98 protein-coding genes, 3 tRNA genes, 2 pseudogenes and 1 other annotated feature are annotated in these 112,525 nt (G+C 43.6%); of the genes and pseudogenes, 53 read left to right on the forward strand and 50 right to left on the reverse strand.

The annotated features are described in order from the left end of the window. Nucleotides 1-100: 100 nt before the first annotated feature. The 3 genes from BJP37_RS14360 to BJP37_RS14370 form a co-directional block, all read right to left on the reverse strand. On the reverse strand, nt 101-1,585 hold the full coding sequence (locus tag BJP37_RS14360; RefSeq protein ID WP_075899715.1) for a sodium/pantothenate symporter: 1,485 nt from the start codon (nt 1,583-1,585) through the stop codon (nt 101-103). A gap of 282 nt (nt 1,586-1,867) precedes the next feature. Beyond that, complete coding sequence (locus BJP37_RS14365; RefSeq protein ID WP_075899717.1) at nt 1,868-2,074, reverse strand: hypothetical protein; 207 nt, start codon at nt 2,072-2,074, stop codon at nt 1,868-1,870. Between the two features lie 459 nt (nt 2,075-2,533). After that, nucleotides 2,534-3,661 carry an ATP-binding protein gene (locus tag BJP37_RS14370; RefSeq protein WP_075899719.1) on the reverse strand — a complete coding sequence of 376 codons (1,128 nt, stop codon included), beginning with the start codon at nt 3,659-3,661 and terminating at the stop codon, nt 2,534-2,536. 377 nt (nt 3,662-4,038) lie between these two features. Here BJP37_RS14370 and BJP37_RS14375 point away from each other — a divergent pair, with 377 nt between their 5' ends. Further along, nucleotides 4,039-5,565, forward strand: a complete 1,527-nt coding sequence (locus BJP37_RS14375; RefSeq protein ID WP_075899721.1) for a sensor histidine kinase — start codon at nt 4,039-4,041, stop codon at nt 5,563-5,565. 198 nt (nt 5,566-5,763) lie between these two features. Beyond that, nucleotides 5,764-6,327, forward strand: a complete 564-nt coding sequence (locus BJP37_RS14380; RefSeq protein ID WP_075899723.1) for a Uma2 family endonuclease — start codon at nt 5,764-5,766, stop codon at nt 6,325-6,327. 219 nt (nt 6,328-6,546) lie between these two features. Here BJP37_RS14380 and rbsK read toward each other — a convergent pair whose 3' ends face one another. The 5 genes from rbsK to BJP37_RS14400 all read right to left on the reverse strand — a co-directional run bounded on the left by rbsK (nt 6,547) and on the right by BJP37_RS14400 (nt 10,028). Beyond that, complete coding sequence (gene rbsK, locus BJP37_RS14385) at nt 6,547-7,476, reverse strand: ribokinase (protein WP_075899725.1); 930 nt, start codon at nt 7,474-7,476, stop codon at nt 6,547-6,549. 43 nt (nt 7,477-7,519) lie between these two features. Continuing rightward, on the reverse strand, nt 7,520-7,648 hold the full coding sequence (locus tag BJP37_RS43565) for a hypothetical protein (RefSeq protein ID WP_269087004.1): 129 nt from the start codon (nt 7,646-7,648) through the stop codon (nt 7,520-7,522). Between the two features lie 242 nt (nt 7,649-7,890). Beyond that, nucleotides 7,891-8,973 (reverse strand): phosphotransacetylase family protein, encoded by a 1,083-nt coding sequence (locus BJP37_RS14390; RefSeq protein WP_075899727.1) that lies wholly within the window; start codon nt 8,971-8,973, stop codon nt 7,891-7,893. Between the two features lie 37 nt (nt 8,974-9,010). Continuing rightward, nucleotides 9,011-9,385, reverse strand: coding sequence for a type IV pilus biogenesis protein EbsA (gene ebsA / locus BJP37_RS14395; RefSeq protein WP_075899729.1), 375 nt, complete (start codon nt 9,383-9,385; stop codon nt 9,011-9,013). A gap of 235 nt (nt 9,386-9,620) precedes the next feature. Beyond that, nucleotides 9,621-10,028: a thiol-disulfide oxidoreductase DCC family protein gene (locus BJP37_RS14400; RefSeq protein ID WP_075899731.1), complete on the reverse strand. Its 408-nt coding sequence runs from the start codon at nt 10,026-10,028 to the stop codon at nt 9,621-9,623. A gap of 1,068 nt (nt 10,029-11,096) precedes the next feature. Here BJP37_RS14400 and BJP37_RS14410 point away from each other — a divergent pair. Next, nucleotides 11,097-12,785: a potassium channel family protein gene (locus BJP37_RS14410; protein WP_075899735.1), complete on the forward strand. Its 1,689-nt coding sequence runs from the start codon at nt 11,097-11,099 to the stop codon at nt 12,783-12,785. A gap of 144 nt (nt 12,786-12,929) precedes the next feature. Here BJP37_RS14410 and BJP37_RS44580 read toward each other — a convergent pair whose 3' ends face one another. Further along, the gene (locus tag BJP37_RS44580) at nt 12,930-13,322 is read right to left on the reverse strand and encodes a hypothetical protein (RefSeq protein WP_366510739.1); all 393 of its coding nucleotides are present in this window, start codon (nt 13,320-13,322) and stop codon (nt 12,930-12,932) included. A 466-nt stretch (nt 13,323-13,788) separates the two neighbouring features. On the opposite strand from BJP37_RS44580, the gene BJP37_RS14420 reads away from it, so the two are divergent. Next, nucleotides 13,789-14,199 carry a DUF2780 domain-containing protein gene (locus BJP37_RS14420; protein WP_269087122.1) on the forward strand — a complete coding sequence of 137 codons (411 nt, stop codon included), beginning with the start codon at nt 13,789-13,791 and terminating at the stop codon, nt 14,197-14,199. Between the two features lie 136 nt (nt 14,200-14,335). Here the strand turns inward: BJP37_RS14420 and BJP37_RS14425 are convergent, their stop codons facing one another. Beyond that, nucleotides 14,336-15,211 carry an MBL fold metallo-hydrolase gene (locus BJP37_RS14425; protein ID WP_075899741.1) on the reverse strand — a complete coding sequence of 292 codons (876 nt, stop codon included), beginning with the start codon at nt 15,209-15,211 and terminating at the stop codon, nt 14,336-14,338. Between the two features lie 158 nt (nt 15,212-15,369). On the opposite strand from BJP37_RS14425, the gene BJP37_RS14430 reads away from it, so the two are divergent. Both BJP37_RS14430 and ruvA read left to right on the forward strand, forming a co-directional pair. Further along, complete coding sequence (locus tag BJP37_RS14430; protein WP_075899743.1) at nt 15,370-16,122, forward strand: sucrose-phosphate phosphatase; 753 nt, start codon at nt 15,370-15,372, stop codon at nt 16,120-16,122. Between the two features lie 355 nt (nt 16,123-16,477). Then, entirely contained in the window at nt 16,478-17,113 is a 636-nt protein-coding gene (ruvA, locus tag BJP37_RS14435; protein ID WP_075899745.1) for a Holliday junction branch migration protein RuvA, read from the forward strand. Between the two features lie 15 nt (nt 17,114-17,128). On the opposite strand, the gene BJP37_RS14440 is transcribed toward ruvA, so the two are convergent. Then, a complete protein-coding gene (locus BJP37_RS14440) occupies nt 17,129-20,026 on the reverse strand; it encodes a hybrid sensor histidine kinase/response regulator (protein WP_075899747.1) in 2,898 nt (965 codons plus the stop codon). Between the two features lie 1,211 nt (nt 20,027-21,237). Between BJP37_RS14440 and BJP37_RS14445 the strand changes: the two genes are divergently transcribed. After that, complete coding sequence (locus tag BJP37_RS14445) at nt 21,238-21,969, forward strand: response regulator transcription factor (RefSeq protein ID WP_075899749.1); 732 nt, start codon at nt 21,238-21,240, stop codon at nt 21,967-21,969. Nucleotides 21,970-22,523: 554 nt separating this feature from the next. Here BJP37_RS14445 and BJP37_RS14450 read toward each other — a convergent pair. Continuing rightward, nucleotides 22,524-24,449 (reverse strand): caspase family protein, encoded by a 1,926-nt coding sequence (locus BJP37_RS14450; protein WP_075899751.1) that lies wholly within the window; start codon nt 24,447-24,449, stop codon nt 22,524-22,526. Nucleotides 24,450-24,738: 289 nt separating this feature from the next. Between BJP37_RS14450 and BJP37_RS14455 the strand changes: the two genes are divergently transcribed. The 3 genes from BJP37_RS14455 (at nt 24,739) to BJP37_RS14465 (ending at nt 26,954) form a co-directional block, all read left to right on the forward strand. After that, a complete protein-coding gene (locus BJP37_RS14455) occupies nt 24,739-25,281 on the forward strand; it encodes a hypothetical protein (protein WP_075899753.1) in 543 nt (180 codons plus the stop codon). Between the two features lie 44 nt (nt 25,282-25,325). Further along, nucleotides 25,326-25,496, forward strand: coding sequence for a 50S ribosomal protein L32 (gene rpmF, locus BJP37_RS14460; RefSeq protein ID WP_075899755.1), 171 nt, complete (start codon nt 25,326-25,328; stop codon nt 25,494-25,496). Between the two features lie 615 nt (nt 25,497-26,111). Beyond that, nucleotides 26,112-26,954, forward strand: a complete 843-nt coding sequence (locus tag BJP37_RS14465) for a universal stress protein (protein WP_075899757.1) — start codon at nt 26,112-26,114, stop codon at nt 26,952-26,954. Between the two features lie 744 nt (nt 26,955-27,698). Here BJP37_RS14465 and psbM read toward each other — a convergent pair. Next, nucleotides 27,699-27,812: a photosystem II reaction center protein PsbM gene (psbM, locus tag BJP37_RS14470; RefSeq protein ID WP_044495836.1), complete on the reverse strand. Its 114-nt coding sequence runs from the start codon at nt 27,810-27,812 to the stop codon at nt 27,699-27,701. A 135-nt stretch (nt 27,813-27,947) separates the two neighbouring features. Between psbM and BJP37_RS39220 the strand changes: the two genes are divergently transcribed. After that, nucleotides 27,948-28,088: a hypothetical protein gene (locus tag BJP37_RS39220; protein WP_158069586.1), complete on the forward strand. Its 141-nt coding sequence runs from the start codon at nt 27,948-27,950 to the stop codon at nt 28,086-28,088. Between the two features lie 106 nt (nt 28,089-28,194). Here the strand turns inward: BJP37_RS39220 and BJP37_RS14475 are convergent, their stop codons facing one another. Both BJP37_RS14475 and BJP37_RS14480 read right to left on the reverse strand, forming a co-directional pair. Next, a complete protein-coding gene (locus BJP37_RS14475; RefSeq protein ID WP_008191595.1) occupies nt 28,195-28,524 on the reverse strand; it encodes a 2Fe-2S iron-sulfur cluster-binding protein in 330 nt (109 codons plus the stop codon). 395 nt (nt 28,525-28,919) lie between these two features. After that, a complete protein-coding gene (locus BJP37_RS14480) occupies nt 28,920-30,791 on the reverse strand; it encodes a TolC family protein (protein ID WP_075899759.1) in 1,872 nt (623 codons plus the stop codon). 362 nt (nt 30,792-31,153) lie between these two features. Between BJP37_RS14480 and BJP37_RS39225 the strand changes: the two genes are divergently transcribed. Further along, nucleotides 31,154-31,303, forward strand: coding sequence for a hypothetical protein (locus BJP37_RS39225; RefSeq protein ID WP_158069587.1), 150 nt, complete (start codon nt 31,154-31,156; stop codon nt 31,301-31,303). Nucleotides 31,304-32,224: 921 nt separating this feature from the next. Here BJP37_RS39225 and BJP37_RS14485 read toward each other — a convergent pair. Next, on the reverse strand, nt 32,225-33,286 hold the full coding sequence (locus BJP37_RS14485; protein ID WP_198954048.1) for a mannose-1-phosphate guanylyltransferase: 1,062 nt from the start codon (nt 33,284-33,286) through the stop codon (nt 32,225-32,227). A gap of 668 nt (nt 33,287-33,954) precedes the next feature. Between BJP37_RS14485 and BJP37_RS14490 the strand changes: the two genes are divergently transcribed. Beyond that, nucleotides 33,955-35,394, forward strand: coding sequence for an LCP family protein (locus tag BJP37_RS14490; RefSeq protein ID WP_075899763.1), 1,440 nt, complete (start codon nt 33,955-33,957; stop codon nt 35,392-35,394). A 33-nt stretch (nt 35,395-35,427) separates the two neighbouring features. Beyond that, nucleotides 35,428-35,934 carry a pentapeptide repeat-containing protein gene (locus tag BJP37_RS14495; RefSeq protein ID WP_075906093.1) on the forward strand — a complete coding sequence of 169 codons (507 nt, stop codon included), beginning with the start codon at nt 35,428-35,430 and terminating at the stop codon, nt 35,932-35,934. Here the strand turns inward: BJP37_RS14495 and BJP37_RS14500 are convergent. Further along, a complete protein-coding gene (locus BJP37_RS14500) occupies nt 35,920-36,630 on the reverse strand; it encodes a GDSL-type esterase/lipase family protein (protein ID WP_075899765.1) in 711 nt (236 codons plus the stop codon). The two genes, BJP37_RS14495 and BJP37_RS14500, sit on opposite strands and share 15 nt — an antisense overlap. A 677-nt stretch (nt 36,631-37,307) precedes the next feature. Between BJP37_RS14500 and BJP37_RS14510 the strand changes: the two genes are divergently transcribed. From BJP37_RS14510 to BJP37_RS14530, 5 genes are all read left to right on the forward strand, one after another. Further along, nucleotides 37,308-37,538, forward strand: coding sequence for a DNA-directed RNA polymerase subunit omega (locus BJP37_RS14510; protein ID WP_070393102.1), 231 nt, complete (start codon nt 37,308-37,310; stop codon nt 37,536-37,538). Nucleotides 37,539-37,612: 74 nt separating this feature from the next. After that, nucleotides 37,613-38,281: a hypothetical protein gene (locus BJP37_RS14515; protein ID WP_229415315.1), complete on the forward strand. Its 669-nt coding sequence runs from the start codon at nt 37,613-37,615 to the stop codon at nt 38,279-38,281. A gap of 29 nt (nt 38,282-38,310) precedes the next feature. After that, nucleotides 38,311-38,676, forward strand: coding sequence for a DUF1818 family protein (locus BJP37_RS14520; RefSeq protein WP_075899769.1), 366 nt, complete (start codon nt 38,311-38,313; stop codon nt 38,674-38,676). 48 nt (nt 38,677-38,724) lie between these two features. Continuing rightward, nucleotides 38,725-38,798, forward strand: a tRNA-Pro gene (locus tag BJP37_RS14525). A gap of 271 nt (nt 38,799-39,069) precedes the next feature. Then, nucleotides 39,070-40,173, forward strand: a complete 1,104-nt coding sequence (locus tag BJP37_RS14530) for a PIN domain-containing protein (RefSeq protein WP_143727616.1) — start codon at nt 39,070-39,072, stop codon at nt 40,171-40,173. Nucleotides 40,174-40,313: 140 nt separating this feature from the next. On the opposite strand, the gene BJP37_RS14535 is transcribed toward BJP37_RS14530, so the two are convergent. The 5 genes from BJP37_RS14535 to ltrA form a co-directional block, all read right to left on the reverse strand. Beyond that, nucleotides 40,314-40,769, reverse strand: coding sequence for a DUF29 domain-containing protein (locus tag BJP37_RS14535; protein ID WP_075899773.1), 456 nt, complete (start codon nt 40,767-40,769; stop codon nt 40,314-40,316). A 301-nt stretch (nt 40,770-41,070) separates the two neighbouring features. Next, nucleotides 41,071-42,498: an ion transporter gene (locus tag BJP37_RS14540; protein ID WP_075899775.1), complete on the reverse strand. Its 1,428-nt coding sequence runs from the start codon at nt 42,496-42,498 to the stop codon at nt 41,071-41,073. Nucleotides 42,499-43,041: 543 nt separating this feature from the next. Beyond that, on the reverse strand, nt 43,042-45,327 hold the full coding sequence (locus BJP37_RS14545; RefSeq protein WP_075899777.1) for a chromosome segregation ATPase: 2,286 nt from the start codon (nt 45,325-45,327) through the stop codon (nt 43,042-43,044). Nucleotides 45,328-45,551: 224 nt separating this feature from the next. Then, on the reverse strand, nt 45,552-46,436 hold the full coding sequence (gene hslO / locus BJP37_RS14550; protein ID WP_070393109.1) for an Hsp33 family molecular chaperone HslO: 885 nt from the start codon (nt 46,434-46,436) through the stop codon (nt 45,552-45,554). Nucleotides 46,437-46,760: 324 nt separating this feature from the next. Beyond that, nucleotides 46,761-48,485, reverse strand: a complete 1,725-nt coding sequence (gene ltrA, locus BJP37_RS14555) for a group II intron reverse transcriptase/maturase (protein ID WP_075899779.1) — start codon at nt 48,483-48,485, stop codon at nt 46,761-46,763. Between the two features lie 1,202 nt (nt 48,486-49,687). Between ltrA and BJP37_RS14560 the strand changes: the two genes are divergently transcribed. Continuing rightward, entirely contained in the window at nt 49,688-50,083 is a 396-nt protein-coding gene (locus BJP37_RS14560) for a hypothetical protein (RefSeq protein WP_075899781.1), read from the forward strand. Here BJP37_RS14560 and BJP37_RS14565 read toward each other — a convergent pair. After that, nucleotides 50,080-50,424, reverse strand: coding sequence for a metal-sensing transcriptional repressor (locus tag BJP37_RS14565; protein WP_008177474.1), 345 nt, complete (start codon nt 50,422-50,424; stop codon nt 50,080-50,082). The two genes, BJP37_RS14560 and BJP37_RS14565, sit on opposite strands and share 4 nt — an antisense overlap. A gap of 465 nt (nt 50,425-50,889) precedes the next feature. Between BJP37_RS14565 and BJP37_RS14570 the strand changes: the two genes are divergently transcribed. Next, nucleotides 50,890-52,098: an HhoA/HhoB/HtrA family serine endopeptidase gene (locus BJP37_RS14570; RefSeq protein WP_075899783.1), complete on the forward strand. Its 1,209-nt coding sequence runs from the start codon at nt 50,890-50,892 to the stop codon at nt 52,096-52,098. Nucleotides 52,099-52,293: 195 nt separating this feature from the next. On the opposite strand, the gene BJP37_RS14575 is transcribed toward BJP37_RS14570, so the two are convergent. Together BJP37_RS14575 and BJP37_RS14580 are read right to left on the reverse strand one after the other, a co-directional pair. Then, complete coding sequence (locus BJP37_RS14575) at nt 52,294-52,812, reverse strand: DUF8051 family protein (protein ID WP_075899785.1); 519 nt, start codon at nt 52,810-52,812, stop codon at nt 52,294-52,296. 61 nt (nt 52,813-52,873) lie between these two features. Next, nucleotides 52,874-53,470, reverse strand: a complete 597-nt coding sequence (locus BJP37_RS14580) for a hypothetical protein (protein WP_075899787.1) — start codon at nt 53,468-53,470, stop codon at nt 52,874-52,876. Nucleotides 53,471-53,708: 238 nt separating this feature from the next. Between BJP37_RS14580 and BJP37_RS14585 the strand changes: the two genes are divergently transcribed. Continuing rightward, on the forward strand, nt 53,709-54,317 hold the full coding sequence (locus tag BJP37_RS14585; RefSeq protein WP_075899789.1) for a TetR/AcrR family transcriptional regulator: 609 nt from the start codon (nt 53,709-53,711) through the stop codon (nt 54,315-54,317). A gap of 69 nt (nt 54,318-54,386) precedes the next feature. Here BJP37_RS14585 and BJP37_RS14590 read toward each other — a convergent pair whose 3' ends face one another. Next, nucleotides 54,387-55,235: a right-handed parallel beta-helix repeat-containing protein gene (locus BJP37_RS14590; protein WP_081431191.1), complete on the reverse strand. Its 849-nt coding sequence runs from the start codon at nt 55,233-55,235 to the stop codon at nt 54,387-54,389. A gap of 50 nt (nt 55,236-55,285) precedes the next feature. Here BJP37_RS14590 and BJP37_RS14595 point away from each other — a divergent pair, with 50 nt between their 5' ends. After that, nucleotides 55,286-56,428: an IS4 family transposase gene (locus BJP37_RS14595; protein ID WP_075899793.1), complete on the forward strand. Its 1,143-nt coding sequence runs from the start codon at nt 55,286-55,288 to the stop codon at nt 56,426-56,428. A 1-nt stretch (nt 56,429) separates the two neighbouring features. Here the strand turns inward: BJP37_RS14595 and BJP37_RS14600 are convergent, their stop codons facing one another. Both BJP37_RS14600 and BJP37_RS41085 read right to left on the reverse strand, forming a co-directional pair. Next, nucleotides 56,430-56,900: a hypothetical protein gene (locus tag BJP37_RS14600; protein WP_075899795.1), complete on the reverse strand. Its 471-nt coding sequence runs from the start codon at nt 56,898-56,900 to the stop codon at nt 56,430-56,432. Between the two features lie 1,094 nt (nt 56,901-57,994). Further along, nucleotides 57,995-59,341 carry a right-handed parallel beta-helix repeat-containing protein gene (locus BJP37_RS41085; RefSeq protein ID WP_075899797.1) on the reverse strand — a complete coding sequence of 449 codons (1,347 nt, stop codon included), beginning with the start codon at nt 59,339-59,341 and terminating at the stop codon, nt 57,995-57,997. 576 nt (nt 59,342-59,917) lie between these two features. On the opposite strand from BJP37_RS41085, the gene BJP37_RS14610 reads away from it, so the two are divergent. Beyond that, complete coding sequence (locus BJP37_RS14610; protein ID WP_075899799.1) at nt 59,918-60,937, forward strand: ABC transporter ATP-binding protein; 1,020 nt, start codon at nt 59,918-59,920, stop codon at nt 60,935-60,937. Between the two features lie 49 nt (nt 60,938-60,986). On the opposite strand, the gene BJP37_RS14615 is transcribed toward BJP37_RS14610, so the two are convergent. The 5 genes from BJP37_RS14615 to bioB form a co-directional block, all read right to left on the reverse strand. Then, on the reverse strand, nt 60,987-61,493 hold the full coding sequence (locus tag BJP37_RS14615; protein WP_070393137.1) for a ferric uptake regulation protein: 507 nt from the start codon (nt 61,491-61,493) through the stop codon (nt 60,987-60,989). Between the two features lie 318 nt (nt 61,494-61,811). Beyond that, nucleotides 61,812-62,318 (reverse strand): signal peptidase II, encoded by a 507-nt coding sequence (gene lspA / locus BJP37_RS14620; RefSeq protein WP_075899801.1) that lies wholly within the window; start codon nt 62,316-62,318, stop codon nt 61,812-61,814. Next, complete coding sequence (locus BJP37_RS14625; protein ID WP_075899803.1) at nt 62,318-62,575, reverse strand: hypothetical protein; 258 nt, start codon at nt 62,573-62,575, stop codon at nt 62,318-62,320. Before BJP37_RS14625 ends, lspA begins: the two co-directional genes overlap by 1 nt. A gap of 155 nt (nt 62,576-62,730) precedes the next feature. Next, entirely contained in the window at nt 62,731-63,315 is a 585-nt protein-coding gene (locus BJP37_RS14630) for a biotin transporter BioY (RefSeq protein ID WP_071104454.1), read from the reverse strand. Between the two features lie 15 nt (nt 63,316-63,330). After that, nucleotides 63,331-64,413, reverse strand: coding sequence for a biotin synthase BioB (bioB, locus tag BJP37_RS14635; RefSeq protein WP_229415575.1), 1,083 nt, complete (start codon nt 64,411-64,413; stop codon nt 63,331-63,333). Between the two features lie 245 nt (nt 64,414-64,658). Here bioB and BJP37_RS14640 point away from each other — a divergent pair, with 245 nt between their 5' ends. From BJP37_RS14640 to BJP37_RS14665, 6 genes are all read left to right on the forward strand, one after another. Continuing rightward, nucleotides 64,659-65,651 carry a PstS family phosphate ABC transporter substrate-binding protein gene (locus BJP37_RS14640; protein ID WP_075899805.1) on the forward strand — a complete coding sequence of 331 codons (993 nt, stop codon included), beginning with the start codon at nt 64,659-64,661 and terminating at the stop codon, nt 65,649-65,651. Nucleotides 65,652-65,967: 316 nt separating this feature from the next. Then, a complete protein-coding gene (gene pstC / locus BJP37_RS14645) occupies nt 65,968-66,867 on the forward strand; it encodes a phosphate ABC transporter permease subunit PstC (RefSeq protein ID WP_198954294.1) in 900 nt (299 codons plus the stop codon). Then, complete coding sequence (gene pstA / locus BJP37_RS14650) at nt 66,867-67,775, forward strand: phosphate ABC transporter permease PstA (protein ID WP_075899809.1); 909 nt, start codon at nt 66,867-66,869, stop codon at nt 67,773-67,775. Before pstC ends, pstA begins: the two co-directional genes overlap by 1 nt. 97 nt (nt 67,776-67,872) lie before the next feature. Next, on the forward strand, nt 67,873-68,703 hold the full coding sequence (gene pstB / locus BJP37_RS14655; protein WP_293021863.1) for a phosphate ABC transporter ATP-binding protein PstB: 831 nt from the start codon (nt 67,873-67,875) through the stop codon (nt 68,701-68,703). Nucleotides 68,704-68,896: 193 nt separating this feature from the next. Then, nucleotides 68,897-69,301, forward strand: a complete 405-nt coding sequence (psb27, locus tag BJP37_RS14660) for a photosystem II protein Psb27 (RefSeq protein ID WP_214607761.1) — start codon at nt 68,897-68,899, stop codon at nt 69,299-69,301. 749 nt (nt 69,302-70,050) lie between these two features. After that, a complete protein-coding gene (locus tag BJP37_RS14665) occupies nt 70,051-71,532 on the forward strand; it encodes a family 10 glycosylhydrolase (RefSeq protein ID WP_075899811.1) in 1,482 nt (493 codons plus the stop codon). A 237-nt stretch (nt 71,533-71,769) separates the two neighbouring features. Here BJP37_RS14665 and rpe read toward each other — a convergent pair whose 3' ends face one another. Continuing rightward, a complete protein-coding gene (rpe, locus tag BJP37_RS14670) occupies nt 71,770-72,477 on the reverse strand; it encodes a ribulose-phosphate 3-epimerase (protein ID WP_075899813.1) in 708 nt (235 codons plus the stop codon). A gap of 273 nt (nt 72,478-72,750) precedes the next feature. Here rpe and BJP37_RS14675 point away from each other — a divergent pair, with 273 nt between their 5' ends. After that, complete coding sequence (locus BJP37_RS14675; protein WP_075899815.1) at nt 72,751-73,215, forward strand: CAAD domain-containing protein; 465 nt, start codon at nt 72,751-72,753, stop codon at nt 73,213-73,215. A gap of 107 nt (nt 73,216-73,322) precedes the next feature. Here BJP37_RS14675 and BJP37_RS36565 read toward each other — a convergent pair whose 3' ends face one another. After that, complete coding sequence (locus tag BJP37_RS36565; RefSeq protein ID WP_143727617.1) at nt 73,323-73,694, reverse strand: hypothetical protein; 372 nt, start codon at nt 73,692-73,694, stop codon at nt 73,323-73,325. A gap of 120 nt (nt 73,695-73,814) precedes the next feature. Further along, the gene (locus BJP37_RS14680; RefSeq protein WP_075899817.1) at nt 73,815-75,005 is read right to left on the reverse strand and encodes a HetZ-related protein 2; all 1,191 of its coding nucleotides are present in this window, start codon (nt 75,003-75,005) and stop codon (nt 73,815-73,817) included. An 834-nt stretch (nt 75,006-75,839) separates the two neighbouring features. Between BJP37_RS14680 and BJP37_RS14685 the strand changes: the two genes are divergently transcribed. Beyond that, nucleotides 75,840-76,136 (forward strand): DUF2470 domain-containing protein, encoded by a 297-nt coding sequence (locus tag BJP37_RS14685; protein WP_070393148.1) that lies wholly within the window; start codon nt 75,840-75,842, stop codon nt 76,134-76,136. 79 nt (nt 76,137-76,215) lie between these two features. Here BJP37_RS14685 and BJP37_RS14690 read toward each other — a convergent pair whose 3' ends face one another. Next, entirely contained in the window at nt 76,216-76,617 is a 402-nt protein-coding gene (locus tag BJP37_RS14690) for an Hsp20/alpha crystallin family protein (RefSeq protein WP_070393149.1), read from the reverse strand. A 1,364-nt stretch (nt 76,618-77,981) separates the two neighbouring features. On the opposite strand from BJP37_RS14690, the gene folE reads away from it, so the two are divergent. The 4 genes from folE (at nt 77,982) to BJP37_RS14715 (ending at nt 81,048) form a co-directional block, all read left to right on the forward strand. After that, the gene (folE, locus tag BJP37_RS14700) at nt 77,982-78,638 is read left to right on the forward strand and encodes a GTP cyclohydrolase I FolE (protein ID WP_075899821.1); all 657 of its coding nucleotides are present in this window, start codon (nt 77,982-77,984) and stop codon (nt 78,636-78,638) included. Nucleotides 78,639-78,727: 89 nt separating this feature from the next. Then, nucleotides 78,728-79,480: a GTPase, G3E family protein gene (locus BJP37_RS14705; protein WP_075899823.1), complete on the forward strand. Its 753-nt coding sequence runs from the start codon at nt 78,728-78,730 to the stop codon at nt 79,478-79,480. Then, nucleotides 79,477-80,292, forward strand: a complete 816-nt coding sequence (locus BJP37_RS14710) for a metallophosphoesterase family protein (protein ID WP_075899825.1) — start codon at nt 79,477-79,479, stop codon at nt 80,290-80,292. Before BJP37_RS14705 ends, BJP37_RS14710 begins: the two co-directional genes overlap by 4 nt. A 33-nt stretch (nt 80,293-80,325) precedes the next feature. Then, nucleotides 80,326-81,048 (forward strand): metallophosphoesterase family protein, encoded by a 723-nt coding sequence (locus tag BJP37_RS14715; RefSeq protein ID WP_075899827.1) that lies wholly within the window; start codon nt 80,326-80,328, stop codon nt 81,046-81,048. Nucleotides 81,049-81,350: 302 nt separating this feature from the next. On the opposite strand, the gene BJP37_RS41090 is transcribed toward BJP37_RS14715, so the two are convergent. Next, nucleotides 81,351-81,521 (reverse strand): plasmid mobilization protein, encoded by a 171-nt coding sequence (locus tag BJP37_RS41090; protein ID WP_198954050.1) that lies wholly within the window; start codon nt 81,519-81,521, stop codon nt 81,351-81,353. Between the two features lie 67 nt (nt 81,522-81,588). Here BJP37_RS41090 and BJP37_RS14720 point away from each other — a divergent pair. After that, nucleotides 81,589-82,849: pseudogene (locus BJP37_RS14720) on the forward strand (RNA-guided endonuclease InsQ/TnpB family protein). A gap of 52 nt (nt 82,850-82,901) precedes the next feature. Here the strand turns inward: BJP37_RS14720 and BJP37_RS14725 are convergent. Next, nucleotides 82,902-83,726: an SDR family oxidoreductase gene (locus tag BJP37_RS14725; protein WP_075899829.1), complete on the reverse strand. Its 825-nt coding sequence runs from the start codon at nt 83,724-83,726 to the stop codon at nt 82,902-82,904. A 331-nt stretch (nt 83,727-84,057) separates the two neighbouring features. Between BJP37_RS14725 and BJP37_RS14730 the strand changes: the two genes are divergently transcribed. The 5 genes from BJP37_RS14730 to BJP37_RS14745 all read left to right on the forward strand — a co-directional run bounded on the left by BJP37_RS14730 (nt 84,058) and on the right by BJP37_RS14745 (nt 88,439). Beyond that, nucleotides 84,058-84,258 (forward strand): hypothetical protein, encoded by a 201-nt coding sequence (locus tag BJP37_RS14730; protein WP_075899831.1) that lies wholly within the window; start codon nt 84,058-84,060, stop codon nt 84,256-84,258. A gap of 446 nt (nt 84,259-84,704) precedes the next feature. Beyond that, a tRNA-Met gene (locus BJP37_RS39235) sits at nt 84,705-84,776 on the forward strand. Nucleotides 84,777-85,133: 357 nt separating this feature from the next. After that, nucleotides 85,134-86,567, forward strand: a complete 1,434-nt coding sequence (locus BJP37_RS14735; protein ID WP_075899833.1) for a vWA domain-containing protein — start codon at nt 85,134-85,136, stop codon at nt 86,565-86,567. 111 nt (nt 86,568-86,678) lie between these two features. Next, nucleotides 86,679-86,763 (forward strand) — a sequence feature (23S ribosomal RNA rRNA prediction is too short). Nucleotides 86,764-86,950: 187 nt separating this feature from the next. Then, complete coding sequence (locus BJP37_RS14740) at nt 86,951-87,799, forward strand: hypothetical protein (protein ID WP_075899835.1); 849 nt, start codon at nt 86,951-86,953, stop codon at nt 87,797-87,799. Nucleotides 87,800-87,803: 4 nt separating this feature from the next. Further along, nucleotides 87,804-88,439 carry a ThiF family adenylyltransferase gene (locus BJP37_RS14745; RefSeq protein ID WP_075906101.1) on the forward strand — a complete coding sequence of 212 codons (636 nt, stop codon included), beginning with the start codon at nt 87,804-87,806 and terminating at the stop codon, nt 88,437-88,439. Between the two features lie 5 nt (nt 88,440-88,444). Here the strand turns inward: BJP37_RS14745 and BJP37_RS39240 are convergent, their stop codons facing one another. The 4 genes from BJP37_RS39240 to BJP37_RS14765 all read right to left on the reverse strand — a co-directional run bounded on the left by BJP37_RS39240 (nt 88,445) and on the right by BJP37_RS14765 (nt 92,516). After that, entirely contained in the window at nt 88,445-88,591 is a 147-nt protein-coding gene (locus BJP37_RS39240) for a hypothetical protein (protein ID WP_158069588.1), read from the reverse strand. A 132-nt stretch (nt 88,592-88,723) separates the two neighbouring features. After that, a complete protein-coding gene (locus BJP37_RS14750; RefSeq protein ID WP_075899837.1) occupies nt 88,724-90,283 on the reverse strand; it encodes a B12-binding domain-containing radical SAM protein in 1,560 nt (519 codons plus the stop codon). 391 nt (nt 90,284-90,674) lie between these two features. Continuing rightward, complete coding sequence (locus tag BJP37_RS14760) at nt 90,675-91,376, reverse strand: hypothetical protein (RefSeq protein WP_075899839.1); 702 nt, start codon at nt 91,374-91,376, stop codon at nt 90,675-90,677. A gap of 321 nt (nt 91,377-91,697) precedes the next feature. Then, complete coding sequence (locus BJP37_RS14765) at nt 91,698-92,516, reverse strand: hypothetical protein (protein ID WP_143727618.1); 819 nt, start codon at nt 92,514-92,516, stop codon at nt 91,698-91,700. Between the two features lie 690 nt (nt 92,517-93,206). On the opposite strand from BJP37_RS14765, the gene BJP37_RS14770 reads away from it, so the two are divergent. Further along, nucleotides 93,207-94,703, forward strand: coding sequence for an FHA domain-containing protein (locus tag BJP37_RS14770; RefSeq protein WP_075899843.1), 1,497 nt, complete (start codon nt 93,207-93,209; stop codon nt 94,701-94,703). A gap of 44 nt (nt 94,704-94,747) precedes the next feature. Here the strand turns inward: BJP37_RS14770 and BJP37_RS43570 are convergent, their stop codons facing one another. After that, nucleotides 94,748-94,870, reverse strand: coding sequence for a hypothetical protein (locus BJP37_RS43570; RefSeq protein WP_269087005.1), 123 nt, complete (start codon nt 94,868-94,870; stop codon nt 94,748-94,750). Between the two features lie 117 nt (nt 94,871-94,987). Here BJP37_RS43570 and BJP37_RS14775 point away from each other — a divergent pair, with 117 nt between their 5' ends. The 5 genes and pseudogenes from BJP37_RS14775 to BJP37_RS14795 all read left to right on the forward strand — a co-directional run bounded on the left by BJP37_RS14775 (nt 94,988) and on the right by BJP37_RS14795 (nt 98,346). Then, on the forward strand, nt 94,988-95,803 hold the full coding sequence (locus BJP37_RS14775; RefSeq protein ID WP_075899845.1) for an SDR family oxidoreductase: 816 nt from the start codon (nt 94,988-94,990) through the stop codon (nt 95,801-95,803). Nucleotides 95,804-96,277: 474 nt separating this feature from the next. Beyond that, the gene (locus BJP37_RS14780) at nt 96,278-96,607 is read left to right on the forward strand and encodes a DUF6932 family protein (RefSeq protein WP_075899847.1); all 330 of its coding nucleotides are present in this window, start codon (nt 96,278-96,280) and stop codon (nt 96,605-96,607) included. 53 nt (nt 96,608-96,660) lie between these two features. Next, nucleotides 96,661-97,722: pseudogene (locus tag BJP37_RS34455) on the forward strand (ISKra4 family transposase). A 16-nt stretch (nt 97,723-97,738) separates the two neighbouring features. Next, nucleotides 97,739-97,891: a hypothetical protein gene (locus BJP37_RS41095; RefSeq protein WP_198954051.1), complete on the forward strand. Its 153-nt coding sequence runs from the start codon at nt 97,739-97,741 to the stop codon at nt 97,889-97,891. Next, nucleotides 97,888-98,346 (forward strand): helix-turn-helix domain-containing protein, encoded by a 459-nt coding sequence (locus tag BJP37_RS14795; protein ID WP_075899853.1) that lies wholly within the window; start codon nt 97,888-97,890, stop codon nt 98,344-98,346. Before BJP37_RS41095 ends, BJP37_RS14795 begins: the two co-directional genes overlap by 4 nt. 166 nt (nt 98,347-98,512) lie before the next feature. On the opposite strand, the gene gltX is transcribed toward BJP37_RS14795, so the two are convergent. Together gltX and BJP37_RS14805 are read right to left on the reverse strand one after the other, a co-directional pair. Beyond that, nucleotides 98,513-99,961, reverse strand: coding sequence for a glutamate--tRNA ligase (gene gltX, locus BJP37_RS14800; protein ID WP_075899855.1), 1,449 nt, complete (start codon nt 99,959-99,961; stop codon nt 98,513-98,515). A gap of 224 nt (nt 99,962-100,185) precedes the next feature. Then, nucleotides 100,186-100,259 (reverse strand) — tRNA-Asp (locus BJP37_RS14805). 352 nt (nt 100,260-100,611) lie between these two features. Between BJP37_RS14805 and BJP37_RS14810 the strand changes: the two genes are divergently transcribed. Continuing rightward, nucleotides 100,612-101,904 carry an RNA-guided endonuclease InsQ/TnpB family protein gene (locus BJP37_RS14810; RefSeq protein WP_075899857.1) on the forward strand — a complete coding sequence of 431 codons (1,293 nt, stop codon included), beginning with the start codon at nt 100,612-100,614 and terminating at the stop codon, nt 101,902-101,904. A gap of 46 nt (nt 101,905-101,950) precedes the next feature. Here the strand turns inward: BJP37_RS14810 and BJP37_RS14815 are convergent, their stop codons facing one another. Both BJP37_RS14815 and BJP37_RS14820 read right to left on the reverse strand, forming a co-directional pair. Beyond that, nucleotides 101,951-102,214 (reverse strand): hypothetical protein, encoded by a 264-nt coding sequence (locus BJP37_RS14815; protein ID WP_075899859.1) that lies wholly within the window; start codon nt 102,212-102,214, stop codon nt 101,951-101,953. 203 nt (nt 102,215-102,417) lie between these two features. Continuing rightward, nucleotides 102,418-103,974: a TM0106 family RecB-like putative nuclease gene (locus tag BJP37_RS14820; RefSeq protein ID WP_075899861.1), complete on the reverse strand. Its 1,557-nt coding sequence runs from the start codon at nt 103,972-103,974 to the stop codon at nt 102,418-102,420. Nucleotides 103,975-104,385: 411 nt separating this feature from the next. Here BJP37_RS14820 and psaK point away from each other — a divergent pair, with 411 nt between their 5' ends. Further along, complete coding sequence (gene psaK / locus BJP37_RS14825; RefSeq protein ID WP_075899863.1) at nt 104,386-104,655, forward strand: photosystem I reaction center subunit PsaK; 270 nt, start codon at nt 104,386-104,388, stop codon at nt 104,653-104,655. Nucleotides 104,656-104,783: 128 nt separating this feature from the next. On the opposite strand, the gene BJP37_RS14830 is transcribed toward psaK, so the two are convergent. Both BJP37_RS14830 and uvrA read right to left on the reverse strand, forming a co-directional pair. Continuing rightward, nucleotides 104,784-106,076 (reverse strand): FGGY-family carbohydrate kinase, encoded by a 1,293-nt coding sequence (locus BJP37_RS14830; protein ID WP_075899865.1) that lies wholly within the window; start codon nt 106,074-106,076, stop codon nt 104,784-104,786. A 285-nt stretch (nt 106,077-106,361) separates the two neighbouring features. Further along, nucleotides 106,362-109,346 (reverse strand): excinuclease ABC subunit UvrA, encoded by a 2,985-nt coding sequence (gene uvrA, locus BJP37_RS14835; protein WP_075899867.1) that lies wholly within the window; start codon nt 109,344-109,346, stop codon nt 106,362-106,364. Nucleotides 109,347-109,835: 489 nt separating this feature from the next. On the opposite strand from uvrA, the gene BJP37_RS14840 reads away from it, so the two are divergent. The 3 genes from BJP37_RS14840 (at nt 109,836) to BJP37_RS36575 (ending at nt 112,383) form a co-directional block, all read left to right on the forward strand. Beyond that, nucleotides 109,836-110,804 carry a potassium channel family protein gene (locus BJP37_RS14840; protein WP_229415318.1) on the forward strand — a complete coding sequence of 323 codons (969 nt, stop codon included), beginning with the start codon at nt 109,836-109,838 and terminating at the stop codon, nt 110,802-110,804. 438 nt (nt 110,805-111,242) lie between these two features. After that, nucleotides 111,243-112,055, forward strand: coding sequence for a spondin domain-containing protein (locus tag BJP37_RS14845; RefSeq protein WP_075899871.1), 813 nt, complete (start codon nt 111,243-111,245; stop codon nt 112,053-112,055). Between the two features lie 13 nt (nt 112,056-112,068). Then, the gene (locus BJP37_RS36575; RefSeq protein WP_143727620.1) at nt 112,069-112,383 is read left to right on the forward strand and encodes a hypothetical protein; all 315 of its coding nucleotides are present in this window, start codon (nt 112,069-112,071) and stop codon (nt 112,381-112,383) included. Nucleotides 112,384-112,525 lie beyond the last annotated feature (142 nt).

Below are 112,525 nucleotides of genomic sequence, written 5' to 3' on the forward strand. Positions count from 1 at the left end.
CTGATAGCTGATAGCTGATAGCTGAGAGCTGATAGCTGATAGCTGATAGCTGATAGCTGATAGCTGATAGCTGACCACTGACCACTGACCACTGACGCACTCAAGACTCACTACTATTAACCAGTCTCTGGATCGGCTTGATTGATCCGACAATAATAATTAATGCGGAAAGGGCAACAATAGGCACAACTGGCAGAAAACCGAAGGTAAGACTTTTGGGAATAATCCCTAACTGAAAGCCAATCACTGCGGCTTCACCCACAAGAATCGATACAATACAGGTTAGAGGATGAATAGTTTTGCTATACAATACTGCAATTACCGTGGGAAACAGTACTGCTAATCCGGTAAAGGCTTGGGTTGCGATCGCAGTAATGGTATCTGGGGGATTTTTGGCGATAATTAAACCAATAATTGCCAATAAAACAATCAGTAGTCTACCAACAAAGGTTTGTTCTTTTAGGGAAGCGGTTTTACGGAAATAAGCAAAATAAATATCTCTGGTTAGCATGGAACTGAGAGCCAAAAGCTGGGAGTCTAAGGTTGACATCAAAGCAGCTAATGCTCCGACCATCACTAAAGAGGCTAGCCAGATTGGTGTATGTTCTGCTAGCATCATCGGAAACACTTGATCAGATGCTTTTGCTGTCAGGTCAGAAAAGGAAATATGTCCCCACATTCCGATTAGTACCGGACAAATAAACATGATAGCGCTTACTAGGGGATAAATCACTACCGAAACTTTTAGGGAATTGCTATTTTTTGAGGTATAAAATCTCATGAACATCTGGGGAAACATAGGAACACTAAGCATCCAGAGAATCATGAAGCTAAACCACTTACGATAGGTAAAAAAATTATCTATACCCTGTCGAGAAAACAATTCCGGTTTAAGGGTGTAGACAGTACGGTTAGCTTCAGCAATCCCTCCCAGACTAGAAGCAATTGCTGCCACTGCCGCTAACATTAAGGTAAACATTAAAACCCCTTGGATAACATCGGTTAGGGCAACGCTTCTCATCCCCCCCATGAACACATACAGCACGATCACAATTGTTAAAAAGGTAGCCCCTGTAAAATAAGGAATTTGTCCATTGGTTAAGGTTTCAATAATATAGCCAGCTCCAATCGGTTGTAGGGTTAAGTAGGGAATGGTGAAAATTACCATAACCCCCAGAAAAATTAATTTGAGGGTATTGCTAATCCCAGGGGATACACCTGTGCTACGGAAACGAGCTTCCATCAATTCAGAAGGGGTAATTAAGCCGTGTTCTTTACCTACAAGCCAGACTCGATAACCGATAAAATAAAAGGTTAGTGCGATTAAGCCAGTTCCAAACCCCATCATTCCGTAATAACTCAGACCAATGCGATACCCTGAGCCTGAAAATCCCAGAAAAGCAAAGGCGCTGAAATTAGTAGCAATTAGGGTAAAAAATAGGAGAATTGCTCCCATGTTACGGTCAGCTAAAAAATAATCATCAGGGGTGTTTTGTTGTTGGCGATAACCAACTAGTCCTACCACCAGGGTTACTAATAAATACCCAGCGATCACAACATAGGGAATAATCGAGTCTAGTGCCATAGTTTTAACGGTCTTCCTTAGACGAAGTGTAAGCTATCAGCTATCAGCTATCAGCTATCAGCTATCACACCAATTAAAGTAGGGTGGGCAAAGTAATATAATCTAGAATACTCACGCATAAGCAAACTGTTTTTGCCCACCCTACAAGCTGCTATCAGCTATCAGCTTATGGGTTAAGTCACAGGCTAGAAGCCTGTTCCAGACTACTTGAGGTGCCATTGCCCAAAGGCTGACGGCTGACAGCTGACGGCACCTCAAGTAGCGTGCGCGTAGCGCATATGCTTACGACGAAGTTTCCCAGAAATTTAGCACAAATAGTAACAATGCGATCGCAAGGATAATTTGTAAGGCAATAAAATAGAATACCCAGGGGGGAAGATGAAGGAAGGAGAAGGAAATATCTTGCTGCCAAGACCAGAAATCTTGGGATAGCAGGAAAATTACCGTAAAGCAGAAAAACCAGAAAAATGAGGATTTTAAAATTGGCATCAGCACTTTAGGAAAGGGAACGTAAGCTATCAGCTGTCAGCTATCAGCTATCAGCAGGTGCGACCCGTGGCGAATTTAATAATTAGATGCGGAAAGCGCACCTAATATGCTTAGATGGGCTTTTCCCCAAACTTTCAATTCGATAAAATCTCGAACTATTAAATTCTACCTTTTGAGGTTTATGTTAAGCTGACGGCTGACAGCTGACGGCTGACAGCTGACGAGAGCACTAACTAAGGTATGGTAGAAAATAGTGTTTTCTTACTGATAAACCATTATAGGTAAGCTAGCGATGCAGCGCGGTCTTGGGAAGGCAGCGCGGTCTTGGGGGTCCCCCCCATGAGCGACTGCCGTGGTTTCCCCCATGAGCGACTGCATCAAGACATTGGGTTAGTTGAACTTGGCTATCATATCATTTATTATTGATTTTTTATCCACAAACCCATCAGCCATCTTTGGCTACCAACTCTGATGAATTGGCAAGGTGAAATAGAATCTTGAGCCAACACCAGACTCGGATTCGACCCAAATATTTCCACCGTGACACTGGACGATTTTCTGACAAATGGCTAAACCAATCCCGGTACCGGGATACTTGCTCCTACCATGTAGTCGTTGGAATATGGAAAAAATTCGTTCAGCATACTTGGTTGGAATACCAATACCATTATCTCGAACCCCTATTAACCATTTGGATTCCTGCAACTGAGCTTCAATGTGAATCTCAGGAGTTGCCTCGGAACGGAATTTGATGCCATTACTGATTAGATTCTGGAACAATTCCACCATGTGTTGGGGATTAGCTGAGATAGTTGGCAGTGGATCATGGGTGATGACAGCATGATTTTCTTTAATGGTAACACTCAAGTTTTCAAGAACCTGTTCAAGCACTTCAGCGATATCTGTGGGTTCAAAGGTCAGTTCAGACCGACCCAAACGGGAGTAGGCGAGCAGATCTTTAATCAGACTCTGCATGCGGAAAACACCATCAACAATGTAAGCCATGTATTTGTCTGCTTCGCGATCCAATTTCCCCTGGTACTCTTCCACCAGCAATTCTGTGAAACTCTTGACCTTCCGCAGGGGTTCTTGTAAATCGTGGGAAGCCACATAAGCAAACTGTTCCAGTTCTCGGTTAGAGTTCTGTAACTGCTCAATCCACCTTGAAAATTCTGTATTGGTTATGCGATCGCTAATCCCGCAGCTAAACCCCAAGACAAATTCCACTGAACCATCACTGGCCAACTCTGGTACCAGACAGGATTGATAAAACTGTCGCCCATTCTCTGTGTTCCACTGGAATTCAATGCTCTTTTCTTGACCTGTAGCAAACACCTTTTCCATGGCTCTATCCCATAAATGGATAAAGTCTTCTGGCATCTGCAGGTCACGATGGGTTTTGCCGATCAATTCTGACTGGGCGATCCCAATGGCCTTGGACAGGGACGGATTAGCATAGACATAACGAAATTCCCGGTCAAATACCCCTATACACTCGGGAGAATTGTCCACTAGGGACTGAAACAGGTATTCCCGAGAGCTTAGAGATGGTTTTGCTGGTATGCGATCGCTTTTTTGAAGGGTCATTCTTTTGGCAGACAAGTCGGACAAGGAACAATCAATCAAACCTTCCTTGTAGAGACGTTGCAGACAACATCCCTACAAACCAGAACGATTTAACCGGACACGATATCAATTTTAGCTTTGTCCTCTACACTGGCAGCAACTGGTTCGGGTGCTCAATTGTGATCAATCCGATCCTACCGGAATTGATATTACCCATTACCCATTATCGGATCCTGGATATCATGATTATTCAACCAGATTTGATCAGGACTTAGGCACCAAGACCCTTAAAACCCGGTTTCTGGCTATAAATCAAAGGCTCAAATTGCTGTAATTTTTTTTAAGAAACCGGGTTGGCGGCGTAAGTCCTGTTGATCTTAGATGTCTGTTAAATAAGCATGTTTCAAACTACTCGCCGACGCCTTGCTCTGTGGTACACTACCGTCACAGCAGTCTTACTGTTACTATTTGCAACTGGTGTCTATCTTTATGTCCGCCACACCCTGATTGAACGGGTTGATGACACCCTCAAACATGTCGTAGAAGTGGTAGAGCGATCACTGGTGATTCAACCTGTGGATCATGGCGAGATGCCCTATCAATTCAACATTGAAGCCAGTTTTCGAGACAATAGTGATCGGGTAGAAGATGACCACATTGACCTGGAGTGGTTTAGTCCGAAGGGGGATTTGCTTTGGTCAACCTTCTCAGAACCCTTAACTATTCCCTTAAAGACCAACACCACTAGGGCAACAGTTCATTTATCAGCAGAGCATCTCCTGCGACAGTTAACCCAACCGGTGCAAATCGAGGATTATATCTTGGGTTATTTACGGGTGAGCCACCCATGGTTTGAAGTCACCAAACCCAGCCACCAACTGATATTTGATCTGACTCTAGGTACAGTGGTGATGATTATCTCTACTGGTGCTATTGGTTGGTTACTATCTGGTATGGCTATGAAGCCAGTAAGAGAGTCCTACCAACGGCTTAAACAATTCACTGCTGATGCTTCCCACGAACTGAGAAACCCAATTGCTACGATTCAGACTAACGTGCAAGTTGCTCTGGGGGATCCCGATTTGGCATCTGAGTTGCAACGGCACCAACTCGAAGTGATAGAGCGATTAACCCAGCGCTTAGGAAAACTGGTCAATGACCTGCTGTTTTTGGCTCGTGCTGATAGCGGTATGGTAAAACCCCAGTGGCAATTAGTCCACCTAGATGCTTTGCTAATGGAAGTGATCGAGGAGCAACAACTGATTGCTACAGACAAAGGTATTTCCCTGTACTTGATTGAAATCCCCAATCCCGATCATGGACAGAGCACACAGCAGACAGAGCAGACAGAGGAAGAGATGGGGGCTGGTGAGGTATTTCTGCCACCCTGCCCTAGTAAGGAATTCCAAAATCCAACATTCGACGAAGATGCCTTTACCTTTGAGGGGGATTGGAATCAATTGGTACGTTTATTTACCAATCTAGTGAATAATGCTGTGCAATACACACCCGCCTCTACCAAAACTCCAGGGGAAGCATTTATTCAAGTGGAATTACAACAGTTAGAACCTCCCAGCAAACGTAGGCCAACCAACCTACAATTCCTCACTGGTAGTCCCTCATGGGGGGGACCGCCAAGACCGCGCTACCTCCTTCAAGTTAAGGTAACTGATTCCGGTCAAGGCATCTGTGCATCAGCATTACCTCACATTTTTGATCGCTTTTATCGAGCTGATCCAGCTAGACCTTATGATACAGCAAAAGGAGCTGGGCTAGGTTTAGCGATCGCTAAAACAATAGTTGAAAATCACCACGGTCAAATCGAAGTTGAAAGCACTCTCAACCAAGGGACAACGTTTACAGTTACAATACCCGTTTTTATAAAAAGCAAGGCTGAAAGCCCTGTCGAAAGCGAGCAGGTATGAAAGCAAAAATATTTTGTATAATCATGTGTCTGCCAAAATTGACAATGCGTTCGCGTAGCCTGGCCTACGGGCAATCGCAAAGCGCTTCCAAAGCAACATCCCTCTCTAGTCAGGGGTAGTTTCACGCTATAGTTGAAAATAAGCTCAACTAGCTCCAAAACAGGACATAAAAGACATCACTTAATAGGTGAGGTGGTTATGGTTGCTTCTTATCAGGGAGACTACATTACTCCCGAAGCTTATCTAGACTGGGAGGAAAAGCAAGAACTCAACTATGAATATATCGACGGCGAAGTCTATGCTATGAGTGGGGGAACTATTCCCCACGGAACCATTGCGCTGAATCTTGCCACTGCCTTAAAAAGCCATTTGGGGGGAGGTTCGTGTCGTCCTTTTATCTTTAGTGTCAAAGTGGGTGTATCGGAAAAAGGCCCCTTTCACTACCCCGATGTCATGGTAACCTGCGACCAACGAGACAGCAATGCCCTCAAAGTCATTTATCATCCCTGTCTGATTGCAGAAGTCCTCTCTCCCTCCACTGAAGCCTTTGATCGAGGTCGCAAATTTGCTAACTATCGCCGTATCAAAACCTTACAAGAATACCTTTTGATTGATACTCAACAGATCACTATCGAGTGCTTCCGGCGCAATCCACAAGGCAAATGGGAACTCAATCCCTACACAGAAGGAGAAGAAATTCACTTGACCAGCATTGATTTTAGTTGTCCCATCTCCTTAATTTATGAGAATGTTACAGTCTAGTTACTGTATAGTAGTGAGTGCTTAAGGGCTGAGTTTTTATATAAACGTACTACCAAAATTCAATAATTTGCTCCAATTGGATTAATTAGTACTAATTAGTACGTCCACCATCAGGATTTCCAGTAGTAGCAAATTCCGGGTAAATGATCTATTAGCAATCACTAATATCTAAGAATTAATATCTAATATCTAATATCTAAGACTATCATGCTATCATAGCTAATAGCTAATACCTAATTCTGTGAGAAAGGCATTGAATGTCTCTTGATCAGGCAAAGAAGGCTGAGCCCCAGCCTTAGTCACAGCAAGCGCCCCAGCTGCAGCTCCCCATACTACCGCTTGCCGCAACGGTAACCCTTTGGCTATTGCCACAGCCATTGCACCATTAAACGCATCTCCAGCCGCCACGGTATCCACAGCCTCAACAGAAAAAGCGGGGACGAAGAACGATTCAGAACCAGTGGCACAGAAAACCCCCTGCTCCCCTAAGGTCACAATCACCGTATCCACACCTCGTTGCAACAGTACTTCCGATGCGTTCTTGGCTGACTCTATGGTATCGACAGGAAAATCCACTAGTACAGAGGCTTCCAACTGATTCGGTGTCATAATATCCACCATGCCATACAGTTCCTCTGGCAACTCCTGAGCTGGTGCTGGGTCAAGAATCACTGGACAACCCACTTTCTGAGCTGCCGCTGCTGCTAAGAGCACCACGGACATGGGAATCTCCAACTGTATCAATAAAACAGCGGCTCCTGGCAACAAACTACTGAGGCGTTCCAGATCAGTTTCATTAACATGCCCATTAGCACCAGCCACGAAAATAATGGTATTCTCCCCAGCCTCATCCACCGAAATCACTGCAATCCCAGAACTCACCCCCTCCTCAACCAAAACACTATCAGTGTCAACACCGGTTACGCCTAGACTGTGGCCTAGCTGAGTTCCAAAATCATCACTACCAACGCGCCCCACCATTTTAGTGGGGATACCCAACCGTGCCACCGCCACAGCTTGATTTGCCCCTTTCCCACCAGGGGCAGTAAAAAATTCATGGCCTTGTAGTGTTTCACCTGGAACTGGTAACCGGGGAGTTTTGGCTACCAAATCCATATTGATACTGCCGAAAACAATAACTGGTTTCATGGTTAACAGAATTAAAAGTTAGCAAGTTTAAAGTTTAAAAGAGTTACAAGGCAAGGAAGCTCAAGTTGTTCGCGTAGCGTGGCCATAGGCCAAGGTTGAACCTTTTAACCTTAAACATTATAACCTGACAACCTTCAAAATTAATGGTGACAAAAACCAGAATTGGTTTCATATTTAGTTGAATAGAGTTACCTTTAACAGAGTTAGAATTTATTTAGTAAGTTTAAAGTTGAAGGTTCAAACGTTGGCCAATAGGCCACGCTACCCGAACAAGCTGCCAATCTGCCAACCTGCCAACCTGCCAACCTGCCAACCTGCCAACCTGCCAACCTGCCAACCTACCAACCTACCCTACACCGAATACGGGGCGAAGAACCTTCTAACCTTTGAACCTTCAACTAATGCATCTTGCATCTATAAAGCTGGGTTCAAACCAAGTAGCTTGAGCAACCGCTCAATGTCGAAATATTCATTCATCATCTGTTGCATACACTCCACCTTAATTGCTTCATGGAGATGTACTTGACCAAAAGACTTGTCAATAATCTCAACAGTAGTTAGGGTGTCTAAATCAACGGAAAGTACTGGAATTTCAAACTCTTCAGCACGTCTGAGAATAACCGATTGAGGCTGAACTTGACCGGTGAGGATTAAACAGTGGGTTGAGGTTTCTAGAGCAGCCATCTGAAGGTCTGGGCGATCCCCTCCCGTCACCACCGCCATATTAACGCCCTTGCGTAGATACTTCAGAGCAGCATTGACATTCATCGCCCCAATGGTCAAGGTTTCCACCATCAAATCCAAACGGTCAGGGCAGCATAGCACTTTAGCTTGCAACTGATCTACTAGTTCCCGAACACTAACACTGCGCAACAGATTATTTCTAGGCAGCATTCCCAATACTGGGATTTCTTGCCGTTCCAGAAACGGTTTCAATGTTGTTTTTACCCTTGATAGCTTGTCTTGGGGAATATCATTAATTAAAACTCCCAGTAAGCTTTCTCCCAGACGTTGCTTAGCAAATAACAACGCATCTGCTAGTAAAACTGAGTGAAAACGAGCCACCAATAAGACAGCAGCATCAATTGTCTGAGCAACTTTTGGTAATGATAAGTTAAACAGAGTTCCTGCACTCAAGGTTGCTGCTCCTTCCACCAAAACTACATCACTATTTAGTGGTTGGAGATAGTCTTGAAGAGACTGACGGTAATCGGTTGAGTCTTGTCCTCCCAAACGTTTTTCAATGGTTTCAGCATCCATAAACAGCAAAGGCGATCCCACCATGTTCTCTGGCAACTTAAGTATGTCAGTGATAAACTGGACATCTTCCTCTATGGTTGACCCTTGATTGCTACTCAAAAAGTTACCCAGTGGTTTACAGTAGGCAATCGTTATCCCTTTTGCTTGCAGTTGATCGGCAATTCCCAGGATCGTTGCTGACTTACCGCTGTAAGCTTCTGTTGACCCAATTAGTAAATACTTAGCGGATTTTGCCACCCCTTATTTACACTCCTATAACTAGAGAACTGGTTGTTTATTCATCAATGCGTAGCAGTTTGCGGTAGAATGCCTTGGAAAAATCCGTTATGCGCGATCGCTTAAAGTTCATAATCACTTCGATTAAGTAATTCACAAACTCAGAATTTTGCATAGTCAGTTCGTAACTGAGATCCGCGTTACCATCAAATTGTAATCGGCAACGAGTTAGTTCAGAAGGAAGATTAGATACAAACCAACTAGCAACGAAGGGAATACTATCACCGCCTTCTATCTGGCGACGACCTTCTAAAGACCCTTGTTGGTAGAGGCTAATTGCTATAGGTAAAAGATTGCGTTTATTACCCTGGTAGTAGGGAACATAAATCCCGACAGCTCCTTTGTCGGCAGGCTTAAGTTTTTCGATCGACATGGCTGAATATCACTCAATTGCCGTTTATGGTATTGATATAACTATTCCTATGGAACAATATCCGTGATGGAAAACCCATCACGATCAGATGATCAGTCCAGGAAAATAAGTATTCTAATACATTACATTGAACTTTCCTATAGGTTAAGCTTATCCCCACAGTTTATAATAGGGGATGATGTGTTTATTCCTACAAGAAGTGTGGATAAAGGTTTATTGAGTCTCTAGTCTAGCCTCAACTGGGATTAGCCTTGCAACCTACTGGGTAAACCGATTTATACGTAGTAGAACGCTTACCAAACCAAGTGTAACGATTATCCCGAATCTGCTCGTAAACCTGATCGCCTAACGACTTCACCCCAGGCATTGCCCGATAAGCCGATACAAAGATATTCCCCAATGGCAATAGACGCCCAATCTCTTCAGCGGCATCACTTCCTTGCCATCGGCAATCATCAGAAGAAGCATCGATCAAAATCATACCCATCTCACACTCAAGAGGTGTTACCCGTAATTTGCCGCAAGCTTCTTTATCCTGCATGGGTATGTAATTAAATAGCTTGCCCTGATCCAAATTTTCTAGTAGCTGTACCAAAGTCACACAAAGATTACAGTCGCCATCGTAAATAACGTGATATCCCATTGCTGCCTCTTTCCTAAATCCTAGTTTATCTGCCCCAAAATAGCTTATAACGCTATGTTTGACTACTACTGTAGTCCTAAAATTGCCGAAGCGTGCCCTATCAAGTTTCAATTGAATCGAACACCCACGCGGACCGGACCCGTGGCGAATTTAATTCGACGACTGTAAGCACACCGGGACGGAATTGCTCCATACCGCGCGCATAAAAGACAAAATTGAGGCTGATAACTTAATTGAACAGATGATCACAACTATAAACCTAACCTCCCTCACCTATACTCAGGAGGTCTGATGCAATGATAATACGATGGCGGCAATTATTGGTTAGAATAACAATTTGGCTAGCAGCTGAGATCATCCTCAACTTTCTGGGGCTGGACAATCTAGCTGACTACAGCGAGTTCATATACGAGCAGGAGGTTGCCCTATTAAGTCAATACAGGGTTCCAGCCATTGAGAGGCTGCCCCATTCCTAGTACACCTTGGTAGATATTTGTAACCAGTTGCTTTGAAGATGAAGGGGTGACGGGTCGAGGGAGTGATCAGCTGTGAGGCATCTACATCTAATTTATATATCTAATTTATTGATTTTATTTTAATATATTGAATCGGCAAGGGAGCAGGGACCGATGAGGATCAGGGCATAGGGTTAATGAGTTTTTCGAGCTTAATCAAAGCTATACAATTTAAATCCGCGACCCCTTAGACATATATTGATTTTGTGGTTGGTTCACTAATATATCATAATGTCCACGTCCTATTCAACTAATCCGCATTTAAATTGCAGGCTTTCCGGCACCCCCATGCCCTTATCCCCCCATCCGTTACATCTATTAACCCATCCGTTGCTCCATCTCCTGATCACCCTGAAACCTGATCACCCTGAAATAGGCAAATTAGATGGTCAGCAGCTTACCTGAATGGCAAAAGCTGTGAGATTTTACCCTTTCTTTCCCAGCAGCAGTGTCTTCGGCTACAGTTCTTTGAGCTATCTTGGATAAGAATTGTAAAAGAACACTTAGCTAGATGCAAAACGACAACAATTATTTCGGTCAACAAGGTTGACACATGAAACCCCGCATCATTATCTGTGGCTTGGGTCGCACTGGATACAAAATATTCCGCTTACTGAAGCAGCAGGGAGTAGCTGTTGTTGGCATCAGCAACAGAGTAATGCCTGGTGACGAAAACAATATTATTATTGGAGACTTGCGGGCTGTTTCTACCCTACTTGCCGCTGGACTCGAACATTCCCAAACCCTAGTTCTCGCCTGTAATGACGATGCTCTCAATCTGGCAATCCTGACTCAGGCACGAGTGATTAATCCCCGGATTCGGATCGTTAACCGATTGTTTAATAGCAGCTTGGGTACTCGTTTAGATCAGACCCTACCGGATCATGTCAGCATGAGTGTTTCTTCTCTAGCAGCACCGGTATTTGCCTTCGCAGCAATGGGGAATCGAGCCATTGGGCAACTCAAGCTACACAATCAAACCTGGCCGATACAAGAAGAAATTATCACCGAAAGCCACCCTTGGATGGGAACACAGTTGAGTGACCTGTGGGATGAGCGTAGGCGAATGTTGATCTACTACTTACCGATGGACTCGAACTTAGATCTAGTTTCCGCAGTAGCTCAGGGCAAACAGTTACAACCTGGCGATCGCTTAATTATTGGTACTCAGCCTCGGTTTCGTCCTAAACGCCAATCCTGGCTACAGAAACTGCTGAAAGTTTTCACAAACTTACAACAGTTTCAGCATCATGCTCAACCAATGTTAGTAGTGACCCTTTTCCTACTCCTGATAATTTTTACAGCCACATTGACTTATGTGTGTGTCAACTTAGAAACCTCTATTGTTGATGCTCTATATTTTTCTGTGGGTATGATTACGGGTGCTGGTGGTCAAGAAGAAGTAGCAGAAAAGTCCCCGGACACTATTAAGGTATTTACTGCTGTGATGATGTTAGTAGGGGCTGGTGTGATTGGGATTTGCTATGCTCTACTAAACGATTTTGTCTTAGGTACCCGACTCAAACAGTTTTGGGATGCTGCGAGAGTTCCCTACAAAAATCACTATGTTGTATGTGGACTGGGAAATGTAGGAGTCCAAATCCTCTACCAACTTCATGCCCAAGGCCATGAATTGGTGGTGATTGAAAGTAACCCCAACAATCGTTTCCTGAACATTGTTCGTTCTCTTGGTATTGCAGTCATTCACGGAGATGCCAGTTTACCTGCTACACTCACCGCAGCACACATCCAACGAGCAGAAGCCCTTTTAGCAGTTACTAGTGATGATACAGCCAATTTAGAAATTGCTCTAAGTGCCAAAAGTCTAGCTTCAAAATTGTCAGTGGTTGTCCGCAATCAAGACCCGCACTTTTCCCACATGGTACAGCAAGTGTTTGAATTTGAAGCAGTATTGTCTCCCACAGAATTAGCCACCCCTTCCTTTGCAGCTGCCGCATTAGGTGGACAAGTGTTAGGCAATGGTATGATTGGTGATACGCTTTGGGTTGCCTTAGCCACTAAAATTACCATCGAACATCCGTTCTGTGGACGCCGTGTTAAAGATGCTGCCAGGTCCGCTGACTTTGTACCACTGTATCTAGAAACTAAGTATCAAACGATTCATGGCTGGGATTTATTGGAAATTAACCTAGCCGCTGGTGATCTTTTGTATCTAACTATGCCAGCAGTTGGTTTAGAGCAATTGTGGCGCACAACACCGCCTCAAATGATGGTTAGGTAAGTTAAAAATGGAACCCATGGCATCTAATCGAATCTAATCTGCAAATCATGAACCATGAAGGATGAATGATACAACCCTAGCTATTCTCTAAGGTTCATCATTCATCACTCATTATCCATCATTACTCGTGCAGGATTAGTGCAGTTAGAAAATACCGACTAGAACAATGGAAGTCATTAAGAAACCAGCCAATATCAGAACCATACCAGGTAGGTTCAACCAATGTTTAACTTCCTGTGATCCTTGAGACCATTCTTCTTGCTGCAGTTGCATCTGCCGAATCACATCGGAAATTGCTTCAGCATCCTTGACATGGTGTAGTGCCTTGGTGTCACCATCAGGGTATTTCACTACGAAGTAAGTGGGAACTTTGATGTGATCCCCTGTAATATCAATCGTATCGACAGCAACCTGCTTCGCTTTTTCCTCAATAGTTTGGGGTTCAGTGGCAATTCTATCCCCTGGGTTAGCTGTTAACTTAACTCCCATTCCCATTGGTGATGCGTAGCTGACCATAGAAACCTCCAGATAGGTCAAAGTCTTTTATCTGGATTTTATTTTACGTAACTTGGAAAACAATTATTCAGCTTAAGGGCGATATTTTATTTATATTATCAATACTTTATATTTTTTAGTAATTTAGCTAAGATTCGAGCGGTTTCCTGTAATCAAATGTAATCTAGTAAATGTAATTTAGCAATTTTTTCTTGAAAATCGCCCTGACTCCGATAGCTCCAGCAATCCTGATTAAAAGCTGTTACTGTTTACGAATCGAATCGGATTGTTATAGATTAATGATTAATTTTTTGTTAATTTCCTTAACCCTTAAATTCACCTAGCTTATAGCCCAAAAAGGAACTTACTGCTCTAAGTCACTAGTTGTGTATAAATTTTATGGGTTGTGTTAAAAACTATAAACTATAAATAGTAATAGATAACTATGTTAAAAAAATGTAAATAAATGATTATTTTTGCTATCGGATGTTAAATTAAGGCGGCAACGATATCGCAATCCAATAAGAGAGCATCTATGGAACTTATTCAACTGTTAACTGAAAACCTGGGAGTGCAAGAAAATCAAGCCCAAGGCGGAGCTGGACTTATTTTCCAACTGGCAAAGGACAAGCTGGGAGATGATAGTTTTGCCGAAGTAGCGCAATATATTCCAGGGATAAATGATTTGCTCCAAGCAGCACCAAAAAGTGGTGGCATGATGGGAGCCTTGGGAGGATTAGCAGCATCAATGGGTGGTGAGGTTGGACAATTAGGCACTCTAGCTAGCCTCGTAGGAGGTTTTTCTCAACTAAAAATGGATAGTGGTATGATTTCCAAATTTCTACCGATTGTCCTGTCTTTCGTTCAAAACCAAGGTGGGGACGAGATCAAAAACCTTTTGGCAAAAGTGTTGAGCTAGAGTGATTGATTGGATGGCTGAAATGTGATGGTAATCAGGGATCAACCCAAGACTTGGGTATGTTTTCCCAAAGTAGGGGCATCAAGGAGATCAGGGGGAAGATTTTAGGTGGTGACTTAATTTCATTCTTGATGCTTCATCCTTGATGCTTCATCCAGACAAGACACTGGTTCAGCTGATCTTGCATAGTCTGAAGATCAGTATGATACCGGCGTCCATGTCCTGGTAATACCCACTCGAAGGAGTAGTTGGTTAACGTCTCCATTGACTTGATTAATTCCTCCCAGGAGTACCAGCAGTGGCGACGAAAGGCAATCAGTTGCTGAAGTTGATCAGACCAAGCAAGATGGTCACCGGTGAAGAGAAATTTGTTGTTGTACAGTAGAACAGTGTGACCTTTGGTGTGACCAGGAACTGGGATAATCAACAGGTCTTTGTCTAAGGGATAAGGCTCAGAACCAGTGAGCTGAATTTCCACATCACGGGTATCAGTGGTAATGTCATCTCTATGCAAAATGCGTTCGCACTGGAAATGCTGTCTGTATTTGTGATGATCTGCCACATCATCGCGATGGGTCAGGTAAATGTAACGAATCCCACCCATTGCCTCTAGACGTTTGACCAGTGGTGGTGTAAAGCGGGGAGAATCGATTAAAATATTGCCTTGGGGGCGTTTGATCAGGTAGCTAGCCGCACCGCAGGAGTTTTCTGAATGGTAGCCGCAATGGTAGACTTTGTCTGCCACTGGTATCGGGAAACTCTGCTGAGCGTCTTTAATCTCTATAGGTTTCTCAACAGTACCAATAGAAGAGGTAGGACAAGATAATAGGGCTTGAAGAGCTCTCAATCGTTCTGTCTGATTAGCAGGTTGATGATAAACCGCAGACTGCTGATCAGCACGATGAAACACTTCCGCAGTCATCCAACGGCAGGCATCACAATCAATACAGCTGCTATCCACGTAAAAGTCACCAGTGATATTTTGAGCGCGGCGTTGGTTGAGATTAGCCATAACTGTCTAGGTCATAGGGATTGCGCTTAGTACCAGGGGATATAGCTATTTCAATTGTAGCCAAAACGCGATTAACCAAAGCGCATTTTTAACCCAACTATGATTTTTAACCCAACTATGTAGGACAATAAGGCAATACCCGCACCTCTTAGCATCTCGTGACTAAATTTCTGTTTGTAACTGACCTTGACAATACTTTAGTAGGGGATGATCAGGCTCTGCTTAAACTGAACCCTCTACTAAGTCAGCATCGCCAAGAACATGGTACAAGAATCGTTTATGCTACAGGGCGATCCCATAGTTCCTACCACGAGCTGAAAGCCGAGAAGCCACTTCTTGATCCAGATGCTCTGATCACCTCTGTGGGTACAGAAATTTATGATAATGATGGCCAAGATACGCCCAATCCAGACTGGTCGTCCAAGTTATCTGAAGGCTGGGATCGGGACATGATTGTGGAAACCGCTGCCCAGTATCCTGACTTAATTCCCCAAGTAGAATCAGAACAACGCCCCTTTAAAGTCAGCTATCACCTGACGGAAGAAGCAGCTTTGAAGGTGCTACCTCAACTGGAATCTCAGCTTCAAGGAAGGGGTGTTAATTTCAAGTTGATCTATAGTGGTGGGAAAGACTTAGACATTCTACCCAGCAATAGTGATAAAGGTCTAGCAGTAGAGTTTTTACGGCAACAGTGGGGAATTGATTCGGAACGGACAGTGGTTTGTGGCGATTCAGGAAATGACATTGCCTTATTTAGCGTTGGCTTTTCCCGAGGAATTATAGTGGGTAACGCCCGACCAGAACTTCGCCAGTGGTACGAAAACAACTCAGCAGATTACCATTACCTGGCTAAAGCTAACTGTGCAGGTGGTATAATCGAAGGTTTGAATTATTTTAGCTTTTTGAGTTAGCTTTTTGAGTTATTAGTAATGATCGCCAATAAATAAGAAATAGTTAATAGTTACAAGTTGCAGGTTAATCGAGTTACAAGTTGCAGGTTAATCGAGTTACAAGTTGCAGGTTGGTAGGTTGCAGGTTATGCTCTCAACTATCCTTCAGTATTTTCGTGGTGGAGTACAACCTTAAACCAAGCGTGGCCTTTTGGCTACGCGTGCGCGTTCAACCAACAAACCTTGGCCTTTTGGCCACGGGTGCGCGTTCAACCTATCCTACACCGAACACCAAAGGCGAACAACCTTAAACCAAGGTTAAACTAACATTCAACCTTAAACATTCAACCTTAAACGAACCTTAAACCTTCAACTAATGATCAGCTATCTCAAGGGGACAGTAGCTAGCATTCAAAAAAGCACTGGTAATCGCGTCACTCTGATTCTAGATGTCAACTACATTGGGTATGAAATACAAATCACTCGCCGTTTGTCCCAGGAGTTGCCCGTAGCTTTATCGGAAAAAACCGTGCAAATCTTCACCCATTTGCAAATCCGGGAGGAGCAACAGGTGCTATACGGTTTTGCTTCAGCCGCTGAGCGGGATTTGTTTCGTCAGTTAGTTAGTGTCAACGGTATTGGTGCTCAATTAGCGATCGCACTACTAGACACCTTGGGATTGCCTAATTTAGTCCAAGCGATTGTCACAGGTAATATTCGTGCCTTATCTAAAACCCCTGGTGTGGGTAGCAAAACCGCTGAACGCATTGCTCTAGAACTGAAAACGAAGTTGGCTCAATGGCATAAGGTATCGGAGGTAGAGTCCCCACTATCTGCTAATGGACTCTCACCAGGGATTCAGGAAGATGTGGAGATGACCCTGTTAGCTTTGGGATATGAAAATGATGAAATCGCTCAAGCACTCCATGCTATTAGTGAGGATGCTCAGGTAGCTAAAAGTAAGAATGCGGAAGATTGGATTCGAGAAGCGATCGCTTGGTTGAGTCGCTGATGATTTTCCTGAAAGCTAATAAATTACCCTTCCAGCACGAAATCCTTTAAGAGTCTGGGGCAAAAACGAACAAGCTAGGGTTTTAGATTTTGGTAGATCGCAATCAAGACAATCGGGAGTAGAAGCTTTTACTCGTCGAGGAAACTTGACATGGAAGGTAGACCCCTTACCCACCTTACTCTCTACCGTAATCGTTCCTTGCATCAACTTGACTAAAGATTCTGTAATTGCCAGTCCTAAGCCGGTACCCGAGTATTTGCGAGTTGTGGTTTGATCAATTTGTTGGAACTCCTCAAAAATATGCTCTAAGTTATCCTGGGCAATTCCAATTCCTGTATCCCTAACAGTGAGAATCAGCCAGTCGGTGGAAATTTCCTTGACTACCACCTCTATCCTGCCAATTTCGGTAAACTTAATGGCATTGGAAACCAGATTGGCCAAAATCTGCCGCAGGCGGAGGCTATCATTGATTACCATGGGATTTTGTAAATTGGTTTGGATATATAACCCTAAATCCTTCTGATCGGCTAGGCAACGGAATTCATTGATGGTTTCTTTGATCAACCTGTCCAAATGCAAACTTTCCAAGGTTAACTCCAGACAAACTGCCTCAATTTTGGACAGGTCAATCATATCCTTGATTAGAGTCAGTAGATGTTGAGCATTATTCACAATGCGCTCGATTATATCTGCTTGTTGGTGGGTCAAGGATCCCTGACGCTGACGCAATAGCAGCTGAGAAAAGCCAATAATGGCATTCATGGGAGTCCGTAACTCATGGGATATCGTAGAAACAAACTGGGATTTCAATCGTGCTGCTTCCAACAATTGCAGGTTCTGTAGCTTGAGGGATGCATCTCTCCTTTCGAGTTCCCGATTCTGGCGAGCCAGCATAGTGTTCTGAAACTCTAAACGTGCTTCTTGCTCCTCTAAGGCTTCAATCATACGAGCATTATCAATGGCGATCGCGGCTTGTTCATTAATCATGCGAGCATTATCAATTGCGATCGCAGCTTGTTCACCCACTGCTCCTAGCAGATTCCGACCTGATTGGTCTAATGCCTCTGGGTCTTCCCAATTGCCAATAGCTAGTACTCCCAAGCGTCCTGCTTGCACAGACTCAATCGCCACAGCGTAAATAGCTGTAGGTACTTCCTCTTCTGGATGCCGCGAATCCCAACCCTTGCGATGAATTAACTGAGATTTGCCAGTTAAAAAGACTTGAGATAGTAACCCTTGCTCAAGGGGCAAGATGTCTTCCCAGTGGAACTTTTGTGTATGAATTCCCTCGGTAACCCTTAAGACTTCAGGGTTACCGAGAGAATTATTGAGAATGATGAAACAAAATTCAACCCCAGCAATCGCTTTAACTACCTCCGATACGATCTCTTGCAACAGATTTGGAAGGTTAGTCAGCCGTTGATTGAGGAGATTAGTCAACTGGTGTAGGGTTCTCAATTGCTGTTGCTGTTCATTGAGAATCGTAATTACCTGCCTGAGATCATCACTCGCCTGGTTTGCCTCTCGGTATAACCGCGAATTTTCAGTGGCTAGGGCAGCGCGACTAGCTAAATCCTCAGCCAACTTGACATCGAGCTCATTGTAGCGGCGACCTGAGTCACTCCTGACAAACCAAATTGAGCCCAAGATTTGTGAACCCATTCGTAAAGGTACACAAATGTAAGACTTAATTTTCAATGCCTGTAACATCCTGAGATGGTCAGGATCCTCAGCAGCAGCACTTAGGAATTGATCAGAAACCTCAAAATAGGCATCCGTACAACCTGTACGTAAAACCTTGCCATTGCCATACTCTTCATCCCCCTGGGGAGGGTAGCAACGGTGCAGTTTCCAAATCAACTCCTCTTGCTCTGGGTTAACATGGGCAACCGCAAGACGCTGGTAAGACTCGGGAGTATCATAGCTATCAATTGGCGATACTACATCAATGGCACACCAATCAGCAAAGCGAGGGATTACCAGCTGCACTAGATTGTCCAATGTAGTCTGGTAATCGAGGGAAGCTGAAAGTACAGCAGAAGCCTCCGCCAGAAATCGCTGGGATTGTTCTGCTCGCTTCTGCTGAGTAATATCAGTAATTACACCAGACATCCGGAATGGTACTCCTTGATCATTCAACTGGGCTTTGCCACGAGCAGTACAGTAGCGATCTTCTCCAAAAGCAAAGGGTAGGTGAAATTCTACATCCAGTTCAAGATAATCTTGTTGGTAACTAGCTACCGCCTTAGTAACTTTGAGTAGATCTGAGGAATTTAGTAACTTAAATAACAGATCAGGAGAAAAGTTATGGTGGTACTTCCCTATCTGTTCAGCCGACAAGCCAGTAATTTCATAGAAGCGGTCATTACAATACAGTTGTTTAGTGATCAGGTTCCAGTCCCAGATCCCGTCATTGGAACCTTCTAGCACCAAGCGGTAGCGTTCTTCGCTTTCTTTGAGCCGCTGATGAGCTATGAGCGCTTCCCGTTCTGCGCGGTAGAGGCGAACCGCATTAGAGATACTACGTAAAAGCTTTTCGGGTGAGATTTGGCTTTTGGTCAGATAGTCCGATGCTCCAGATTTGATCAGCTCAACCGCAATTTGCTCGTTAATTTGCTCGTTCCCCTGGTTACTCAAAACAATCACAGGCACTTCAATGCCAGCATCACGGATTTGTTGAACCAGAGTCAATCCGTCGCCATCCGGTAAGTTATAGTCCAATAGAATGCAGTCCAAACTCGGTTGGGTAAGGGTAGAGTTGGCGCAGCGTGATGCGATGATCGACAAGGCGCTTTTGCTGTCAACTGCAACAGCTATTTTTACGGGTATACCCCCTCTGTTAAGAGCTTTAATGATGGCTTTGCAGTTAACTTGATCATCCTCTACGATAAGTAGTCTGATAATCTCGTCCATGATTTAGCGGTTGAGCTGTTGTGATTGATTATTGGCTAATGATTAGTGGATAGTTGGTAGTAACAGTTCTTGACTGACAACCGACACCTGAAGATGCTAATTAATTATATTTAGCCGACTATATTGATTCAGTTTAGGTATTCCCCAAATTTAGTCAACCATTAGGACTTGACAATGTCTCCACGTCGCTTTAAATTGTAGGCTTCTACCTTACCTCCGTACTAGTCAGAGGGCTTCAGTAAAAATACTGATCTGACTAGGTAGAGGAAATCCCAAGGTTGTTTAGTATCACCAGAACATCTGACTAGTCGATGATAATCGACTACCCATGAGTATACTTGTCTAAAAACTGCCTTGATTAGTAATTTCACTGACCTAGGGGATGAAGCAATCCGATTGCAATGAATCAATGCTAATTTTCCAATGGTATTTCCTGAGAAACAAACTCCCTGAGATAGATTTTTTATGGGGTTTTACCGCCTATTCTATCCTGCTGTTGGATCACGGTTCGTAGGATGCTCTGCAGATGACCATAAAGAGTAGGATTTATGGGAATTAGTCATTTTCTGCTGGTGAGGCTACCGCGCGTTACTTAATAAGCGCATTTGATCCGCCTGTGGGCCATGCTAAGCAAATGGCTACGCTACGTGATAGGTGCGCTTTCAGCTGTTTGTGCGCTTCTCTTGGTGCGCGTTCCCTTGGCGAGGAAACCTCGCGCCTTGTCGCACCGCTTCTGCATTAAGAATCAAATTCCCGGGTCGGTGCGCCTTTCGGCAAAGCCGACCCGGGGCGCGAACGGGCGCGCACCTGTTGAGAATTTCCTCTAACCGTTGGAATGGGAAATCGTGCCAACCCCTATGACAAGTGGTTTTGGCACCACTAACCCCTTATACTCATAAAGTGTAAAGATTATAATAAGTAACTACCCATAGGTGCGCTCTTACTTGGCGAATTAAATTCGCCACGGGTCGCACCTCCTGTAACTTCTCAAGAACTTTATATCTGATACCGTAATAGTTTTTGACAAATGCTTTCATTCCAGCTAACTTTAAGTGATCGTTGCCAAGAGATGCTCTTTTGGAAACTCTATCCCAAACTCATAAATATCTACAACTACCAATAGGTGGAGATAATGAGGATTTTTACCAAAACTTTACAAAGTTACTCTAAAAATCAATAAACTATAAATCTCACCCCCCTAGACGTTAATGATGGGTAAAATTCGTGTGGCTCTCATTGAAGACCATGATCTGACTCGGATGGGTCTGCGAACAGCCCTCCAACAAAACGGTGAAATTGAATTGGTGGGCGAAGCAGCCAATGCTACTGAAGGACTAAAGTTACTCGCGGAATCTAGACCAGATATCGGAATTGTCGATATTGGTCTTCCTGACATGGATGGAACTGAATTAACTAGACAATTCAAAGAGTTTCAAGCTAAACAGGATGATTCTAAACAGGATGATTTCCCCACCAAGATTATGGTACTGACCTTGCAGGATGATCAAGAAGCTGTACTAGCAGCTTTCGCTGCTGGAGCTGACTCTTACTGCATGAAAAATATAACTTTTGATCAATTGGTAGAAGCTCTGAAAGTGACCTATGAAGGTAATGCTTGGATTGATCCAGCCATTGCCAGGATTGTACTTGAGCAGATCAAACCAAGTAAACATACTCAGCCTGCTGACGCTAGTGAAACGATCGCTATCCATGCTGCTCCCAATGAATACAATCAAATGATTGAAGCTTATCCTTTAACGGAAAGGGAATTAGAGGTTTTGCAGTTGATTGTAGAAGGTTGCAGCAATGCTGTGATTGCAGAAAGGTTATATATCACTGTGGGAACTGTCAAAACTCATGTCCGAAATATCTTGAATAAACTCTGTGCGGATGACCGTACCCAAGCAGCTGTCCGTGCCCTCCGCTCTGGCTTAGTTATTTGAGATTATACCATAGAGTAACCTTTGACAGTTATAAGGTTAGTTGGTTGAAGGTTGTTCGCGTAGCGTGGCCAATAGGCCAAGGTTGAAGGTTGAAGGTTGAAGGTTGTTCGCGTAGCGTGGCCAATAGGCCAAGGTTGAAGGTTAGTTGGTTGAAGGTTAGTTGGTTGAAGGTTATTAGGTTGAAGGTTAGTTGGTTGAAGGTTATTAGGTTGTTCGCCCTAGGGGTCCGGTGTAGGGTAGGTTGAACATTAGAGCCTTAACAACTCAAAGCCGGATGTATAATTTGCAACCTATAACTGGCAAGCTGTAACCTTCAACCTACCCTACGGGAACGCCAAAGGCGAACAACCTTGGCCTTTCGGCCACCCGTGCGCGTTCAACCTGTAACCTTCAACCTGTAACCTTCAACCTGTAACCTTCAACCTGTAACCTTCAACCTGTAACCTTCAACCTGTAACCTTCAACCTGTAACCTTCAACCTGTAACCTTCAACCTGTAACCTTCAACCAACCTTAAACCTTCAACCAACCTTAAACCTTCAACCCAAATGACTATCAAGGTCTACCTTGCTGCCATCTAGCGATCGCTTCTTGGGCAGCCCCATAGTAAGGGGTATCTTTTGGGACTAATTTTGCTGTGTTAATTGCGGAGAGAAACTTGCCTCGCGAGGCACGGGACTTAGCAATACCATAAATCTTATCGCTAGCTTGAGCAATTAACGCTTGTGCTGTGGCATACTTCGGTTGACCCGGTGGAATCTTACGCAGGGTTGCGATCGCACGATTATAACTAGACGCTTGATTACGTTGGACTTGTTTGATGGCTGTTTGGATAGTCTGTTGATTCTGAGACTTCTGTTGGGCGAGAATCTGCCACTGTTTAATGGCATCGTTAGCCAAAGCATAAACAGAAGGGTTATCTTCAGGAACTAGCTGGGCAGCTGCGATCGCTCCTTCAAAATCACTTTTTTTTGCCCGTTTCGTGGCTAGAGCCAAAATTGACTGACTCCAACGAGTGATATATTTTTGTGTCTGCTCATAAAGAGGATCCCCAGGTTTTACCTGACGGGCAATTGCGATCGCATCGCTATACACAGATGCCTGTTTCGGTTCAACTAATTGTCTTGCCTGGTCCAAAGCTGCTTGATTCGCCTTGATCAGACTCGGTTCCAGGGATTTCTGTGGTTTAGTTTCCAGGGGTTTACTCTTAGAATTTGGCAAGGGAGCTGGAGTTGCCTGGGATTTTGACGCTGTAGGCAATGTTACTGGGGAATTCCTGACCTGATTAGTCTCTGGTACTGTGGTAGTTAATCTGGTAGTCTCTGTGTTTTTGATAACCTGCTGAGTAATCAAGCCTTCCTGGTTACGGACAACAGTTAAGCTCACTAGTCCTAACAACAAAGCTATACCACTACCCCAAAACAACCATTCTCGCCATGAGGATAACTCTTCTGTATCAGTTTGAGGCTGACTGTCTGAATAAGAAACTAAAGCTACTGAGTCAGATAAGGTTTGGTTTGAGCTGTCAGTGTTAGTGGGTGAATAACTATTCGGGTTTTGCGTTACCACCGATAAAGGTTTTTTTGTAAATTCACTCTCAAGGTGCGCGCCTCCAAGGCCGGGGAACCCCGCCTTGGGTGGCACCTCAAGATTATTGCCATCTTCCGAAAAAACGACCTTAGTAGCTTTTGAGTCAGTGATCGGGTCAGCCCATTGATTTTCTGGTGGTGAGCTTGCCCCTTCAGGCCAAATGTGTTGTTGTCGATACTCCTGTAAAGGAATCACCGTAAGAGGAATCTGAACTGGTCGCCAATGGTGTTGGCTCAACTCCGGTAAGCGCTCCCTGAGATACTCTTCAAGATTCTCAAGGGTAATGTCAGTATGATAGTAACGCAGTGCTTCTAGAAGTGCTGAGGTGAATAAGCCATTCCCTAGAGCCGAAGCTTCGTGAGAAAACTGGTTGAGTTGACTAGAAAGTATCAGGGAAATACCCATTTGGTAGGCTAATTCCACTGTTTCAGCACCAACCGGTTCACCAGATGGCATTCCCGGTGATCGGTTTATGTCTAACAATACCAGGATTTTATTGCTCCCCATAGTCTTGAGAGAGGAAAACAGGCATTCTATTGGTATACCTGTTCCTGGAATGTCATCTGGGTTGCCATCAATCGGCATGAGGTAGTCAACGTTATCCCAACTGACCCCGCAGCCACTGAACAAGAACCAACGCCAACTTTCTCGGGAAGCTGGACTCTGGCGAATCCTGTCGAGACATCTTAAAATATTTTCTCGGTTGGGGTAGGTTAAAACATCATCAATCGGTGGTGAAGTATCAGTTAATAAAAGAAACTCACTGGGTTGCAGATGAGCTTGCTCTACAAAAAAACCTTGTAGTCTTTGAGCATCTGCTTGACCATAGTTTAGAGGTTGTAAGAACTGATAGTGGTTGATGCCAATTGCTATACCAGCGTAATTTGCCATTTACCCCATACCCTAGCGGCTGAAACTCGTAAATTTTATACCTAATTTTAGGTATGCCTAAATTTCTTACTATTGCTGTAGTTTCCCCTTACAGGCAAATTCTAATTTAACCCTGTTTAGCTTAACCTAACGGCTTAGCTTTATTTATTAATTAATTAATTATAACACTATCGAACCTAGTCCACCTTTCAAGGCTCTCGAAGTACTTTCTGTCAATCTAGTGGATGTAAAGATTTTCCTTCATGATAAGAATTGACCTTTTTTCAGCCTAATCAGAGGATACAAGACTATGTTATCCAAAGTAATCCGGCTATTGGTGTTACCCGGCTTAGTAGGGGTTAGTTGGTTGACGACAGTTGCCATTGTTCCCCAAAGCGCCGAAGCCAAGACAGCCCGTATTAATGTTACCCTGAATCGTGAGCCTGATGAAACTTACCAAGGCTTTATGCGCCGTGCTGAAGTAGTTGCTAGAGCAGCAGCTCAACGCAGCTTCGATAGTGATATTTTGACTACAAAGGTAGCGATTACTATTCTAGGGCAAAATCAAGGAGAAATTGCCCCAGTCTTGTTGTTAGAAGTCAGCCGTCCATCCTGGCAAAGACGACCGGATGCCAAGTATTGGGCAACTTATTTTCCCAATACCCAGTTCCTACTGCGAGTTGAGGAACCTGATTTTTCCCCTCAAAGTCAACCACAGTCACTGGAACCAGCTTCCCCAAGTCCTCAGGAACCACCAGCCAACAACCAGGCTCCTGAGCCGCCAGCCAACAACCAGGCTCCTGAGTCATCATCACCTGACAACGAGATAGAAGACCGAGATACAAGACAATAAAATAAGATAGAAAAGCTGTCTAACAAATTAAATAATTTATACTTATGGCTGTTCCTAAGAAGAAAACCTCAAAATCCAAACGGGATAAACGTAAAGCTAACTGGAAGCGCAAAGCGCATCTGGAAGCACAAAAAGCCCTCTCTCTCGGTAAAGCAGTCCTGAGTGGGCGTTCTAGCTTTGTTTATCCAACACAGGAAGAAGAAGACGAAGAGTAGGTTTACTACTCCCCACCGGGCTTCGGACGGCGTATCGCTTTTTCCCCATGGTTCCGGTGGGTTAGGTATCACGAAGACAAAGCGCTATACACCCTGTTGCCCTAACACCTCTGAGACTTTCGAGTCTCCAAGCTACTTACCTAGCTTAATAGATCTGAAGCTAATACTGAAGCTAGGCGTGATAGTCCTCACTTATCAAGGAGTGCTGTCTTCTGAGCGCCGTTAATAAATTTTCAAAATTTTCTAGCCTCATTATCAGTATCCTGGTCAGTATATACCAGGTAAAGTCAAACCCCCAACCCCTACCGGACAACTATCTGATGTCACGGGTTGCTGGGGATTGAACTGGCATATCTAAACTTGATTTCTGTTCGTTAACTTTTGGTGGTTAACAATTAACAGAAAATCATGATTCGGGCTGTGGCAATTAGATGTACCACAGCTTAATACCATTGAGTTGAGTTTTAAGTAAGTGCCAGACAATTTACCCAAAATTTTTAAGGGTTAATTGTTAGATTTTGCAAGTCAATTTTGCAAGTCAATTTTGCAACTCAATTTTTCATCTCAATGGTCAGTAACCAATCATAATTTAGTAACTCCAGCAAGAATTGCCCAATGATAAGAAAAATTTTAATATCTGTAGCTGGTCGGGGACTGTGTGAAGAAATGTTCAACATGTTGGCCGAAATTCCTGCCATACAACAGGCATCGGTCACAGTCCTACATGTAGTGCCTCCTCAAGTCACAGCAGAAGCCATGTCAGCTAAGTTAGAAGAGGGGGGTAAAATTTTAGCAGATGCGGTCAAGTCGTTAAAGGTTGACCCCAGCAAAATCACTCCCAGACTGAAACAAGGAGACCCTAAAAATATCGTTACCCAAGTGGCAGACGAAGAAGAAACCGACCTGATTATTATGGGTTCGAGAGGACTAACTCGCCTAGAAGCGATTTTAGAAAACTCCGTTAGCCAATATGTCTTCCAATTGTCCTCCCGCCCAATGTTGTTGGTCAAAGACGATGTCTACGTCAAACAAATCAGACGGGTTATGGTCGCAATGGATAAATCTGATGCTGCTCAAAATTCCTTCGAGTTGGCTCTATCCCTAGTGCGAGATATGAAGAATGCTCAACTATATCTAGCTCGTGTCATCCCCGAAGCCAAACCTGACCAACTGATGAGCAATGCAGAAGCAGACCCAGTTCTGGCAGACGCAGCAGCAAAAGCCAAAAGGCTAGGTGTTTCTTACCGTTGTGTTCTAAGTGGCGGTAAGGCCGGACCAGGAATCTGCGAGTTAGCAGAGGACAAGAACATCGACTTGCTGATTCTCGGTTCTCCTGACCGTCGCCCTTCTATCGCCAAGAGTTTAGTAGATTTAGATCGATTACTGGGGAATTCTTTATCAGACTACGTCAGAGTCAAAGCCAATTGCCCAGTGTTGTTATCACGCACAACTACTTGAAGCAGTAAGAAGCAGTCAGTTATTAGCCATTAGCCATTAGCCATTAGTCATTAGTCATTAGTCATTAGTATTGCTAGTAAACCTCTTTTTGGTTACAACTTGCTTAAAAAGGGTTCATGATCAAGGCTTAATGACAAAGGGTTAATGACTAATTATTTAAACTTCCACCTACTTGAGATTTCACATACTTTAGTGGTGGGAGGGAGAGTCATAAATCGAGTAACAATAGCTGACTTATCCCGCCTACTTTAGTGGCGTGATAAGTCAACTTCACCGTTATTTAATTGAAATTAATTAGACAACGTTAGACAACGTTAGACAAAAACCCCCTTGGACTTTCATCCTGGTAAGAATCCCACGCTGACCTTTAGGTGACATACTCCTACACTGACTGTTACTGGCAGTGCCAGACGCTACGGGAACGATTTCAGTGTAGGCTTCTTGCCAACTCCACCCAACGGTTAGGATACAAGGCCGTAGGCCACGCGGGGCGCGTTCGGCAAGCTTTATTAACGACACGGGATGCCCCTCCGCACCGGAACAATACAAAAGGTTCTTTTTTTTTAATTAGTAGGTGGCGGTTAGCTCTTAATTTATTTCCCTACTACTTCCATTATAGACGATTATAGACGATAGCAAAGTATCAAAGTTCCGCCTCCGCCATTCATCCCACGCCGATCTTGCTCCTAGGTCGCCGTGCGGCTCGAACGATTCGGAAGTGGGGCTTCTGGCGGATGAAGCTAACTAGTTTCCTGAGCCTTCACGGCTCGCGGTTTGGATATAAAGAATTAGCAGGAAAACCGCAGGCACCAGCACAAACAAAATGCTGGCAACAAACCCTAGATCGTTAACTTGCATGATTATTAGTTCCTCTAAATCGTTTTTAACCCACGCCCTATAGGATACCATTAACACGGCTGTTCGCGAAGCGTCGCCTTCGGCGAATCGAAATAGAAGATTGAAATATAAGCCTGGCAAGAGGAAATCCGGCTCATGGTAGATAAGCGGGTTGAAAATCCTGGTGAGATACATTCCATTGTCTTAGCTTTATTCCCTAGTCCCTACTCCCTACTCCCTGCCCTTTGGGCTACGCTACGGGAACAAACCCAAGAAGAAACCACCTCACCCAATTGATAAATGTTATAAACCCTGTTATAAACCCTATGTAAGCTTCTATACAAGGAGTGGGAATTCAACTGACAATCTCTCGCCAGCTAGCCCTTAAAATCTCTTGCTATGGTTAGATGGCAGCAGATGGGGATTTGCTCTTCAGGGTTGGTTTAGTTTTAACACTCACCGGTCCATTCACCAAGACTTGACAGGCTAATCGGTAAGTATCTGGCTTTTTCTTTAGTTTCCGATTTTCCACCTCAGTTCTAGGGGATAAATTTTCTATCCCTGCCACAATTTCCACAATACAGGTACCACATTGACCATAGCCGCCACAGTTCACCAGTTTGCCCCGAAACGTGTAGAGATCTATGCGATTTTGCAGCATTTTCTCTCGTAAGTTCGCTCCATTGGCAGCAATGACTTCTTGGTCTTCCTTGACAAATTTGATATTAGCCATGATTTGTCCCAAGTCTGATCTTATTTTCTGATAGTATTTCTATTTTATTAAGGAATGTTAAAAAAATAAGCATCCCTGGTTAATGGTTCATGGCTAAGTTGGCCATAAACCATTAACCTTAAACCAGATGAGGTACTCTGTCAATTGAGTTGTGAGAGTTAGGGCATGGTTAATGGTATTAGATGTTAAAGGTTAGTCCTTAATGGCTAATACCTAAGGTCTAATACTTAGGCTCTCATACCTAAGGTCTAATACTTAGGCTCTCATACCTAAGGTCTAATACTTAGGCTCTCATACCTAAGGTCTAATACCTAGTGCCTAATCCTTAGGATCTAATACCTAGTGTCTAATTGGGAGGAGTCTAGTTTACCCCTTCATTCAATTTTGATGGAATACTACGGAATATCAGTAACTTTACTGTCTGGTAGATTACTCACTGCCCGTTGCAAGTTGGCCAAAGCGCGGTTGTAGCCCAGAATTGCAGTAAGTTGGTTAATCCTAGCCCGGGTAAGGGCAGTTTGCTGGTTAATTACGTCGGTTTGGGTACCAACCCCTGCCTGAAATCGTAACCGAGCTAGCCGGAGACTCTCTTCTGCTACTTCTAGGGCAAAGGATGCGGTTTCAATACTCTCTTCATTGGAGTTTAATTGAGAATAAGCTTGTTCGATCTCAAAGCGTATTTGATCCCGTTGGTTAGCAAAACTGCTTTCAGCTACGGCAACATCAATATCTTCCTGCTTTGCTCTGGCCATGGCTGCTCCGCCATCAAAGAAATTCCACTGGAATTGTGCCCCTACCGAGTAACCATCACCAAAACCCAAAGTATCATTTAAGTCATCCAATAGGTCGATTTGACCAAATACACTCAACTGGGGCCTGACCGCAGCCAGAGCAATGGTGCGCTGTTCCTTGTTGATCTTTCGTTGTACCAGTTGCTGTTCTAACTCAGATCGGTTTTTATAAGACAGGATCAGGCTCTGTTCTAGAGATAAATCCCAACTTCCAGCAATTTCGATGGGATCGGCTGCGGTAATTTCTGCGGATTGAGATAAGTTTAATAACTCCGCCAGCTGACGTCGGGCTATACGTTGGTCACTCAGAGCGTTGGTCAACCCTTGAGAGTCATTGGCTAGCTCAACCTGCTGTTGCAAGACCTCAAATCGGGTTCCTAAACCAGCTTGTTCCAGTAACTCGGTATCCCGTAGAATCTGAGCGGATTCGGTGACTGCCGCTTGGGAAATCTCAACTCGAGCATCAGCTTCTTGCAAATTGTAATAGGCAAGGGTGACCTGAAGTCGAATCTCTTCAGAGAGGCGTTCTACCTCCAGCTGCTGTAAGTTTAGCTGTTCCTCAGCTAGACGGACTTGTGCTGGTCGTTGCCCACCAGTGTATAGGTTATAATTTAAACTTAGGGTTGCAGTGAAACTTCCTGACGGCCCAGGGTTTGGCGTACGCTGAGCTGGTGGCACAGTCTCTTGACCTTGAGCGTCACGTGTTGCCTGAGCACTTATCTGGCCTCTTGCACCCTGTCCATAATCAATTCGTGCACTTGTTGACAAACTGGGATACCAAGCAGTTAAGGCTTCTTGAAGAACAAACTGATTACGTTCCAAGTTCAGTTGCGCTTGCTGTAATTCCTGATTATTACGCTTTGCCAATTCTATGGTCTGTTGGAGGGTAATTGGCTGTGTGACATCTATCTGCACTTCCTGGCTTTGGGTGGGAAATGATAACGGATTGGGGTCAGGATCAAGAAACTCTGGCGCTGAGGTTCCAGAGGTTCCTGAGCTTCCAGAGGTTTGTGACATTAACTCAGGGTTTTCCTCTGTGGCAGATTCAACTACCGTATCCTCACCAACGTCTACGGATTCCGTTCGCGAAGCGTCGCCTTCGGCGAATGGCGCTGCCAGCTCAGCCACAGCAGGAATCGACTCCTCTTGGTTTGCCTGATCACTAGGCAGGATGGTTTGATCAATAATTTCTTGGACTAATTCTGCTTCTGAAGGTGAGGAATCTACAGAGGAAATAGACTCCTGTTGCTCTGGTTGCTTGGGAGCTGGGGTAGTGTTATTGATGACTTCTACCACTAGCTCCCCTAGCTCTGGGTTTGGGGCTGCTTCTGTTAAGGATTCTTGGTTAGGTGTAGCTACTGAGTTATTCTGAGGCTTAGTAAGTGATGGTAAATCTTCTGAGGCTCCGGATTCCATGCCGCTCAAGGCAATTGCCGTCCCCACACCTACAGCTAATATATAACGAAAAGTTGGCATAGATTTTACAGTTGATTTTAGTCTTAGCAGAACTACTTCTCTTGCTCAATTTAGCAACCAATGGCAGGATAATGGCTTGCTATTGGGTTTAGCAAAGGAATATTCCCGGTTTGCATATCTAAATCAGGATTGAGCCTCAAATTGCCATTTTTTATAGGAGTTGCTCTTTAACAAGACTTTATTATAGTGGGCAATGGCTTCACAGTATCCTCATATTGGCAATTTTCTGTTGCAGGGAGAAAAGTGACTAGATGCGTTCGCTTTTAGCGGAAGCTTCGCTTCATCGCTTTTAGCAGAAGCTTCGCTTCATCGCATAACCCCTATCTCACACATTTAAATTGTGAATAGGGGCTGATGGGGAGATGGGGAGATGGGGAGATGGGGAGATGGGGAGATGGGGTGCATCTGATATTTGTAAAAAAGAAGGGGAAGTGTGGGGAGTGTGGCAAGTGTGGCAAGTGTGGCAAGTGTCGGGCACTGGCGTGGGAATTTGCGCGGTAATTTTCCCCTAATTGCATGGATTGAGATGCAGCCATTCTCTAGTCTACGTCAGTGCGCTCAATTACGATAACATTATTCTTTTTTTACCTTAGGTTAGATTGGGGTAAGGTTTAACCGCCGGACAAGTTTTCCAGCCTGCCACAATACCAAAGCATTATTTCTGTTTTTGTCAAGATTACTTTATGTTCAGGGTTAGTTGTGTTCCAAGGTTTTTGCGTTCGCATAAGCGCGGAAGCTGAGGCCGTTGGCCACGCTACGCGTTCGCGTAGCGTCGGCTTTGCCGAAACGCTTCATACCGTAGCGGCTCGTACCGAGCATCGCATTCTTTTGTTTACTATCTATTAATACTTTCTATTAATCATTAACAAATAAACAAAAATCTGTATGACTAAGGTGTATGGCTAAGGATTGACAGTGGGATAACCTTTTTTAAATAAAAAAGGCGTTAGTAATCTAGCCAGAGACCTTCCGCTATTCAAAACACCTAATTTAAAATAAGCAGACATAAAATTTATTAACCTATGCCGCAAAAAAACCTCAATAAAAAAAAATTAAATACTTACTTTTATTGATTGCGTTGATATTATTTACAATAATAGATGATTATTGGTTATAGTTTGTTAGGTATTTATAGGAGCTGTTAACTATTTCCTAAAAATCCATACTTTTTCGGTTCCCAGATCCGCTGTTCCCAGATCCGCTGTTCCCAGATCCGCTGTTCCCTGTTTATACACTTTATTGATGATCGCCTAACTTTGTATATTTTTAATTTATAGTTTTTTTCTAGTTCAGATTAGATAAATTAGTCAGGAAATTAAGAGCACCACTGACTCATAAATAATGATAAAACTCTGAACTATATATTCTGAAGCACTCTGACGTTAATCGTAATTATAATGTGGATCAACCTAGGAATTATTACAAGCGATTAATCACAAAAAATCTTGTAAAAGTGAATTATCTTTGAGAATTTTTATCGCTTGTTTTATGTCCTGGGTACGGTCTTTTTTTGCAATTAACGTAGCATTGCGATCGCGTACCACCAGCACATCGTCTAAACCAATAGTAACAATCACCTCATCATCACTACTGGAGTAGACAATTGCTCCTTGAGTATCCAGTTCCACATGATTAGCCATTGCTACATTTTTAGCATCGCCATTATGCAGGCGTTCTAAAGCATTCCAATCTCCCAAATCATCCCAACCAAAGGAAGCTGGTAAAACATAAGCTAGCTGTGTTTTTTCCATCAAAGCGTAGTCAATACTTTTCTTCTCTAGCTCAGCATAAGCCGCCACACCTTTTTCTTCTAAAGGGGCAATAATTTCTGGTGCATGGGTGCGCAATTCATCTAAAACTACCCCAGCCCGGAAAATGAACATTCCACTGTTCCAGCTGAATCGACCAGTAGACAAAAATTCCTCAGCGGTCTCTTGGTTAGGCTTTTCGGTGAACCGACTGACCTGATACACTGGCAATCCCTCAAACGTGCCAGTCTTATCACCTTGCTCAATGTAACCGTAGCCTGTAGAAGGGTATTGGGGGGTGATGCCTAAGGTTACAATCGATGACTCAGCGGCAGCCAATTGAGCAGCCGCCTTGATAGTTTGCTGAAACCCTTGCTCATCTTCAATCCAGTGGTCAGCAGGGAAAAAGCCCACTACCGCATCTTCTCCGTAAGCCTTAGCAATCTCTAGAGTTGCCCAAGCAACCGCTGGTGCTGTATCCCGTCCTTCTGGTTCCGCTAATAGATGCTTCTGGGGTAATGATGGTAGTTGTTGAGTCACTCCCTCAGCTAACATAGCAGAAGTAATCACCCACAAGTGTTCTGGCCCGACCGTCAGCTTACTCAATCGGTCAGCCGTTGCCTGCAAAAGACTCTTGCCACTACCATCCAAACATAAAAACTGCTTGGGTCGGTGCTTACGGCTCAACGGCCAAAACCGTTCTCCTTTGCCACCAGCAAGAATCACAGGGATGAGAGAGTTATCCATGATGTAGCCTTAACTGTAGTTTTCTGCTACATACTAACCTCACTTTCCCTGATTCAGCTGCTATTGGCTGTAGATTATGAAAAATGGTTAAAGTACTTCTTTAGCCATTACATTAGTTCTTACATTAGTCCTTAAATTAGTCATTTGTCCACCAATTCCTTCATCCCTGTTCAGGGATTGCTGTTGTGCATTGATCACAAAGGACTAATCACTCATTGATGTTCCTAAAAGCGCTTTCCCCAGGAGCTTTAGCCGTGGGTAGCCAAAGCGCTTTTTTCAATTAAGCCACTTTGAAGGTAGGCACAATGGTTTATTGGCTTTGACTTATAGACTTATAGACTTATAGGCAAAGAACGTAAGCATTCAGCCGTCAGCCGTCAGCTAAAAGCTCACGCTACTTGAGGTGCCGTCAGCCGTGAGCTAAAAGCTCACGCTACTTGAGGTGCCGTCAGCATTCAGCTGACGTAACAAAGATTAAACGAATGCTTACTTGTTTTATTTAAAAGCTCAGAGCTGATAGCTCAGAGCTGATAGCTCAGAGCTGATAGCTGAATGCTTACCAAAGAAGAATATCTTAAACTGTACCCACAGGCTACAGTTTAATTGGATAGCCAACTATAGGCTTGGAACTTGAATCCTTTAACAGTCATCACAATTCATAGGTAGATTTGGATACAGGTGTGATTAATAATGCCTCAGCTTCAACACCCCAACCATCACCCCAAGAGGGTGATACAGGAGTTTCCTACTCTCAGCTTGACCTGACTACAGACCTAGACGCTTCTGTGTCTGGATTAAGATTAACCTTTGCCCCCTATTTGCGGTGGGTATTCTGGAGTAGCGCTTTTGTCCTGACAGCAGTTATTTCTGCGGCTTTGGGAGCTACCTTAGCCCTAGTTACCCCATTGTCGCCCCTGATTAAATCCCATTCTCAACCCGAAAAGGCTAAAATCCCCCAGAATCAACCAGCCGCTTCTGAGCACAAGTCTTGGCGTAAAAGCTTTCCCTACAACCTGTCACGACCGGTGAATATCCTGGTGATGGGCATAGACCGAGTCCCAGATGCGTTGCCAGGTTCCCCAGAGGTTTTTGGTGGTCGCAGTGATACCCTATTGCTGTTGCGCTTAGACCCCAAGGACCACTCCGTGAATATGCTTTCAATTCCACGGGATACGAGAATAGAAATTCCCGGTGTTGGGATAGTTAAAATTAACGATGCCAATGTCAAAGGTGGATCTACCTTAACCGCAGAAGTGGTTAGCCGTACCTTAAATGATGTGCCAATTGATAGGTATGTGCGCATTACCACTGATGCATTTCGGGAACTTGTGGACTTGGTCGGTGGGCTGGAAGTCTTTGTGCCTGAGAGGATGGAATATGTAGATCTCACTCAGAAACTGGAAATTGATTTAGAACCAGGGTGGCAAACCTTGAATGGAGACCAAGCCGAACAATTTGCTCGATACCGAAAAGACAATGGTGATATTGCTCGGATACAGCGGCAGCAGATCTTACTCAAGGCACTGCGCCAGCGTTTAGTTACTCCCAGTGTCGTGCCTCGTTTACCAAAAATCCTGCGAGTGATGCAGCAGTATATTGATACTAATCTTAGCTTAGAGGAAATCTTGGCACTGGTCGGTTTTGGTCTAGAGGTTGGCAAAGATAATATCAGAATGGTACTCTTGCCCGGTCGATTCAGCAAGGCTGATGAATACATTGCCAGTTACTGGCTGATGAATTCACGAGGGCGAGACCGAGTGATGAGTGAGTATTTCGAGCAAGAGCCCAAATACAAGAGTTCATTAAAGCGCCGCCGTTCACCCCATCGGGTCAGAATTGCAATTCAAAATGCTACCGATGACCCAGAACTTGGTCGCCGTGTTGCCCGGTATTTAGCCAGAAATGACTTCTACAATGTCTATTATGTCTCAGATTGGCCTGACCGCTTGTCCCAGACTGAGATTATTGTTCAGCAAGGGGACATAAAAACAGCAGATATTGTCAAAAAAGTCCTGGGACTAGGTAGAGTAGAAGCATCCTCTACTGGTCATCTCAAATCTGAGCTGACGATTCGAGTCGGTGAAGATTGGTTAGAGAGGGAGTTTTAGGCTTTAAGTTTTAAGGAGTCAGGTTGACAAGTGATTAGGGTGATTTGGCGACGCTTATTGGGACTAATTTTAGTTCTGGTTATGGCTTGGCTATGGGTGCTTTTATCGGCTACTCCTGCCTATGCTCAGGAGAATACAGTGAATTATTCTCTTACAGATTTGAGTAATCGTGACTTTTCCCATCTGAATTTAGTTGGTGGCGTATTTGCAGGGGCTGAAATGCGAGGCACAAACTTCCAAGGTGCTGACCTGAGTGGATCTATCTTCACCAAGGCCAATTTATTGAAAGCGAATCTCGAAGGTGCAAATCTGACCAATTCTTTGGCAGATCGGGTATTTTTAGACCAAGCTATTTTGAGCAATGCTATTTTGACCGATGCAATTATGAATAGCACCAGGTTTTACGATGCCGAGATAACTGGTGCTGATTTTACTGATGCCTTGATTGACCGCTATCAGGCTAAACTGATGTGTGAGCGTGCTACGGGGGTAAATCCTGTAACTGGTATCTCCACACGGTATAGTTTAGGCTGTCCCTAGGCTTAAGGAGTTGAGTTGGGCTAAGGGGTTCCAGAGCAGGATGTCTTGTAATAATTGCTGATAACCAGCCACATTGGGATGGAGACCATCTGGAGATAGGTGTTGGAAGCACCAATCATAACCACGGGACGTCCATAAATCAAAAACGTCTAGATAGGGAATTTGACGCCTCAGACAAGCAAGGCGAGTTGCTTCTTTGTAGTAGTACTGGTCAGCATGAGTGTAGTAAAAACAATCGAGAAAGGGCATTTTCCTTTCATCAACTGGTACCATGCCCACAAATAGCACTGGACAGAGTTGCTGAGCTAGCTCAAGCAGATTGGCTAGTTCTTCCTGGAAACTCTCAAAATTAGTCAAATTTTTGCCATCGGGACGCGCCTTACGGGCTGAATCGTTAACGCCCACCGATAAAATAATGGCATCTGGTACACGGTTTCTGAGTTCACCACGACTGCGAAATTCATGCTCTAGTCGCTTGTGGACTTGGGTAACCCCATCACCCCGAACTCCTAAATTGTAGAGTACATGACCAGGACTATCGGGTAACATCCACTGACGTCGCAGTCGCTCTACCCAGCCGCCACCTTCTGGGTCTCCAAATCCATAGATCAGACTATCTCCGAGGACAACGAACTTCAGGGGAGTTATTTGGCGCTGATGGAATGACTCAAAGCTAGGAGCGGCAAGTGTTTGCATAGACAAGATTTATTTGGTCAGATAATTGTTAACAACTCGACACACTCAAGATAGCTTAGCAATGGTATGATCTTTTGTATATGTAAAAGGTAAATGTACCACAGGAGTAAATCAAGGTACTCTCACCCCTAAGGTCGCCCATGGATGCGATCGCATCCAAGCGATACTATTTAGAGATACCATGTAAAGACTCCATTTACACAGAAATTACCCATTGCCCCCTAGAGGTCTCTTGCCTTGGGAAACTTTACTCAGTAGTAACTCCCTGAGCAAGGAGGGTTAAGGGGTGAAAACCAACTAAACTCCGTAAGTCCTATTACAGATGGCATTTATACATAATCCGATTTACAGATGACCCCATTTACACATAAGTAGGCTGGGATAGTTTGGTAGAACTTCCCAGCCTTGGTTAGATATATAGTTTCGGTATAGTTAGTAGATTCGGTATAGATAGTACAAATTGACTGTTCTTTCTTATTATTGTCATAGATACCAAGCAATGTAAGTAGAAATCCCCCAACTTCACAAATTCTTTCACTTTTTGATGGTATATTATTAACCTCAAGAAAACTTTTGTGACTTGTATCAAGGGTAACCCCTAGTTGAGAAGTCAAGTATGCTAGGCTAGAGGGGGCGATACTGATTTTAAGCAGAAATAGCAATACCTGATAAATCTTATGCTGCACAAAAGCTATAACTTTGATTCTATCGACATTCTGCAACGGACGGAGCAGCTAGTAAGTGCAGCTTCTAATCGTTATCGGATCACTGTACAACTGGCCAACCGTGCCAAGCGCCGTCGCTTCGAAGATTTTGAAAGTCTAGATGAGCCATCCATGAAGCCAGTGCTGCGAGCAATTGTTGAGATGTCTGATGAACTGACGCAGCCAGAGATTATTGCGGACTAAGTTATTGTGCTGAGTGAGTCAGTGGGTTAGAGCGTCAGGGGCAAGACCTAGTTTCATCCCAAGGTTGTCTAAGAATGTTCCATAGCCGTCTCCAAGCAATGTACAAGACTAAAGGAATTAAACTAGCGCTAGGTTTAGCTCTTACCACTATGACCAGTGGTTTACTATTGCTGTGGGAATCCCACGACCAAGGGCCTGGTGTCTTCCAGTTCCTAGGAGCACAGCCTGCTGTTGCCCAGTTTTTTATTCCCCCAGAAATTAGCAAGGTAGTATATCAGCGTTTACCAGATTTACCACAAGAGAACCAATACATAAGTAAAGAAAGCGGTGAAGTAGCTGCCAATAATACCCTGGTTAACCGCTTAATTCGGTATCACGTCTATGGGAAAAAACGGTTGCCCAATTTCCGTTTTGATTGGAAATTGACCATGGCTGACTATCTAGGTGCATACGATTACCTAGAAGCATCCCAGTATCCCAGTGGGGATACCTTAACCGAAAATCCCATGGAAGGGGATATTGCAGCGATAGAACAATTAACTCGTGCCGAACGGGATGCACTAGTAAGCGTTTTGGTCAACATATTCAATCCCAATCGCAGTGAAACTGTGGCACCAGAGTCCAGCACACAACCATCACCTGCAACAACCTCCAATCCTACATCACCTGCAACAACCTCCAATCCTAGAAGAGGAGTATCTTTACCTAAACCAGGAGATGCTCAGTTACTCAAACCTAATTGACGTCTGGTTAATTGGGCAGAATCAGGTTTATGGAACGTCTGGTTAAACATGGAGAAGGCTGGCGTATTGGTTGGGATCCTGAGGCTCCTAACTATAAAGGTCTAGTGGGTGGTGAGGACTGGGCATTTGAACTAACCGAGTCAGAGTTGAATGACTTTTGTCGGTTGTTGGTGCAATTAGCTCAGACTATGAGTGAGATGGCAAGTGAGTTGATGGATGAAGAGAAAATCACTTGTGAAGCAGAAAGCGATTGGCTGTGGATGGAGGTAGAGGGCTATCCTTCTGCTTATACCCTACGCTTGATTTTGAATCAGGGACGCTGTTGTGAGGGGAGCTGGGTGGCAACAGCGGTTCCAGGGTTGCTAGCAGCAGCTAAGTCTCTGAAAGTTTTTTAGTGTAGTTGTTCAGATCTCGAATAGTGTGGTATAGTAAATAAGGTTTTCCGGGGCGTAGCGCAGCTTGGTAGCGCACCACTTTGGGGTAGTGGGGGTCGTGGGTTCAAATCCCGCCGCTCCGATTCATTTCAGAAATCGAGTATAATCGTCAGACACAATTTGTCACTGTTGTCTGATTAATTTGGTATGATCTCGACAAAATATAGGGCTACGGGCAAAGCAAAAAGCAAAAGGCAAAACTCCACAATGACAGCTTAGGTGCGCTTTCCCCATTAAGAATTGCTTTCCCTATTAAGAATTAAATTCGCCACAGGTCGCACTTTCTGAGCTTGTATTAATGTCCTAAGCTTAATGGGTAGTGCAATATCACTAGTTTTACAAAATTATCAAACAATGAACTACGACGCAATTACTATTGATACTTGTATTTTTCGTCGATATGATTGTCAGTTTGAATCAGGGATGCTTGTTAAGTTAAATCAGTTTAAATATACGCCAATAATAATTTTAATTTCAGAAATTGTGGTACGTGAAATATCTGAACATCTAAAAAACAATATAAATAAAACCAAAGAAAACCTTGAGAACGCTCTGAAAGATTGTTCAAAAGATTTAATGATATCCGAAGAAATAATTTCTCAGGTAAAAGAAACTCTACTACCCAAAAGTAACGATGAAGATTTAATAAATAAAAAAATTGAAAATTTTTTAGATAAAACTGGAAGTCAGATAATTTATGTCAATGACTATAATCCGTTAGATAAAGTTTTAACTAATTATTTTGAAAAAAAACCTCCATTTTCACAAAAAAAGAAAGCAGAATTTCCAGATGCGTTAGCTCTAGTTTCATTGGAAAAATGGGCAGAAAAGCACAATCAAAAAATTTTAGCTATCTCTACTGATAAAGATTGGAAAGATTATGCAAGTAATTCAGAGTATATAGACTGTATTGAGAAGTTAGCTGATTTTTTAGCTCAGTATCAGGAGCATAAAAATAAAATTGCTATTGCTTTTTGTAAACAATTGACACAAGTTTTTTTAGCGGGAGATACTGAAAACACCCTTAAGGAATGGATAAAAGAAAATATAAGAGATGAAATTTTAAATTTAGATCTATTGCCAACATGTAATCATTCATACCCTTATTGTACACCAGATTCATTTGAACTTGATATAAATAGCATCGAAATTGCTCCAGGTAAATTTGTAAGACTACTACAGGTACAAGATGAAATCTTATCTATTGAAATCATAGTTATAGTTTATTATCATGCCTACTGCGCATTCTTTTTTGAGATTTGGGATTCAGTAGATCAAGAGTTTATCACATTAAGTTCACAAGAGAGTGAAGTTGATTCTAACTTTAAAGTAGAAACAATAATTGACCTAGAGGGAAATTTTGAAGATATTAAATCGGATATTGATGTAGTAGACATAGAGATTATTTTAAACTCTGACGAGGTCGATTTTGATTGTTTACATCCTTACATTGGATAAATTCGGAATGATTTTAATGCTCTCCTAGAGTTCTGTAAGGTGTGAAGCGCAACAGCGTAAAGCACTGAAAATTTCGATAATTAAGATGAGATATGAATTGAGGTGCGTTAGTATAATAAATTAAGCGATCGCATTTTAAATTAATCCCCATAAAAGTCTTCATCTAATAGCTGTTCAATTGTAAAAGGACATTGATTGGGATAGTCTTCCGGGTTAGGCTTACGAATGCCAAAGCTGGCTTTTTTACCTTCTTTTATAGCTAACTTTCGAGCATCTTTATAAGCTTTAGCGATCGCTTCTTCTAAATAACGTTTAAATGAAGGACTGTCTTGTAAATCTTTTTGGATACGAAACCGATGTTCTGTGACTGAACTATACCAACTTCCTTTCATGGAATCAGGAGCGTCAGTTTGAACAATTATTTTGAGTAAATGGGCAATCAATATAGTTAAATTGCTAATGAATGCTCGCTTTTCAGCCTTTCCCATGTCCTCTAACTCAAGCAGCAAATTATCCCAATCAATTGCCGATAAATTTCTAGCTTTGATTTGTTCAACGATGATTTCTCGCCAACGGTTAAAATCTTGTTCATACATATAGCAAAGGGAATAGGGAACAGGGAGCAGGGAGTAGGGAGCTGGGGAGCTGGGAGCAGAAGATGTCTTAAGCTTTACTTCGACTGCTATAGGCTATCTAGACACAGACAAGCAGAATCTGGATTTGAAAAGTCCCAATCATTGTAAACCCCAAGGGGATCCTAATTTGCGATGAAGCAAAGCTTCCGCTAAAAGCGATGAAGCAAAGCTTCCGCTAAAAGCGAACGCACTATATTTGCGATGAAGCAAAGCTTCCGCTAAAAGCGAACGCACTATAAAGACCTGCCAAAAAATTGAGACTTTACCGGACTGGCACCCCAATTTTCGGCAGACTACGAGCAATAATAACTAAGTGATCGCCAGATAGTAGTGTTTGATCTTTAGGGGGATTAATTAGGGTTTCCCGATTTCCATTGCTATGGCGCTCTATTGCAATCAATGTTGTATCAAACTCCTCTTTCAAGCGCCGAGCAGCTTCCCAGAACGAAATGTCAACCCACTTCTGTGGTAAAACAATTTTGTAAAACTGGTTTCCCACTTGCACAGTTAGCAACTCTGCCAGCACATCTACAGCTCCTAGGTTCCGAGCTGAGGTAGCAATTAAGTGACTAGCTAATTCATCAACAACAATGACATCTTCAACTCCCGCTACTCGCAGTTGGACATTGTTTTTCCGGTCAAGGAGTTGAGCACAAGTGTAAATTCCGGGTTGGAGTTTTTCAATGGTCAAGGCCGCTAGGACTGTCCGTGCATCCCGGTCTTGGTCACTTCGAGGACGGGTAGAATCAGCCAGGAGGATTGCCCGTGAGGCATGATAGATCCCCACACTTTCGAGGACATCAATAGTCGTGTAATCACCAATATAGAAATATATTTGGGAACGGTTCACTCCCTTGAGTTCCCACTCTGGTGTGTCGGTAAACTCTGCCACAACCACCATTGGATAGTGCTTTAGCTCAGAGTCTGCCTGGAGTTCCTCAATCAGTAGGTGAGCACCTCGGTTCCAGCCGCAGATAACAATGTGATTGCGCAGTTCATCCAGTTCCAAGTATTTCACCTCCATCACTGTTCTAAGTCGTTGCACCATTACTGCTGAAACTACACCGGTGAAGACGGCAAACATAGTTAAGCCGCCAATGACTACCATCAGGGTAATCAAACGTCCAGCATCAGTCTGGGGTTCACCACCAATGGGTTCTCCTGAGATTAGGGTAAAAAAACTCCACCATAAAGAGTCTCTTAGGGAAGCAAATGACTCATTCTGTCCTCCCTCCAGCAGATAAATCCCTAAAGCACCGACTAATGTAATTAAGCCGATAATCAGAAAAACTCCAATCTGAGCACTAATACTGGCAGCGAGTGAGGAAGAGATGCGGTTGAGGTTACGGTTTACCAAAATTCCGACTCTGAGCAGCCTTAACATCCGTAACACTCGCAATAAGCGGAATGCCCGTAACAAAGGTAGCACAGCAATAATATCCAGCCAGTAGTGACGCAAGAATCGACGTTTGTTTCTTGCCACTAGGTAGCGGATCGTTAGTTCTACGATAAATATGCCCGTCAGTAGCTCTTCGCTTACATAGACCAGTCCATAGATGAAACCTGCACCCTCTAGACTTGTTTCAAGAACCACTAAAACTACCGAAAGTAGAATTAGCAGAATGAGGGTGAATTCAGTTTGGGGAGCGTGAATGAACTGGTCAAGACGGGACTTGAGGGTTGATGACAAGTTAAAGTATTCTATATTAAATGGAATTCACTCCATTTAATATTAAGAATTTTTAATGATGAATGCTTCCCCACCTGCTACGCGAGGTGGGGGTTTCCGTCTTGATTACAAGGGTTTATCCCTCGCGACAGGCGGCATTCGCGCACCAAAGCCAGGACTTTTGCTGGACTTTTCCCCCAAGTCGTTGTCTTGATGCAAAGCGCGAGTGGGGGAAACCCCCTGTTCCCTTGCTGCATCGCTTCCGCTATGGGGCAAATCTTAGAAACTTTTACCTAGAGTCTGACTTATATAAACCGACTACAAAGGAAAAACAGGTTTGTTTTCCCTGGCGTTGAGAGGTCGTGCCTCTAGGTTGCTCAGAATCTTGTTCTGTCCTTTGCCGTACCGCTCAAGTTAAATTAATTATAACACAATTTTTTGTTCCTTGACCCCCACCTGAACGTTCGCGCAGCGTGGCCGTAGGCCAGGTGGGGGAATGGGTCATAAAATCTGTTCAATTTCCACAGGTTTGATCCTAGCCGGTTGTACTACCCTCGGAAACTCTTAAGAGTCAGCATCAATTAACTCAATCTTCCTACCAGCGGGGGGATTAAACCTAGGCGGCTCTAGCTGAGTCGGTGGTTTTACAATACCTGATGGTGAGATAACTTCCGGTGGTGGAACCACAATTGGGTAGGAGCGGGCTGGTGGTGATGGTGGTTTTACCACTGATGGTGGGGAGGGAGCTGGTTTCGGGATCACCACTTGTGGGGGAGATGCAGGCGGAACCGGTCTTGGTCGTCTTACGGGTACAGGAGGTGGGGGAGGTGGAGCTAAAATCTTGCGCCATGATTGAATTTGCCGTTGGGCTTCCTGGTAAGGGCGAGTACCAGACGGAACTATGTTTGCGATCGCAATGGATTCAGAGAGGTTATAGGCAGAACGACTTCTGGCTATAGATAGGATTTTGTAACTCCAGCGATTGACTACTGTTCTCGCCTCGCTACGGGATTTGGTTGAGGTTGGCACTTGCCTAGCTACTCGAATCGCTTTTCTTAGGGCTTGTGGAGTTCCAGCCTCAGCAATTTGGTAAGCTTCCCGTAAACGCTGCTGACCCTCTAGTTCTAACTTCCAGCTTCTGACTTTGCTTTGGGCTTCATTGTACAGAGCCCGACCTGACTTAATTTGTTCAGCAGTTGCCACAGCGGCATATAGATCACCCCGGATTGCCAGAGTGCGTGCTTGGTCTAAATAAGGTTGGTCTTCTTGCTGCTGGATACTTCTAGACCACTGATTAATTTTACTTTGAGCTTCCTGGTAAAGACTACGACCTCGAGAAATTTTACGGGCTTCTTGAACAGCAGCTTGCAAAGAATCAATGTTCCCATAACTAGCCAGTTGTGCTGCCCGCTCCAAGAATGGTCTGTCTTCGATGAGCTGAATTTGACTAGTCCAATCTCGAATTTCGTTCCGTGCTTCCTGATAGCGGGGATTACCACGAGGGATCTGTTCCACTTCAGCCACTGCCAGTCTTAAATCACTAGCTAAACCCGAGGTAGCATAGGTTCGGGCTCGCTCTAGTCGCGCCACATCTTCTACTTCTCGTTGCCAACGGCTAATTAATTGCTGCCCTTTCTTATATAGCGGACGCTCTGATCCGAGCTTTTGGGCAGATGCGATCGCTTCTTCTAAATCCCAGGTTGTACCGGACTCAGCACGAGATAGGGCATGAGCTAGGTCAATTAAATCAGATTTGAGTTCAGGTACTTTAATCGTTTCGGGAAGTTTATAGGCAATGTCAAGAACTTCGGACCACTTACCTTGCTCTAGCTTGTTCTGAGCAATCTCCACCAGCTTGTTGCCAGAGTCTTTAATTAAATCCTGAGCTTCTTTGTAAGCATAACTTTGCTCTGTGATTTCCTTAGCTTTTTTAATAGCTGCCAGGATCTTCTCTATATTGCCACTTCTACTCAGCTCAAAAGCTTTATCCAGCTTAGCCGAGTCTTCCCGTCCCATCTTAATCTTATCTGTTAGCTGGTTATACTTAGCCGTAGCCCAGTAGTCATTGTCCACATAGGTCAATCGTACTGCTTCGCGAAATGCTAAGTTCCAGTTTGATAACCTCAACTGTTTTTCTGCTTGATCATAAACTCCCTCTGCCCTTGACCAGATTTTCTGCCAACGTTTTACCCGTTTTTCTACTATTGCCCCAGCTACAGATTTTGAAGGAATACGTTTAGCAATCTTAAGAGCTTCATTGAGCTGACCAGCTTGAAACTTAGCTTCCCCAATCTCCAGGATTACCTGTGACCACTCTTCGATATGTTGGTTAACTTGTGGGCGTAACGGGTGGTCTTCGGGCAGGGCATCCACTAATGCGATCGCTTTTAGCAACTGCGGCACAGTTTCCTGATTTGCTGCCACCTGAGCACAAGATAGGCGCATCGATGCTGAAGCCGTTGGCCAAAACACAGCACGGCAGTTTGGTACAGCTGGCAACCTTAACAACATCATTGCTGAAGCAAATCCAGCACTACCGAAAAGCAACACAACTAAGGCTGACCAAAACTGCCAACTGCGAGGCAATAGGTTTTTTACTCCAGTAGTTTTTCCTGAGGGAGCTTGTCTCGGGGTAGTTCGTGCTGTATTTAATCCAGAGTTAGCTACTGGTTGACCAACAAATTTTTCAGATTGCTGGGGGGGCTGTGTCGATGGGTTTCCTAGGTTAGGATAGTTTACGCTCGGTTGAGTGACCGGTTCGCTATGGTTAGGTTGCCATCCATTAAACTTACCTGAACTTGAACCATTTGACGTTGGCCAACGGTCTGGAAATTCTCTATTTCTGGTCATAATTCACTTCCACACTCCCTACACCGGAAGACAGCAGGTTGTTTACAGCAACCTCAGTTGTTGAGATTTTACCCACCTTACACATATAGAGTCTACACCCTATCTTATAGTAGTGTTCTTAGAATTCTGCTTGAGTTTTTATACTGATCCATATTTCTTGCAATCCTTTACAAGTCAGGATTCTAATCTTCCAGTTACAGTAGGAAGTCCAGTAGCTACTCAATTTACAATTCTTTTATCAATTGAGAAAGTTGATCCGGATTGGCATGATAGACCTCTGAGCAAAAATGACAAGTTGCCTCAGCGCCACCGTCTTTTTCAATCATATCCTGAAGTTCCTCTTTTCCGAGCATTTTCAGAGCCCCCAACATCCGGTCAAAGGAGCAACCACAGTTAAAATGCAGCATCTGGGTTTCTGGAAAAATCTCTAGCTCCATATCCCCCAACAACTGTTCAAAAATCTCTGGTAAGGTCTGGTTAGCTTGGAGTAGCGGTGTAAAACCTGATAGTTTAGTAATGCGAGATTCCAAAGTTTGAACTAATGCCTCATCCGTTGCTGCCTTAGGCATAACTTGGATTAAAATACCCCCAGCCGCAGTGACCCCTTGAGCACCTACAAATACACCAACCACCAGCGCTGACGGAGTTTGTTCCGAATTTAGCAGATAGTTAGCGATGTCATCACCTATTTCACCAGAAACCAACTCTACTGTACTCGAATAGGGATAGCCATAACCCACATCCCGAACCACGTATAGGAAACCATCCCTACCAACAGCACCACCCACATCTAATTTGCCCTGCTTATTTGGTGGCAGTTCCACCTCTGGGTTGTCTACATAACCTCGAACTTTACCATCTAATCCTGCATCCACCATAATTCCACCCAGTGGACCATTGCCGTTAATCCGAATATTGACCCTCGACTCGGCTCGTTTCATACTAGAAGCCAGCAGAAGACCTGAAGACATGGTACGACCTAGGGCAGCCGTTGCCACATAGGATAGTTGGTGACGTTGTCTAGCTTCTTCCGTCAGGCGTGTAGTAATCACACCCACTGCGCGAATACCCCCTGAAGCTGCTGTGGCGCGAATTAACTGGTCAGCCATAGAAAACTCTTACACTTCTTAATATAATTAATGTTTATTTTACAAAGTATTGAGAAAGTATCGAGCCACTTGCTTGCCCTCTCCCTTTAGCCGAGGGATCAAAACAACAGACGGGATTTATGCCATTGGTTCATTCAAAACAATAAAACTGCCGAAACAGGGGATTATCATCCAAACACCCAAACTACCTAAATACCCTTAAAAAGGTCAACTACCGTTAAACTAAGCTGGGAGGTCGCCCTCTCCAACTCGTCTTCAAAACCGTACTTGTGACTTTCACCACATACGGCTCCTCGTGTCTGAAGTCCTTTGTCATTAGGTACCTTATATAGGGTTTTCATCTAAACTCCTAATGTTGTTTTGATGTTTTCTTATTTCCCTATGTATCTCGTCGTGGCAGTGTAGGTGGATTAATTCCATATTTTGGATTTGGTCTTTACCACCTTGACTTAGCGGCTTAACATGGTGTACTTCCCAGTCATCTCCTGTTCTGAAGGTTAATCCACAATGGGCGCACTTCCCTTTTTGTTTCTTGAAAAGTTTCCCTTTCTGAGTTACTAATTCGGGGTGTTTGCTCATTCTGTTCCCCCAGTATGTTAGGTCACCATCATAGATACTGCGGTCTTGCTTCACTTTTACGTATCTGCTGACCTCTATCCATGCGTGTTTTATCAGGTGTTGTTCATCAGATTTTCTGAAGACCCAGTTATCGTTACCGTGTTCTCCGTCTTTTCTGGTTACTCTTCCCCAATATTTCTTTTTGACCCAATCCCAGGATTTGTTTCCGTGTCTGTACTTGCCCCACCTTCTCAGTTTTTGGTACATCAAGTGGTCTAAGTCACCAAATATCTCTTTGCTTATGCCAGTTTTGTGGTAGTTACACCATCCTCTTATTTTCTGGTTTAGCTTGTTGATTAGGTGTTCCTGGGGGGCTGCTTTGTGTGAGTCTATTAACTTGCACAAGTCCTCCCAGTGTTCCTTGATGGCTTTCTTTGAAGGTTTTATGAGTGTTTTGTACCCTAGTTTGCTCTGATTTTTTCCCACTTCGTATTGTCTTACGTTGAATCCGAGAAAGTCGAATCCATCGTTAGAGTGTACTATTTGAGTTTTTTCAGGCTTTAATTCCAGACCAATGTCATTTAGCCATTCATTTATGACATCCTTACATTTTTCGATGTGCTCTTTTGACTTGTGCATTACTACAAAGTCATCGGCATATCTTACAAAGATGAGCCCCCGTCTTTTCTGGGTTTTACTCTTTCTCTTCTCTACATAGGTTTCGGCGAAGCTTTTCATTTCTTCTTCCATTCCATGTAGGGCTATATTAGCTAGTAAGGGTGAGATGACACCGCCCTGTGGGGTACCTGTCTCTGTTTTGGCGAAGGTACCCTTGTCAATTACTCCTGCTTTTAGCCATCCCTTTACTATCCTCCTTAATTTGGGGAAGGTGTCTAGTTTGTTCAGCAGTTTGGAGTGATTGATTTTGTCGAAGCATTTACTTATGTCGGCATCTAGTACCCATTTGGGTGTTTTTAGTCCGTTAAATATTGCTTCTCGGGCGTCGAAGGCGTTTCTACCTGGTCTGAAACCATATGAGTTTGGTTCAAATTTTGCTTCCCATTCAGGTTCTAGTGCCATTTTGACTAATGCTTGAATGGCTCTATCTTCTATAGTGGGTATTCCTAGTGGCCTCTTTTCGGATTTACCAGGCTTATCAATCCAAACTCTTCTGGTAGGGTCAGGTCTTGTTCCAATGTTTAGGTTTTTAACCAGCTGTATTCTTCTATGGGCGGTAAGTGCTTTCCTTCCGTCAACCCCAGCTGATTTTTTTCCTTTATTTTGTTGGGTGACCTTTCGGACTGCCAACATTCGAGCAGTCCATGAACTCATTAGGGTCTTTTGTAAGCGTTTTACTGCTTTGACATCACCACGCTGAGAGGCTCGATATATCCGTTTTTGCAACTTGAAGAGCACTATTTCCAGCTTTCGCCAATTTGTGCTATTCCATTCCGCCTTTTGGGAAAATCCCTTAGTTTTAGATTTATTCATTGCTACTTACAGCTATATCTTCTTCAGTAATCACGTGAGTCTGTCTGCATATCCTAGGCATTACCCTAGGCATTCGCTTTTGACTCAATCCTTCCTTCATAGACCTTGCGGCTAACTACCTACTTGGGTTATCGACCTTTATCCCAAGAGAATCTATGAGGTTACTTTGTTCCTGTTAGTTATTGTGTGAGGCTTTTAGGGCGATACTGTCCACCGGGAGTTTTCTTTTGGGAATCGTTTGGATAACCAATAACATCCAAAACCCTTCTCCGTGACTTTTGTCTGTAGCGTATCAACCTTCATTTCGCTACACGTACGTGACGATGGTTCAACCATATCTTCCCTTTCGGTACCCATGAGCCTCCATGCCTGTTACTAACCAAGTCCAAGGTTGACCTAGCTTCACTATTCGACCCCGCTTTACCAACCAGTTTGTTATTCCTGTGTCAGTAGGGGTAGGGCTTCTACTGGATTCCTCAGCGGTTGGATTTTCACCAACTTAACTAACAAGTTTCAGATATTTCTATCTGAGGTTAATCCCCCAAATCCTTTTCAGGATAAGGTTTCTAACCAACAAATCGCACAATGGTAGCATACCCCAACTAAACACTGAGCTTAAAATCTTTTGGAATTAGCGTCCTGGTAGGGAAACAAGTTACTGTAGCAACAAGGGTTTGATCAGTTCTTGTTAATTTGAACTGTTGTTGATCGGCTCAGTCACACTAATCACCAAAAATAGGGGGCTCGGGGGATAATCCCCCGTAGCCAACCGTTCGCGCAGCGTGACCGAATGGTCAAGGGTTCAATACCCTTGAGGTTGGCGTCGAAATCTTTCGGAATAGCCAGTATTTTCTGGTAGAATATATATAACTGAAATGAGCTAAGGCACTCTTAACTTCGGAGAAACGGCTAAGCCAGTAGGTTAGTATCGGCGAGTGATGCGTAAAACGAAGTATTGGGGCTGTCCGAGAATTGACTCGGTTGTAGAAGCTACAGATGCGAGGAATCCCTCGCATCTGTAGAGTAAGCCAGGCTGGAGGTTCGGCGCTTAACCCTTAAATTCAATCAATAACGAGTTTAGGCGCGTTAAGTCTGCTAGGGCTACTGAAACCAACACGCTCTGGGATCCGGGAAAGCCCCCGGCTTCCAACCGTGGGGAAGCTTACAAATATTTCCTACGAATAAGGACGATAAATACCAAAATGCTAGGAATCTTTCAAAAAAGTCATCTGAGGATTGAAGTCGAAGCACCACAAACTGTTATCCGGGACAGTCTGCTCTATACCGCGCAACTGAACCAGTGGTTGTGGCCAGAGAATTTATCTTCCAAGTTACCCGAACAGCTCGATTTAGGATTGACCTTTACTTCTTCCATCGGGCCAGTAGCAGTACAACACAAGGTTGAGCTTGTTCAGCCGAACTGTTTAAGACTGCTCTTGAGTCAGGGAATTGATGGTTATCATGAATGGTATTGGGGAGATGGTTGGGTACAATCTCGCCTAGAAGGGGTGTCTTTGTTACCGTTGAATTGGGGTCAAACCTTAAGTTTGATGAGGCTACGTCAGTTTCTAGAGCAGCATAGAGCCTCTGACTCCTAACGTAAAAATTGATCTAAAGCCGCCTTCAACTCCTCAATTTCTACCTCAATGTTGCCCTGCTCAGCGGCTCGACCGATACACTCGCTTAAATGTTCATCAAGGATAATTCGTGCCACTTTATCCAAAGCCCCTCGAACTGCAGCAATCTGTACCAAAACATCAGGACAGGGGCGACTTTCTTGCACCATAGTTTTAATCCCTCGAATATGCCCCTCGATTCGAGACAGGCGATTGATAATTCGCCTCAGAGATTCTTCATCATGAACGTGACCATGAGTATGTTCACTATGGTTGTGATTCAGCTCTTGAGTCAGGGCATATTCTCTATCTTTCGAGATCATAGCGGTTTTATTAGTTTTCTTAGTCCAAGGTTAACCAACTTCCTGGGTATATCATTATTGATAATTATTAAGCTTAACTTGTTGGGGTCTCTTGGGCTGAACACCCCTTGAGGTCAAGCTCTCTCACTCCCGATGCTACCCAAGGACGATTTACTCGCCCTGGGGTAGCATCACCTGGAACTACCCCAGGTACTACTAACGTCATAGAACTAACTCTCACCCATAGCGATTAGATGCTTGTAGCAACTAATCCACAATCCTAAAATATGCCTCGAAACCCACTCCTGGCTCTGGGTGGGAGGAATCTCAGGGAGGGTAAACTTGAGTTATGGGTTAACACTAAGGGTCAGCAACCACTGACTACTAACCAATAGCCAAAGCCAAGTAAATCCCATCGGTTTTAGGTCGTGGGATTGGCTTAGCAATACTATTCCCCAAAATTAACCAGAAGAATACGATAATACTATGTCATCAACTAAATTTTCGATTTGGCTTCGCTCAATTAGTAACTATCTCTTAGCTATCTTACTTGGAGTCTTATTGACAGTTGGCGTTTATCGTGTATCTCCCTCCAAGGCTGCTCCTGTACCCAGCACAGACTCAGTCACTCCGCCACTGATTGCCCAACAACTGCTGATTCCACAGCAAGCTAGTAATAGCAGTTTTGTAACAGCAGCGGTAAATCGGGTTGGATCAGCAGTGGTGCGCATTGACACCGAGCGCACAGTTTCCAGGCGCGTCGATCCCTTTTTTGATGACCCCTTCTTCCGGCGCTTTTTCGGTGATGACTTTTCAGCCCAAATTCCCCAAGAAAGACGTTTACAAGGTCAAGGCTCTGGGTTTATTATTGACAACAGTGGCATCCTACTGACCAATGCCCATGTTGTGGAAAATGCCGATAAAGTAACCGTTACCCTCAAGGATGGGCGCAAGTTTGATGGTCAAGTCAAGGGTGTGGATGAATTCACCGACTTAGCTGTTGTCAAAATTAACGGTACTTCCTTACCCATAGCCTCTCTAGGGGATTCCAGTCAAGTTCAGGTTGGAGATTGGGCTATTGCTGTTGGTAACCCCCTAGGGCTAGATAATACAGTGACTTTGGGAATTGTCAGCACCATAGGACGCTCCAGTGCTCAGGCAGGTATTCCTGACAAGCGACTAGACTTTATTCAAACCGATGCAGCTATTAATCCTGGAAACTCTGGTGGTCCGTTGTTGAATGCTACAGGGGAAGTTATTGGCATCAACACTGCTATTCGGGCTAATGCTATGGGAATTGGTTTTGCTATTCCCATCAACAAAGTCAAAGAGATTTCCAACAAACTAGCCCAAGGACAAAAAGTTGTCCATCCATATATCGGCGTTCGGATGACAACCCTAACCCCGGAACTAGCACAAGAAAACAACAATGACCCCAATTCTGTTTTCCTATTACCAGAAGTCAATGGTGTCTTGGTAGTTCAAGTAATGCCGGATACACCAGCTGCTGATGCTGGTATGCGTCGTGGGGACATAATTGTTCAAATTGATGGAAGACCTGTTACTAATGCTACACAACTACAGCGCCTTGTGGAAAATAGTGGAGTAAATAAGGTACTAGAAATAAAAGTAAGGCGCGGTAAGCAGACTACTAGCGTGTTTGTCCGCACCGATGCACTAAAAAATCCTACTTAGTGATTAATCACTAGTCTTTGGAAAGTTACTCCTCCTTGGCAAAGAAGGCTTATCAAAAAAACTTGCAGTTTTTTTGATATTTGCTTTGATACTCCCCATGGCACTTATGCCAGGGGATTTTTGAATCAACAGACCTGTGGCAATACGACTTGAGGTGCTTATGCGCTATGGGTTACGTCCCCTTCTTAGGCACTGTTAGCTACCCATAGCGGATTTGGTAGCAAAGGTGATAATGCCAACACCAACAACAACCAAAAAGAAAGCGAAATATACAAACGTCTTTGAATAGGGTTTGTTTACCATTACTTGATCGTTACTACTCTTGTTACTGGTGATAGCTCCTCGAACAGAAAGAAATAGTAAAGGAAGAGAAACAATCATTCCCAATACTTCTATTACAAATAGCGCCTGAGGCATTGGGTCTGGCGAGACTGGAAATAGTGTTCCTAAGTCTAAGGCGTACACGATAAAATAGGACATAGCACATAAACTAGACACAATAAACGCCCACTTCACATCTTTTAATATAAAGTAAACAATCAAAAGTGTGACTATCACTAGGGAAGTTAAAAAGGTATTAAATGCCCCCAATATCAACGGGTCAATATGAGAGAAACTCCTTGTTTCAATGGAGCCACCAGGAATTAGAGACCCCAACAATCCAAACGATAAAACTAATAGTGCAGATACTAGATTTCTAATAGTTATCGTCATTGTAATCACCTCACAACTAAAATTATTCCTGTTAAACACCACCAATCAGTGGCAGCAAATCTTATTGCCTTTCCCCAGGGCGATAAGGGGTTTCCTTAAGCAAATGACTAACCAATATTTTGAGAAAAAACAAAGGCAGAAACCATTCCAGACCAGACATTGGTAGAAATAGATAGCGATCGCCCAACAGCCCTAACCCATAAAGCCCTAGCGCTACTGGACGTTGAAGATAGAGGGGAGACCGCAAAATCAAGACTGATGCCCCCAACAGGTAGCTGGAGACACCGATAAAGAATCCCCAATCTCCCCCACGAAAGAGCAGCGTTACTAACAAGACATGGATCACATGAACAGACACAAATCCTAAATGCTGCTGCCAACCCTGTTCCGGTCGGTGATACCAACCCTTAGCCGTGGAAGTGGCATTAGTCAGGACACCCCCCACTAAATCCAGGGCAAGAACAGCGATCAGTCCTAATTGCAACGGGGTCCACTGTATAGGGAGGGTCAGGGCGTAGGTTGGAGCTGCTACCAAAGCCACCAGCGACGGTACAAATTGTATGAGCAACTCAGCTTGGGTTGCCCCTGGTCCGGTGAAGCGATCAAGCAAACCTTTGAGACCAGAGCGAGGGGAAGGACAAGTCAGCTCAGAGTGCATTAGCCTAACATCATAACAGTTGTTATATAGATTATATAACAACTGTTATGAGAAGCTGTCAATAGGCATTGAAACTTTGTTTGTGTCCGACTTTATATCTGGTGTATATCTGGCTTATAGCAGTTGCCAGGGCAGGCGCGGACATGACAAAAGTCTCAAACCTAAGTAAGCGCAATAGTTTTACTTCTGACTTCTGACTTCTGACTTCTGACTTCTGCTATAGTTTCCTTTAATGCTCATGTCCCAACAGGATCGCCGCCTTGAAGTTTCTGAAGCCGCCTGGCGAGTTATTGTTCGAGAGGGGTTAGATCGCACCAGTATGCGGGCGATCGCCCAAGAGCTGGGTTGCACCACCGGAGTTGTTACTCACCACTTTCGAGATAAGCAGGAGCTTATTCTCTTTGCCCTTAATCAAGTAACTCAGCGTCTGCAAAAAACGATGCAGGCTGCAACAGAGCACGCTAGGGGAGTCGATCGACTAGTAGAAATGCTATCTGCGTTTTTGCCACTAGACACTGAAAGGCAAGATATTCTCAAGGTCTGGGTGGCCTTTTTGGGATATGCCATTGGACGAGAGTCCCTGATGGCTGAGCATAAACAGAGTGCTGCTCAGCTCCGTGAGGTGATTATTCAGGAATTGAAAGCTCTACAGTCAGCCAAACTGATTCGAGCTAACATAGAGCCAGAGTTAGAAGCCAACGCCCTGTTAGCCCTAGTCAATGGGGTTAGCCTCGACTCCCTGATTCAAGCCAAACGCCTTAGCTCTGACCACCAGCAGATTGTCATTCGGCGCTACGTTAACGAGTTACTGTCTACTCATGCTATTTCTGGCTCTGGTAATCCCTAATCAAGACAAGTTAGTGTTGTCAACAATTGGGGAATTTAACTCTTGTGGATCTTGATTGCTTGGGACTGGCTAAACTCCAATCAGATTACCTCCCAAGTCGATGAAATCACCAAAGATATTGAAAAACTCACCTCCTAGGTCAACGTTATTGATAATTTTGGTGTCTGTGATCTCGACGATGGCTCCCATACTGATAAACAGACCACCACCATCGCCGGTACCATTGTTGTCACTGTCAGCAATATTACCAGTGATTTTGTTGTTGCGCAAGGTAATGGTATTACCACTCTCGACGGAAATGCCCCCGCCATTGACTACTGCCCAGTTACCAGTAATCTGATTGTTGGCCAGCAGCACGTCGTTAGCAGTTCCAATCACATTGACACCACCGCCATTGTCTTCTGACAGGTTGTCAATAATCCGGCTATTGAATATCTTTACAACGTTGTTATTTACTTGTCCCCCACTACCAATTAGTATTCCATTGTCCTCGTTGTTGCTGATAGTGCTATGAATCACCGTTACATTTTGACCTTCGGCACTTATATCAAGACCCTGGCCTTGATTTTCGCTGAAGATGCTGTTCCTTACAAATAATTTAGTGTTGTCTCCATCGAGATTGATGCCATCTGAGTTGCTTACGAAGAAGCTACCGAGCACTTTGACATTAGTGTTGTCTCCATCGATCTCGATGCCATCATCTGAGTGGCCTACGAAGAAGCTACGAAACACTTCGAGATTATTGTTGTCTGCATCGATCTCGATGCCATCGAATTCGTTTGCAAAGATGCTATTGATCACAGTGATTTTGCTGTTGTCTGCGTCGGACTCGATCCCATCTGAGGAATTTCCGATTAAGACTGAAGGGGTGACGAAACAAGCTGAAATGGTTGGTATGTAAAGGTAGTACCATTTTATGGTAAAAAAAAGGTAGGTGTTCTATTTGCAACAAAACCTACCTATTGACAATGTTACCCACATTATACCAAAACCACCTAAAAAGTCAATTTACTCTAGCCGAATATATTTTCTTAAAAATTTTCGTCAATCTCTTACAGTCAATTAAAAAAGTTAGTTTGGAAAAGTTAGCCAATGCTCTTCCTTTACCTATTAAATTTGAAAGCAAAAGAAAAAGAATACAAAGATTTTTATCGCTGCCAAATCTAACCCTTGAAAAAGTTTGGTTCCCAATAGTTGAAGAAGTTTTGAAAACATACTTTACCTCGGAAGAACTAATTTATATAGCAATCGACAGAACAAGTTGGAGTCGTATTAATTTATTCATGGTTAGCCTAATTTGGGATAAAAGAGGGTTTCCAATATATTTTACTTTGTTGCCAAAGTTAGGTAATAGTAATTTAACAGAACAACAAAGGATATTATCAAAGGTTATACCGATTTTTAAAAATTATAAAATCTGCCTGTTGGGAGATAGAGAATTTTGCTCTGTAAAATTAGGAAAGTACTTACAGGACTTGGGCGTGTATTTTTGTTTACGCTTAAAAAAGAACGAATTTATTGAATATAAAAAAAATAATTGGCTTCAACTTAATGATTTAGGTTTAGTACCAGGAGTTTCTTTATTTATCCAAGGAGTTAAAGTTACCAAAACCCGTGGATTTTCAAGTTTTAATGTTGCTTGTAAGTGGCAACGTAAAGTCAAGGGAATAGAACCCAAAGAAGGATGGTTTATACTCACAAACTTCGACAGAATCGAGTCAGCTATTTCCGCCTATAAAAAAAGATTTAATATAGAGGAGATGTTTAGAGATTTTAAAAAAGGTGGCTATAATTTAGAGGTGACTAAAGTTGATGGTGAACGGTTTATTTCTCTAGTTTTATTAATAGCGATAGCTTACACTTCCGCAACAATTCAGGGTCAGCAAATTAAACGTAAAGGAATACAAAACTATGTTGGTCGTGTCAAAGAATCTGGTCGAATAGAGCGGAGACATAGCAGTTTTTACATTGGTTTATATGGCCAAAATTGGGGAATTTTCAAGGATATTTGTCTAGAATTAGCAACCGAATTAATGAAACTAAATCCTAATAAACGAAAGTATTATCAACGAGGTCTAAGGGCTAGGTCGCTTATAGAGTCTGCGTTTTAACTTATTTCGTCGCCCCCCCAGCGATTAAGATGCTATCAATCACTTTCAGATTCCCGTCATTCACCTGGATGGCATCCACTCCCTCAGAAATTGTCAGGCTTTTGAAGGTAACATTAGGCTCAGCGCTAACATTATTCTCAGCGCTAATCGTAAAGATATCAAAAGAGCCATCACCTTGCACCGTGATTTGGTCAGCATCTTTAAATACACCAAGCTCGAGATTAGGACTGTCGCTGTCGCTAATATCGAAGCTGATTCCAACATCTTTTCCAACAATATTCACACTGTCGGTAATCTCCAGTGTCCCTAGGGTAGGGTCTAGAGTAATCGTCTGTTGACCTGGTTCAAGTTCAAATAAGATTGTATCTTCACCAGGAGAATTATTCGCTGCCTCGATCGCTTCTCGTAACGTGGTGACCACATCCAAAGAATTCATTAAGTCAGCTGTGGTATTAACTGTGAAAACTGCCATAGTTATTCATCCTTTTTTTAGTTAAAAAGCTGATTGTTTCCCCAGGGTAAACGCATCTTGTTGGGTAACCGGGGGTAGTTCTCAATAAACCCAGCCTTATTGCGCTTATTGACCAGAAATTTTCTACATATAGTGTTTATTTGATTTTTTAAAAACTATATATAGTAATCAGCCAATTAAATGCGTTTACCCTGATTGCTTCCCCCTTGTCAGCTATTATTCTTAATCCTTCCACTAAGTAGTCGGACATAAATAAACGGTACTGTCTCGAAAACTGTAAAATGCTTGTAACCTTTACCCCAAAAGGTTTTGTCTATATTTACAAAACTTTATACAGCACCCAAAACTTTTGTCCGACTACTTACCGGAGATTGTGGGAGAATAAATAGCCCGTTTAACCCTGGTGGTTGTTTACAGGTTTACGACAACTTACCTAAAGTTATCCGATTTTTACAGTTTTTTATTTTCTTTATTGACTCTTTATTTTTTTTACAAAAAAATACCAAAATCTTAAAGATTAACCAAAGTTTTTAGGTAAGAAATCAAGGAGATAAATCTCTGAATATTCTTTGACAGACAGAAAATAAGCTCTGGGATACCTGTTAGGCTAAACTAACTATAGCAATTCATTTAAAGAACCTTTTATTCAATCAGGAAAAAAAACTGAAACTCTTGTCCCTTCTGTCTTCTGTCTTCTGTCTTCTGCCTTCTGCATTGCTGTTATGAATTTTTATTAGACAACAGATTATCCCCTCGACAACAATTGGTGTCGTCAAGGGGATAACTAAGCAATAATGTAACCTATGTCCCTAATTGGACTTTGGAAAACTCCCTATTCACGTAAGCTCTAATTCAAAATTTTGCTTCCTTTGAGGCTACTTCAGGCTTTGGTTAAGCAATAACTTTGAAGTTGGAGGCAAAAACAATTTTCCCCCCTTGCGCCAAGGTATTCCTACCGCAACCATATCCTCAGGTTCAGATTCCGATCAAACACAGTTTCTGAAAGCTTTTGAGAGGTTTGATGCTCTAGGGATAGATGTTTGATCCCCTTGGTTTTGTCCAAAGTCCAAGCCAGATCTAAGTTAACTCAATTTCTAAACTTGAATGTCATTACCTGCAATGTCATTATCTCCAAGGTCGAAGAAATTACCAAATACATTGCGATACTCACCTCCTAGGTCAACGTTATCGGTAATTTGGCTTGCTCTGATTCCGACGATAGCACCCAAACCGATAAAGAGACCTCCACCATCGCCGGTACCATCGTTGTCACTGTCAGCAATATTATCAGTGATTGTGTTATTGCCCAGGAAAATGCTATTACCACTCTCGACAGACATGCCGCCGCCATTGACTTCTGCGGAGTTACCAGTAATCTGATTGTTAAGCAGCAGCACCTCGTTATCAATGCCAAGGACACTGACACCACCGCCACTATCTCCTGTCAGGTTGTCAATAATCTGGTTATTGAATATCTGTACAACGTTGTTAGTTACTTCTCCCGAAGTACCGATTTCTATGCCAGTGTTATTGTTGCTGATTATAGTGCTATCAATAACCTTTACATTTTGACCTACGGCATTTATATCAAAGCCATTGTCTCCATTGTCGCTGAAGGTGCTGTTGATAACAAATGATGTCGTGTTGTTTCCGTTGATATCGATGCCATCTTTTTCGTTGCTTGTGAAAGAGCTACCGACCACGTTGAGATTAGTGTTCTCTCCTGCAATCTCGATGCCATCGCTTTTGTTGTTTGTGAAGATGCTATTAATCACGTTTAGATTACCATCATCCACCTGGATGCCATCCTCTCCCTCAGAAATTGTCAGGTTTGTGACGGTAACATTCGCACCATTGCTAATGGTAAAAATATCAAAAGACCCACCGTCACCTTCGATAGTGATTTGGTCAGGCTCTTGAAGTCCAACAATATTAACACTTTCGGTAATTTCGAGTGTCGGTTGATTTTCGAGTGTTGGAAGATTAGGGAGATCAGGAAGATTAGGGAGATCAGGAAGATTAGGGAGATCAGGAAGATTAGGGAGATCAGGAAGATTAGGGAGATCAGGAAGATTAGGGAGATCAGGAAGATTAGGGAGATCAGGAAGATTAGGGAGATCAGGAAGATTAGGGAGATCAGGAAGATTAGGGAGATCAGGAAGATTAGGGAGATCAGGAAGATTAGGGAGATCAGGAAGATTAGGAAGATTAAGAATACTGGGAAAATTAGGAATACTGGGAAGATTAGGAATACTGGGAAGATTAGGAAAATTAAGAGGATTAGAGTCTAGAGTAATCGTCTGTTGACCTGGTTCAAGTTGAAATACAATTGTATCTTGACCAGGAGTATTATTCGCTAGCGCGATGGCTTCTCGTAAACTGATGAGCCCATCAGAAGGATTAATTCCGTCAGCTGTGGTATTAACTCTAAAAACTGCCATAGTTAGCCATCCTTATTTTACTGATAAAGCTGATTGTTTTCCCCCTGTCAAGTATTATTTATAACTCCAACTATAGCGTTTATCATAGCTATGAGGTACACAGGTTTGCCGCCTCTTGCCTCTTTCCTCTTCCATGCTCCCTGCTTCCTCCTGGTTCCTGCTCCCTGCTCCCTAAAACCTTAGGTGCGCTTTCCGTTGGCGAATTAAATTCGCCACGGGTCGCACCTCATAAATTTGTACCTCATGAGTATAATAATTGCTATATATAAGTTTTTTTTGGAGAATAAATCGCCCGTTTTTTTGATAAGACGGTTATTGACAAGTTGACTACAACTTATCTAAGTATATCCAATTTTGAGAGTTTTATTATTACCTTTTTAAATAATTTATTGAGCTTTTAAAAAACTCAATAAAAAATAAAGATTGAGCAAAGTTAATAATTTTAAAAAAAATCCTGTGACTGTATTCAAATAATTTACAAAAAAGAAATTGGGTTCAAAAAAAAATGGATATGGTAATACAGCTCATTTTAAAATAAAAACGCTATATGATTGCGATTAAGCATTAAACCATCACATGACAGCAGCACAGCTAGACAACCCCAAGCCCAACCCACAAAACAACAGTCTGTTACACATAGAAAACCTACAGATGCACTTCCCCATCACCCAAGGAATCATCTGGCAAAAGCAAATAGGCTCCATCAAAGCTGTGGATGGACTCAATTTCGATATCAACCGTGGCGAAACTTTAGGCTTAGTAGGAGAATCTGGCTGTGGCAAAAGTACCACCGGACGAGCGCTCCTACAACTATACCGTCCGACAGCTGGTCATGTTTACTTTGAAAATATCGACCTAACCGAGCTAGACGCTGAATCCCTGCGCCAGATGCGCCGCCGGATGCAAATGATTTTTCAAGACCCCTATGCTTCCCTCAATCCCCGCATGACCGTAGGAAGTATTGTCGGTGAACCCCTGCAAATCCATGGGTTAGCCACCGGTAAACAAAAACAAGAACGAGTCCAGTCCTTACTAGAAGTGGTAGGACTCAATCCTCAGTTTATCAATCGCTATCCCCACGAATTCTCTGGGGGTCAGCGTCAGCGGATTGTGATTGCTCGCGCCTTAGCGTTAAACCCTGACTTTATCGTATGTGATGAACCGATTGCTGCTTTAGATGTATCCATTCAAGCCCAAGTCGTTAACTTGATGCAGTCGTTGCAAGCAGATATGGGCTTAACTTATCTATTTATTGCTCACGATTTAAGTATAGTGCGCCACATTTCTGACCGGGTGGCAGTAATGTACCTAGGCAAAATAGTAGAACTCGCAGATCGCGTCTGTTTATATGAGAACCCCTTGCATCCCTATACCCAAGCATTAATCTCAGCCGTACCAATTCCTGACCCTGAACTTGAGCGTCAACGGGAACGTATTATCCTAACAGGGGATGTACCCAGCCCGAGCAATCCCCCGAAAGGTTGTCGGTTTCACACTCGCTGTCCTATGGTAATGGATACTTGTCGGCAAGACCCAGAACCAGAGTTTAAAGATGCAGGTAGAGGACATTATGTTGCTTGTCATTTAGTCCATTGACAAGAGGATCTTAGTATAGCGCTTATCATAGGACTAACCACTCACAAAACTAATGTTCGTCCATCGCAATGGATCGAGAGCAACGCCAATTACTCGGTAGAGCCGAAGGCCATCCCATCCGCAGGGCTTCTGGGCAAATAGTATGAATGGTCAGCTGGCAATCAATCAGCTGCAACCCTTCTTTTTCTACCTGCCTCATCCCTTGTTTCAAGATTGAGTCATTCTTGAATTCAACGGTCTGGTTACACTGAATACATACCAGATGATGGTGATGATGGGGAAAAGGCTGATTGAGTTCATAATGTTTATGCCCTTCTGCCAATTCCAATTCCCGCAGGATGCCCATCCGTGACATTAACTTAACGCTGCGGTAAATTGTAGATAAGCTGATTCCTTCTCCTCGCTGGTCGAGCAATTCGTGAAGTTCCTCAGCACTCAGATGGGTTCCTCTCGGTAAATTTTGGAAAACGTGGAGAATGGTCTCCCGTTGCGGTGTCATACGCCAACCTCGAGCATTGAGTTCGGCCTTGAGTGAAGCGGCAGTATAGTTAGCCATGGTAACCCTCTCAAAAACGAGCCATTATTGACAATATTAAATAATTATTTCTCTCACTTGCAAGAAAATTTCCTAATTGAGAATAAATAGTAAAGGATTATTGGTTACTTTTGAGAATAGGGCACGACACGGATGCACCTCGGATGCAGGGATACGCCGAAAATACCAAATCCAGCTAAGGGATCCGGATTTGGCAAATAAGTTAGGAAAAGGGCGAATCAGGGAAAGAGGGGGCACAGAGGGAAGACAGGGAACAGGCAAAGGGTAAGCAGATTGGCCATAACCCTTGTGCCTTGTGGCTTGTATGTTATGACTATGTTATTGCCCCTTCTCCCTAGATTTTGGCGATTGATGCTTAAAACTTGCAATAAGCAAGCATACAATACCTAGGTTGATACACACATCGGCCACATTAAATACCGGGAAGTTAATCAACCGAAAATCGAGGAAATCCACAACGCAACCCGTTACTGTCTGGTTATCTACCAAACAACTGTTGAAAAAACGGTCTATGCCATTCCCTAATGCTCCTCCCAGTATGAAGCCATAACCAAGCTGTTCCAACCTAATCAGCTTTGGCCCAAACCAAGCTAGGGCGATTAAACCAAGACTCACAGCTAAGGACAGCCAGCGCAACCAGCTGCCGTCTTTACTAAAGAGACTGAAAGCGGCACCAGTATTAGTCACATAGGTAAAGTGAAACACCCCTTGCCAGAGGGGTAGAGTCTCAGCCAATTCAAAATTCTGCACCACCCAATATTTAGTCAGCTGATCCAGAATCAGACCAATAGCAGCAGCAAACCAAAACAGGCGGTTTTTTTTCATTAGTCATTAGTCATGATAGCATTTATTAATTGGGTCAGGTACTTACAGCGATGGGTTTTAGGGAGTAGGGAGTAGGGAGTAGGGAGTAGGGAGTAGGGAGTAGGGAGTAGGGAATAGGGAGTAGGGAGTAGGGAGTAGGGAGTAGGGAGTAGGGAGTAGGGAGTAGGGAGTATGGAGTAGGGAGTAGGGAGTAGGGAGTAGGTAGTAGGGAGTAGGGAGTAGGGAGTAGGGAGTAGGGAGTAGGGAGTAGGGGTCACAAAATTGACTTTACCTGATAAGTATGGTATAAGCTATAGTCATTATTTATTAGCCATTGGTAGTCATTGGTGATTAGTCTAGGACTTACCCAGGGAAAAGAAAAATTAACGTTTTAGGCAATAGGGAACTTCGGAGCTGGGCATTACAATGACTATCAATAAAACATCAACTGCCGTAGAGCAAATGCCACAACGGTCACAGAACAAACTACCACTAGCTGACTCGGTAAAGGCGAAATGGTATATTTCATGATCGCTTCCATGAGAGGCACAGCCCCAAGCACTGACCAATTGATGCCGTGGAAAATCATCAAATAGCCGACACCGTAGGCATGGATGGTTAGTAAACCACAGAGGCAGCTAAATGCCAATGTTTCGACTCGTGGTTGTACGCGAAAGGCTAAAAAACCACAAACCCAGGCTCCGGCAATAAAGCCTAGTATGTATCCAAAGCTGGGTTCTTTGATATAGCCAATACCTCCACCTTGAGTAAAGATTGGCAGGTTTAACCCGATCACAACATAGGCAATTTGAGAAAGAGCACCAGCATTTCTGCCTCCTAAACAAGCAGCTAGTAGGACTGCTCCAATCTGATAGGTAACCCCTAAGGATATAGTTTGAACACCTTGAGTTGACCAATCCCAGGGTGGATTGGAGACAAAGAAGGCTTCTAGAAACGTGCCGCCGATGGTCAGCAGCAAACCAATTATGGCCCACAAAATCTCATTGGGAGCAGACACAGTTACATCGATAATCTATTTATTCTGGGAGTTATATTCTCCGGGAATCGGAGCTTCACCACCGGTTAGACCCAAAGAGTCCAGCATAGCGTGGTCTTGCTCTGGTGGCTGTCCCAGAGTGGTGAGGTAGTGTCCAATCAGCATAGCATTGATTCCGGATTTTAGCCCTTGTGCCTGCAATTGGCCCATCACGGCTTCTCGCCCACCAGCATAGCGCAGGATTTGCTCAGGTAGGATCATCCGGAAAATTGCGATCGCTTTTAGTGCTTCATAGGTATCTAGCTTCCCAGATTCTCCCAAAGGCGTTCCAGAGCGAGGATTGAGCAAGTTCAGGGGTACTGATTCCACCTTTAACTCCCGCAGGGCTAGAGCTAAATCAACTCGGTCTTCCCAGCTTTCTCCCATGCCCATAATCCCACCAGTGCAGGCTTGAATCCCCACTGCTTTCAAGTTCTGGATCGTCTCGACGCGATCGCGCCAGCTGTGAGTAGTCACAATTTCTGGGAAAAACCGCTCTGAGGTTTCTAAGTTATGGTTGTAGCGAGTTACCCCAGCTTCTTTCAGGGCTTGGGCTTGTTCCGAGGTCACTTCTCCCAAGGCACAGCAAGGCTTAATGCTGGTTTCGGCAATAATCTCCCGTACGGTTTCCAGAATTTGTTCAAACTCTTTTGATTTAGGGCTACTGTACTTTGGTCCACGTCCCTGACTGACTAGGCAAAAACGTTTGGCTCCAGCCGCTTCAGCTGCCTTAGCTTGAGCCATAATCTCTTCCTTAGACTTAAGACCATAAATCGGGGAATCAACGCCAGGATGGTGAGCCGACTGGGCACAAAAGCCACAGTTTTCTGAGCAGCCCCCAGATTTGACATTGACGATACTACACAAATCCACCGTATTACCACAGCAGGCTTGGCGCACTTTGTCAGCTGCTTGGCACAGCAGCAATATATTATCCTGCCCTTCGAGTTTGGTCAGGGCTAAGGCTTCCTCTCTCGTAATGCGATCGCCTGCAATAATCCCCTCAGTTAGCTTTTGCAGCCACTGATTCAGGGATGCTGGGGATGTTGAGCATTGTTCTGGTGAACTTGCTGGTGTAATTGATAAATCTACAGATAGACCTACAGCAGTTGACAAAGGTGCTTGAACCACAGTATCTCCGACATATATCAGCTTTAAAGGCACCCCTCACTATACCACCTTAGAGTAAGTTGGCTAGTGAGTTCTACTACCCCAAGTAAAAATTTAACCTTTTCTTAATTATAATTTAACCTCATGCTTAACCTACTCTTTAGGATGGAGCGCTACACTCCGGCTGTGACGCCTAAAAAAATTAAGCCAATTCCATGTTGTCTCAAAAGAATTATTCATTGTCAATAGCATTAATCACCTCCTTAGCCGTGGGGATTACCTCCTGTGGTGGTTCAACCCCCACAGCTCAAGTTAAGGTAGATGGTTCCAGCACCGTATTTCCCATCTCTGAGGCCATGGCGGAAGAGTTCCAGAAAGCGAATCCGGGAATCCAAGTTACTGTCGGTGTCTCTGGTACTGGTGGTGGATTCAAGAAGTTTTGTGCTGGAGAAACGGATATTTCCAACGGCTCCCGTCCGATCAAAGAATCAGAAATAGAACTTTGCAAGAAGGGAGGAATTGAGTACATCGAATTGCCCATCGCCTTTGATGGACTCTCTGTAGTAGTTAACAAAGACAATAACTTTGCTAGTTGCCTAAAAACTGCTGAACTAAAAAAAATCTGGGAACCAGCAGCTCAAGGCAAAATCAACAACTGGAATCAAGTTCGTCCTGGTTTCCCCAATCAAAAACTAGGACTTTATGGTCCAGGAACTGACTCCGGAACCTATGACTACTTTATGGAAAACATAGTTGGTAAAAAAGTTGGCTCTCGGGGTGACTATACCGCTAGTGAAGATGATAATTTGATTGTGCAAGGGGTATCTACTGATCAGGGTGGACTAGGCTTCTTTGGTTACGCCTACTACGAAGAAAACAAAGAGAAACTCAAACTAGTAGAGATTGATGGAGGAAATGGTTGCGTTGCCCCTAGCACAGCAACTATTGCCGATGGGACTTACAAACCTCTATCTCGTCCAGAGTTTATCTACGTCAAGAAAGAGGCTGCAACTCGACCTGAAGTTAAAGCCTTTGTAGAGTATCAGTTGGCAGCAGCAAATTCCAAATTAATCTCAGAAGTTGGCTATGTTCCCATGCCAGAAGACATTATGACGCTGGTGAGAAAGCGCTTTAGCGAAGGGACAGTTGGTTCAGTCTTTGCTAATGCTCCTAAAGGCTCCAAAGTGAAACAGCTATTAGAGAAGTAAACAATAGTAAAGGATGTCTTAAAGACTTAAGGATAAACGATGAAGGCTGAAGGGTGGAAAGAACAACAAAGTTGCTAAGTCACGCAGTCACGTTGATAAATATCAGCAGTACATCTATAAGTAGAATTATTTCATTCCTCACACTTAATTCCTCACACTTCATCCTTCATCCTTTATCCTTTATCCTTCACACTTGATCCTACCCTAAGAGAACGCTATCAGGCGAACACACTTGCTCCTTCAAACTTGCTCCTTCACACTTAATACTTTACTGATGTCTACCACTCCCTCATCTTTTGAGTCATCAGACTCTGAGATGTTTCGACCAAACCGGCAGTTAAACAAGCGGGTAGAACTGGTAGTAAAAATAATTTTTGCTACCTTTGCCTTTGTTTCTGTCGCAACTACTATCGGCATTGTTCTAACCCTAATATTTGAAACAGTAGCATTTTTCCAAGAAGTATCACTCTGGAAATTCCTGACTGATACAGCATGGACTCCCTTGTTTGCTAATCCCCAGTTTGGCATTTTTGTGCTGATTAGTGCCACCTTCCTGACCTCTGTAATCGCGCTGATGGTGGCATTACCCTTAGGATTGCTGGCAGCTATCTGCTTGAGTGAATATGCATCTACTGGTGTCCGTCGCTGGCTCAAACCTGCCCTAGAAATATTAGCAGGGGTTCCTACGGTGGTATTTGGTTACTTCGCCCTGATGCTAGTGAGCCCTTTCTTAAAAACATTTATTCCCGGGTTACAAGGATTCAATGCCTTAAGCGCTGGGATTGTTTTAGGAATAGCCATTATTCCCATGGTAGCTTCCCTAAGTGAAGATGCGATCTATGCTGTACCCAACAGTTTAAGACAAGGTGCTTATGCCTTGGGGGCAACTAAACGAGAAACCATCATCGGAGTAGTAATACCAGCAGCATTATCTGGAATTGTTGCTTCCTTTGTACTAGCGGTTTCCCGTGCTGTGGGTGAAACCATGATTGTTAGTATTGCTGCCGGTCAAAATCCCACCTTGGGACTGAATCCCCTAGTACCAGTGATGACCATGACAGCCTATATCGTTCAGGTCAGCTTAGGAGATACACCAGCAGGTTCCCTAGCCTACAAAACTATTTTTTCCGTAGGTATGACCCTATTCTTACTGACCTTAGCCCTAAATATCTTTAGCTTTTGGTTTGTCCGTCGCTTTCGGGAGAAATACGACTAATGGCACAAGACCTAAAACCTCTAGGAGAGGATTCGGCAGGTTACTTCAACCTGGCGCTACCCAAGCGCTACAACTTTGATAAAATCTTCGCCTTTGCGGCCTGGGTTGCCATCTTTTTTGGGTTATTCATACTGGCAGTATTGCTGATTGAAGTTTTTAAGGATGGTCTGCCCCGGCTCGATTGGCAATTTATCAGCAGTCCTCCCTCCCGTAAACCAGACCAAGCTGGTATTTTTCCTCCTTTAATCGGTAGTGTGTGGCTGTTGGTGATAACAGCAATGGTCTCTTTTCCCTTGGGAGTAGGGGCGGGTATTTTCTTAGAAGAATATGCCACTGACAACCTGTTGACCCAGATTATTGAAATCAACATCGCTAACCTAGCTGCTGTACCTTCAATTATTTACGGCTTATTGGGTTTACAAGTGTTTGTTCGGTGGTTGGCTCCCATTACTAATGGTAGGAGCATACTAACTGGTGCCCTAACCCTATCGTTGTTAATTCTGCCCATCATTATTGTTGCCACCCGTGAAAGTCTACGGGCAATTCCCAATAGTTTGCGTCAAGCGGGTTATGCCTTAGGAGCAACTCGCTGGCAAGTGATTCGAGAGCATATTTTTCCTCTCGCTTTACCTGGTATCCTGACAGGAACCATTTTGGCACTGTCAAGAGCAATTGGGGAAACTGCTCCTTTGATTACTATTGGAGCCTTGAGCTTCATTACCAGGCCGCCCATGAACCCACAAGATCCATTTACTGCACTGCCAATTCAAGTTTACAACTGGATCTCCCGTCCCCAAGAAGCCTTTCACACTAACGCAGCAGCGGGAATTGTGATGTTGATGGTAGTGCTGTTGGTCATGAATGCCGGAGCAATTTTCCTGCGAAATAAATTCCAAAGCAATAGATAAAAAGTCAATATACCCACTATTAAAATACAGATTCAAAGGGATGGAAAATTTTTCAGTTTTGATTTCAAAAGTTTACAATTCCACAGAAGATTTAAATATGAATTATAACCAAGTTATGGACTGCACAACTTCGTCTGTAGAAGTACAAGATCCGGTTTTACGGGCTGAAAAGGTTTCCGTATACTATGGATCATTTTTAGCAGTCAAAGATGTCTATTTAGATATTCCCAAAAACCAAGTTACTGCCTTTATCGGACCGTCCGGTTGTGGAAAAAGCACCTTGTTGCGGTGTTTTAATCGCTTAAACGACCTGATTCCGGGAGCACGGGTGACAGGTAGAATTACCTTCCATGGCGAAAATCTTTATGATAAAAAGTTTGACAACAGCATTGAAGAAGTACGTCGCCGCATTGGGATGGTATTCCAAAAGCCAAACCCTTTTCCTAAATCCATTTATGAAAATATTGCCTTTGGAGCCCGGATTAATGGCTATCAAGGGGACATGGATGAATTAGTGGAGCGCAGTCTCCAACAAGCTGCCCTCTGGGATGAAGTCAAAGATAAACTAAGACAGAGTGGTCTGTCTCTATCTGGTGGTCAACAACAGCGTTTGTGTATTGCTCGCGCCTTAGCCATTAAGCCAGAAGTGTTGTTGATGGATGAACCTTGCTCCGCTCTTGACCCCATCTCCACCCTGAAAGTGGAAGAACTAATGCACGAGCTGAAAGAAAAATACACCATTGTTATCGTTACCCACAACATGCAACAAGCTACCCGAGTAGCAGACATGACAGCTTTCTATAACGCTAGGGCAACGGAAACAGGTGGCAAACAAGGCTATTTAGTAGAGTTCAATAGAACTGAAGTCATCTTCCAAAATCCTCAGCAGGAAGCAACCAGGGACTATGTTAGTGGGCGTTTCGGCTAAATCCCCCTAACATTTTGCCCTAACATCCAACGAAACCTTGGGTTTTAAACCCAACTCATCGGAGATTTGAGATGAGACTACACATCCCATGGCAACAGGCCCGTGGGATTTTTTTTTCTGATGGCGATGATCCCCCCAGTACCAATTCAAGATAGGATCAAATCTGATTATAAAATTGGATTTGTTGTCAATCATGCGAATAAAGCGCTACTTATCAGGTTTTATTGCCCTGGTACTGGTTATGGTTATCGGTTTAACTGGTTGTGCCTCAAGTGGTACAGGCTTAACAGGAGATTACCGTCAGGATACATTAATTGCTCTACAAGAATTAAGACAAGCCCTTGAATTACCAGAAGATTCACCAGATAAGACGGCAATTCGTGAAAAAGCAACTCTACTGATGAATGACTATGCTTCGCGCTACCGCAGAGATAGATCTGTGTCTACCCTTAATTCCTTCACTACCATGCGAACTGCTGTCAATTCCTTGGCTGGTTACTACAGTTCCTATCCCAATCGCCCTTTACCGAAAAAGGTGAAGGATCGTCTAGAGCAGGAATTTTCCCAAGTAGAGCGTTCTCTCAAACGGGGCGCTTAAGCTGTCGATACCTCGCCTATTGTAGGCGAGGCATAACCTGGGTTAACAAAAAACTGGGAGTAGAAACCTGTCCTATCTTCAGGTTTCTTGAGAACATCCCACCCAAGGGAGGGGACGATTATGGGTGATCTAAAACTCTTGGCCAATTCTTTCCCTGCTCTTACCCTAACTCTCGTAATCAGTAAAAATTTTCCGGAACAGTAGGTAAGAGAGCTGAAAACAGTTAAAGATAATGCCAGCCGAAGCGCGGTTAGGGGTTAGAGAGATTATTATAGGGTTTATGGCTACTACTAGGGCTTTAGTTAGCTAATCATCGACAATAATCAAAGTTGACAAATTTAGCGATGCAGCGCGGTCTTGGGAAGGCAGCGCGGTCTTGGGGGTCTCCCCCACTCGCGCTTTGCCGTGGTTTCCCCCACTCGCGCTTTGCATCAAGACAATGATATATGGATCAAATAAAACTATATAGATTTACTTATAGATTTACCTCTACCCCCTGCCTTGGTGTTTCCCTTTCTATCCCTAAACTATAGAATAACTAGCTAAAGTTAATTAAAAAATCATAGTTAAAAACCCCTGTTCAGTAACGGCGGGGATGAAAACGAGTTAGTGAATTGCTCACCCTCTCGTAGTATCCGTTTAGCATCCCTGATGCTGCACCTGGGGAAGATATCAAAGATATTGAAGCAATCGGGGATGAGTTAACTGGCTTTTGGCTAACTTTCTGTTCTTTTGTAGTGTTTCTAGGAATGTATAACAGTTTTGGTAAACGGAGGCAAGACCGGCAAGGTCTACATCGTAGCTTGATTGCCACCTTTGCAGTAGGAAGTAGTCTGTTGAGTCAGTGTTGGTTTGTACCAACCGCTGAGGCAAAAACAAAAGCTTATTGCCACTTTACTCAGGAAGCGATCGCTCAAAAAGAAAGCTTAAGAGTTAATTCGTTAAAGGACAACTCAGACTCTAAAATCAGCTACCAAACCATTATCCAGGAACACGCCAGTTTTTTACAGCAGTGTCGTTCCCAAACCTGGCCGCAAAATCAAGCAATTTGGGTGCGCTTATATCCCTGTGATGCTCGTCCTGGAGCCCTTGAGGAAACCCTCGACCGTATTGTTAACCAAGGCTACAATCAGGTCTACGTTGAAGTATTTTACGATGGTCGCGTCCTGTTACCAAAGTCAGATAATCGTACTCCTTGGCCGTCAGTGATACAACAACCGGGGACTGAGAACGTAGATTTATTAGCCCAAGCGATTCAAAAAGGTCGTGAGCGCGGTTTGCAGGTGTATGCCTGGATGTTTACGATGAATTTTGGTTATACCTACGGTCATCGTGCCGAGCGGCAACAGATTCTTGCCCGCAATGGTCAAGGAGAAACGAGTTTGTCTGTAGTTAAGGATGGCTCTCAAGTATTTATCGACCCTTACAATCGACAAGCCCAGGTAGACTACTATGAAATGCTTAAGGGTGTATTAAAGCGACGCCCCGATGGGATTTTATTCGACTACATTCGCTATCCCCGTGGTTCAGGTTCCCAGTCTGTGGCCAGCAGTGTCAAGGATCTTTGGATTTACAGTGATGCAGCTAAGCAAGCCCTCTATCAACGGGCTGGTAACAATCAAGGTAAGGAGCTAATTCGGCGCTATCTGAGTAAGGGTTCCATTAGCGCTAAGGATATAAAAGCTGTCAAAAAGCTCTACCCTGATGAAAAAACTCCCCTCTGGCAAGGTCGCACTCCTTCAGCAAGAGAGAGTACTCGAACTATACAATGGCAGTTGTGGCAACTCAGTGTTGCTCACGCTGCCCAAGGGATATTAGACTTTCTTAAATTAGGCGAATTGGCAGCAGAGCGAGCTGGGGTACAAGCCGGTGCAGTGTTTTTCCCCGATGGCAACCAAGTTGTAGGTCGCATGGGTTATGATTCCAGACTACAGCCTTGGGAACATTTTCCCCGTTCCCTGGAATGGCATCCCATGTCTTATGGTGTTTGTGGTCACACCGGTTGTATTGCTAATTTAGTCAAACGGGTGTTCAAGTGGGCCTCGTCGGAAACAGACGTAAAACCAGCATTAGCAGGAACTTGGGGAAGATCCATAAAAAATCGTCCTTCCCTAGAAAACCAGATGCAGGCATTGCGCCGAGTGACACCACAAATCAACTCAGTCAGTCATTTTGCCTTCTCTTGGCAAAATCCAGAATTTGACCGCGAGCGAAAGTTTTGCAGATTATAGCAGTTCGACCTTGACTGAGGTACTTACGCCCTTGGAGTTTTAGGGAGTAGGGAGTAGGGAGTAGGGAGTAGGGAGTAGGTTTTTTAGATCAGGGTCAAACCCAACCCCAACCCCCTCATGAAGCTGCTGCATCGCTTCGACACACCCTACACCCCATACTCACGTCTTTGTTAAAAACCTACCCTTATCAGCCCCCTCGACCTCTGATTAAGATTGGCCTAATGGGGATAGTTCTGATTAAGCAGTTACTAACTGGGGTTCAGGACGCTTGCTGTTACGAATACCGCTAATGGCCTCTGCGTAATCTGGTGCCTTGAATACAGCTGAGCCAGCCACAATCGCATTCGCTCCGGCTTCTAGCACTTGCCAGGTATTGTTGACTTTGAGTCCACCATCCACTTCAATCCAAGGAGAAAGACCACGCTCATCACACATCTGACGCAGTTTGCGGATTTTTGGTACAACTTCTTTGATAAAGCTTTGACCACCAAAGCCAGGATTGACGCTCATAATCAGGATCAAGTCACAGACTTCTAGGACGTACTCAATTAAATCCAAGGATGAGGAGGGGTTAAGTACAACACCTGCTTGCTTACCCAATTCTTTAATCTGACAGAGAGTGCGGTGCAGATGGGGTGAAGCGTTGTGTTCAGCATGAACGGATATTAGATCAGCCCCTGCCTTAGCAAAGTCTGCCACATACTTTTCTGGTTCCACGATCATCAAGTGGACATCCAGTGGCTTTTGGGTAATCGGGCGAATGGCGCTAACAACTAGAGGACCAATGGTGATGTTAGGGACAAATCTACCATCCATGACATCAACATGAATCCAATCAGCGCCTGCGGCATCCACAGCCTTAATTTCTTCTCCCAGTCGGCTAAAATCAGCTGACAGGATAGAAGGGGCAATAACAACTTGGTTTTGGGATAGGGTGTTGCTCATGATTGGAGGTGTTCTCCTGGAAGCTTATTTTTTAGCATTTTAACAAAATCTTTAGATTTTCCCTAACGAGTTGTTGTAATGCTGACCTACTTAGTGAGCACTGGTCAGGAGACCAGTGGGCTATAAATCAGCCCATAGCCACGGATGCTCACCCCTAGCAGGTCATTATGAAACTTTTGATAACATGGGCAAGAGTTAGTCAGTCTGTCATCTTATGCAGCTGCCTTGCTCAAACGATAGAATATCCTGCTTTAATAGAATTTTGGAGGAAATATGGCGTCAAATCCCCAAGCATCTGCATATACTCAGAGCAGCACCAATGAAACTACCCTTGAGGATGAAAAACAGCTGAAAGTAGACCTCAAAGTTGACAAACCTGGTGCTATAGCCAAACTCACTGCTCCTGAGCCAGGACTGACCCAACCGTGGCAAGAATGGTTGCAAACTCTTACAGAAATTTTGTCACAATTGCCGGAATATATCGGCGGATTTGTTAGCAATTACCAAAAACCCTTGCTTACCATTGGTCTTTTGCTGGCTGGGTTCATTACTGTTAAGGTCACGTTGGCGGTGCTGGATGCAATTAACGATATTCCCCTGATGGCACCGTTGTTTGAATTAGTGGGTATTGGCTATACCATCTGGTTTGTAGCTCGTTATCTACTCAAAGTCGAAACACGCCAAGAATTATCAGGGGAGATTCAATCCCTTAAAGGTCAGTTTATAGCTAAAAAGTGATATCTAGTTTGGTGGCATTAGCCCTTGTCAGGTGAGGAGTATAAAAAATAGGGCATGGACAATTGTCTCAATTGCTTTCCATGCCCTATTCCAGTAAATTAGTTTGACTAAATTAGTTTGACACTCCCCGGCCTAAAGGCGCGAGGATTATTTAGAGGAGGTACCCTTTTGGGGCATTGCTCGTAACAACTACCAACATGGGGTTGATAGTCCACTTGGCGGTGCCAATTGCCTCTACTCTCTCCGACACAAATGTCATTGAGTCTACTTTTTTTTGAAGTACTTTGATTCGCTTTCCAAAAAGACTCTTGCGTGGCATTGGGCTGGAATTGGAGTCTTAGACCGAGTCCCCATTTCGAGTAACTACCATTTAACCAAGTCGTCCCACTGCTGGGAGTTTCACCCTTCCTTTTCGGGTCATTGCGTCTTCTGATATTATAGCATAAAGCCGTCCTAGAAGGACGGGGTTTCAGACCCATTTTTTTTGATGACAGTAAATTAGTGTTTTTTTGCTGTAGCTCCTTGTCGCTATACTAATTAATACCTATAACTTATTTATAAATAATTAGCGCGATTGATTGGATAATAAAATTCAAACCTCAACTTGCTGAAGCACTGCGCAGCGCTTGAGCTGCTAGATAGAGTTTGTTCCATTCACCCATAACCTGGTTAGTTCTCCAGTTAAGATCGTTAGCGATCGCTTCGAAGGTCTGACCAGCTTTGATCTTATCCAGCAACTGCTGTTGTTCAGGGGTAAGTTTCTGCTGATATTCTTGCCATTGCTTTGGGGTTAGTCCAAAACGGTGCTCAGTATAGGATGTTTCCAACCAAGTGGCTACTAAGTCTGGCTTACCTTTTACCCCATTGATGGAAAAGACACGAGTGGCATGGTAGCTAATTTTTTCCCGTAGACGATAGACTTTCTTGATCGGCCAATCTAGGCGACGAGCGATCGCCTCTTGAGATTGACCTTGCAAGTAAAGTCGCAGCCATTGGGCCGCCTCAGACCCTAAGTTTTTCTCTAAGTAAGCCTCAAATTCTTTAGATACGGAGATCCTTAGGCTTTGTTTCTCTTCCCAAGCCTGCTTATGTTGATAATTAGTAATGGCTTGGTTATCCAATAGACTCACTGGTGCATCGGCTTCCCCTTCCGGGTTGATTGACTCTGACACTAAACGTACCATGTCTCCTTCCGGCACATGGGTCATCCCGCCACGTTGAGACCGACGCAGAAAGTTGACAAATCGATAGATAATTAAGGGCTGGTTGCGAATCGGGCGCAGACAATACTCTTCAAGAGTAGTTAATAATAAAGCATTGCGCAGCGGTTCTTCCTTGGTACATTTTCTAATCCAGGCAATTTGCTTTTGGATATAGCGATCGCTATTTAATAATTCCTGAATCACTTCTTGGAGAACATCCACCACAGCTCTTTGGCGATCGCGACTTAGGGATACCCAAGTGCGGATTTTATTGCGTAAGGTAACTAGACTAGCTAAGCGGGTGGTCAAATTGCGATAGGAACGTTCTGGTGGCACGCCCAAGTAACGCTGTCGCAAAATTCTGTAACGATACTCCATTGCTTGGACAGCGATTGCCAGTTGGCTCTGAGTGAGGGTGTCAAACCCCTCTTTATTTTCTCCAATTAACCACTGTACAATACTGGAGCTGGTGGCTGTATTTTGGTTTGGACAGTCACTCAACAAGCGTGACTGCCATTCTGTTTCGAGTTTGTCCGCCAACTTTGCCATGACATTGCACTCCTTGGATCCCTGTTTTAAAGTTTGCATGACAACCCTCCCTGTTTCTACTCACTCGAAGTGGGTAGTGACTGCTCTCTATTTGACCACTAATTCCTAGGTATTGGAAGTGATCAAACTCCCATAACTACGCTTACGAAAGTCACACCAGTAGGGTGATAGATAGCACGCCTGTCTGGAGATCTAGATCGTGTTTAGATGTGTTCTAGATCACAAGCCCTAAATAGACTTCTGGGACACCCAGCAAGTTTTACCTTCGTAAACATGGGATAGCACCACTACTATTTAGATATCACTGAGAATGATATGAATTATGCTGATAGCAGCCAATTGATATACCGTCACAGTATTTTCACAAGTATTTATCAGGCTTTTAGTCATTTGGTGTTTAACTGAGTCGTCTACCCTGATAATCTAACCCTGATGATTTAGCTGAGTACACCCGATATCCCGGTAGCTCTTGACCTTAGGGATTACTAGTTAACATACCTTCTTGAATGAGAGGAAATGCTTATACCTAAAAATGAATATATCAGAAAACACCGATCCTATCAGCTAACTTGATGCTGAAACAGGCACCCTAGCAATTTTACTCATGGAGTAATTACCGCTGTGCCTATGAATTTTATCCTCCAAGCTAGTCAATTGCTAATAGAAAAATCAGGAGTTCCCCATAGACAGTATATCCACCCAGACCTATCAAAGGTCTGTAATTCTGATATACCCGTTCGCCGTTGGCGGTTACCTATTGGCTAAAACCTTTATTTTTCCTTTGAGCTGGGTAAGTCCTGACTGTTTTGAGAAGGGAAACCTGATATCTTGATAAAGATACTTGTTTTGATCACTATACTTGTTGAGTTAATCATGTCTGACCCATTGTCTCCTGAGGTAAGCGATCGCATTTGTAAGCACATGAACGATGATCATGCTGATGCTGTGGCACTGTATGCTCAGACTTTCGGTAATTCGCCTGATACAGAAGAAGCAGAAATGGTTTCCATTGATCCTCAAGGCATGAATATAATCACAAAAGTCAAGGGGGAGTCTTCCACTGTGCGCATTACGTTTGATCATGTACTTAAAGATTCTGAAGATGCTCACTACACCTTAATTGACATGATCAAACAAGCAAGGCAGTCAGTAAGCAACCTGAAGGGGTGACAAGCACGCCTTGAAGCGCCTTGTTGTCACCCCCTCAGGTCACTAACTTTCACTCCCAGAAAAGGTTGAAGATTCACGCTTACCCTTTAGGCAGGGTGAGCTTCAGCATGCCGTTGTGATATTCAGCTTCAACCTGATTTCTGTTAATCTTGGCTGATATTGGAATAACCCGTTTGAATTTCCCATAGCGTAGTTCCGAGCGTACCATACCTCTTCCTTTAGTCCTAGCTGCTGATTTGCGATCGCCACTGATGCAAACAGAGTCTTCGGTGAGTTCAACATCAAGGTCTTTGGCTTCCATGCCTGGAATTTCTAGTCTGAGGTAAACGGCTTTAGGAGTTTCTTCGATCTCTGCATAGGGCATAAACGTCATCCCTGGAAATCCTCCCTCGTCGCTATTCATGAAATGGGTGAGTCGGCGGTTGAGTTCCCGATGCACACTTTCTAGATCTGGCAGATGTTCCGAACGAGTAATAGCCATTATGGTTATCTCCAACTATCCAGTTTTTTTAACCTTCACCTCTAATTTCCGCCCAGTTTATTGTTGCCCAACTAGCCACACTCTAGATAGAATAAAATTCCAGACTGGCAGGAATTGATTCACAGAAAATCTTAGGATGTTTGGAAGCCCCGTCTATGCACAAGCGGGGTGCTGACGTTTGTATCTGATTTTACTGTTTGGGCTGCGGTGAGCAGATGTTACTCTTTTGAGATCTACTTTTTTGAGATCTATCTATTTTTGAGATCTATCTATTTTTTGAGATCTAATTATGAGTATTTATTTCTAATAATCCTATTATAACTAAATCTTATAAAAACTGCTGGACGGTTTGACAAACTTGTTTAATATTTTTAATACTAATTTAATATTTTTAATAATCATAGCCTTGATGAAACACTCTATCATCGTCTAATTAGCTATTGATGCATCAAGACAGGGCATAAGGAACTTGGGATCAGGGAACTTGGCATGGGTTGGGAATACGCCATAAGGAACTTGGGATCAGGGAACTTGGCATGGGTTGGGAATACGCCATAGGGAATACGCTATAGGGAATACGCCAAAAATCCTGTTGATCTCATTAATATGAGAAGCGCTCAATGAAGTACTCACAAATTTCCACAAATGCCTAAAATTGCAGATCCTGTCACTTCTCTCTGGCAAAGAAAACTCGAGTAATGTGATGCTCCAAAAGAGCCGCTGCGCGATTGGCCGTAGGCCACGCTAAAAGCGATTGACCTGCATGTCACGCTACGCGAACGCAACTAGGGTTGAGATTCCCGACTTCTCCAACCAGCCAGGAATCTTCCCAAACTCATTTCACCAAAGCTTTTAAAACCCTTCAGAATCCAGAAAATCCAGAAAATCCAGAAAATCCTAAGACTCATCGGAATCATCCAGGAAAATCGTCCAGGGTAAGCTCATCTAATTTGGTATAAATTGTAACTGAAAAAAAAACAGTCAACCGATTTTCAGTAAAGTTCGGAAAAATTAAGGTCAAAACCAGTACATTAGTCCTATTGATTCCGATATTTTGGTTTGCTTTGAGCAAGACAAACAGAAGTCGTTGCGTTCTCATAGCGTCGGAAAAGCAGCATCGCAATTAAGAGCTGATTCGTAACGTAAATCTTAAAAAGTCTGAAAGCCTTGGTATGATTGTCTTTTGGTTATTAAATAGTTCAGTTTTTTATTGTAGCGCAAGCCTTATCCTACAAGGTTTAGTGCGAATTTACGAATCAGCTAGTCTTTATCGGTTATCATTATAGATACCGATAAACTTCGCCAAAAGTTAAATAACTGCTTGGCTACTTCTGTTACTGTTTAATTTCATCTAATTCACATTCATGACCTTAGGTAAGTTCGAGCCCAACCAGATTGAGAAAATTAATCGCAAATTACCAAAACTAAATACCACCCAACAACCTCTCGTTTCTGAAGAAGAGATGCGCCAAGCGGTACGGACTTTACTGTTAGGATTGGGAGAAGACCCAGACCGCGAAGGCTTGAAAGATACTCCTAAAAGAGTGGTCAAAGCCTTAAAATTTCTGACTTCTGGCTATAATCAATCTTTAGACGAACTCCTCAACGGGGCAGTATTTCACGAAAATACCAATGAAATGGTCTTAGTTCGGGACATTGATCTATTTAGCTCCTGCGAACACCATATCTTACCTATTCTCGGTCACGCTCACGTCGCTTATATTCCCGACGGTAAGGTAATCGGACTGTCAAAAATTGCTCGTATTTGTGAAATGTACGGACGACGTTTGCAGGTACAGGAAAGATTAACTGCCCAAATTGCCGATGCCCTTCAAGGATTATTAAAACCAAAAGGGGTGGCGGTAGTAGTGGAAGCAAGCCATATGTGTATGGTAATGCGAGGAGTCCAAAAACCTGGTTCTTGGACTGCCACTAGTGCCGTTAGAGGTGTATTTGCAAATGATCCAAAAACCCGTCAGGAGTTTATGAGTTTAATTCACCACAACCCTTCAATGCATTAATTAATTCGCGTGGCACCATGAGAGATGGGTATAAAGCTCATCTCTTTTTTTTTTGATACAATGATTATCGTCATCAAAAAAAACTGCTTATGATTATTGCTGTCGCCAGTCCGACCGGTGGCGGGAAAACCCACTGGATTGGTCAACAAATAGCCCAAACCAATAAACCTGTAGGTTATTTCAGTCCTCAAACCGATTCCATACCCATTGATGCAATATATCTCCAAAGTGAATACCCTCAACTAAAACTTTATCAGACAGGGCAAGAAGCGGAATTACACAAAACCATTACTTATCTAGAGATTCCCTGGTATTTGGATTTAGCAGGAATTGAACCTTTACTGCAAACTTTTAACGCCCATCGAGTAGCCATAATCCCCGGCGATACAGATAGTACAGAGTTAAATTCTTGGGCGGATGAAGTTATTCCAGGAAATAACATCACTAAGCCAACCACAGCTTTGCAGATTCATCGGGGGATTTTGACGGGGGAAATTTTAGATTTTGATAGTTTAGCTACTTTTTGGCTGGAACTTACTCAAGGTGCTTACGGTGAGGTAGTTCGGGTAAAAGGAATTTTCGACCTAGTGGATGGACAAATTTATTATGGTGACTTCATACTAGGGGAATCCGAATTAGCATTTAAACCTTTAAAATTACCCCGTTGGTTAAATGGTAAACCAGATCGTTTTAGTGGTTTTGAAATAGTAGGTAGTAATTTATATCAAGCTGAAATTGCTCAAACTGTCCGAGATTGCTGTCTTCCCGAATCGGCAATTAATTATTACCAACAACAAGTAAAAGAGTCTTTAGAAAGTGAACCAGAGGTAGAAGTGGTATGAAAATAGCAGTGATATCTTGTATCCATGGTAATTATGCAGCTTTAGATGCAGTTTTACTGGATATTGACGAACAAAAAGCAGAAAAGATTTATTGTCTGGGGGATTTAGTGGGTTATGGTCCCTATCCTAATGCCGTGGTGGAACAAATTCGTTCTTTAGATATTCCCACTGTACAGGGTTGTTGGGATGAAGATATTGTAGAAGGACTAAATGCTTGTGAATGTAGTTATCCTTCCCTGTTGGCGGAAAAAAGAGGTAAAATCGCCCACGAATGGACAAATAAGCACGTCAATCCCGAAGTTAGGGAATATTTATCCCAACTACCCCATACCTACAAAGAAGATAATCTCTGTTTCGTACATGGTAGTCCTAATAGCAACCACGAATATTTGTTACCCGAAATGGATGCTTTCACTGCTTTAGAAAGAGTTCTCTCCAGCGATGCAGATATATTATTTTGCGGACATACCCACTTTCCCTATGTCCGCACCCTAGATTCTGGACAATTACAGATTAAAGTTCGTCAACCCAGTAGAAACGAACAACCAACCATAAGTTTTAATAGTCCCCTGAAGCGAATTATCAATGTCGGTTCGGTAGGCGAACCCCGTCATGGTCGTCCCAATGCTACCTATGTTATCTATGACACGGAAACACAAGCAGTAGACTTGCGGGAAGTGGAGTATGACTATCAAACAACCTGCGCTGCCATCTTAGATGCTGGTTTACCACCGATTTTCGCTTGGCGTTTGGCTAGAGGTTTGGAATTTGCCGAAAAAGCCGACGATCCGACTCATGTGTGTGAGAGGTAAATTAAATTACTTAAATATTTAAATTGAAAATCAATGTGGGCAATTTTAAGCGGAATTGAAGGAAATATCGCAGCTTACGAAGCAGTGTTGGCAGATATCAAACGCCAGCGCGTTAAGGTGGAAGCATTGTATATTCTGGGCGATATCGTAGCAGCTAACCAAGATAGCGAACAAGTAATTAAACGAATTCAGAATCCTTTACCTGGAGAATTAGAACCCCAAGTATGCGTCGGCTGGTGGGAAGAACAATGCTTTGCTTTACACGGTTTGGGTTCGACAGCAGAACCGACAGAATTAATCGAGCGCTTTGGTAAAGAAACCGCTAAACTTCTTTGGGATTCGGTATCTCGCGAAACCGTACAGTGGTTACGCAACTGTCATTTTGGCTTCTTTGAATTCGATTGTTTGTTAATTCACGGTAGCACTGTTAGCGTCAGCGATGAGTTAACCCCCGAAACCCTACCCTGGGAAATGCTAGACCGCTTGCAAAGAGTCCAGGCAAATCATCTCTTTTGTGGTCGTTCGGGTCAAGTATTTGAATATCAACTACAAGGAGGTTCGGTAAATAGTTCGGTGATGACTTTAGATCGCCAGCAACCCGTGCAAACTATTACTGCACCCAAAAGAAGAGTTGTTGGTGTAGGAAATGTAGGCAAAGAACCAGGAAAGGCTACTTATACGCTTTATAGTCCAAATACCGATTTTCTAGAGTTTAAAACAGTTTTCTATGGCAATAAAAAGGGATATGGTAATTAGTTTCAGGTTGCTAAAGGTATGGCTAAGTGCATGCAACAGGTAGTCAGAGACAACTTTCTGGAAAAGGCTTTGCTGATTTTGGGTATGCTTTCGCCCCCCTAAATCCCCTAGCGAGGTATTTAGGGGGCTGTAATAAAATCAGATAATCGCGCATTCATTCCTTAATTCAGCTTTCCGGCAAAATTCCTCCCACATCTCAATACGTAGTATGAGTGCTTAAAGTTACCGTAAGATAGTGGAGCTTTTATGGTTAGTCGGTTATGCGCAAAAGGGTTAAATCTTTTGTAATAAAGCTCCACTATCTAAGGTTTCGTCTCCAGGGAGGAATTTTGCACAGAGTCTTTCGGGAGTGGGAGACGAGCTATAAAACTTCTGAGCAATTCTGAGTAAGTCATTCCTCTTCTGTCGGCCTCTTCCTGTAACTGCTTTTTTTCAAATTCGGTAACTCTAACTACAAGCTTTTTACTTTTCATTACGGGTTGACTTTTGTCGCCACGACTGCTAGATTAATAATAGGTCGAGAAACAGGAATTGACAACAATGAGAACAGCGTATCAATATCGGTTAAGGCTATCAAAATCACAGGAAGCAGAAATAGAAAGATGGCTTGATATGCTGCGACACCAATACAACTATCTATTGGCTGACAGATTTAACTGGGCCATATGAGCAAAATCGCTGTTCTATCAACTCCTGCCCTTTGATCTGCCACTTACCAGAGTTAAGAAACAACCCTGATTACTTTTCTCAAAAGAGAACTCTGCCTCAGTTAAAGAAAGATAGGCACTGGTACAAAACTATCCATGCTAATGTCTTACAAGATTGCGTTAAAAGGGTAGACCTGGCATTTAAAAGGTACCTGAAAGGCGATTGTAATGGGAAGAAGAGCGGTAGACCTAGATTTAAAGGCAAGAACAGGTACAAATCCTTAACTTTTTCCGCTTTCTCGAAAAATCCTATCCAAGGAAACAAGTTGAATCTACCTAAGTTTGGATGGGTCAAGATGGTTTATCATCGACCTATTCCAGACGGTTTTAAAATCAAAACTGCTACAGTCACACGTAAAGCCGATGGGTATTATGTGACCTTGTCGCTACAGGACGATACTGTTCCTAGTGTGATTCCCATAGAACAAGTATCAAACCCTATTGGGATAGACATGGGTCTCAAATCATTTTTGATCAAGTCCGATGGAACAGAGGTTCCTATCCCCCAGTATTATCGGAAAGCTCAAAAACGACTAAAGAGGATCCAAAAAACTGTCAGCAGATCTAAAAAAGGTAGTAACAATAGAAAAAAAATTGTCACTAAATTAGGGAAAGCTCACAAAAAGGTTGCTGACACTCGAAAAGATTTTCATTTTAAAACTGCGAAGGGTTTACTAGATAGTCATGTTCGCGTAGCGTCGCCTTCGGCGAATCTAATTGCTCACGAAAAGTTAAATATCAAAGGTTTGGCCAGAACTAAGATGGCTAAATCCATTTTTGACGCTGGTTGGGGTCAATTTCTGTCAATTCTATCAAGCAAAGCTGAAAATGCTGGTTTGATCACGAAGGCAGTAAATCCCAAAAATACCAGTCAAAACTGTTCCAGTTGTGGGACAAAAGTACCTAAAAAACTAAAAGATCGCATCCATTCTTGTCCTCACTGTGGATACACAGAAGACCGTGATGTGAATGCGGCAATCAACATATTGAAGTTGGCGGTGGGGCATCCCGTCGGAAATAAAGCTTCCCGAGTATCCGAGCCGATAGGTGGAGTTGGGAAGAAGCCTATACTGAACCTGCAAAGGTCAGTGTAGGAGTATGTCACCAACGCCCAAACGTCGCTGATAATTGCTATAGTAAAAAATATTAGTGCTTAATTGGTGACGGCTTAGCAGCTACCTTGATTTTGAATTTTGAAATCAGCCATGAGAGCAACCAAGGCATGTGACGTTTGATCAGGACAATCAGCTTGGCATAGTTTGTTATTACCTGTTCCCGTTGTCGTCGGGAAATAGCTTTAACAATTTGTTTGGCAGTTTGATCAGCAGAAATCAGAAGCCTGGGGGAAATAGGATCCTGCCAGTCTGAATGCCAAATGCCCTGATTGTCTAGCTGACGAATTTCAGTAGCAACGTACCCTGGACAAATGTGTGTGACCGACACTCCATGGGGAGCCAACTCTTGAGACAACGACTCACACAAAGCCCGCATCGCAAATTTACTCATACTATAGGGAGAATCGCCACTCAAGGCAAGGTAACTTTTTACGCTACTAATAATGACCAGTCTTCCTTTAGTTTTCTTGAGGTCATCTAAGGTCGCGTAGATGGTACTCAGTACCCCAAAAACATTGGTTTCCCACAGACGTCGATAGTCATTCACCCTGAGGTTTTCCAAATTACCCTTCAAAGACCAGCCAGCATTAGCAACAACGATATCAATTTTGCCGAAGTTACTACGGGCAAAGGTTGCCGCTTGATCAAGCTCACCATCCTTCGTCACATCACAGGGGATAGCAAGTACACGTTGACCATTAGGATCAATTTGTGAAGCTATGGTTTCTAATCGTTCTGCTCGCCGAGCTAGGAGTACCACATTGGCTCCTTCACGGGCTAATTCTTGAGCAACAGCTGCTCCAATGCCAGAAGAAGCTCCTGTGATTAGTGCCACTTGATCCTTAAAGTTGCTCATCTATTGCTTGCTTAAAGTTAATTTCAATATTGTGAGCTGGATTGTATTAAATAATAAAATTTTACTGTATAATTTAAAATCTTAAGATAAACACTCGCCTAGTTGAGCTTCAATCGGGTCGCGAACAATCTAACGATATCAGCCCCAAGTTACCGTCCCTAGTATAAGGTCTAATGAATCTGCCTGATTTTAAGGGTTAAATAAGTCAAATAATTCAGTTATCCCTAAGTCCTAAAAAATTTTGTGCCAAGGACTTGACACATTTGTAATATGTATGTAGTATAAAAGTAAGGTTAAAGAGAAAACATCGCGCTACAAGGAGGGATGCCCAATGATTCATGTTCGGTTTGAAGGTCGTTCCTACGACATTGCTGAAGGTCAGCTGGGTATAGCCAAAAGTATGAACGATACCGCTGTTAAACAGGAACTCGCGAAGTACTTTGATGTAGCCCCAGAGCGCTTTACCTCTTATGTCATTGACCGCAGTACCAACCGCAATCTGATTATCAGACCTGAAGCGGTTTATGGTTAAGGTTTATGCTTAAAAGGTGTTAAAAGGTTAAACCTTTTATCCTGTGCCCTAATCTCAAGAAGCCTACAAAGCTTTTGTTATAGCAGTCGCCAGGGCAGTTAGGACATGACAAAAGTCTCAAACCTAAGTAAGCGCAAGAGTTTGACTTCTGACTTCTGACTTCTGACTTCTGACTTCTGCTATAACTTGCACAGGAGCAATTGTTCCAAATTTCCCCCCGCGCCCTAACCGCTGAAGCTTACATACTACCGAATGCGAATCGGAAGGTTATAGGTTCGAATCCTATCAGCGGCGCTATTTGCCGCTGTAGCTCAAATGGATAGAGCATCATTTTATTAAAAGCTTTACTGACTTGCGCGGGGACCCTAATTCTAGTGGTTTTCACTGCCATAACTAAACAATTTAAAAATTAACTGAGTCACCTTCGCGCCCTGACCCGGAAAGCTTTCATACTCGCCAAATGGAAAGGCACTTGACTCATCATCGAGAATATGCGGGTTCAAATCCCGTGTGTGAAACAACGGCTTTCTGAACTTGCGCGAAAGGTAATTCAAAACACTGCTAATAAATCGTAGCTTAGTTGATTTATTTTAGGTAAATTTTTATTAATTATTCAACCTTCAACCTTTAACTAAACAACCCAATAACCAAATAACTAAACAACCAAGTAAATGGCGTTGCTGATTCTGGGTATGGTTTCGCCCCCCTAGCCCCCCAATTCTGGGGGGAACAAAACTCTTAAAGTCCCCCAAAGTTGGGGGATTTAGGGGGCTTTAATAAAACCAGATAATCGCGCATTCATTCCTTAATTCAGCAACGCCAAATAACTTATAAATTTATCCAGAAATTACATAGGACCATAGGAGGTGAATCCTATGAAAACTGAAGAGCGTGACCTGCGTTTAGAATTACTAAACAGTTTATTAACTACACCCCATCGTAAGCTGGAGCAAGTAACAGAACTGCACCAACTGATGGTAGAAATTGACCCAATTTTTTATGGTCACTTAGCGGTTTGGTACGAAAATCACGGGGATGTCCGTGACCACAAAGAGGTGTTTCTAGGTCATTTGTTGACTAGCAACTTGACCGAACACCGAGATGCTGGCTTTGTGATGCTGCAAAAATTCCCACCCTACCAGGTGGCACGAGTAGTGGATTTTATGAAGCAGCAGCGCAATAAGGTGCCTCGTTCGGCTCGGACAGCAGTGCGGCGCTACCTTAAAACACGGGAAAAGACTCCAGCCTTGTTTGACCGAGCAGCATTGCGGGGTCGAAAGGCGATGAAGCATCTCTATGCTAGTTTACATATTAAGCCTAGCCCTAGAGCAGATGCAGTCTTATTTAAGGATCATCCTCCAGAAGGTTCTTTAGCTTGGATACTCAAGCAGTTAGCGAAAACGGAAACTGCTGCTGAACAGGCGCAATTGATTGTTGAACATAAGATTCCCTACACCATCGCCATTGGTGCTGTGCGCTCTGTCACTCCTACGGTTTTGGTGGCGCTAATTAATTCCATGACACCCCAAGAGGTAATTAATAATCTTAAATCCCTCCAAGGGCGGGGTGCGATGGAACACCCACAGGTCAAGGAGTTGATTGAAGCAAAGCTAGAAGAGGCACAGACAAGCGATCGCGTTTCTGCGTTCAAGGCACAAGTTGCTGCTGAAGCTGCTCAGTTAGATACTCAAACTCTTGCTAAGTTAAAACAAGTTACCAATGAGCAAGTAAAGCGCAAAGGTACCATTACCAAGCCCACTGCTCTACTAGTGGACAAGTCCGGTTCAATGGACCAAGCCATTGAAGTTGGTAAACGGCTGGCAGCGCTAATCTCTGGTATTACTGAAGCTGAGCTGTTTGTCTATGCCTTTGATTACATGCCTTACCGAGTTAAGGCTCAAGGAAAAAAGTTGAGTGACTGGGAACATGCCTTCAGGCACATCAAGGCAGGAGGTGGGACTAGCGTTGGTTGTGGTTTAGAAGTAATGCGCTCTCGGAAACAGGCGGTTGACCAGATTATCTTGGTTACCGATGAAGGTGAAAACACAGCACCTTACTTTGCTGACGTTTACAAGAACTACTCTCGTGAATTGGGATTGATGCCCAATGTGATTATTGTCCGAGTTGGTTACTCCTACGACTGGGTAGAAAGTAAACTAAAGGAGCAACAGGTGCCAGTAGAAACCTTTACCTTTGCTGGAGATTACTATTCTCTACCAAACCTGGTTCCACTGATGACTCGTCCGTCACGGCTAGACTTATTGATGGAGATTCTGGAGACACCGCTACCGGTGCGAAATGATAAGTAGTCGCGATCATTTCAATAAATTTTAATGACTTGTGTGCCCTAACAGCCAGAGCTTACATACATAGTACGAGAGGAATAGTAACGTTACTCTAACGTAGCGGGCGTGAAGCGAAGAAGGCGCAAAGAACCCGGAATGTGGGCTTAGAGGTAGCCATCATTTAAAGAGTGTGTAGTAACTCACCGGCGGAGTTCCTTTTAAGTGACGAACGCTTTGGCTCTGGCGACTTGCACATTATAGCGCTACGCGCAAGGCAATAGGCATGCTAGCAATAGGCAATAGGCATGCTAGCAATAGGCAAAAGTAGACTAAAACTGCTTTTGCTGCTTGTATCAATGTCCTAACTTTAATGCGTAGTGCTTTAGATATAACCATAGAGCAGGATCATGGCAAATATCCTCGACCTCATCAATCAAATTGCTGCAAAGGAAGCACAACTGAGTGACAATCAATTCCTCGCTCCCTGTGTACGTGGGGGACGGGTAAGAACTCGTGTAGCTGGAATGATTTATACCTTCTCCCCTAAGCCTCGTAACTTTGAAGGATGGGGTATTTTTCAGCCAGTCAACGAGAAAGTGGCAACTGTGGTGGAAGAGCCAGATGTGTTTCAACTTGATGAGTATTGGCAACTGCTCCAACCGTTGCGTTTACGACTAGCTTATCAATTGTCGGGAAAGACCTGGCTAGGGTATCCAGTCAATGAATCGGATGCTCGTCAGCGCTTTGGCACGGTTAAACCTATTCCTATCCATCTGGTAGAGGGCGGGGTAGCCTTTGAACAAGTGGTAGCTCGTGGGGATGGTAAGGCTTGGTGGTTTCAGCAGCTTGACCGTAAGGGAGATCCGTTACTAGCAGAACAACTTAGAGAGCAGTTAAAGCAAGTAACACCACCTGAAGAACTGGATGTAAAGGGGCTGACACCAGAAATGAGAATAGTTTATGACTTGGTAACACAACAGAGTAAAGATTTTAAAGCTAAAGCTCTGCATCAACGGGATCACAGAAGGCTGGAGCAAGCTTTGGAAATGGGTGGGGGAGCACTGCAACAGTTCCATGACCGGGGAGAATTCTGGCAAGTGCGCTGGAGCACTGCTGACGGTAAACACCACATATCAGCGATATCTAAACAGGATCTGACTGTAATCAGTTCCGGGATTTGTCTAAGTGGACGCGATCGCGATTTTGATTTACAGTCCTTGGTTGGCGTGATTGAGGCACGAGATAATTGGGATTAGCATGATGTCAATTTTTTTCCACGAACAACTCTACCGTACCTCCGAAGTCATGGCCCAGTTACGTGACTACCCCGTTACCGTGTGTGGTGCCGGAGCACTTGGAGCCAATATTACCGAAAATTTAGCTCGTTCAGGGTTTGGAAAGCTTAAGGTTATTGATTGCGATCGCATTGAAGAACGCAATCTTTCTACCCAACCCTACTACCGCTCTGATATTGGTGCCCATAAAGCCAAAATCCTCGCCCATTCTCTCTACCAAGCGGTTGGGGTAAAATTAGAGGCTAAGGTCAAGGAATTAACTAAAGCTAATACCAAACAATTACTGAAGAATTCTACTTTAGTCATTGACACCTTTGATAACAGTGTCGCTCGTCAAGCTGTAAAAGATTACTGTGATAGTTCCCAAACCCCTTGTCTTCATGTTGGGTTAGCAGAAGACTATAGTGAAATCATTTGGAATGAAAATTATCGAGTGCCTTCCCCAGTTAATGATGATATTTGTGATTATCCATTAGCTCGTAATTTAGTGCTAATGACTACAGCAGTTGCTACTGAAGTGATCATTGAATTTATTAGCACAACGAAAAAACTCGACTTCACCTTCACCTTGAAAGATTTAACTATCAAGCCGATATTATAATCCGGTCATCTACCTCGCCCTTGGGGTTTTAGGGAACAGGGAACAGGGAACAGGGAACAGGGAACAGGGAACAGGGAACAGGGAACAGGGAACAGGGAACAGGGAACAGGGAACAGGGAACAGGGAACAGGGAACAGGGAATAGCGCTGCATTGCTATTCCCTTTTGCCTTTTGCCTCTTGCCTCTTGCCTTAATAGGATAACTAATATCCCTAAAACGTTGCTAATAAGCGATGCAGCGCGGTCTTGGGGGTTTCCCCCACTCGCTATTGCATCAAGACATTGCTAGATCTCTACTAATTCTTTATCCATCAACTTAGGATTAGTATCAACTAACTGTCTTTCAATTTCATCCCGGACAATTTGACGATATTCAAGAAAGTGTTCGTTGTGAGCGCATAGAGTAAGGTAATGTTCCCACACAGCTGGATTGTGCCTGAAAATACCAAATAAATGATGCCAGAATTTCCAGCGAGTACTACGCTTAAACCCTTGACGCCAAATTACAGTCCCCAGAGCTTTCAAATCTACCAAATCCGGCATTTTGAATGGGGCTTTGCATTTAGGGGGGCCAAGCTTTAAAAAACATTGATAGGCACGGTCTATATAGCGCTCAGGTTCGTATAGCGTCCAGAATGCTTCGATGTATTCTTGAGCAATCTCCTCAATGGGACGAGTAGGAACAAAGTTCATTAGGGTGGTTTGATTGATATCTTTTTTAGTGTTATCTCGCAAACGCCCTTCTTTCTCTAAACGATTCCATAGAGCAGTATTGGGTAACGCCTGTAACATGCCAAACATGGCTGTAGGGATAGCAGCCTGTTCAACAAAACTAATAATACGGGAACCTGCTCCTTGTTTCTCTCCATCAAAACCAATAATAAACCCTGCCATTGGTCGCAATCCCGCACGAATTATTTTATCTACATCATCCGTTAGAGAGCTACGAGTATTTTGGAATTTTTTGGTTAGTTTAAGGCTTTCTTCGTCCGGTGTTTCAATTCCTAAAAAGACAGCATCAAAGTTAGACTCTACCATCAAGTCCATCAATTCTGAATCCGCAGCTAGGTCTACAGATGCCTCAGTATTAAATCGGAAGGGATAGTGATGGTCTTTTTGCCATACTTTTAGCTCTTTCAGAAGTAGCTTAACGTTACGCTTATTCCCAATAAAATTGTCATCCACCATAAAGATCCCACGCCGCCAGCCTAAGTCATAGAGATAATCCAATTCCTTGAGAAGCTGGGCTGGTTCCTTTGTTCTCGATTTGCGGCCATAGAGAACAATGATGTCACAAAATTCACACTGAAAAGGACATCCGCGCGAAAACTGGACTGACATTGAATCATAGGCATCAAGCTCTAACAAATCATAGCGGGGAATCGGGGTTTGAGTGACATCCGGTTTCTCTGTAGTGCGAAACGTTCCACTAGTTTCCCCTCGCTGTAAAGCTTCTACAAACATCGGTAGGGTGATTTCTCCTTCATCTAGGATGAGAAAATCCACCCCTGCCTTCTTTCCTTCTTCTGGTAAAGACGTAGGATAAGGTCCCCCAAATGCCACTAATTTACCACGTCGTTTGGCTTCTTTAATTTGGTTTAGGGCATCGGTTTTTTGGACAATCATCGCTGAGATTATCACCAGATCTGCCCATTCAAATTCTGCTTCGGTTACGTCTCGGATATTGCGGTCAACGAGTTTAAATTCCCAGTCTTGAGGTAATAATGCAGCAACAGTAATTAGACCTAAGGGTGGCAATAAAACTTTGCGATTAACTAATTCAAGGATTTTGTCATAAGACCAAAAGGTTTTCGGAAATAGCGGATACAGTAATAAAACTCGCATTTAGAGAAATCCTCACACACATGGCCACAGGGCTTATAGCAATCGTACATCCTAAGTAAGTAAGTATTCAGCTATCAGTCATCAGCTATCAGCTATCAGTCATCAGCTATCAGTCATCAGCTATCAGCTATCAGCTATCAGCTATCAGTCATCAGCTATCAGCTATCAGCTTATGGGTTAGGTCACAGGCTTCTAGCCTGTGCCACGCTACTAGATCGGTACTTTTGAATAAAATAACCATGATAGCTGACCACTGACTGCTGACTGCTGACCGCTGACCTAGGGTTTTAATTACGGGTGCAATTATTCTCTACACCCCAGACCAAGTAACAAGGTCGGTCCCGACACCCTTAGGAGCTAAAAAGGCTGCTTGTTACCCCCTGAGGTTCACTTACTTACTCTGGTTAGTCTGCTGGTAAGTCTGCCAAGAAAGTTTTACGATTGCCAGATTCCGCCATAAAGTGCTTCTGCGGTTTCGGTTAGAGCGATTCTGGTCAAAGCGGTTGATGTATGTGAGGATGCGATCGCATTCTGTGGTGCTAACTATACTACAACCCTGGCTCAGTAAATCATCCACTGAAGTAAATCTACCCTTAGGAGTATACCAACTTGACCCCAATTTGGCAGTCTGACCGTTGGGATAATTCCAAGATGACCCCAATTTGGCAGTCTGACCGTTGGGATAATTCCAAGATGACCCCAATTTCGCTGTTTCCCCATTTGGCCAGTTTAAAAAAGAGCTCTGACCTTGCCTAGGACGTTTGCAGGTAACTGCCCGTAAACCTTTAATCATACCCACAAAGCTTTTTGCCTCTTCTGTCATGCTGGCTAGTTCTGCCATTACAGTTAGGTCGAAGCAATCTTGAGAAGAAGTTTGTAGTGACTCAATACTTGATGAAGGTAAGTTACTATTTCCACAGTACTTATATTCTAGGGTAGCTAGATTATCCCTATCTAAGTTTTCGCGAATCGCCAAGCGACGCACAGCACGAATCTCCCTACATTGATTAGATTCAGCAGATACGTTATTAGTTCCTAAGCCAATAGTACATAAGGTTAAGAGTGATAATAACACTCGAATCGGATATTTCATGGAGATGAATCTTCCTGAACACATCAATAGTCTGAACAGCCAAGATTATCAAAGACCCTGACTTCTCACTGGCTAGTAGAGACGTTGGATGATATCAAAAGTTTCACCATTGAAATAATTTTAGTCGCGATTCAATCCTAAGGATTGAGCTGTCAGCTATTAGCTATCAAAAGTTATGTTTAGGGACTTATAGCAGTTCTCAATAAATTTAGTATAGGGTTTTAATTAGGGCTCCAATTATTCACTAAATCCTACACCCAGTGCCAAGCTAGGCACTGAAACCCTTACTAGTTTAAAAGCCTGCTTGTTACTCCTTGAGGCTTAATCAGCTACTCTAGTAAGCCTGTCAAGAATTTGCATGATTGACAAATCCCGTAAAAAATAGTCTCTGCTGGTAATTTCAGAGCGGTTCGAGTCATAGCTGTTCCGGTCATAGCGGTTCCGCTCAGAGGGGTTAATGTGTGTGAGAATGCGATCGCATTCTGTGGTGCCAACTATACTACAACCCTGGCTCAGTAAACTATCCACTGAAGTAGTCCTACCCTTAGGGGTATACCAACGTGACCCCAATTGGGCAGTCTGACCGTTAGGATACTTCCACGAACCTGATGACCCGAATTTGGCAGTCTTTCCGTTGGGATACTTCAATTGTGACCCGAATTTAGCAGTCGTTCCGTTAGTATACTTCCATTTTGATCCCAATTTGGCAGTCGTTCCGTTGGGATACTTCCATTTTGACCCTGATTTGGCTGTTGCCCCATTTGGCCACTCTAACGAAGATCTCTGACCTTGCCTAGGACCGTTGCAGATAACTTGCTTTAAACTTTCAATCGTACCCAAAAAGCTTCTTCCCTCTTCTGTCATGCTGGCTAGTTTTGCCATGGCGGTCAGGTCGAAGCAATCTTGAGAGGAATTTCGTGGTGACTGAATACTTGATGAACGTCGGTTACTCTGTCTACAGTAGTTATATTCTAGGGTAGCTAGATTATCGCTATCTAAGTTTTCGCTAATCGCCAAGCGACGCACAGCACGAATCTCGCCACATCGATTCGATTGAGCAGATACGTTATCGGTCCCTAAGCCAATAGTACATAGGGTCAGGAGTGATAATAACATTGGCACCGGATATTTCATGAACATCAATCTTCCTCAAAACATCAATAGTCTGAACAGCTAGGATGATCAAATGCCCTAGCTTCTGGCCAGGGCAAACGCATCTAAATTATAGAAGTCTTACTCATAAAAGATTTCAAAATTAATAAGCAAAAATACTTATCGCCTGAATTTCATATCCAGTAGGCATTTCAAAATAAGATGCGAATACCGCTGCTTCTGGCTGACTACTACAGACGTTAGATGATATCAAAAGTTTCAGCGGCGAAATAATCTTGATCGCGATGCCAAGCTAAACATGGAGCTGTCAGAAAATGCTGTTGCATAAAAAATTACCAAAAGGCTGAGAAGTATATAGCCATGTGTCCAACACTGAACTTTTGCGAGAGGTCAAGGGTACTAAGTATGATGCTGGTATCAAGTGTTAATTCAGGCGCGACCCCGTAATTTAATTCGCCATAGGAAAGCGCGCCTTAGATTGTTAGGTGCGCTCTTACCATTAAGAATTAAATTCGCTCAAGGTGCGCACCTGAAGTTAGCATACATCATCCTCTCATAGTTCATTACCAGGACTTATGCCAAATTGGGTAACAAAGGCAAACGCACTTATATAGTATGGTGTGTTATCAACGCACCCTAGCGGCAGAGTTTATGGGTAAGTCCTGAGTAATTGACACAATTGACCGATTATTGCGGTAATCTGGAGTGACACGAAACATGCTGAAAACTATAGTTATCAACTCTCAAACCAACGAGTTACAGGAAAAAACCCTGAAACCGGAAATTGGGATTCAAGGTGAGTATCTGATTGGTCGTCACCCGAGTTGTGACCTAGTTCTGGATAGTCCTGTAGTGAGTCGTGTACATGCCAGAATCCTATGCCAAGGGGGACAGTATTACTTTGCTGACCTTGGTAGCACCGATGGCTCTCGGATCAATAATGAGGAGATGGATGTTAACCAGAACTGGCTCCTGAGGGAAGAGGATATTATCCGCATCGGTGACTTTGTGCTGCTGGTCAAAACACTACAGCAGTATGATTATAAGCAGCAACAAAACCTAGTGGTAGATGGCAATAGCACTGGGATGAAGCGGTGGACTAAGGGTGAGATTACTGTCCGCTGTGTGCAGATCATTGATCAAACCCATGATGTCAAGACCTTTCGCTTTGTGGCGGATCCGCCAATGTTGTTCAGCTACAAGCCAGGTCAGTTTGTCACTCTGGATTTGGAGATTGATGGCAAGCCAGTGAAGCGTTCCTACTCCATCTCTTCGGCCCCCTCACGTCCTTATACTTTGGAAATTACCGTCAAGCGAGTGCCAGCACCAGCCGATACTCCTGATGTTCCAGCGGGTTTGGTGTCTAACTGGTTGCACGACAACATCAAAGTTGGGTCCGAGGTGAGATTAAATGGCCCAATGGGGAAATTTACCTGTGCTGACCATTCTGCTAATAAACTGCTGTTCATTTCAGCAGGTAGCGGGATTACTCCGATGATGTCCATGTCTGAGTGGCTTTGTGACATTGGGGCTGATGTGGATGTGGTTTTTGTCCACAGCGCTCGTAGCCCAAAAGATATCATCTTCCGTCAGAAATTAGAGTTGATGGCGGCTTTGCACCCCAACTTTAAGCCAGCTATTACCACCACTCGTCCAGAACTTGACCAAGCTTGGTGGGGTTATACCGGAAGACTTAATCAAGCCATGGTGCAACAGATGGCTCCTGATTTTCGCGATCGCATTATTTATGTCTGTGGTCCGAATCCCTTTATGGCAGGGGTGAAAGCCATACTAGCCGGTCTAGACTTCCCGATGGAGAACTACTATCAAGAGAGTTTTGGTGGCAAAAAGTTGTCAAAAAAGACAGCAACAGCAGCAGCAACTCCTACACCAGTCACAGCGGAAGGTCGTCCTAAACTGCACTTAGTGAAATCACCATCAACCTGTTCAGAACCAACTGTAGTCTTTGCTAAGTCTGGGAAAGAAGTCACCTGTGATGCAGAGGATGTGATCCTAGATGTGGCGGAACAAGAAGGGGTGGCATTACCGAGCGGTTGCCGCATGGGAGCCTGTGGTGCTTGTAAGCAAAAGCTTCTAAAAGGGAAAGTCGAGTATGACGAGGAACCTGATGCTCTCCAAGAGGATGAACGGAACGAAGGTATGATTTTGACTTGTGTGGCTCATCCTGTAGGACAAGTGGTAGTTAGCGCGTGAGCTATAGCAGTTTTCAAGTGGGTGAGGTACTTTCGTTCTAGGTTTTAGGGAGTCGGGAGTCGGGAGTCGGGAGTCGGGAGTACCTTATACATTATCTGTTTTTTTACAACAGTCATCTTTTCCCTTTTTGTTACATAAGGTGAATTCTTTATTGGCGCACTTTGCATCTAGTTTTGCGTAACTTGCTAGTGAAATTTCCCGCTTCTTTAGTATAAAATGAAACTGAATCGACATTCAAGCTTGAATTGTCATAGTCAAATCATCAAAATTAGTTTGAATCCAAAATGAGTAAGACAATTTTAATCACAGGAGCAAGCAGCGGTATTGGAAAAGCAACTGCAAAATTGTTCCAGGAAAAGGGTTGGAACGTGGTTGCGACCATGAGAACTCCAGAAAAGGAAACAGAACTAAGCACCCTTGATAATGTGTTGGTGACAAGACTAGATGTTTTAGACCAAGATTCAATTACAAAAGCCGTTGAGCTAGGCATTGAAAAATTCGGCAAAATAGATGTTTTGGTCAACAATGCTGGTTATGGTGCTTTTGGCCCTTTAGAAGCAACCCCCAGGGAAAATATAATAAGACAATTTGATGTTAATGTTATTGGTCTATTGGATGTAACCAAAGCAATTATCCCCCATTTCAGACAAAATAAAGATGGTATTTTGATTAATATTTCATCGATTGGTGGCAAAATGACCTTTCCATTATTTTCATTATATAACGGGACTAAATTTGCTGTTGAGGGGATTTCCGAAGGTCTGAGTTTTGAAATGGAGGCAATTGGCTGCAAAGTTAAAATTGTTGAACCAGGAGTGATTAACACGGATTTTGCTGGTCGCTCTCTTGATATGAGCAACGATGAAAGCCTAACTGAGTATCAAGAATTAATTGGTAAGCTGTTCAATTCGATGGAATCTTTGGCTGAGCAGGCTTCTGAGCCTATTGTTGTCGCTAACGTGATTTATGAAGCAGCAACAGACGGCACTGATAAATTGCGATATACTGCTGGCGAAGATGCCAGGATGATGGTAGCTAATCGAAAAGAATTGGATGATAAGACCTTTATCCAAGGTATTAAAGAGCAATTTGGCATCTAGTTCAAATAGAGCGTTTCTCCTGAAGGGGCGAGGAAATAGCCTGGAATTATTGGTATGTAAAGCTAGTATAATTTTGTGCTATAAAAAGGGGCGTTGCTGCTTCAAGGAATGGTATAATAAAAAGAAAACCATTCCTTGGATAAGCAACGCCCCAGAGGTAACCAAAGTCCCTTCAGCCATAAAAAAATAAAGCACAGTCTATACAAGGGTTTAGAGTGCAGTGCTTTCAGCCAGTATTAGGTATATTGCTCATCTGCGGGAAAACCAGACCAGTTCCCCTGTGAGCTACTCCCTACTACCCTTTTAGCAGTTCGCGCTTATTGCTCAAATTCAGCAGCAGTTAGGGAACAATCTACCCATAGCCACCTTGTTCCAAAGCCAAAGGATTGAAGAGTTAGCAACTATTCTCCGCCAGTCGAAAAATTATTCTATCATCTCTGATTAAAAGATGTCGAATCTTGGCTTTGCGTTAAAATGACAATACCCGGTTTTGATGAAAAAGGAAACTTACCACCTGGCATATATTGGACTACATGGCTAGAATTTCAAGAGCGTTTTGGTACTAACGTAACGCGGTTACGCCAGATAGAAGGACTCAAAAAAGCAATGGAGCAATTAAAGGCAGCGGGATGTAGAACCATTTATATCAATGGCAGTTTTGTCACAAGTAAGCCCAGACCAGTGGATGTAAATTATCTCCTTACTCATGCACCCAGATTACTCAATCCTATCGACCGCGATGCACAAAAAGCTAGGGTGCATCCCGATTTTGCAGTGAGCATAAATACTCAAGTTCGGTTTTGAGCAATCAGAGCTAAGCTTTGATTCGTTGACCTATAATCAGGTGAGTTCTGCGAATGGATGCTGACAAACATGCCCAAATCAAAGCCCACGCTCAAGCAATTGCCGCTTTGCTCTATGAAGAAACAGACCCCCAACAGGTTCAAACCCTCGCAGGCATAGAAGAAGCAGTTCGTGATCACATTCTCGAGTATGTCAGCCCAGAAATGGGAAATTTTTTATCCAAACCAGCAGCGGTACCTGCGCTGGACGCAAACGCAGTATCGACAGCATCCTCGGCAGATTGAGTGTCAGTGAGCAAACTTGCTCAGAAACTTGATGTCAAACCCTACACAAGATGGAGTCCGTACCTTGAGAAGTGTTGTCTTCTGTTGAGCGCCAACGGGTCTTACGAGCGCGCCGCTTTTGACATCAAGGTGTTGACGGGTATGGCGGTTTCCCACAGCACTCAGCAACGTCTAGTTCATCGTCAAAACTTTGAATTGCCCCAAATAGAGCAACCAGTTGAAGAGCTGAGCGTAGATGGTGGAAAAGTTCGTTTACGCACCCCCAAAGGTGAGCCTTGTGTGTGGCGTGATTACAAAGGTGTGAATCTCCATGAACGTGTTGTGGGTGCTTTCTTTCACGAGAATGAAAGCTTAGTCAATTGGGTTAATCACCAGCCATTGGCAACCCCACTCACTTGTTTGGGGGATGGTCATGATGGCATTTGGAATATTTTTGCCGAGATTGGCAGGGACTCCCAGAGATGTGAGATTCTAGATTGGTATCACCTGATCGAGAACCTGGGTAAGGTCGGTGGCTCCCAACAGCGGCTGGATGCAGTGGAAGCTTGCTTGTGGAAAGGGGATGTCGATGGTGCGATTAAACAGTTCTTTGATTGGCAACACCAGCGGGTCAGCAACTTTATTGACTACCTCAACAAGCATCGGCATCGGATTGTCAACTATGGCTACTATCAAGCCGAGGGCATTTCCATTGGCTCAGGAGCAATCGAATCAACCGTCAAGCAATTGGGTCGGCGTATCAAGATTTCGGGGGCTCAGTGGGATGAGAGTAACGTCCCACAAGTCTTGAAGCATCGGTGTGCCTACCTCAACGGGCAATTTTCAACTTGAGTCTTACAAAACTGAGATGCACTCAAAAGCTATCTATAAAGGTGAGATTTTTCCTTCAGAGCAGCCAGTGGGCATTTACGAGATGAACTCCCTAGAATTTTTTCAAAAGGATAGGGATAAAAACGCCAAAGGAATTATTGCTATAGATTTATTGAGGTGGGAAGCATGATTAAAAATCAAAGACAGTATGACTACAGCCAAGAATTAGTTCGTCAATTTGAATCTGACTTATCTGTTTATGACGCTCAAGATGAAGATATAAAAAAAAATGATTGTTGGTGGAAGATTAAGCGCGATTCATTACAAAGTCATCTTAATGCTTTAAAAGCCGAAGTTGCTGAATACGAAACCCTCATCAACCATGACGATCGTACTCCAATTGTTCTGAAGCTTGATGATATTAAAAATATCCCACAACTTATTATCAAAGCTCGAATAGCTGCTAATATAAGCCAAAAACAACTGGCGGATATCGCTGGTTTAACCGAGGAAAAAATTATAGAATATGAAGATAAAGACTACCAAACAGCGAGCCTTATAGATTTTTTGTTTGTCCTTGATGCCCTGAATATTAAGCTCCAAAAAGGTGAGTTTTTAGTTCCTTTAGATACTCTCAGAATGTAAGCTATCAGCTATCAGCGTGTCGCGTATCAGCTATCAGCTGATGCGCCCTTGGGCACGCTAGGATCAGGTTAAAAGAATTGACCCAAACAGGATCAGAAATGGGTAACCGTTCGCGTAGCGGCTCGATCCGAGCATCGCTAACCCATTGGTTACCCATAGGTTGGGATCATGCCACCTTCAGCAATGACTCCTTCAAGCGAGTTTGGTCAAACCCCCGCTGATGAAGCAGTACCCAGGATTCGATCAAATCAGGACCATTGACATCCCCAGTTAGTGCAGCACGAAGCGATCGCATAACCAATCCTTTCTTTACCTTTTGCGCTTTTGTGACTTGGTTAATAATCTGCTTAGCTTCCTCTGGACTCAGCTGTTGGTAATTACCGAGTTGCTCAAGAATAGCTTGCACCACCTCACTAGCACCAGCTTTTTTGAGCTGCTCTACTGCCTGCTCAGTGTACTCAACCGACTCAGTAAAGAACATCCGAGTCATATCTACTGCTTCTGGCAAGCGAGTCAAACTTGGCCCAATCATAGCAGTCAACCGTTCCAGCCAAGGGCGATTTTCCACAGGATCACAGTTGTAGCCAACACTTTCCCAGTAGGGGATTAGCAAGTCCACTAACTCAGATGCACTCATCTGGTGGACATATTGACTATTAATCCAATCCAGCTTAGCCCAGTCAAACTTTGCCCCAGCTGGGTTCACCCGTTCAAAACCGAACTTTTGAGCCGCTTGAGCCAAAGTAAAGATTTCCTGAGTGGAGTCAGGGGGAGACCATCCCAGCAATGTCATATAATTAACCATCGCCTCAGGGGTAAAGCCCATGGCTTTGAAGTCAAAAATAGAGGTTACACCATCGCGCTTGGATAGCTTCCGTCCCTCATGGTTAAGAATCAGAGGTGTATGGGAAAATTCTGGGACTACACTCCCTAGGGCTTCATAGAGCAAAATCTGTTTAGCAGTATTAGCAATATGGTCTTCACCACGAATGACATGGGTAATCTGCATATCAATGTCATCCACCACCACAGCTAGGTTGTAGAGAGGCTGACCGATATCATTCTCTTGAGATGCCCTAGCAATGACCATATCACCCCCAAGGTCACTCCCTTTCCAGGTGACTTTACCTCGGACTAGATCATTCCAGACAATCTCGCGGTCATTATCAATCATAAAGCGGATCACCGGCTTGCGCCCTTCCGCCTCAAATGCTGCTTGTTGTTCTGGTGTCAGATTGCGATGGCGATTGTCATAGCGAGGGGCTTCTTTTCTTGCCTTTTGAGCTTCCCGCAGTTGTTCTAGTTCCTCAGCTGTGGTGTAGCAGCGATAAGCCAATCCCTGGTCTAAGAGTTGTTGAATAGCAGCACTATAAAGGTCAAGACGTTGGGATTGGAAAAATGGTCCTTCGTCCCACTCCAGTCCCAGCCAAGTTAAACCATCGAGGATGTTTTGGGTATATTCCTCTCGCGATCGCGTTTGATCGGTGTCTTCAATGCGCAGAATAAACTTACCGCTGTGGCGACGGGCAAATAGCCAGTTAAATACAGCGGTTCTAGCGGTACCAATGTGTAAATTTCCGGTTGGACTTGGGGCAATACGGACTCTAACTGTCACAGCTGATTGCTAAGAACCTAATTACTATTGTCTTTTCGTCTCTATTGTACCTGCAACAATCGACTAGTCCGGCGGTTATCATCTTTAGGAGCAGTCAAAATTATCCCATATAGCACGAAGCATTAAGGTGTTTGACATTTATACAAGCAGCAAAAGCCGTTATAGTACACTTTTGCCTTTTGCCTTTTGCCTTTTGCCTTGCGCGTAGCGCTATATTTCTTCTACGGGACTGACGGGGCTCGAACCCGCAACTTCCGCCGTGACAGGGCGGTGCTCTAACCAATTGAACTACAGTCCCAATCTCCGAGCCATTTACTATTGTTATGTATGACTGGTGTATTTGTCAAGGCTTTTTTTGAAAAAAACTGAAAAATACTTTGAGCAGTCACTTTAGAGCTCTGAGCTCTCAGCCGATTTGCCCTGAGCTTACCCTCGACCAATGACCGAAGGCTCAGTTTATGGCTCAGACCAGTATAACCTATCCTAGGGTTCACGCAATAGGGTGCGTGATTCACGCACCCTAGGGCTCACTATTTTTTTTTCAAGACCAACTAAACGGGCAAGGGGTCTCCCGTTATAATCGCGTGATTTAACGGGAGGGGAATTGCGCGACGGGGTCTAGAGGAGATCGTCAGTGGTACAATAACATCATGCGATTAACCTATTGCTACAGAATCAAACCGAATGCCGAACAGATAGCTACGATGGAAAGGTGGCTAGAACTGTTGCGTCGTCACTGGAACTATGCTCTCGGGCAACGGCTTGATTGGTTAAATCGGACTCGTTGTTCTATTGACCGTTGCAGTTTAGAAAAAGAGGCAATAGGTGAAATTCCGCAAGTCGTCAACTACTACACTCAGCAAGCAGCACTGAAGGAAACCAAGAAGCTGTTCCCTGAGTACAAGCAAATCTATGCCGAAACTCAACAAGTTAACCTACAACGACTAAATAAAGCATGGGATAGATGGCGTAAACCTGACAAATCTGGAAAACGCGGAGGGAGACCTCGGTTCAAGAAGCAAGGTCAACTACGGTCATTTGTGTTTCCACGGGTCAACAATGCCAAAGCAGGAGCGCATCTAAATGTTTATTGGGCTGCGCCCAAACATTTATCAAAGGATGGCGTGCTTAAGCTGAGTCGAATTGGTGAAATACCTGTGGTAATGCACAGACCTATTCCGAATGGGTTCACCTTGAAGCAATGTACCATCATCAAAAAAGCAGACGGTTGGTATGCCTGTTTTTCAATGCAAGATGATAGAGTCCCTGAGTTGTTACCTATGGATTTGGTTAAATCTGCTGTCGGTATTGACGTGGGTTTAGAGAAATTCTTAACAACATCAGACGGTGATGGGATTGAAATTCCTCAATTTTATCGTTTGACTCAGAATAAACTGGCTAAGGCACAACGAGTTCTGTCGCGCCGTGTCAAGGGTTCCAAAAACTGGGAGAAGGCTAAACATAAAGTTGCTTTATTGCACTTACACCTAGCCAGATGTCGAAAGGAATTTCACTATCAAGTTGCACATTGGTTATGTAGTAAATATGATTTGATTGGGTATGAAGATTTAAACATCAAAGGACTCGCTCGGACTAAATTAGCCAAATCGATACATGATGCTGGATGGGGGTTATTTTTGGAGATCTTGCAAGCAGTGGCGGTCAAACGCGGCTTGTTAGTCCAGAAAGTCAACCCACGGGGTACAAGTATTGAGTGTTTCAATTGTGGAAAACGAGTAGAGAAGGACTTGAGTGAAAGAGTTCATCATTGTCCGAGTTGTGGGGTCAAGGTTGACCGTGATTGGAACAGTGGTATTAATATTTTGAATCGTGCATTAATGGCGGTTGGACTGCCGCTCAATGGCTGTGGTAAATCGGTACAAGGTACTGAGGAACAGCAAGTCTCATTTGTGAATCTGAGAAGCCTACATCATAATCTTTGATTTGATGTAGGAGTGGTCACAAACCTTATTTACTGCTATGGCAAAATCACCGTTCTCTGTTGGTATTGGAGACTTTTGAGATTAAAATTGCCTCTGAAGCCGTTCTGCTGAATGGATAAAATCGTTCCAGGCTAAGAATTAATAGGAGCATCAAAACCTGTACTGGCCAAGGTGCCATAGCAAAACCAAATATTAGACAGACAATGGTACTGCCTACTCCCAATAGGCGAGGGATTTCGTGAGAGACTCTCCAAGATATCAAGATGCTCCCTAGGGCAGTTACCAAAAGAATTAGAAAAAGTGGAAGCATATTAATCACCTGTTATAAAAGAAATTCTAGACTTCAATAATTTCCAGATCTCTAAATACCAGACCTCTAAAAATTATAGAGAGGGCTCCCCTCCATCCAATGATGGCGAAAGCCCCCTTTAGATTTAATTTAGCATCTAGCTATACATTTTGTGTGTAAGCTAGAGCACAAAACCTAATAAGTTAAGAAATTGTTGCATAACTTCATGCTAAGTTTTGAAAGTTAATAGTATTGGGCAAAGTGTTGGGCAAAGTGTTGGGCAAAGTGTTGGACAAAAAGTTGACTAGCCACTGCTTGAGGTGATATGTAGCGCGGCAGTCATCTTCATTGTAGCGCTGGATAATTTCGAGAATAGAGTGATTGCCTGTTTTTAACCACTGGTCATACAAACACACACATTCGGAGCCAGTCATATCCGGATCGCGCCACTCAAACCCCAACCATCTAGCCAGATTTTTCAGAGAATAACTCTCCACTGGCATGGTCACAGTATCAATAACTATTTGATGAACATCCACGAAACGATCTAGCAGGGGTCTAACTATATGTCGTGGAGTTTGGTAAAGGGTTGCTAAGCGCTTGACCGTATCAACTTCATACTTGGAAAAATGGAAGATTGGGGCATCTGGATAACGCTCAACTAAGTCTAGAAATTGTAGCCAGATGAATCCTTCTTGCCAAGAATGTTCTGCGAATAGGTTATGGAAGGTCTCAGTTTCAGTGCGTCGATCAATCACCAACACCCCTAGCAAATACTCCAGGGGCAAATCAGGCTGTGCTTCAATATCAAAATAAAGCTCAACAGATGCTGTTGGTAAAGAGTTTTGATTCGGGAGGTCTGCCGAGATTTTGGCATTACCATTCCCTCGCTCTAGTTGTTGGTATTCAAGTATACTAAAGTAGTGTTTGGGATAGAGCAGCACCCGGTTTTGTACCTGAGATTGGGCTTGCTGCACCAGCTGGAAAGCTACTAAGCTACCAAAGCTTGGCTCTAATTCACTAATTGTGGACGTGGCTAAGGATTCGATTGTGGTTACTCCCAAAGCCTTCAAATCCCGATAGCGGCTGGGTGTTACTCCAGGCAATAGGGAAATGTGCTCTACAGATTTAGCGATCGCATAACAACTGTGATACCAACAGCAAAGACTACACCGCTGACGGGAAATGAACACCTCTGGTTCTTGTCGCTGCAATAGAGTCTCAATACATTCCGATAGCAGTTGTTCCATCAGTGGTACCCATCGTTCTATTACCACGGTGTAGGACTTTTGGTTACGCAAAATTAATGAGGCAGTGGTCGGCCACTGTCCTTGTACTGCTGCTAACAGCTGAGCACGAAAAGCGGTAAGGATTTTATACTCTGGCTTGGGCCGTTTGCTGAGCTTAATGGTGGTGGGAACATAGATCCAATCACCAAAATTAGAACGTCCCGGCTGTTTGACCAGCAAATCAGGAAAACATAGCAATGTCACCCCGTCACCAGTTGGCATCAACAGTACCCCTCCAGAAATGTACTCTGTCCCTTGTTGCATTAGTTTCAAGGTGGCCTGTGCAGCAGCGTGCCAATCTGTTCTGGGGTAGCGGGGTGAGTGGTGGGGCACAGTAGCCAGAATCTGTTGTTTATGGTCTCGGCTTTTCTGTTGCAGTTTCAGCCGAAAATCTGAGGGTGGGTCTTGCTCTGTGGGATCTCCATAAATGTCCAAAAAAGCCCGACGCCGACAGCGTTTGTAATCTAAAAGTAATGCGTCCGTCAGCAGCATAATTATAGTTTCAGCTAACCCGTCATGGCTGGTAACACTCGCCGCTCCGGTAAGATGTCACCAGCCATGCAGGATGAATCAATCCGGTCAACCCGGATTGATTGATCAATCCAGGGTTTATCCCGCTTTTATTAATTTATGTAAATTTACCGAAACATTGACTGAGCAACCAGGGATTACTTAACAATTATTTACATAAAGGCTTGATTTAATTTTACCGAATCCCACCGCCCAAAAGTCTAGTAATCACGGGCTTTGGCTTTCTAATCAAGGGGAATCAAAGCAAGACTGGCAACGGAATCGACTCTGGCAAAAAAAACTAATTATGACACCGCGCTGGTAAAATCTTTATAAAAGATTAAATCTTTAAGAGATCACTGTAAGAGTCTATCAAAAACAGGAGAACACAAATTGACTTACTCAATCTTGCTTGCTGCTGCATCTGCCGTTCCCAACACCCTGGAATGGAGTCCGACAGTCGGAATCATCATGATTATCTGCAATGTCCTAGCGATTGCATTAGGAAAAGCTACTATCCAGAATCCTAGCGCAGGGCCAGCGTTGCCTATGCCTGAGTTCTTCGGTGGCATGGGTTTTCCCGCATTACTAGCAACCACTAGCCTCGGTCACATCATAGGACTAGGCACTATCTTAGGATTGGCTAACATGGGGATTATCTAGAGCTTAGGAGCTCTAGGGTATAGGGCGAACTGGGATAGTGATGATGGTCAGGTTGATCCAGGGCTGATAATTCACAGCAGATTCTCACCCAGTCACTCGGTCATGCAGTAATCCTAGACACGATTACCCTATACCCGATCTTCTAACAGGTATCCCTGCTTGGCCAATAGTGCTGTACCATAAGCAGCCGCTGTGTGAATAGATGGCAACATCGGTACCATGAGCTGACGCTCTCGAATCCTTGTCCAGGTAGGATTTTTGGCACCACCACCAGCAGTATAGACACAGGTTTTGGGACTTGCTCCGAGCTGTTGTAACAAACGATACCCCCTAGCTTCAATTCGGGCTATGCTTTCAAGGATTCCTTGGAGAAATTCCACGGAATTATCGGGTTTGGGTTCCAATCTTGGGGGGAGATCCGGGTCATTAATGGGAAAGCGATCGCCTGGTCTAAGTAAGGGATAATAATCCAGGGGACTTTCTTGCTCGGGGTCGATTTGAGAGCTGAGACTTTCTAATTGTATGTCACTGAAAAAGTGGCGTAGTACTGCTCCACCCGTGTTCGATGCGCCACCAGTAAGCCATAAATTTCCCAATCGATGACTGTAAATCCCAAATCTGGCCTCTTCTACACGACTGGTACTCAATAGTTTCAATACCAAGGTAGACCCAAGGGAGGTTACTGCTTCACCTGGTTGTTTGGCACCACTAGCGATAAAAGCGGCAATACTATCGGTGGTACCTGTACAGACTAGACAGTCTGATGATAATCCCAAGCTGTGAGCTACCTCAGGGGTTACAACTCCAACTGGTGTACCGGGAGCCAAGACATTGGGTAGCATAGATGACACCGGTAGCTGTTTGATCCAGTCAGGATAGCACAAGTTTTCAGGATTATAACCGAGCTTTAAGGCATTGTGATAGTCACTAATGCCTAATTTGCCATGCAATAGAAAGGCTAACCAGTCCGCTTGATGGAGAAAGTATAGGGGATTAGTTTCAGCAGAGATATTGCTAATCAAATCTGTACAGTCATACCACCAGAGAAGTTTGGCAAGGCTGGAGGTAGCACTTAAAACGACATGGTTGGGAGGAGCAATGGTTCTAAGTTGTTCCATCACAACTACTCCTCGTGGATCGTTGTAAAGGATGGGTGCATCTACTGGTTGACCGATGCGATCGCATAACAAAACTGTTGCGGAGGTGCCATTAATTGCGATCGCATTAATTTCACCCTTGATTGACTGGGGAATTTGCTCAATCAGGGAAAATAATACCTTCTGCCACTGTGTTGCGGTATCAATGGTGATGGCTTGGAGTGGAAACGGATATTGAGTCTCGGCAAAGATAGTACCAACAGAGTCTATCACTACTGCCCGTGCGCCAGAGGTTCCGAAATCGATGCCTAGATAGACAGTCATTAGGGATTAGAATTTAGAATTTAGAATTTAGAATTTAGAATTTAGAATTTAGAATTTAGAATTTAACTTAATTATCCATTTTACATTTTACATTTTACATTTTACATTCTCCATTCTTTATTCTTTATTCTCCATTCTTCATTCTTCATTCTTCATTCTCCATTCTTCATTCTTCATTCTTCATTCTCCATTCTTCATTCTCCATTCTGCTTAAGCGATCGCATCAAAAAAGCCATTGCTCAAACATCCCCTATAACTGACCCACTGAACACTAAGCAATAAGCACTAAGCACTCAGCAGTCCTTCCTGTCGCGGGTACTCCTGTAAAACCTCCTTCAAATACTTCCCGGTATAGGACTTAGGATTGTTTGCTACCTCCTCTGGTGTTCCAGAGGCAATGACTTCTCCCCCTTTATCCCCACCTTCTGGTCCTAAGTCTATTATCCAATCAGCACAGCGAATCACATCTAAATTGTGTTCAATCACCAAAACAGAATTTCCTTTATCTACCAACCGCTGCAATACATTCAACAAGTGATGAACATCATAAAATGACAATCCTGTTGTCGGTTCATCGATTAAATACAATGTCTTTCCCGTTGCCCGACGTGACAATTCTGTTGCCAACTTCACCCGTTGTGCTTCTCCACCAGATAATGTTGGTGCTGGTTGCCCTAAGTGGATATATCCTAACCCCACATCGACTAAGGTTTGTAACCGTGATGCTGCTCTTGGAATATTCTTAAATACCTCCAACGCTTCTGCCACTGGCATATTTAAAATATCAGCAATGGAATATCCTTTATACTTCACTTGCAACGTTTCTCGATTATATCGCGCTCCCTTACAAACGTCACATTGTACATAGACATCGGGCAAAAAATTCATCTCAATGATATTCACCCCCTGTCCCGAACAAGCTTCGCAACGTCCCCCTTTGACATTAAACGAAAATTGCCCTGGCTTGTAACCTCTAGCTTTAGCTTCAATAGTTTTAGAAAATACCTCTCGAATTGCATCAAACACTCCTGTATAGGTAGCAGGATTAGACCGGGGAGTGCGACCAATGGGAGATTGATCGATTACGATTGCTTTATTAATAGCGTTGAGTCCCTCAACTTGATCCAATTCTTTGGGAAAGGGTACTTTACGAGTCATATGATGTTGTAATGCCGGGTAAAGTAATTCATTGACTAAGGTAGATTTCCCAGACCCAGAGACACCTGTAATGCTAACTAATTTCCCTAGTGGTATCTCTACCTCAATGTTTTTAAGATTGTTACGATGAGCATTTTTAATCACAAAAGAACGACCATTACCCTCTCGACGTTTACTAGGGGTTTCAATTACTTGCCGTTTTGATAAATACGCTCCCGTCAGGGAATTATCACTTTTGATTATAGTCTCTAAATCCCCTTGAGCAACAATTTCTCCCCCATGAATTCCAGCTTTCGGACCAATATCGACAATATGATCGGCAGTACGAATGGTTTCTTCATCATGTTCTACAACAATCAAGGTATTGCCCAAATCCCGCAATTTGATTAGGGTAGTCAGTAACCGTCCATTATCTCTTTGGTGCAATCCAATACTTGGTTCATCTAATACATACAGAACTCCAGTTAAGCCTGCTCCAATCTGAGTCGCTAGGCGAATCCGCTGAGCTTCTCCACCGGAAAGGGTCATGGCTGGACGGTCAAGGGTAAGATAATCTAATCCTACATCAATTAGAAATTGTAATCGGGCTTTAATTTCTTTGAGGGCAAGGTCTCCAATTTGAGCTTGGCGGGGGGATAGTTGTAAGTTATCAATCCGTTGACGACATTGGCGAATTGAGACACTAGTTAAATCATCAATATGATATTGTCCTAACCGCACGGAGAGTGCTTCTGGTTTGAGCCGTTTACCATGACACTCTGGACAGGGTTGATAAATTAAATACTGCTCTAGTTTTTGTTTTGATGCTTCAGAGCTAGTGTCTTTATACTGTTTTTCTAGAATCGGGATAATGCCAGCATAGCGCTTGTAGTAACCTTTTTCTTTGCCATAAGCAGAATCATTTTGAATGTAGATTTTTTCGTCGGTGCCGTAGAGCAGAATGTTTTGTTGTTCAGAGGTTAGCTGATTCCAGGGAGTTTGGATTTCAAAACCATAAGCTTCTCCTACGCTATAGAGTAGGGAGATGTAGTAGGTGTTGTCTTTTTCTGACCAGGGGGCAATAGCACTATATAAGGGTTGAGTAGGATCAGGTACTACTAGTTCTGGAGAAAAGGTTTGTAAATTACCGATACCGTGACAAAATGGACAAGCACCATAGGGGGAATTAAAGGAAAATAATCGGGGAGATAATTCTTCCATTACTGCCCCATGTTCTGGGCAAGCAAAGTTTTCTGAAAATACGATTTCTTGAGGAATGTCTTGGTCAGATGAACTGCCATTTTTTGGAGGAGTACGTCTATAATTATGATCAGATTTGACTTCTGCTGACTGTGCTGATGTATTATCTAAAACTTGGATAACTGCAATTCCAGTAGAACGTTTTAGGCAAGTAGCAAGGGAATCGGTAATTCGTTCTTGAATACTAGGCTTTTTGATGAGACGGTCAACCACCACTTCAATGTTGTGGGTATAATTTTTATCCAGTTCGATGGTATCGGAGAGGTCAAAGGTTTCACCATCGACTCTGACCCGCACAAATCCTTCCGTGGCTAAGCTGGATAATAGTTTCTTGTGAGTGCCCTTTTTGCCTCGGATAACCGGAGCCAGGATATGGAAGCGAGTCCGGTCAGGGAGTTCCATAATGCGATCGCACATCTGGTCGATGGTCTGGGGCGCAATATTGCGATCGCATTTGGGACAATAGGGTTCACCAGCCCGTCCAAACAGTAATCGCAGGTAATCGTAAATTTCCGTAACTGTACCAACGGTGGAACGGGGGTTATGGGATGTAGATTTCTGGTCAATGGAGATAGCGGGGCTTAAGCCTTCGATGGCATCCACATCCGGTTTATCCAGTTGTCCTAGGAATTGACGAGCATAGGCACTAAGGGATTCTACATAACGGCGTTGTCCTTCCGCAAAGATAGTGTCGAATGCCAGGGAGGATTTGCCGGAACCGGAAACACCAGTAAAGACAATAATGCGATCGCGTGGCAGTTCCAGATCAATGTTTTTCAGGTTATGCTGTCTAGCCCCCCGAATCCGAATGGTGTTTTGAGCAGAGTTAGGGGTGTGGTCCTGGGTGTGGTTGAGGTTAGAGGATTTTGGCATGACCGACAGCGGCTTTAAACTCCTTAACAATAGTAGCGCTATCCGTTCCCATAGTAATGTTTTACCTAAGCATTCAGCTGTTTGCCGGACACCCTCTAGCTTTCAGCTTGAGCGATCGCAGACTTAAATTGTATAGTTTTTGTATAGTTTTCAGTAAGCTCGCGCACACTCCAAAGCCCACTCCCGAGCTCCTGAGCCCCCCTGCCGATTCAATCTATAAATTATAGAGAATAGATACAGCGTTTTTCATAACTATGAGCTACACAGGTTTTTTGCCCTGTTCCGAAGTCCCTGTTCCGAAGTCCCTGCTCCCTGCTCCGAAGTCCCTGCTCCCTAAAATCTATAACGAAAGTACCTCACCCAATTCAAAACCGCTGTATTATAGTTACTTAAACCGACATGAACTGACCATTACGTCTAAGTCAAATGATATTACTATGGAATCGAAAATTCTGGAACTTTTTGCGCAGTGAAAACCTTGATAAAGTAATGGGGGTTATTATAATAATCATTACCATTAACACCATCACTATATCATGGCTGGAACCAGATATCTCAAAAGCAGATGCTTTCTGGTGGAGCATCGTCACCCTAACAACTGTTGGCTATGGTGATATCACCCCTGTCACAGTTGGTGGTCGCGTTATTGCTATTCTCGATATGTTTGTGGGGATTGGATTCTTAGCCATCTTCACCGCTAGCCTCGCTGGTATTTTTGTCGATCAAAAACTCAAAAATGATCTAGGTATGGGATCTTATAATTTTAACAATCACTTGATTATTTGCGAATGGAATTCTAGAGCAAGATTTATCATCAATGAGTTGCGAAGGTTTCCTAAAACTCAAGATGAGAAAATTATTTTAATTGCTAATATAGACCGGAAGCCTATCGAAGACAATAATTTGTTTTTTCTTAAAGGTAATGTAAGTGATGAAACCTTGATTCGAGCCAACTTGATCCAGGCTAGAACTGTTATAATTTTAGGGGATGACAGTATAGATGACACAGCTCGCGACGCAAAAGTTATACTATCTACCCTGACAGTAGAAAGTATTAATCCCAAGGCTTACACAGTTGTGGAGCTGGTAGATGAAACTCATGTTAAATCCTGTCAGCGGGCTAAGGTTGACGAAATAATCGTTAGTAGTGAGTTAAGTAGTATGCTCATTTCCCAAGCTGCTCTTAACCATGGAATTACCAAAGTTGTCTCTGAAATATTAAGTACTCAAACTGGGAACAAGCTTTATAAAATTGCGATTCCTGACTCTCGGGTTGGTAGTTCCTTTATGGAAGTATTTACGTATATGAAGCAAGCCTATCAAAGTATTGTCTTAGCGGTACAAAAAGGAATTGAAGGAGACGTTATCTCCAATCCACCGACAGATTATAAACTTGAGAATGGTGACTATTTAATTGTCGTTTCTCAACACGAACCACGACTGCTAAAGAAATCTTAAACGAGAAATCTTAAACGTAAGTGTGACCTGTGAACTGTGACCTGTGATGTGTTAATTAACAATTTTAAATTTGAAATTTTAAATTGACGAATACCCTTCCAGGATAAGTAGTTAACCGCAACTAATATCACGTCGTCATTCCAGGCTGATAGAGGCTGGAAATTATCAGTAAATTATCAGCAAATTTTCAGCCTCTGTTCAGCAACAACTAAACCAAGAAACCAATAATCCTAGTCAAGCTACTAACCTAAAATTATCCACTTGATGGGGTGCCAGCAAAATCCGTTTTGAACACTAAGTTTTGAACACTAAGTTTTGAAGACTAAGTTTTAAACACTTAGCTGATTAACTCTACGGATAATGATGTAGCTACATAGATAGTTGAGCAACACACTCATTGACAAATCTACCATATTGATCTCATTGATCAGGATCACCATGAAGCATTCAATTATTCAATCACTCAAAATCGTCACCATGGTTACGGTAACCTCTACACTAGCCATGGCATCTAGCGCAACAGCAGCTACCCTCAAGGTGACAATTGAAAGCCTGGCACCGGAAAACGGCACCTTATTGACTCCAGTCTGGGTTGGTTTTCATAATGGTCTGTTTGATATTTATGATCGGGGTGAGGCAGCTTCACCAGGACTTGAGGGCATTGCTGAGGATGGCAATGCAGCAGTGCTTAGTCAAGAGTTTTTTGCTAGTGGTGCGGGTTCAGTTGATGGGGTAATTCCTGGTCCAAATGGTCCAGTTGCTTCTGGGGATATTGCCCAAGCCACATTTACTGTAGATTCTACTAGCCGTTACTTCAGCTACGCGGCAATGATTCTCCCCAGTAATGATGCTTTCATTGCTAATGGCAACCCCTTGGCTATTGAGATTTTTGATGAAGATGGTAATTTCACTGGAGCTGACTTTACCGTTCTCGGTTCTCAAGTTCTGGATGCAGGTACTGAAGTTAACGACGAGCAGGAGACGACTACTGCTTTCTTCGGTCAAACTATTCCTGATACCGGTACACCAGAAAACGGAGTTGTCACCCTGCATCCAGGTTTTATTCCAGGTGGACCGATTTTATCAACTCCGGCGTTTGCTCAAGCTGACTTCACAGTGGATGGCTACCAGATAGCACGTATCAAAGTCGAGAAAGTGCCAGAATCTTCTACTACTGGAGGATTACTTGCTATCGGTGGGTTGTTATGGCTGGGTAGCCGCTGGCGTCAGAGTCTTAACAGATTCGCCTAAATCCCTTTGGCAATTGACCATTGACAATTTTAAATTGTTTTCCCTTCTTGATGAAACACACTATATAAGTAGTCAACATCAGGACTTACGCACAGAGTCCATGGGTAGGGTGGGCAAGGTTTTGCCCACCCTACAGGTAGATAAACGCGATCGCTTACATGTCAGACTTGACTTGAACCTAGTGCGATCGCATAAGCGCGGAAGCTTTGCTTCATCGCGAAGCGGAGGCCGAAGGCCACGCTACGCGAACGGCTTTGCCGAATCGCTTTTTTTAAACCACTCTAGCGAAACTCAACACTGGCAAGGCATCAATATTTCCCGCTTCTGACGACTCCCGACTCCCGACTCCCGACACCCGACCCCCGACCCCCGACACCCTACTCCCTACTCCCTACTCCCTACTCCCTACTCCCTACTCCCTACTCCCTACTCCCTACTCCCTACTCCCTACTCCCTACTCCCTACTCCCA

This window comes from Moorena bouillonii PNG (genome assembly GCF_001942495.1).
Classification (GTDB): domain Bacteria; phylum Cyanobacteriota; class Cyanobacteriia; order Cyanobacteriales; family Coleofasciculaceae; genus Moorena; species Moorena bouillonii.

Coding starts and splice junctions, on each gene's coding strand:
- BJP37_RS14360 (WP_075899715.1), bottom strand. CDS start 1,585: ATGGCACTAGACTCGATTATTCCCTATGTTGTGATCGCTGGGTATTTA.
- BJP37_RS14365 (WP_075899717.1), bottom strand. CDS start 2,074: ATGCCAATTTTAAAATCCTCATTTTTCTGGTTTTTCTGCTTTACGGTA.
- BJP37_RS14370 (WP_075899719.1), bottom strand. CDS start 3,661: ATGACCCTTCAAAAAAGCGATCGCATACCAGCAAAACCATCTCTAAGC.
- BJP37_RS14375 (WP_075899721.1), top strand. CDS start 4,039: ATGTTTCAAACTACTCGCCGACGCCTTGCTCTGTGGTACACTACCGTC.
- BJP37_RS14380 (WP_075899723.1), top strand. CDS start 5,764: ATGGTTGCTTCTTATCAGGGAGACTACATTACTCCCGAAGCTTATCTA.
- rbsK (WP_075899725.1), bottom strand. CDS start 7,476: ATGAAACCAGTTATTGTTTTCGGCAGTATCAATATGGATTTGGTAGCC.
- BJP37_RS43565 (WP_269087004.1), bottom strand. CDS start 7,648: ATGAAACCAATTCTGGTTTTTGTCACCATTAATTTTGAAGGTTGTCAG.
- ebsA (WP_075899729.1), bottom strand. CDS start 9,385: ATGTCGATCGAAAAACTTAAGCCTGCCGACAAAGGAGCTGTCGGGATT.
- BJP37_RS14400 (WP_075899731.1), bottom strand. CDS start 10,028: ATGGGATATCACGTTATTTACGATGGCGACTGTAATCTTTGTGTGACT.
- BJP37_RS14410 (WP_075899735.1), top strand. CDS start 11,097: ATGAAACCCCGCATCATTATCTGTGGCTTGGGTCGCACTGGATACAAA.
- BJP37_RS14425 (WP_075899741.1), bottom strand. CDS start 15,211: ATGGCTAATCTCAACCAACGCCGCGCTCAAAATATCACTGGTGACTTT.
- ruvA (WP_075899745.1), top strand. CDS start 16,478: ATGATCAGCTATCTCAAGGGGACAGTAGCTAGCATTCAAAAAAGCACT.
- BJP37_RS14440 (WP_075899747.1), bottom strand. CDS start 20,026: ATGGACGAGATTATCAGACTACTTATCGTAGAGGATGATCAAGTTAAC.
- BJP37_RS14445 (WP_075899749.1), top strand. CDS start 21,238: ATGGGTAAAATTCGTGTGGCTCTCATTGAAGACCATGATCTGACTCGG.
- BJP37_RS14450 (WP_075899751.1), bottom strand. CDS start 24,449: ATGGCAAATTACGCTGGTATAGCAATTGGCATCAACCACTATCAGTTC.
- BJP37_RS14455 (WP_075899753.1), top strand. CDS start 24,739: ATGTTATCCAAAGTAATCCGGCTATTGGTGTTACCCGGCTTAGTAGGG.
- rpmF (WP_075899755.1), top strand. CDS start 25,326: ATGGCTGTTCCTAAGAAGAAAACCTCAAAATCCAAACGGGATAAACGT.
- BJP37_RS14465 (WP_075899757.1), top strand. CDS start 26,112: ATGATAAGAAAAATTTTAATATCTGTAGCTGGTCGGGGACTGTGTGAA.
- psbM (WP_044495836.1), bottom strand. CDS start 27,812: ATGCAAGTTAACGATCTAGGGTTTGTTGCCAGCATTTTGTTTGTGCTG.
- BJP37_RS39220 (WP_158069586.1), top strand. CDS start 27,948: ATGGTAGATAAGCGGGTTGAAAATCCTGGTGAGATACATTCCATTGTC.
- BJP37_RS14475 (WP_008191595.1), bottom strand. CDS start 28,524: ATGGCTAATATCAAATTTGTCAAGGAAGACCAAGAAGTCATTGCTGCC.
- BJP37_RS14480 (WP_075899759.1), bottom strand. CDS start 30,791: ATGCCAACTTTTCGTTATATATTAGCTGTAGGTGTGGGGACGGCAATT.
- BJP37_RS39225 (WP_158069587.1), top strand. CDS start 31,154: ATGGGGAGATGGGGAGATGGGGAGATGGGGAGATGGGGTGCATCTGAT.
- BJP37_RS14485 (WP_198954048.1), bottom strand. CDS start 33,286: ATGGATAACTCTCTCATCCCTGTGATTCTTGCTGGTGGCAAAGGAGAA.
- BJP37_RS14500 (WP_075899765.1), bottom strand. CDS start 36,630: ATGCAAACACTTGCCGCTCCTAGCTTTGAGTCATTCCATCAGCGCCAA.
- BJP37_RS14510 (WP_070393102.1), top strand. CDS start 37,308: ATGCTGCACAAAAGCTATAACTTTGATTCTATCGACATTCTGCAACGG.
- BJP37_RS14515 (WP_229415315.1), top strand. CDS start 37,613: ATGTTCCATAGCCGTCTCCAAGCAATGTACAAGACTAAAGGAATTAAA.
- BJP37_RS14520 (WP_075899769.1), top strand. CDS start 38,311: ATGGAACGTCTGGTTAAACATGGAGAAGGCTGGCGTATTGGTTGGGAT.
- BJP37_RS14530 (WP_143727616.1), top strand. CDS start 39,070: ATGAACTACGACGCAATTACTATTGATACTTGTATTTTTCGTCGATAT.
- BJP37_RS14535 (WP_075899773.1), bottom strand. CDS start 40,769: ATGTATGAACAAGATTTTAACCGTTGGCGAGAAATCATCGTTGAACAA.
- BJP37_RS14545 (WP_075899777.1), bottom strand. CDS start 45,327: ATGACCAGAAATAGAGAATTTCCAGACCGTTGGCCAACGTCAAATGGT.
- hslO (WP_070393109.1), bottom strand. CDS start 46,436: ATGGCTGACCAGTTAATTCGCGCCACAGCAGCTTCAGGGGGTATTCGC.
- ltrA (WP_075899779.1), bottom strand. CDS start 48,485: ATGAATAAATCTAAAACTAAGGGATTTTCCCAAAAGGCGGAATGGAAT.
- BJP37_RS14560 (WP_075899781.1), top strand. CDS start 49,688: ATGCTAGGAATCTTTCAAAAAAGTCATCTGAGGATTGAAGTCGAAGCA.
- BJP37_RS14565 (WP_008177474.1), bottom strand. CDS start 50,424: ATGATCTCGAAAGATAGAGAATATGCCCTGACTCAAGAGCTGAATCAC.
- BJP37_RS14570 (WP_075899783.1), top strand. CDS start 50,890: ATGTCATCAACTAAATTTTCGATTTGGCTTCGCTCAATTAGTAACTAT.
- BJP37_RS14575 (WP_075899785.1), bottom strand. CDS start 52,812: ATGACGATAACTATTAGAAATCTAGTATCTGCACTATTAGTTTTATCG.
- BJP37_RS14580 (WP_075899787.1), bottom strand. CDS start 53,470: ATGCACTCTGAGCTGACTTGTCCTTCCCCTCGCTCTGGTCTCAAAGGT.
- BJP37_RS14585 (WP_075899789.1), top strand. CDS start 53,709: ATGTCCCAACAGGATCGCCGCCTTGAAGTTTCTGAAGCCGCCTGGCGA.
- BJP37_RS14595 (WP_075899793.1), top strand. CDS start 55,286: ATGTTACCCACATTATACCAAAACCACCTAAAAAGTCAATTTACTCTA.
- BJP37_RS14600 (WP_075899795.1), bottom strand. CDS start 56,900: ATGGCAGTTTTCACAGTTAATACCACAGCTGACTTAATGAATTCTTTG.
- BJP37_RS41085 (WP_075899797.1), bottom strand. CDS start 59,341: ATGGCAGTTTTTAGAGTTAATACCACAGCTGACGGAATTAATCCTTCT.
- BJP37_RS14610 (WP_075899799.1), top strand. CDS start 59,918: ATGACAGCAGCACAGCTAGACAACCCCAAGCCCAACCCACAAAACAAC.
- BJP37_RS14615 (WP_070393137.1), bottom strand. CDS start 61,493: ATGGCTAACTATACTGCCGCTTCACTCAAGGCCGAACTCAATGCTCGA.
- lspA (WP_075899801.1), bottom strand. CDS start 62,318: ATGAAAAAAAACCGCCTGTTTTGGTTTGCTGCTGCTATTGGTCTGATT.
- BJP37_RS14640 (WP_075899805.1), top strand. CDS start 64,659: ATGTTGTCTCAAAAGAATTATTCATTGTCAATAGCATTAATCACCTCC.
- pstC (WP_198954294.1), top strand. CDS start 65,968: ATGTTTCGACCAAACCGGCAGTTAAACAAGCGGGTAGAACTGGTAGTA.
- pstA (WP_075899809.1), top strand. CDS start 66,867: ATGGCACAAGACCTAAAACCTCTAGGAGAGGATTCGGCAGGTTACTTC.
- pstB (WP_293021863.1), top strand. CDS start 67,873: ATGAATTATAACCAAGTTATGGACTGCACAACTTCGTCTGTAGAAGTA.
- psb27 (WP_214607761.1), top strand. CDS start 68,897: ATGCGAATAAAGCGCTACTTATCAGGTTTTATTGCCCTGGTACTGGTT.
- BJP37_RS14665 (WP_075899811.1), top strand. CDS start 70,051: ATGTATAACAGTTTTGGTAAACGGAGGCAAGACCGGCAAGGTCTACAT.
- rpe (WP_075899813.1), bottom strand. CDS start 72,477: ATGAGCAACACCCTATCCCAAAACCAAGTTGTTATTGCCCCTTCTATC.
- BJP37_RS14675 (WP_075899815.1), top strand. CDS start 72,751: ATGGCGTCAAATCCCCAAGCATCTGCATATACTCAGAGCAGCACCAAT.
- BJP37_RS36565 (WP_143727617.1), bottom strand. CDS start 73,694: ATGGGTCTGAAACCCCGTCCTTCTAGGACGGCTTTATGCTATAATATC.
- BJP37_RS14680 (WP_075899817.1), bottom strand. CDS start 75,005: ATGCAAACTTTAAAACAGGGATCCAAGGAGTGCAATGTCATGGCAAAG.
- BJP37_RS14685 (WP_070393148.1), top strand. CDS start 75,840: ATGTCTGACCCATTGTCTCCTGAGGTAAGCGATCGCATTTGTAAGCAC.
- BJP37_RS14690 (WP_070393149.1), bottom strand. CDS start 76,617: ATGGCTATTACTCGTTCGGAACATCTGCCAGATCTAGAAAGTGTGCAT.
- folE (WP_075899821.1), top strand. CDS start 77,982: ATGACCTTAGGTAAGTTCGAGCCCAACCAGATTGAGAAAATTAATCGC.
- BJP37_RS14705 (WP_075899823.1), top strand. CDS start 78,728: ATGATTATTGCTGTCGCCAGTCCGACCGGTGGCGGGAAAACCCACTGG.
- BJP37_RS14710 (WP_075899825.1), top strand. CDS start 79,477: ATGAAAATAGCAGTGATATCTTGTATCCATGGTAATTATGCAGCTTTA.
- BJP37_RS14715 (WP_075899827.1), top strand. CDS start 80,326: ATGTGGGCAATTTTAAGCGGAATTGAAGGAAATATCGCAGCTTACGAA.
- BJP37_RS41090 (WP_198954050.1), bottom strand. CDS start 81,521: ATGAAAAGTAAAAAGCTTGTAGTTAGAGTTACCGAATTTGAAAAAAAG.
- BJP37_RS14725 (WP_075899829.1), bottom strand. CDS start 83,726: ATGAGCAACTTTAAGGATCAAGTGGCACTAATCACAGGAGCTTCTTCT.
- BJP37_RS14730 (WP_075899831.1), top strand. CDS start 84,058: ATGATTCATGTTCGGTTTGAAGGTCGTTCCTACGACATTGCTGAAGGT.
- BJP37_RS14735 (WP_075899833.1), top strand. CDS start 85,134: ATGAAAACTGAAGAGCGTGACCTGCGTTTAGAATTACTAAACAGTTTA.
- BJP37_RS14740 (WP_075899835.1), top strand. CDS start 86,951: ATGGCAAATATCCTCGACCTCATCAATCAAATTGCTGCAAAGGAAGCA.
- BJP37_RS14745 (WP_075906101.1), top strand. CDS start 87,804: ATGTCAATTTTTTTCCACGAACAACTCTACCGTACCTCCGAAGTCATG.
- BJP37_RS39240 (WP_158069588.1), bottom strand. CDS start 88,591: ATGCAGCGCTATTCCCTGTTCCCTGTTCCCTGTTCCCTGTTCCCTGTT.
- BJP37_RS14750 (WP_075899837.1), bottom strand. CDS start 90,283: ATGCGAGTTTTATTACTGTATCCGCTATTTCCGAAAACCTTTTGGTCT.
- BJP37_RS14760 (WP_075899839.1), bottom strand. CDS start 91,376: ATGAAATATCCGATTCGAGTGTTATTATCACTCTTAACCTTATGTACT.
- BJP37_RS14765 (WP_143727618.1), bottom strand. CDS start 92,516: ATGTTCATGAAATATCCGGTGCCAATGTTATTATCACTCCTGACCCTA.
- BJP37_RS14770 (WP_075899843.1), top strand. CDS start 93,207: ATGCTGAAAACTATAGTTATCAACTCTCAAACCAACGAGTTACAGGAA.
- BJP37_RS43570 (WP_269087005.1), bottom strand. CDS start 94,870: ATGCAAAGTGCGCCAATAAAGAATTCACCTTATGTAACAAAAAGGGAA.
- BJP37_RS14775 (WP_075899845.1), top strand. CDS start 94,988: ATGAGTAAGACAATTTTAATCACAGGAGCAAGCAGCGGTATTGGAAAA.
- BJP37_RS14780 (WP_075899847.1), top strand. CDS start 96,278: ATGACAATACCCGGTTTTGATGAAAAAGGAAACTTACCACCTGGCATA.
- BJP37_RS41095 (WP_198954051.1), top strand. CDS start 97,739: ATGCACTCAAAAGCTATCTATAAAGGTGAGATTTTTCCTTCAGAGCAG.
- BJP37_RS14795 (WP_075899853.1), top strand. CDS start 97,888: ATGATTAAAAATCAAAGACAGTATGACTACAGCCAAGAATTAGTTCGT.
- BJP37_RS14810 (WP_075899857.1), top strand. CDS start 100,612: ATGCGATTAACCTATTGCTACAGAATCAAACCGAATGCCGAACAGATA.
- BJP37_RS14815 (WP_075899859.1), bottom strand. CDS start 102,214: ATGCTTCCACTTTTTCTAATTCTTTTGGTAACTGCCCTAGGGAGCATC.
- BJP37_RS14820 (WP_075899861.1), bottom strand. CDS start 103,974: ATGCTGCTGACGGACGCATTACTTTTAGATTACAAACGCTGTCGGCGT.
- BJP37_RS14830 (WP_075899865.1), bottom strand. CDS start 106,076: ATGACTGTCTATCTAGGCATCGATTTCGGAACCTCTGGCGCACGGGCA.
- uvrA (WP_075899867.1), bottom strand. CDS start 109,346: ATGCCAAAATCCTCTAACCTCAACCACACCCAGGACCACACCCCTAAC.
- BJP37_RS14840 (WP_229415318.1), top strand. CDS start 109,836: ATGGGGGTTATTATAATAATCATTACCATTAACACCATCACTATATCA.
- BJP37_RS14845 (WP_075899871.1), top strand. CDS start 111,243: ATGAAGCATTCAATTATTCAATCACTCAAAATCGTCACCATGGTTACG.